Genomic DNA, 85,488 nt, shown 5'->3' with positions numbered 1-85,488 from the left:
GGTCCCTTCGCTAGTCTTACTAGATCAGGTTCGACGGGTGTGATCTCAGCCTCGCGGCACCCCGCCGTCACTCCGTCCCCACGCTATCTCACGCAGTGGATCGGTGGCGAGTGGTGCGCACGTCAGCCGACCGTCACGGTCACGTCCGGGTCGGTGACGATCGCGGACGCGTTGACCGTTGCCGCTCGTACGACCCTCAGTTGGTCCGAGGTCGAGGCCTGCAGGTTGCGAAGGCGGACTCCGGTGCCACCGCCGACGTAGACGTGCGGGGTGCCGGCTGCTGTCGCACCCGTCTGGTTACCGTCGCCGTCGCTGAACATCGCGCCGTCGATCACGATATTCGAGCCGCCGGTGATGGTGACGATTCCCTTGTCGTACGCCGGAGTGCTGTGGCCGGTCGAGCCAGCCGCCGACATGCCGTTGAAAGAACCACGGGTCGCGGATCCGTACGAAGGTGCCGCCGGTGATCAGCAGCTGCGATCCGAGCGTTGGATTTCCTTGCTGCGCCTCGAAACGTGCCGCTTGTACGACAATTCCGCGACCGCCGTCAATGCGCATCGGCGTAGTGTTCGCCTTGCCGGTGATGAACATCGGTCCGAAGGTCGTCTTACCGAGCCAGGGCGCCCACACGTGATAGCGGTTGCCGGTGCCGGTGTTCGGGGAATCGATCAGCAACCCGTTGGTGAAGTAGTTGCTGTCCGATCCCCACAGCTTGAACTCGGTGTCGTAGCAGTTGTTCACGTCCCAGAAACCGTCGAAAGTGACGGCATCGTGAGCACCCCAGATGACATGTCTGAAGAGATTGAATCCCACATCACGAATGGTGGACGCCCACAGCACCGGCCCATTGTTGTCGTGGTCGACGAAAAAAGTCGTGTTCGAGTCACCTTCAAAACAGAGCCCGCCGATATAAATGCCCCTGACCCTTGGGCGCCGGCACATCCAGCCAGCCGGTGCCGGGTGTACTGATCTTCACCTTGTTCGTGAAGCTGAACTCGGTGCCCACCCCGGCCGGCCCACTGATGCTGAAACCGTCGAAAAGCAGCCTGGTTTTGCCGAAAGTAGTCTGCCGGGTGCCGAGCTGAATGGTCGGCTTGTACGTCTGCGTGGCCACATAACTCAACGCCGAGTCCAGTTTCGCGTCGTCGGTGGCACCCGGAAAGCTGTCCAGCGCGACCGAATACAAGCTCGGGTCAGCGGCCGCCGCCGGCGCTGGCACGGGCGGTGGCTCCCAGCACCGCGCCACCGGCCGCCGCGGCGGCCGTGATCAACCGCCTCCTGGTCACCGGGTTTTCCGTTGACGTAAAGGAATCCTGAGACATCGGCGGGCTCCAGGGCTGGTTGTTTCACGCTACAGCGGGCAGCCAACCACGATCTGGCCGCTGAGCCAAGGCGATCTGGGCGCGAAAAAAACAAACGGTCTTGCGCGGACTGTCACCATCCGGCCGTACGAACACAGCAAAACGCCCCTTTCCCGAAGTGCGAGAAAGGGGCGTTCTTCGAACTGTCAGCTGCCGACCGGCACCGGTGGCGGACCGGCGGGTCGAGAGGCGGCCCGACGAGCCCGCCGAGGACGGGTCCCCTGCGGCGCCGCCGCGACCGGCTCAGCGGCCTCCACAACAACAGCTTCGACGGCCGGAACCTCCGGAGCTGGCTGGGCGGACACCGGCTCAGCGTCCCGCACGGCTTCGGCAACCGCACCAGCCTCAGCTGTGGTGGCCAAAACAGTGTCGTCGTCCTCGGTGGACAGCTCGTCCGCCGTCACCACGCCGTTCGACGACTCGTCGTGAGCCGCCGGCGAACCGGACCGGCCGCGGTTGCGCTTGCGCCGCCCACCGCCGGTCGACTCCTCCGGCTGCTGCCGTTGCTGTTGCTGCTGCTGACCGCCACCTTGGTGGTGCTCGATCGGCTCAGTGTGGATGATCAACCCGCGACCGTGGCAGTGCTCGCAGGTCTCGCTGAAGGCCTCCAACAGACCCTGGCCGACCCGCTTGCGGGTCATCTGGACCAGACCCAGCGACGTGACCTCAGCGACCTGGTGTTTCGTACGATCCCGGCCCAGGCACTCGGTCAGCCGGCGAAGGACCAGCTCACGGTTGCTTTCCAGGACCATGTCGATGAAGTCGACGACGATCATGCCGCCGATGTCCCGCAGCCGCAGCTGCCGGACGATCTCCTCGGCCGCCTCCAGGTTGTTCCTGGTGACGGTCTCCTCAAGGTTGCCGCCCTGGCCGGTAAACCGGCCGGTGTTCACGTCGACGACCGTCATCGCCTCAGTGCGGTCGATGACCAGCGAACCGCCGGACGGCAACCAGACCTTGCGGTCCAGCGCCTTGGCCAGCTGCTCGTCCACCCGATATTCGGTGAACACGTCTTTTTCGCCGGTGTGGTGGGAAAGTCGCTCGACCAGATCCGGCGAGACGTGCCCGACGTACTCACGCACGGTCTCCCAAGCGTCATCGTTGCCGCCGTCACCGGAGACCACCAGCGACGCGAAGTCCTCGTTGAAGATGTCGCGAATGACGCGGATCACCAGGTCAGGCTCGCCGTAAAGCAGCGTCGGCGCGTTGGAGCCGGCGGCCTGCTGGGCCTTGACGATCGCCTGCCACTGGGCTTCCAGCCGGGCCACGTCGCCGCGCAGCTCCTCCTCGCTGGCACCCTCGGCGGCCGTACGCACGATGACGCCGGCGTTTTCCGGGACAACCTTCTTCAGGACCGTCTTCAGCCGCTTGCGCTCGTTGTCCGGCAGCTTACGACTGATCCCGGTCATCTCATTTTCCGGCACGTACACCAGGAAACGACCGGGCAGGCTCACCTGCGAGGTCAGCCGGGCGCCCTTGTGACCGACCGGGTCCTTGGTGACCTGGACGAGCACCGCGTCGCCGGACTTGAGGGCCTGCTCGATCTTGCGCGGCTTGCCGTCCATGCCGGCCAGGTCCCAGTTGACCTCGCCGGCGTAGAGCACACCGCGTTGCGTCCCTTACCGATGTCGACGAACGCCGCCTCCATGCTCGGCAGCACGTTCTGCACGCGGCCGAGATAGACATTGCCCGCGTACGACGTGGAGGACGCCTTGGTCACGTAGTGCTCGACCAGCACGCCGTCCTCAAGAACCGCGATCTGGGTGCGCTCGCCACGCTGGCGTACGACCATGGTTCGCGCGACGGCTTCCCGGCGCGCCAGGAACTCGGCCTCGGTGAGCACCGGCGGGCGGCGGCGGCCCTGGTCCCGGCCATCCCGGCGGCGCTGGCGCTTGGCCTCCAGCCGGGTCGAGCCCGCGGACACCGCGGACACCGTCGTCCTCGACGTGCTTCTCCGGTTCCGCCTTGGACTCCGTACGAGGTGCTCTGACGTGCACCTCAGTCGGCACCGACTCATCGTCGGCCTGGTCGTCGGCACCCTCGGCGCCGCCCCGGCGCGGCGGCGGCGACGACGCCGACGGGTGGCATCGCCAGCACCTTCGGCGGCGCCGTCCTCAACTGCACTGTCTTCGGCTTCTTCTGTCTCTTCCGCCTCGTCGCTGACCTGCGTTTTCGCCGTGTCTTCAGCGGCGGGCTCAGCATCGGCGGCGGTGTCGTCGGTGCCGTCGGCACCACCCCCGGCCGCGGCCACGGCCACGACGGCCCCGGCGGCGGCGCCGGCTCTCGGCCGACCCGTCGCCATCGTCTTCGGCGGACTCCGCGGCAGCCTCGTCCTCGACCGCCTCGGCGGTCTCTTCTTCGACCTCTTCGTCGGCTGGCGCCTCGACCACAGCCGGCTCCATCGGGAGCGGCTCGGGCAGCAGGGTCGGCGCCACGAACAGCGCCATCGGCGGCGCGAGCGCGGCCTTGCGCGGCGGCCGGCTCCGGCTGCTGCGTGGCGCTGGCTCGACAACCGGCTCACCGAAGATGGTCGGCAGCTCCGGCACCAGCGTCAGCTCGGGTGGCTGGCTGGCCACCTCCGCAGGCGGCTCGACGACCGGCTCGACCGGTAGCTCAACGGGTGGGCGGCGGCCCGGGTCGCGGCCCGGCGAGTCCGCTTGCGCGGTGCCGGCGGCGCCTCCACCACGGCCTCAGCGACCACTGGATCAGCGACCGCGGCAACCGCCTCGACGGTGTCGACCGGCTCGACCGCCGGGGCGGCGGCCTTCTTGGTCGTACGCCGGCGCGTGGTCTTCTTGACCGGCGCCTCGGCGGCTGGGTCGGCCGGTGTGATGGCTGGCACGTCCGGATCGACGGCAGCCTTCGGAGCCGCCTTGGCCCGGGCGGTCTTGCGTGGTCGGGTGGTCTTGGCTGGCTTGCTTACCGAATCCTCGGTCGGCGAGTCAGCGTTCGCGGCAGCGTCTCTGGCGGCTTCGTCAGCCGACGAGCCGCTGCGCTTCCTTGTTGGCATGCAGGCATATCTCCATCCCGCCCCCGGGCGCGTCCGACGCAGCCGCTCAGGGGCGTGTCACTTGCTACTTCAGTTAGGCGACCCACCTGGTGGACCGCTCAAGTCTCGTGGTGGCACTGAAAAAGAACAGCACCCCGACCACATCACTCAGCCCCGGTCGGTGGCCAATGGCTCAACCAGGTCTCCGGCCGCGGTCAGCGTCCCCTGCGCCAGCCGCGTCATCCGAACGGACGACGGCGGCGACAGGTTGGCCGCTGCGCACATGCCGGTGAGAATGTCATCGGGTCGTACGGCCGGCGTCACATGCCTTACGACGACGTCCAGTATCGCATACTCGGTGCCGTTACCCGCTACAGACGCGCCGGAGCCCCGCTCGAGCGGCGCGCCGGCAGCGCAGCGCTCGCTCGTACGACCGCGGCACGAGCGTCAACGGTCTTGCGACCCGACTTGGTGAGTTTGCTCACCGGCACCTCGGCGGCCGCGAGGAAGGTCTCCAACAGCTGCTGCCCGGCGTCGGCCGACAGATCCATCAGCTCCATCCGCCACCGCGAGGCGTCCAACTGCTCGGCCAACGGCCGGTCCCCGGCCGCCGCGTCGAACACCGCCGCCGCGCGTCACGTCGATCCCCGGCGGCAACGCCGCATCCAGCGCCGCCGCCAACTCCGCCGGCTCCAACGGCCGGGTCACCCCGATCTCCACGTACTCGGCCTCGCTCGCCATCCCGGTCGGCGCGGCACCCATCCACGACACCTTCGGATGCGGCGTGAACCCCGCCGAATAGGCGATCGGCACCGCGGCCCGCCGCAACGCCCGCTCAAAGGCACGCGCGATGTCCCGATGCGAAGTGAACCGAAGCCGACCGCGCTTCGCGTACCGGATGCGCAGCTTCTGCACAGCCGGTGGCGGCGGTGGCCCGTCAGGTGTACGCGGCAGAACGTCCTCCTCACACAGGGTGGCCCAGTCGCCGCCAGCGTAACTGCTTCCCCTGTCGTTGCGCCCGAAGAGGTCCGGTTCCCCTGCCGCTAGCACGTCCAGCGTCGAGTGCGGGGGAAACCCCACACTCGACGTCGACCGCGGCACAAAGTCCCGCACTCGACGAAACTCCACCCCTACTTTTTCGCTATGCCCAAAGCAAAAACTAAGGCTTCACGACCGAGAGGGGCAGCAGCGTACGACCCGTAGGACCGATCTGAATATCGGTTCCCATTGTCGGACACACCCCGCAGTCGTAGCACGGGGTCCATCGGCAGTCCTCGACCTCATATTCCTTCAGGGCGTCCTGCCAGTCCTCCCACAGCCACGTCCGGTCCAGCCCAGAATCGAGGTGATCCCACGGAAGAACCTCGTTCTCGCCGCGCTCACGGGTGGTGAACCAGGCCAGATCCAGCCCAAAAGCGGGCAGCTCGGCGGCACAGGCATCCACCCACCGTTCGTACGAGAAATGCTCGCTCCACCCGTCGAATCGGCCGCCGCCGCGCCACACGCTCTCGATGACCCGGCCGATGCGGCGGTCGCCACGGGACAGCAGACCCTCGATCTGGCTGGGCTTGCCGTCGTGGTACCGATATCCGATCGCTTTGCCGAGCGACCGGTCGGCATTGATCGCCTTGCGCAGAGCCAAAAGACGCTCGTCGATGGTCTCGGGATCGGTTTGCGAAGCCCACTGGAAAGGAGTGTGCGGCTTGGGTACGAACCCACCAATCGAGACTGTGCAACGGATATCGCTTCGTCCGGTCGCTTTGCGGCCAGCTCGGATGACGTCGTGCGCCATTTCGGCGATTTCCAGCACGTCTTCGGTGGTTTCTGTGGGCAGCCCGCACATGAAGTAGAGCTTCACCTGCCGCCAGCCGTTCTCGTACGCGGTGGTGACCGTACGGATGAGGTCCTCTTTGGACACCATCTTGTTGATCACCTGGCGGAGCCGCTCGCTGCCGCCTTCCGGTGCGAAGGTCAGCCCGGAACGCCGGCCATTGCGGGAAAGTTCGTTCGCCAACGTCACGTTGAAGGCGTCGACGCGGGTCGATGGCAGCGACAGCGAGGTGGTGGTGCCCTCGTACCGGTCGGCGAGCCCGGTGACGATCTCGTTGATCTCGGAGTGGTCGGCGGACGACAGCGACAGCAGCCCGACCTCCTCGAAACCACTGGACTTGAGGCTCTGTTGGACCATCTCGCCGATGCCGGTGATGGACCGCTCCCGGACCGGCCGGGTGATCATGCCGGCCTGACAGAACCGGCAACCCCGCGTGCGTGCAGCGCGGAAGATCTCCACGCTGGCCCGCTCGTGCACGGTCTCGGCCAGCGGAACCAGCGGAGTCTTCGGATACGGCCACGCGTCCAGGTCCATCGTGGTGCGCTTGTAAACCCGATGCGGGACGCCCGGACGGTTCGGCGCGACCCGGTAGATCTCGCCGTTCTCGGCATACTCCACGTCGTAGAATCGGGGCACGTAGACCGTTTCGGTACGGGCCAGCCGCATCAGCAGCTCGTCGCGTCCGCCCGGCCTGCCCTGCGCCTTCCAGTCCCGGACGATCGCGGTGATCTCCAGGACGGCCTCCTCGCCGTCGCCAAGCACGGCGGCGTCGATGAAGTCGGCGATCGGCTCCGGGTTGAAAGCCGCGTGCCCGCCGGCGAGCACCACCGGGTGCTCCAGCCCGCGGTAGGCGGCGTGCAGCGGGATGCCGGCCAGGTCCAGCGCGGTGAGCATGTTGGTATAGCCCAGCTCGGTGGAGAAGGACACCCCGAAAACGTCGAAGGCGCTGACCGGGCGGTGCATGTCGACGGTGAACTGCGGGACGCCGTGCTCACGCATCAACGCTTCCAGGTCGGGCCAGACCGAGTACGTCCGCTCGGCCAGCACGTCCGGCTGCTCGTTCAGGATCTCGTAGAGGATCTGGATGCCCTGGTTGGGCAGGCCCACCTCGTACGCGTCCGGATACATCAGCGCCCAGCGGACCGCGGGCCGACTCCCAAGGTTTGCTGGTCGCGCCCTGTTCCCCACCCACATACTGGATGGGTTTCTGAACGCGGGCAAGCAGCGGTTCGAGCGCGCCGAAGACGGACAGCTGCGCATCGGTGGTCGGGCTGGTAGTCACGTTAACCAGGGTACCGGCCGGCATCGGCATTGCCGACCAGCGCACAGCCGGTACGCTCCGCACTGCCATCAGCGACAGAGCGTCACATCACTCGCCGTGACCGTGACGCTGGCGACACATCGACCGGCGGGAAATCGGCTTCTTCGGACCGTGAAGGACATTTACACTGCCCGTACGCCTGCCCTAAACGCTCGTGCATGACGCCCTCTGCCAGGATAGGAGCCGATGTTTCGGCGGCGGCGTCTCGTCTGCGCCCGCCCTCACGGTGAGTAAAGGGGAACCGATGTCCACGCCCAACGGCGGGGGGAACGAGCCGTACGGCGAGCCCAACCGAACCGAATACCGCCTGGAGGGCTACGACGTGCCTGGCGGCACGCCTGGCGCGTACCAGGATCCGGTGACCGGAACAGGTTACGGCGACCCGACGCAGTCGGGATATCCAGGTCAGGGCCAGCCTGGTTACCAGTCTCAGCCGGGCTACCAGCAGCCCGCATCCGCGCCCCCCGGGTACGGCCCGGCGTCGGCTCCGCCCGGATACGGCCAGCCAGCGTTCGGCGAGCCCGGCTACGCGCCGCCACCGCCGCCAAAGAAGTCCAACACCGGCCTGATCATCGGGCTGGTCGCCGGCGTAGCCGCCCTGTTGCTCTGCGTCGGGGCCGGGACCGTGGGCTACTTCGTGGTGTTCCGCGGGACACCGGCGCCGACGCCGTCCAGCACCACGAACAGCACCGGCAACGCCGGCGGCACCTCGACCGGTACGGGCACCGGCGGCAACCAGGCCACCCACAAGGTGCCGACCACCGGCTGCGGCCCGGCGGATCTGCTGACCATCCAGAACACCTTCGGGCTCGGTACTTCCCCCGACAAGCCACAGCCGGAACAGTCGGTCAGCAGCGGCTCGTCCAAGTGCAGCGCGCAGTACGAGAAGGGCAGCGGCAACACCCACGTCATCGCCGATATCGAGCTCAACATGGAGTTCGCCTCCGACAACGCTGGCGCGGTGCAGGACCTGAGCAGCGAGCAAACCGTCGCCAACCAGCTCAAATATCAGGTCGAGACGATCAGCGGAGTGGGCAGCCAGGCCATCCTGGTCACCACCAGCAGCGGCCGGATGGAGATCTACGCGGTGGACGCCAACGTGGTGGTCGACGCTGAGTGGTTCGGCTACGGCTCAGCCGCCTCCAGCGTGTCCAAGGACAGCGTGGTGACCGCGTTGAAGACGCTGGCGAACACCGCCCTGACCCGAACCGCCAGCTGACCGGCCAGCGCGCGCGACGGGTGCGGCGAATGTACTGTCTCGGTCTCGGCGCAGCCCCGAGCCATCTGCCAAGGAAGGGATCCGATGTCCACGCCCCCCGGCGGTGACCCGTACCGGAAGGACCCGTACGGCAACGATCCAGGCCCCACCGAATACCGGTTGGAAGGCTTCGACGTGCCCGGCGAGTCCTACGGCGAGCAGCAGCCGCAGGATCCCACCACGTACGCCCAGCCGGGCGGATATGGCCAGCCTGCTCAGGCCTCCGGCCCGCCTGGATACGGCCAACCCGCCTCAGGGCCGCCTGGCTACGGCCAGCCCGCGTCCGGCCCGCCGGGGGGGTACGGCCAACCCGCGTCCGGCCCGCCCGGGTACGGCCAGCCGCCGTTCGGGCAGCCCGGCTATCCCGCGCCGCCAGTGCAGAAGAGGTCCAGCACCGGGCTGATCATCGGCATTGTCGCGGGAGTCCTCGTGCTGCTGCTCTGCATCGGTGCCGTCGGCGGGTATTTCCTGCTCCGGCCCGGCGGCGGAACCACCGTGGCCACCGGCCACCAGCACACCGCCCCCACCGACGGCTGCGCACCGGCGGATTTCGACGCCTTCGCGGCCACCTTCGGGCTCACCAAGGACACGTCGACGAGCCCGAACCCCAAACCCGACCTGAACAACTACGGCAACACGCAGGGGACCACCTGCAGGGCTCGTACGTCAAGGGTGAGCTGGACGCCGACGTGTCGATGGACATCAACTTCCATGGGGGTTCCGCCGCCGCGGGCGACGCCACCAGCGACTACAACTCCGAGCTCTCCTCCAGCAACTCCGTTTACGGCGCTGGTACGGCGGTGACCGGCCTCGGCGACAAGGCGATGAAATACAAAACCAGCTCCGGCCGGCTCGTTCTTTACGTATTGGATGGCAATGCCGTCTTCGACGCGGAGTATTTCGGGGTGGGCGCCGACTCCGACGACGCTGCCCAGCAGACTCCACACGAAAACGCACTGGTCACGCTGGCCCGCACCGCGATGACCCGGACGGCGAAATAGCGCGATCGGCCGGTTGGCATCAATAGGGGATCTAACCGGTGGCCAGCGGTGGACATAATTCAGGCCGCAGACGGGCTCGAACGAACAGCAAGTGAAGGGTTATATCGTGTCAGGAAATTACGGAGATCCCGGTTACGGGCAGCAGGGCGGCTACGGCCAGCAGGGCGGCGGCCAGCAGGGCGGCGACCCGACCTACGGCGGCCCGCAGGGCGGCTACGGCGACCCCGGCTACGGCCAGCAGCCGGGATATGACCAGGGGTATGGCCAGCCGACGTACGGTGGCGACCCCGCCTCCGGCCCGCCCGGCTACGGCGACCCGAACTCGGCTCCGCCCGGATACGGCCCTCCCGGCTTTGGCACGCCGCCTCCGCCGCCGCCACCGCAGAAGTCCAAGACGGGCCTGATCATCGGCATCGTCGCCGGTGTGGTCGTGCTGGTGCTCTGTCTCGGCGGCGTCGGCGTCTTCGCGTACCTCAAGCTCAAGCCGGGTTCGACCACGACCACCGCCGGCAGCAGCAACGCGCCGGCGCCGGCCGGCAGTGGCGGCGCGAGCGGCGGCGGTTCCAGCGGCGCGGCCGGCGGCAGCGGAGCGAACGCGCCGGCTGGTTCCACCCACAAGGTGCCCAGCGACGGCTGCGCGCCGGCCGACCTGTCCACCTTCTTCGCCAGCAGCCTTTGGGCTGAGCCCGGACAGCAGCAAGAGCCCGAACCCCAAGCCCGAGGTGAACAAGTACTCGACCCTGTCCAGCACCAGCTGCCACGCGTACTACGTCAAGGGGCAGTTGCAGGCCGAGGTCACCGTCGAGATGGACATCCAGACCGGCGACGACCCGACCGGTGCGGCCCTGCGGGACTTCAACTCGGAGAAGTCCTCCGGCAGCAGCGTCTACGGGCCGGCGATCAACGTCAACGGCATCGGGCAACAGGCGGTCGGCTTCAAGTCCAGCAGCAGCGCCCTGCACATCTACGTCCTGGACGGCAACATGGTGACCCACGTGGAGTATTTCGCGGTCGGCGGCGACTCCAGCAACGCGACCAACCAGGACGACGCGCACCAGAAAGGCATCACCGACCTCGCCAGGAGCACCCTCAACCGGACGGTCTGATCCTTTCCTGACAACGAAGAACCGGCCGTCGGATCGCTCCGACGGCCGGTTCTTCTTTTACTGTCAAGCTTTGTCGCTGCCGTCAGCTGGCTTTGGCGACCGCGATCCGGACCGAGCCACCGGCCACCTCGGTGGCCGGCACGTCACCGCTGAGCGTGCCGAATCCGAGCGTGGTGGCCAAAGTCTCAGCCGTCACCAGATCCCGGTACGCCTCCACAGCGGTTCGTACGTCCTCATTGGACGGCTCGACGGTCAGGTCGATCCGGTCCGCGACATCGAGCCCAGCGTCCTTGCGGGCCTGCTGCACCGCCCGGACCACGTCCTTCGCGAGACCTTCCGCGGCCAGCTCCGGCGTCACTTCGGTGGCCAGCACGACAACTCCGGCGTCGCCCGGGAGCGCGGCCGAGGAAGCGGTGTCGCTGGTATTGGTCGGTACGAGCCGAAGCTCGTACTCGCCCTCCACCAGCTCGACTCCCCCGGCGGTCACCTTGCCATCGGCCACCGCCCAGTCGCCGGCCTTCACCGCCTTGATCACCTGCTGCACATTCTTTCCGAGCCGTGGCCCCAAAACGCGTGGCACCAGCGACAACACCCGTTCGCAGTAGCCGGCCACGTCGGTGGTGAGCACACGACCTCCTTGACGTTGACCTCATCGGCGATCAGGTCCTTGAAGGGCGCCAGCGCCTGCGCGTCGGCGACCGCCACGGTCAGTTTGCTCAGCGGCAGCCGGACCCGGAGTTTGCCGGCCTTGCGCAGCGAAAGCGCCGCCGAGCAGACCGCCCGCACCTCGTCCATGCTGGCCACCAGAGCGGCATCCGCCGGCAGGCTCGCGGCGTCCGGCCAGTCGGTCAGGTGCACCGACCGGTTGCCGGTCAGGCCACGCCAGACCTCCTCGGTGACCATCGGCAGCAGCGGTGCGGCCGTACGGCTCAGCACCTCCAACACCGTGTAGAGCGTGTCAAAAGCGTCCGCGTCCTCGTTCCAGAACCGATCGCGTGAGCGCCGGACATACCAGTTTGTCAGCACGTCGAGGAAAGAACGTACCGACGCGCAGGCACCGGAGATGTCGTACGCGTCCATGGTGGCGGTCACCGAGGTCACCGCGTCGGACAGCTTGGCGAGCACGTACCGGTCCAGCACGTTGTCGGAGTCGGTCCGCCATTTCGCCTCGTATTTCGCGGCATTGGCGTAAAGGCCGAAGAAATACCAGGCGTTCCACAGCGGGTTGATGGCCTGCCGGACGGCGTCCCGGATCACCGACTCGCTGACCGACATGTCGCCACCGCGCAGGATCGGCGAGGACATCAACGACCAGCGCATCGCATCCGAACCGTACGCGTTGAACATCTCGTACACGTCCGGATAGTTGCGCAGGCTCTTGGACATCTTGCGTCCGTCGTCGCCCAGCACGATGCCGTGGCTGATCGCGGTCAGGAAGGCCGGCCGATCGAACAGCGCGGTCGCGATGATCTGCATGAAATAGAACCAGGCCCGGGTCTGCCCGATGTATTCGACGATGAAATCGCCGGGAAAGTGGTTCTCGAACCACTCCGCGTTCTCGAACGGATAGTGCACCTGGGCGAACGGCATCGAGCCGGATTCGAACCAGCAGTCCAAAACCTCCGGCACCCGGCGCATGGTGGACTTCCCAGTCGGGTCGTCCGGGTTCGGCCGGGTCAGGTCGTCGATCGTCGGGCGGTGCAGATCATCGGGCCGGACGCCAAAATCACGCTCCAGATCGTCCAGCGAGCCGTACACGTCCATGCGTGGGTAGTTCTCGTCGTCGTCGGATTCCAGACCGGGATCGGCGAACCCCAGAACCGGTTGCGCGAGATCGGCCAGTCGATCGCGTTCTCCAGCCATTTCCCGAAAGAACCGTGCTTGACGTGTTCCGGTGTCCAGGTGATCTGCTCGTTCAGCTCGACCGCGCGGGCCTTGAACTTGGTCACGCTGACGAACCACGACGACAGCGCCTTGTAAACCAGCGGAGTGTCGCAACGCCAGCAGTGCGGGTACGAGTGGACGTACGACTCTTCGCGCAGCAGGTGACCGCGGTCCCGCAACTCGCGCAGGATCGGCCGGTTGGCCTCAAAAACCTGCAGGCCCTCAAAACGCGGCGCGATCGAGGTGAACCTGGTCCGGTCGTCGACAGTCAGGACGGTCGGCACACCGGCAGCGGTGGTGATGGTGAAGTCGTCCTCACCGTGTGCGCCGCTGACCTCGACCAGTCCCGTGCCGTCCTCAGTGGACACGAAATCTCCGGCCAGCACGGTGAAAGCCGCCGGCACGTCCGCGTACGTTTCCACCAGGAATTCGAAAGCCGGCTTGTATTTGCGGCCGACCAGCGCGCTGCCCTTGATGGTGTCGACCCGCACAGCCGCGCCGAGTTCCTTCTCGTACGCGGCAACCCGTGCGTCGGCCAGGACGTACTTGTGTCCGTCCAGCTCCAGCACGGCGTAGTCGACGTCGTTATCCACCACGATATTGCTGTTGGGCACGACGGTCCACGGCATCGTCGTCCAGGTCAGCAGCCGCTCGCCGGTGTCCCTCGAGCTCCATCCACACGGTCGCGGCCGGGTCCTGCCGGTCCCGGTACGTGTCGTCCATCTTGATCTCGTTGTTGGACAACGGGGTTTCGCAGCGCCAGCAATACGGCAGCACCTTGAAACCTTCGTAGATCAGGCCTTTGTCGAAGAGCGACTTGAAAGCCCACATGACGCTTTCCATGAAAGGCAGGTCAAGCGTCTTGTAGTCGTTCTCGAAGTCCACCCAGCGGGCCTGGCGGCGCACATACCGCTCCCACTCGTGGGTGTAGCGCAGCACCGACTCACGAGTGGCCGCGTTGAACTTGTCGATCCCGAGCGTGACGATCTCGGATTTGGTGGTGATGCCGAGCTGTTTCTCGGTCTCCACCTCGGCCGGCAGCCCGTGGGTGTCCCACCCGAACCGCCGCTCGACCTGCTTGCCACGCATCGTCTGATAGCGCGGGACCAGGTCTTTCACATACCCGGTCAGCAAATGGCCGTAGTGCGGCAGGCCGTTCGAACGGCGGCCCGTCGTAGAAGACGAACTCGTTGGCGCCTTTGTCGCCGGCCGGCCGCTGGTCGATGCTGGCCTGGAAGGTGCCGTCGGTGTCCCAGCCGTCCAGGACCTCGTTCTCCAGGTCCGGGAACGACGGGGAGGCCGCCACACCCTGATCTTTTCGATGCTGCGGATAGGCCATCGGGTGCTCGCTCTCCTCGCGTACTTCACACTCGTACGCGAGGACGACGGCGCCGTTGCGCGCGCCACCGCGGTACCACCTCGCTTGGCCCCCACCCGCCGCTGGCCGCGGCATCGAGCGCCCACTCCGGTCGGCTGTGACGGGCCGTCCCGTCCGGTTCTACTAAGGACAACCGTCCCGTTCTTCCGGAGGCTCGCCGGTGATGGCCGGGTCGATGCCTATGCGTACAGAGTAGCGAACCGCGTACAGCGAATATTCCCCGCCGTCGTCACGGGCACTCGAAGGGGAAGCCGTAGACCTTCAGGTAGCGCGGGTCGACAAAACCGCTGACCGCGGTGGTGGTGTCGGTGATCGACAACCAGCCGGCCTTGGTGTGACAGGTCACCCGCACCTGGTCGCCCGGGGTGCCGACCCCGACCTTGGCCGAGTCGTACGGCACCCCGCCGTAAATGTCAGTCTGGCTGAGGAAATCCGCGGCCCATCCGTCCGAAGGCTGCTGCGCGGCCGTACGCACCGAGGCTGTCGCCGGCGCCGCCAGCCCGGTCAGCGCCACCGCGGCGATGCCGGCCACCAGTATCGCTTTCACCCGCATTTTGGGTCCTCTCGTTTTCCTTACGAGACATGCATTTCTTTAGGATCGTACAAATCGGCGAGGTGATTTACAACGTTAGAAATGTCCCCGCCGAAAGGTGACGAATGTCAGCTCCTTGACATCAACTAATGTTGAGGTTCTACCGTCCATCTCATGACTGCTTTGAAACTCGGCGTCTCGCTGCCGATCATCACGAAACCGGAGGACCTCGCCCGCGTCGGCGGTATCGGCGCCGCGGCCCGCCATGTGGAGCGACTCGGCCTCGAATCGGCGTGGGCGGCCGATATGGTGCTCGGAAGCGGCAATCACGCACTCGACGCACCGATCGTGCTCGCCGCGGCCGCCGCGGCGACCGAGCGCATCCGGCTCGGCTTCGGGACGTACACGCTGGCCCTGCGCCCAGCCGCCGCCTCCGCGGCCATGCTGGCGAGCCTGCAACAGGTCTCCGGTGACCGGATCCTGCTCGGCGTCGGCTCCGGTGGCTTCCCCAGCGCCCCGATCTGGCCAGCTGTCGGCATCCCGGCCACCGAACGAGGCAGGCGTACGAACGCGATCCTGGAAGTCCTCCCCGACCTGATCGCCGGCAAACCAACCCGAATCGGCCCCGACTCCCCCGAGATGACGCTCGCGCCCGCGAGCACCGTTCCCACCATCCTGATCGGCGGCACCGACGCCGCTCCCACCCTGCGCCGCACTCTCGCGTACGCGGATGAGTGGTTCCCTTCGTCGATGCCGTCCACCGTCATCCGCGGCGCCGCGAAACTCCGCGAGATGTCCGCCGAGCAGGGCCGCCCGATGCCGCTGATCACCGTCGGCGGCCCCGCCGTCCTGGCCGGCGCCGACATCCCGGTCGAGGCCATGACCGACCGCCTCGTGCAGGCGTACGGCATCGCCCCTGATGAGGCGCCAAAGATCCCCCTCACCGGCGGCCCCGCCCAGATCGCCGATCGGCTGGCCGCCTTCGCCGAGGCCGGAGCGCACCGGGTCGTGATGGGGCTCGCGTCAGGAGACTGGCTCCGGCAGGCCGAACAGCTCGCCGAGGGTTACGCGCTGCTTTCCTAGCCGGTGGCCTGGTCCGGTCAGGGTGTGTCTCAGACGGACACCCGTGCGCGGAACGGGGTGTCTAGTACAAGATGCGGGGATGACGCCATCTCCCCGGCCGACGCGGACAGCGGCACAGGCGCAACGGGCTGGTACGCCGTCGCTGAACGGCGCACCGCCCAGCGAGCTGTTCGCCGGCTACCTGGACCCCAACCGCCCGCACGCCGACGCGTACGACGAGATGTTCGCCGACCAGGACAGCGTCCGCTCCGCGTACAAGACCCTCTACGAAGCCCTCGCGCCCTCCGAGGTCGCCGACCTCGGAGCCCGCGCCGAAGCACTTGGCCGCGCGTTCGTCGACCAAGGCATCACGTTCTCGCTCTCCGGGCAGGAACGCCCCTTCCCGCTCGACCTCATCCCCCGGGTCATCACCGCGGCCGAATGGTCCAAACTCGAGCGCGGCATCATCCAGCGGGTCAAGGCGCTGGAGATGTTTCTCGCCGACATCTACGGCGACGCCGAGATCCTCCGGGACGGCGTGCTGCCGCGCAGACTGATCACTTCCTGCTCGCATTTTCACCGCGAGGCGGCCAACTTCAGCCCGCCGAACGGTGTACGCATCCACGTGGCAGGCATTGACCTGGTACGTGACGAGCAAGGCACTTTCCGGGTACTGGAAGACAATCTGCGGTGCCCGAGCGGTGTCTCGTACGTGATGGAGAACCGCCGGACGATGGCCCGGGTGTTCCCGGACCTGTTCGCCCGGCACCGGGTCCGGGCGGTCGCCGACTATGGCGCGCACTTGTCGAGGGCATTGCGCGCCGCGGCGGCGCCGAATGCGGCCGACCCGAATGTCGTCGTACTCACGCCTGGAGTGCACAACTCGGCATATTTCGAGCATTCATTGTTGGCCAGGCAAATGGGTGTCGAACTGGTCGAGGGCCGCGATCTTTTCGTACGGGACAACGTGGTTTATATCCGTACGACCGAGGGCGAACGCCAGGTGGACGTGATCTACCGCCGAATCGACGACGACTACCTGGATCCGCTGCATTTTCGGCCGGACTCGGTGCTCGGGGTGGCCGGCGTGGTCAACGCGGCCCGGGCCGGCAACGTGGTAATCGCGAACGCGCTCGGCAACGGCGTCGGCGACGACAAGCTCATTTATACTTATCTGCCGGAAATCCTGAAGTTCTACCTCAACGAGAAGCCACTCCTGCCCAATGTGGACACCTTCCGCTGCTGGCTGCCGGAGGAACGCACGTACGTCCTGGACCACATCGACGAGCTGGTGGTCAAACCGGTCGAGGGCTCCGGCGGCTACGGGATCGTCTTTGGCCCCTCCGCCACCGCGGCCGAACTTGCCACCCTCAAAAGGAAAATCCGCAACCACCCGCGCGGCTGGATCGCCCAGCCGGTGGTGCAGCTCTCGACCGTACCGACCAAGGTGGCCGACCGACTGGTGCCGCGGCACGTCGACCTGCGCCCCTTTGCCGTGAATGACGGAAAGTCAGTTTTTGTGTTGCCCGGCGGACTGACCAGGGTGGCGCTGCCCAAGGGCAGTCTGGTAGTCAATTCCTCGCAGGGTGGCGGCTCCAAGGACACCTGGGTGCTGGCACCCCGATCGTCCACTGTGGAGCGTGAGCTCGCCGAGCCGGGACTCGCCGAGGTTTCCAGCCTGACCGACATTGTCGGCCGGGTCGAGACCGAACAGGGACCCGAGCTGACTTCGTCCCAACAGCAACAACAACAGCAGCAGTAGGGGGACGAGATGCTGGCCCGCAACGCCGAATCGCTCTACTGGATCGGCCGGTACGTCGAAAGAGCCGACGACACCGCCCGGATCCTGGACGTCTCCGTGCACCAACTGCTAGAGGACGCCACCGTCAACCCGGACACCACCAGCCGCAGGCTGCTCAGCGTGTTGGGCATCGAAGGCCCGGCCGGCGCGACCTTCGATGTGTGGTCCTTGACCGAACTGGTGGCGTATTCAAAAGACCAGGCCGGCTCGATCGTCTCGTCGGTGACCAGCGCGCGGGAAAACACCAGGGGCGCGCGCGAGGTCGTTTCGGCGCAGATGTGGGAATGCCTCAACGCGATGTGGAACGCGATCCCGGACCGGCAGCGCTATGCCCGCCGGGTCGGTCCACATGCGTTTTTCAGCTTCGTCGAGGAAAGAGCGGCGATGTTCGCCGGGCTGGCGGACTCCACGATGAGCCGCGACGACGGCTGGCGGTTCCTGGTCCTTGGCCGCTCGGTCGAACGCGTCGACATGATCGTACGACTGCTGCTGTCCAGGGTCGGCGACCGCGCCTCTTCCCCCGGTTGGGTCACCGTGCTGCGATCGGCCGGCGCGCAGGACACTTTCCTTCGTACGTACCGAGGCACCCTGGACGCCGGCCGGGTCGTCCAGTTTTTGTTGCTGGACAGGCTCTTCCCGCGGTCTGTCTTCCACGCGTTACGGCAGGCCGAGTCGTGCCTGGAACAGCTGGACAACCAGCCGAGCGTACGCGTCGGAGCCCGCGCGGAGGCGCTTCGGTTGCTCGGAAAAGCGCGCAGCGACCTGGAATTCCTGCGCCCGGACGACCTGCTCGACGACCTGCCGAGCCGGCTCGGGACGTTGCAGGAATGCGTACGCGAAGTCGGTGAAGCGGTGTCGTTGCAGTATTTCCACACCGCGCCCTGGGTGGCTTGGACCAACGCCCAGCTGAACAGTGAGGTGCAGCGGTGAGCTGGCGGATCAGGGTCGTACACACCACCGGCTACCAGTACGAGGCGCCGGTCACCCAGTCGTACAACGAGGCCCGGCTGACCCCGCGCAGCGACCGGCGGCAGAACGTCGTCGTCACCCGCGTCGAGACCTCGCCGGCCACCCGGTCGTACCGGTATGTCGACTACTGGGGCACCGAGGTGACCACCTTCGACCTGCACGCGCCGCACAAGCAGCTGACTGTCGTGTCGTCGTCGGTGGTCGAGACGGGTACCGAAGCGGAGCCGATCGACAAGGCCGGCTGGCCGGACCTGCGGGCCCCGGACGTGCTGGACCGCTACACCGAGCTGCTGGAGCCGACCGCGTACACCCCGAGGGACCGCGAACTGGCGGCGATCGCCCGCGACCTGCGGCGCGGCCGGCGGCCGGACGAAGCGGTGCTGGAGGCCTCTCGCTGGGTGCACGAGCAGCTCGCGTACCGGTCCGGGGCGACGGGGGTGCACAGCACCGCCACCGACGCGTGGCAGGCCCGGGAGGGCGTCTGCCAGGACTTCGCGCACCTCACGCTCGTCCTGCTGCGGACCATGGGCATCCCAGCGCGGTATGTTTCGGGTTATCTGCACACCAAGCCGAACGCGGCGCTGCGGGAGACCGTACGCGGCGAGAGTCACGCCTGGATCGAGGCGTGGACCGGCGGTTGGTGGGGCTACGACCCGACCAACGACATCCCCATCGGGCCCAGGCACATCTGGGTGGCCCTTGGCCGCGACTACGCCGACGTGGCGCCACTGAAGGGCATCTACTCCGGCGGCGACGCGGCCGCCCTCGAGGTTACCGTCGAGGTCACCCGCCTCGGCTAACCGTGTTTATGGCGGCCGTGCCTGCCGTCTTTGTTGCTAGTACTACAGGGCTGTAGTACTAGGGCGTGTCTCCAAACCCCAGGCGGCGAGGGCCGAGCCCACACGCCGCCTGCGAGCACCGGTCGATCACCCCCATACAACCAGGTATGAAGGCGACCGCCCGGCACCCGCAGGACGACGTGTGGATCTCGACCCTCATCCACCTGGGATTTGGAGACACGCCCTAGACGTTGTGGAGGGGGACGTTGCCCTCGGGCGTGTACGTGGTGTCGTAGTGCCCGTCGTGGTTGCTGTCGTAGTTGACGGTGTCGACCTTGCCGTCCTCGTTCGTGTCGTGCTGCGTGTAGTCGAACTTGCCGTCGTAGTTCGTGTCCTGCTGATACGTGTCGTACTTGCCGTCATAGTTGGTGTCGCTCGTGACGTGGTCGATCTTGCCGTCCTCGTTCGCGTCTTCACCCTTGTAGTCGGTGTGACCGTCCTGGTTGCCGTCACCGCTGACCCGGTCGAGGTAACCGTCGCCGTTGGTGTCCTTCCAGTACTGGTCGTACGTGCCGTCGTGGTTCGTGTCGTATTTGGCGTCGTCGACGATGCCGTCGTGGTTGTAGTCGTGGGCGACAATCGACCTTGCCGTCGTGGTTGGCGTCGCCGGTGATCGTGACGCTGCCGTCCGAGTTCTCGGTGTAGTCGACGTGGTCGTAATGACCGTCGCCATCGATATCGACGTTGGTCGAGTAGTCGTCGCTCATGATGTGTTCCTCTCGTGCGCGACACCACTGCGTGCCGCTGACTCTGCTGCCGTCGAAGAAGACTGTACGAAGACGGTGCAACGAAGAACATCCCCAAAACGCGCCACGGCGTTACGCGTCAGCCCAGTTCGGGAAAGAAATGCTTGATCTCCCGAGCCGCGGAGTCCGCGGAATCCGATGCGTGCACCAGGTTTTCCCGGTTCGACAAGGACAAATCGCCACGGATCGTACCGCCGGCGGCCTTGCGCCCGTCGGTGCTGCCAATCAGAGCGCGTACGACCTCGATGGCGGTGTCGCCCGACAACACGGGTCGCGATCAGCGGACCGGAGGTGATGAACTCCCGCAATGGCGGGTAAAACGCCTTCTCCACGTGCTCGGCGTAGTGCTGGTCGGCGGTTTCCCCGTCCAGCGTACGAAGCTCCAGCGCCTCGATGGTCAGGCCCTTGCGCTCGAACCGGCCGAGGATCTCCCCCACCAGCCCGCGGCGCACCGCGTCTGGCTTCAGCAGCACGAGCGTACGCTCCGACACCTTTATCTCCTGTCTTTCATGCCCACTTGAGTCCCCAGCACTCTATCGGCGGCGGCAGCTGCTCGCCGCAGGCACCGGTCGCAGTGGACGCGACGACATCTCCGAGCGAGTGGAAAAGTCGATGTGTTGATCTTGGTTAGTTGGTCTACCCAAAACGGACACTCACCCGATATGTCCGCTTCAGGTAGACCAACTAACCAAGATCAACAACGGAAACCATGGACGGTGACGGATGCACCGACAAAACGGCGCCTGGTCCCACTTAGTGGTCGAAGTGGGCGGGGCGTAGGACAGTGCGGCGGACGTGTAGGACGTAAGCCCAGATGGCAAGGAAGACCAGGCCGAGCACCAGCAGGGCCCAGTTGAAGAAGCCGGTCAGGATGATCGCGACCTGGATCGCGGTGCCGAGGTGCCAGCCCCAGGAGCGTTTAAGGACGGCGCAGGTCAGCACGCAGACAGCGATCAAGCCGAGCAGGACGCCGATCTCGAGGCCGGAGACGTGACCGGAGAGTTTGGTCAGCGGTACGAGCGCGAGCAGCAGGACCAACGCTTCCAGCAGCAGGGTCGCCGACCCGACGCCACGGGCGGCGGCCTGCGGGTTACGCAGGCCCGACGTCGGTTCTTCCTCCTCGGGAGTCTCAGTCATCGCTTGAGCAACCTGCGCGCGTCGGCGACGGTCACTACCGAGCCGGTGATGATGACGCCCTGGCCGCCGAAAGCGGCGTCCGGGTTCTCGTCCACCCTGCGCACGGCCGCCTCGATCGCCTCGTCCAGGCGCAGCTCGACCTCCACCCGATCCCGGTCGAAGACCTGCACGGCGAGCGCGGCCAGGTCGTCGGCCGGCAGCGCGCGCGGCGAGCTGTTCTGGGTGATGACGACGGCGTCCACGTACGGCTCAAGGACTTCCAGCATCGCGGTGGCGTCCTTGTCGCTGAGCATCGCCACCACCGCGACCAGCCGGCTGAAGGCGAACTCCTCGCGCAGAGCGTCCACCAACACCTGCATGCCGGCCGGGTTGTGGGCGGCGTCCAACAGCACGGTCGGACTATTGCGTACGCGCTCCAGCCGGCCCGGCGAGCTGGCGTCGGCGAGGCCTTCCCGGACGGCCTCCAGCTCCAACTGCCGGTCCGCGCCGGCGCCGAGGAACGCCTCGACGGCGGCTACCGCGACCGCCGCGTTCTGCGCCTGGTGCGCCCCCTGCAACGGCAGGAACATCTCCTCATACCGAGCGGCCAGACCCTGCAGCCACAGCACCTGACCCCCCACCGCGATCTGCCGCTCCATGACGCCGAATTCCTCGCCTTCGCGGGCGAGGTTGGCGCCCACCTCGGCGACCCGCGCAGCAGCGGCTCGACCGCCTCGACCGGCTGGATCGCGGCCACCACGGTAGAGCCGGGATGGATGATGCCGGCCTTCTCGGTGGCGATGTCGGCGATCGTCGGGCCGAGCAGCTCCACGTGGTCGAGCCCGATCGGGGTGATCACCGCGACCGCGGCCTCCAGCACGTTGGTCGCGTCCCAGGTGCCGCCCAGTCCGACCTCGACCACCGCCACATCCACCGGCGTGTCCGCGAAGGCGGCGAACGCCATCGCGGTCATCAGCTCGAAATACGTGACCGGCTGGTCGTTGCGGGCGTCCATCAGCTCCACGTACGGGGCGACGTCCTGGTACGCGGCGACGAACCGCTCGTCGTCAATCGGCTCGCCGTCGACGCTGATCCGCTCGGCTGGGCTGTCCAGGTGCGGGCTGGTGTAGCGGCCGACTCGCAGGCCCTGCGCCCGCAGCAGCGAGTCGATCATCCGCGCGGTCGACGTTTTCCCGTTCGTACCAGTCAAATGTACGGACGGATACGCCTTTTGTGGGTTGCCGAGCAGATCCAGCAGCTCGACGATCCGGGACCGGTCCGGCACCATCCGGCCCTGACCGCGACTTTCCAGCGCGGCCAGCACTTCCTCGAGCTGCTCGGACGCTTTCGCAGTGTTGCCGGCGTTGTTGCGGTGTCTCTTGTTGACGTTCACGCCGACGGCAGCCCCTTCAGCGCGGCGGTGATCCGGGCGATGTCGGCCTCGGCCACCGCGACCCGCTCCCGCACCTTGGCCACCACTGCCTCGGGTGCCTTCGCGGTGAACGCCGGATTACCGAGTTTTCCGGAGTTCTGTTGCTTTTCCTTCTCGGCGGCGGCCAGGTCCTTGGTCAGCCGGGCTCGCTCGGCCGCCACGTCAATGGTGCCGGACAGGTCCAACTCCAGTTTCAGCCCGTGTACGGGCAAAGCCGCGGTCGCGCTGAAGCCGTCCTCGGGCTCGGTCAGCCGCAGCAGCGCCCGCAACGAACCAGCGTGCTCGGCCAGGTCGGTGTCGGCGATGCCGGCGAGCCGCGCCGGCACCCGCTGGCCGGGCTTGAGGCCCTGCTCGGCGCGGAACCGGCGGACCTCGGTGACGACCTCCTGCAGCGCCAGCACGGTCGCTTCGGCCTTGGCGTCCCGAAATTTCTCCGGATCCGGCGAAGGCCACGCGGCGGTTATCAGCGTCTCGCCGCCGGTCAACGCTCGCCACAGCTCCTCGGTCACGAACGGCGTGATGGGATGCAGGACCCGCAGCAACACGTCCAGGACGTTCCCCAGCACCGCGCGAGTCGCGTCCGCGGCCGGACCGCCGGCCTGCAGGGTCGGCTTGGCGAGCTCCAAATACCAGTCGCAGACCTCGTCCCACGCGAAATGGTAGAGCGCGTCGGATGCCTTGCCGAACTGGAAATCCTCCAGCAGCTCGTCGACCTCGGCGATCGTCTGGTGCAGCCGGGACAACACCCAACGGTCCACAGTGGACAGATCCGCCGGGATCTCGCCGACAGTCGCGCCGTTGGCGATCGCGAACCGGGTGGCATTCCAGATCTTGTTGCAGAAATTCCGTGCGCCGCCCACCCCCCAGTCCGCGCTGATCGCCTGATCGGTGCCCGGGTTCGCGCCGCGGGCCAGCGAAAACCGCAGGGCGTCCGCGCCGTACGCCTCGATCCACTCCATCGGGTCGACGACGTTTCCGCGCGACTTGGACATCTTCTTGCCGAACTGGTCACGGACCAGGCCGTGCAGGGCGATGTGGTCGAAAGGCGGCACGCCGTCCATCGCGTACAGGCCGAACATCATCATCCGGGCGACCCAGAAGAACAGGATGTCGTAGCCGGTGACCAGCACCGAGTTCGGATAGAACTTCTTCAGCGCGGCCGTCTCGTCCGGCCAACCGAGCGTCGAGAACGGCCACAGCCCAGAGGAAAACCAGGTGTCCAGGACATCGGCGTCCTGCGTCCAGCCGTCGCCAGGTGCATCTTCGTCCGGGCCAACACACCGCATTTCGCCATCCGGGCCGTACCAGACCGGGATCCGGTGGCCCCACCAGAGCTGCCGCGAAATGCACCAGTCGTGCATGTTGTCGACCCAGTCGAAATACCGCTTTTCCAGCGACTGCGGGTGAATCTTCACCCGGCCATCTCGTACGGCGGCGCCGGCCGCCTTCGCCAGCGGGGTGGTGTTCACGAACCACTGCTTGGAAAGCCGCGGCTCGACGGCCGTGCCACAACGCGAGCAATGCCCGACGGCGTGTACGTACGGCCGCTTCTCGGCGACGATCCGGCCCTCTTCGCGCAGCGCGGCGACCACCGCGGGGCGCGCCTCAAATCGGTCCAGGCCCTCAAAAGGTCCCTTCGCGGTGACCACGCCACGCTCGTCCATCACGGACAGCGCCGGCAACTGGTGCCGCTGGCCGATCTCGAAGTCGTTCGGGTCGTGCGCCGGTGTGACTTTCACCGCGCCCGTGCCGAAAGCCGGGTCGACGTGGGTGTCGGCGACGATCGGGATCCGGCGGCCGGTGAGCGGCAACTCGACCTCGGTGCCGACCAGGTGCGCATAGCGCTCGTCGTCGGGATGGACGGCCACCGCGGTGTCACCGAGCATGGTCTCGACCCGGGTGGTGGCGACGACGATCGAGTTCTCGCCTTCGCCATAACGGATGGAGACGAGCTCACCATCGTCGTCGCTGTGCTCGACCTCGATATCCGACAGCGCGGTCATGCAGCGCGGACACCAGTTGATGATCCGCTCGGCGCGGTAGATCAGGCCGTCGTCGTACAGCCTCTTGAAGATGGTCAGGACGGCCCGGGACAGGCCCTCGTCCATGGTGAAGCGCTCGCGTTCCCAGTCGACCGAGTCGCCGAGCCGGCGCATCTGGCCGAGGATCCGGCCGCCGTATTCCTCTTTCCACTCCCAGACCCGGGCGACGAAGTCCTCCCGGCCGAGGTCGTGCCGCGACCTGCCCTCCTTCGCGGCGAGCTGCTTCTCGACCACGTTCTGGGTGGCGATGCCGGCGTGGTCCATGCCGGGCATCCACAGCGTCTCGTACCCCTGCATGCGGCGGCGCCGGATCAAGGCGTCCTGCAGGGTGTGGTCGAGGGCGTGACCAATGTGCAGGTTGCCGGTCACGTTCGGTGGCGGCAGGACGATGCAGTACGGCTCGCGGTCGGATTTCTCGTCGGCGTGGAAGTAGCCGTTTGTTACCCATCGCTCGTAAGCGGGCCCTTCTACCGCCGCGGGGGAATACTGTGGCGGGAGGTCGGTGCGAGCGTTGGTGTCGGCCGGCCGTGGTTGTCACACCCTCAAGTCTACGGAGAACCGCGAGCCAATCATGCAGGGCATCTACCCCACGGAGAACGGCGTCATCGCGCTGCTGCTGATCGCCGCCATCGGCGTGATGGCGTGGCGGTTGTTCCTGCGCGGACCGTCCCGGATGACCAGGGCGCTCTACCTGGTGGCCGGCGGGATCCTCACGTTCACCCTGATCGGGCTGCTGGTCAGCTGGCTCGGTGCCCCCGACCAGAACCAGGCGTCGCATTCCACCGGCAGTGCCAGCTGGTCAGTGCGGATGGATCACTAAATCAGTGGCGTTCGGAAGCACCCGTTAGCGATCCTGGGTTATGCGCTGCGTACGGGATGACGATGTCAGGGCTTTCGCCGCTGCCGTGCTGGGCTGGCTCAAGCAAGACCCGGTCCGGAACACGGTCCTGTCCTCGGTGATCGCCGGCGCCGCCGGTGGCTATGTGGTCGACGGCGATCCATTATGGCTGCGCGTACTGGACGACGACGGTTCGCTTGCCGGCGTCGCCATACGTACGCCACCTCATCCGCTCGGCTTGTCGACGATGTCTCCGGCCGCTGCCGCCGCCGTCGCCGACTACTGCCGCTCCTTCGACATCGACATGCTGAGCAGCCTCACCACCTCCGCCGAGCCGTTCATCGCCGCCTGGGGACCGGCGACCCTGGCCCGGGGCATGCGCCTCTACCAGCTGGACGCAGTCAAGCCGCCAACCGGCGTACCAGGTCGCGCCCGGCTCGCCACCGAAGCGGACACCGAGCTGGCAGTCACCTGGCAGGCCGCTTTCGCCGCTGCGCTGGGCAGTCACAGTCTGGGCGCGGCCAACCTGCGCCGCCGCATCGGCCAGGGCCTGATCTGGCTCTGGGAGGTCGACGGCGAGCCGGTGGCAAGCGCATCCCGTACGGACGCGTCCGGTGGCGTCGTCCGCGTCGGGTTCGTCTACACCCCGCCAGCGCACCGCCGCCACGGGTACGCCGGCGCCCTGGTCGCCGCTGTCTCGGCCGACACCCTGGCCGCCGGCGCGACTGCCTGCTGCCTGTTCACCGACCTCGCCAACCCGACGAGCAACCACATCTACCAGGAGGTCGGCTACTACCCGGTCGCCGACTCCGGCGAGTGGACTCTCCACTAGTGGAGCCCGACCAAGGTCCGGCCAATCACCCAGAGGACCAAGAAGACCGGCACAGCCGCAAAGGCGGCGCCGGCGAGCAGAACACTGAACAGAATGCCGATCAGGACGCCGACGCTTCCGCCGCGGACGGTGCCAGGCAACCGGCGCACGGCTGCGCCCGCGATCGCGAGGCCCAGCAGAATCGTCGTGACAATCGGCGCGACAGTCACGATTCCTCTGCTGAGACCCGTTGGCAAACCAGAAATGGGCAGGATGGACAACACCGGAGAGAGAGCGATCGGCACCACCACTATGGCCATCGCGATCGCGCACACCACGTCAATGCCGCGCACTCGGCGCGCGGGCACTCAGCACTGTTTCTGACATAGCCCAAGTGGACGACGCCGAACCAGCTGGTGACATGCCGAGCGGGACGGCGACTCAGGCAGCGAATTCCTGCCGGTTGGGCAGCCTATCGGCCTCCACAGCCGACGTTAGGACGCAAGGTCGGCGCGCATCGCGTCGCGGATGACGTCCACCGCCGTACGCAGGTCGGCGACCGCTTCGGTGACGGCCGGTGACTGGCGGTCCTCAGTGGTCAGCAACCGTCCCAGGCGTTCGGCGGCCGCGACGGCCTGCCGGGCCTGGCTCGCCATCCCGGCCGGCACCAGCAGATCGAAGTCCGTGGCGGCGAGCAGCAACGCGTCGGTGGCCGCGCGGTCCGGATCACGGCGGTCGGCGACCAGAGGTGCCGCCGCGCTGAGGAACCGGCCGTACATTTCCCGCACGGTCTCATTGCGGCGCTCCTTGCGGGCATCTTCCTCGCGCCGGCGGGCGCCACGATCGGCGACCAGCGCGCCGACCAGGGTGCCGATCACACCGACGAAAGCCGCCAGCAGGGCCACCACACCGGTCACCACGGCCACCCAGATTTCCATGTGACGCACCGTACCGGCGGTCGCGGCCGGCTGGCGGTTAGGGCGTCTGGAACCTGTGGTGGTTGAAAGTCGAGATCCACACGTCGTCCTACCGGTGCCGGGTGATGACCCAAATAGCAAAGCTATGGTGGGTCATCGACCGGTGCCGGTAGGCGGCGTTTGGGCTCGACTATCGGCCGCCACAGGTTCCAGACGCCCTTCGGGTGGAATCGACCTCGTCCAGCAGAAAGGCCCGCGACCGTGCCCGCCGACCACACCTGGGAGAAGGTGCCGGTCGGGCTCCAGGCGCCCCGCTGGCGGACGATTCAGCCAGCACGGACCGTGCTGGTGATCGTCCACACCGTGACCGCGGCGACGCGGCTTGCGGACGTGCTGCCGGTTTTCGACGCCGACCTGCGGATCCAGGTGGTTTTCACCACTCCGGGCACCTCTGCCGTACGGGCCGGAGTGGCCGAGGTGCTGGCCGCTCTCGGCGCCGCGACAATTCCCTGGGCGCAAGCACTGCAGACCGAGTTCGACCTCGCGATCGCGGCCGCGCACAGCGGCAGCCTGCACGAAATCAATGCCCCACTTGTCCTGCTCTCACATGGTATAGGATATACTAAGAATACGGCCGGGTCCCGGTCCCGGGTCCCGGGTCCCGGGTCCCGGGTCCCGGGTCCCGGTCCCCGGGTCCCTAGGGCGACTTATGGGCTGTCGCCGCAGTGGCTTTTGCACGACGGACAGGTCTTCGCAGCCGCCGTTGGCCTTTCCCATCGGGAACAACTCCAGCGACTGGCCGATGCCGTCCCGCAAGCCGTCGACGTGGCCACCGTCATCGGCGATCCGTGCCACGACCGGATCGCGGCGAGCGCCGAATATCGCAGCAGATACCGTAAAGCGTTGGGCGTACGTCCACACCAGCGGCTCGTTCTGCTCTCGTCTACTTGGTGGCAGCACTCGCTTTTCGGGACCTGGCCTGATCTTTTCCGGCAGGTGATGGCGGACCTGCCGCTGGACAACTATCGGGTGGCCGCCGCCCTGCACCCGCATCTCTGGTACGGACACGGCGGCTGGCAGGTGCACAGTTGGCTGGCCGACTGTCAGCGAGCCGGGCTGATTTTGGTCCCGCCACAGGAAGGATGGCGGGCCGCGTTGATCGCGGCGGACTGCGTGATCGGCGATCACGGCGCAGTGACCACATATGCGACCGCACTCGACAAGCCGATCCTGCTGGCCGCGTTCCCGGTCGCGGACGTGGCCGGCGGCTCACCCGTCGACCTGCTCGGGCGGTCCGCTCCCCGACTCGACCGGACGCTGCCGCTGGACGCCCAGATCGACCGCGCGATAGACGAGTTCCGGCCAGGGCAATGGAAAGACGTCAGCGATCTGATCACGTCCGAGCCCGGCGCCGCGCTCGTACGCCTGCGTGCCCTTTTCTACCGGCTGATGGCCTTGCCGGAGCCAAACCACGAGCCGCCCGTACGGATTCTTCCAGCCGACTTTCCCGGTATATTGACAAGGCCGGACATCGCAGCCACCTTTGTCAGCGGCTCAGCGGCGGGCTCTGTCGTAGGGCTGACCCGCCGGCCCGCCGACGTCTACAGTGGACTGCCACTGTCGGCGCCGCCAGCTGGCGCACATTTGTGTTGTCACGCCGAGCATCCGGTCCGTTCACTGCTCGGCAACGCCGAAGTGGTCTTCCGACGCGCCGGCGAGGTCGAGGGAAGCACGCCGGACATCCTGGCCGATCTGCTTGTTCATCACCCCGGCTGCTATCTCGCCGCGCTGATCGACGACGACGTCTGTTTCGTACGTACGCGCGAAAACGACGCCATCCTCAAGGTCCACACTCCGCCGGGATTCCCTCCCGAAGCCGCCGCCTCCGCCGCCTACTTCCTGCTCCTCACGGGTCCGCTGCCCGCCACCGTCGCGGTCACCTTGGGTGGCGTCGAAAACACCCTGGAAATCTCTTCATAACCGGCCCATCACCGTACTGGTAGATCGTGTACCACTCGTAGAGCGTCGACCGGCCGACATCCGGCGTTACCTGAATCGTCTGAGGATCAACGCCCGCTCGCAGCCGGGTTCTGGCACCATTCTCACCAAAGTGCTTAGGGCTTGAACGCGCGCGCTCCGTGTTTTGCTGATGTGATTGAGAAATGAGTACGTTCCGATCGTACGAACTCGATCTTTTTGACGGTGATGGCGGTAGAGTGGTGTCATGGCCGCCGGCGATGAAGTCGCAGATCCAGAGCTCTGGATGTGTAAACCCCGGCAGTTGGTCGATTTGCTGCGTGCAGCCGAGCAGGACATTCGGCGGCGGCAGGCGCGGGCGTTGGATATTGTCGCGGCGATTCATCGGAACCGGGTCGGTAAGGCACTCGGGCATGACAACACCATGAGGCTACTGCAAGATAACCTCCTGCTGTCCCCGACCGAGGCTGGTCGTCGCCTGAAACGGGCGTTGAACCTGTGCAGCAGCCAAGCACTCACCGGTGAAACCCTCGTACCCAAACTTGGTCTTGTCAGTGACGCTATGCGCAGAGGTGAACTCGCGGATTCCCACATCGACACGATTCTGGGGATCGTGAACAGGCTCCCCGCCAGGGTGAACATCGAAGAACGCGAAGGTGCCGAGGCTTCCCTGGTGGAACACGCGAAACATCACCCCGCCCGCCGCCTCGTCGAACTTGGCCAACGCATCCACGACCACCTCGACCCCGACGGCCCAGCACCGCCCGAACGGGAGAACGAGAAACCGCGCCGCGAACTGTCCCTACACACCGGTCGTGATGGGCGGTTGAATTTCCGGGGCTCCTTCGACGGCGAAACGGGCACCCTGCTCACCGAAATCCTCAGCCCACTGGCCAAACCCCACCCCACCCAAGACGGCCACCGAGATGAGCGGTCAGTCTCCCAACGCAACGGCGACGCGCTCGCCGAGGCGCTTAATCTTGTTGCGGACTCCGGGAAACTCCCCGTCCAAGGGCAGGAGCGGCCTCACCTCACTATACCCTGGACTGGACTGGGAACTGCTCCGGGAACGTCTCGGTGTCGCGTACGCGCACACCGGCATCGCTATCTCTCCAGAATCCGGCCGCAGGCTCGCCTGCGACGCGGACATCACCCCGATGCTTCTGGGCAGGAACAGCGTACCGCTCAATGTTGCCCGCACCGAACGACTCATTCCCGCGCACCTACGAAAAGCACTCATAGCGCGGGATAAAGGCTGCGCCAGGTGCGGTCGACCACCTCGCTGGTGCCGTGGCCATCACGTCACTCACTGGGCCGATGGTGGCGATACTTGCCTGGAAAACTGCGTGCTCCTGTGTGATGCCTGCCATCGACTGATCCATCATAGCGACTGGGAAGTACGCATCATCGACGGAATCGTCGAATTCATCCCACCCGCGTACCGGGACCCTGAACGAAGACCCATCCGCGGAATCAACCAACTCGCCGCATAAACAAACCACCCGGCCGCCGGGCACCACCACGCCCGGCGGCCCACAACCCTGCCCGGACGTGCTCATGCGCGGAGATCACGACGTCGTCGACCATGCCGATGTCGCCAACCGCGGGTACCGCCCCCTGAGCGTCGCCCCTCAATTCTTGTCATTCGATGGAGCCCCTTGTGTCTGGTTTAGGGGCGCCGGCGGCGTGTTGATGCACACGCCCGGACGTTGGTTGAATCAACGGACAACAATCGCATCAACTCAGCGCCACCATCCGGTGTCCCCGCTTGCACGGTCGTGAACCTCCGCACCTAGCCTGTCGAGTCGTTAATTCGCGCCGTTAATCGGTCAGTCTGGGTTTATGGCTGGTCGTGGGCGTCCTCGTCGGGAGTTGGTTGTTTCTGCGGCTGATCGGGAGGTGTTGATGTCGTGGGCGCGGCGTCGGAAAACGGCTCAGGCGTTGGCGTTTCGGGCGCGGATTGTGCTGGCGTGTGTGCGGATGGGGCGCAGAACCAGGTGGTGGCCCGGGAGTTGGGGACCCGACCGCAGACGGTCGCCAAGTGGCGGAACCGGTTTGTCGAGGCTGGGTTAGGTGGGCTCAGTGACGAGGCGCGTCCGGGTCGGCCGCGGGCGGTGACTGATGCGCAGGTGGAGAACGTGATCATCCAAACCTTGGAACACCAGCCGCCGGACGAGGGAACGCACTGGTCAACGCGGTTGATGGCGAAGCAGGTCGGGATGAGCCAGACCGCGGTGTCGCGGGTCGGCGCGTGTTCGGTCTCAAACCGCACGTGGTGGAGTTCTGGAAGCTGTCCACCGACCCGTTCTTCGTGGACAAGGTCCGTGATGTGGTCGGTCTCTACCTGAACCCGCCGGAGAACGCGCTGGTGTTGTGTGTGGATGAGAAGTCCCAGATCCAGGCGCTGGACCGCACCGCGCCGGTGCTGCCGGTCATTGCCCGGTGTCCCCGAACGCCAGACCCATGACTACGTGCGCGCCGGGACAACGTCACTTAGGTCGGGCGTTCTCATCCTGAACCGGTCGGTCTATAATAAGACCGTGCGGACAAGAGGCGAGCGGGATGGTCGTACGTTCACCGAGCAGGCTCGGCGGGCCCAGTTGGTGGCCTGCGCGATCGACCTGGTGGCCCAGAGCGGGTACGCGCAGGCATCGGTCAGCAAGATCGCCGAACGCGCGGGCGTGGCAAAGAGCGCTGTTCTCTACTACTTCGACGGTAAAGAAGAACTGCTCCACGCGCTGATCACGGAGATTTTCCTGACGGCCGTGCCGGTGATGGTGCCGGCCGTCGAGGCAGAGTCAACCGCAGTCGGGAAGCTGGGCGCGTACGTCCGGTCCAACGGTGAGTTCATCGCCACGCATCGAAACCATGCTCTGGCGATGCTGGAGATCTGGACGAGCTACCGGTCGCCGGCCGGGCAGCGGCTGGACGAAGTCATGGCTGCCTCCGTCGCCGACCGGCCACCGGTCGGTGACCTCGCGGCCTTGGATCCAGCGCCAATTCTCGAACTCGGGCAACGAAACCACGAGTTCCGCGCGTTCAGCGTGCCAGCTATGGCGATCGCCGTGCGCCAAGCCGTCGACGGCGCCGTGCTCCACCTGTCCCGGAACCCTGATTTCGACGTACGCGGCTATTGCGAGGAACTCGTCACAACTTTCGACCTGGCGACCAGGAGGCAGCAATGACCATCCGGATGGCTCATCATGACGGCATCGACCTCGCGTACGAGACGATCGGGCCGGCCGGCGGCGAGCCGCTCCTGCTGATCGCCGGGATCTCACAAATGCTGACCTGGCCCGACGACTTTTGCGCCGCATTGGCGGCCCGTGGATTTTTGGTCGCCCGCTTCGACAACCGGGATACCGGCCTCTCCACGCATCTGCACGATGCCGGGCGTCCGAACAAGCTGGACCTGTTGCTGCGGCCCGCCTGCGCGGCCGCCTATCAGCTGACGGACCTCGCGGACGACGCGGTCGCCGTGCTGGACGCCATCGGTTGGTCCAGCGCGCACGTTGTCGGCGAGACTTTCGGCGGCATGATCGCCCAGTCGATGGCATTCCGCTCTCAGGATCGGGTACGCAGCCTGACCTCGATCGCGTCGACACCGTCCTCGCGCATCGGCCGACCCAGCCTCGCCACCCTCGTACGGATCCTGCGAACGGGCCGGTCCATCGACAGCGCTGAGGATTATGCCCAACATGTAAGGATCTCGACGCGGTCCTCGGATCCAAGGCCTATCCGCAGGACGAGGCGATGATCCGCGAGTTCGGCCGGCGCAGCTTTGAACGCGGTCACGACCAGGCCGGCGTCGAGCGACTTTCGGCGGCGTTTCAGGCATCCGGCGACCGGCGCGGTGAACTGGCTACCCTGCGGCTGCCGGCGCTGGTCATCCATGGCACCGCCGACCGCGCCTTCCGGCCGATAGGTGGCCGCGCCACCGCGGACGCCATCCCGGGCGCGCGGTTGGTCACCTATCCCGGTATGGCCAGCAATGTCCCACCGGCGCTGTGGTCCGTGGCCATCGACGAAATCGTCGCGATCATGCGGTCGACGGCCGGCGACACACCCCCGGGCTGGTACGACTATCGCCTGATTCGGTCGGCGCGAGCTGCTAAATGGTGTGCATTCGGCGGAGATATTCCTGGGCGGCCGGGTGATCGCCCAGAGCTTGCGCCGTACGAGCGAGGGATTGCAGCACCGACGCGCGCTCACCAGCGACTTTTCCGCCAGGAACAACGAAAGCGCCATTTCCAGCGGCGCGATCGCTTCGCGGGCTCGCTGGCCGTGCCGCAAGGCGTCGCCGTACTCGTGCAGGATTTTGGCGTAGTTGTCGCGATCCGCGCTGTCCTGGAAGAAGGTCGCCGCGATCGACAGATCGGCGAACGACTCGGGCAGGTGATCACGCCAGCGGTGATACGCCCGGCCGCGGTGGAAGTGCCCCAGCGCGACAGCGCGCCCACGCCCTTCAGCATCGGTCAGCCGGGCCTGAGCCAGGTCGATCGACTGGCTATAGAAACCTACCGCTCTTTCGTACGCCTGCCGCTCAAGCAGCACTCGCGCCTTCCACTCCAGGGCGCTCTGCTGCCCGAAAACGTGGTCCTGGTCGACAGCGATCCGATACGCCGTATCGACAAGCGTCTCGGCGCGGTCGAGTTTTCCTTCCCGAAGCTCCAGAGTCGCGAGCTGCAGCGACAGATGCATGCAGCGGCAACGGGAGGTTCGCTCGCTCGGCGGATTTCAGCGCCACTTCATGGACTGTCCGCCAGTTGTCGAAATGGTTGTGCAGATGCAGGACCGACCACAGGGCCTCGCCGAATGCCACTGCTTCCCGGTCAAACCCACGGTCGTGGGCCAGCAACACCAGCTGCACCAGGATTTCCAGGTTCCGCTCCAGCCACGCCAGCGCGACCTCGCGGGTCCGCTCCCGGGCGACCCGATCGGCGAGATCGCACGCCGCCGCCACCCGCTGGAAAATCTCCAGCACCCGCCAGCGATCGGACAGCACCAGCTCGTACGAGACAGCCTTTTCCAGATACCACAGGAGCATCCTGCCGACCGCTTCCTGCTGCACGTCCGGCGAATCGACCTCGTCGCGACGAGTGGCCGCGTCGCGCCAGACGCTGCTGTGGAACCGGTAGCCTTCGGAGGCGGTCGTCAGCAAATTCTTGTTTCGCAGTTCGGTCAACGCGTTGACAGTGGTCACGAAGTCGGTGCCCAGCAACGCCATCGCGGCGTCCACCGAAAACTCCAACTCCGGCAATGGATGCAGGCTGAGCAGCCGGTACGCGCGTTTTCCGGCTGTGGACAACTGATCGTAGGCGGAGTCGTACATTTGCCGGAACACCCGGCCCCAGTCTTTCACCAGTTTCGCGTCCACGAACCGCAGAACGAGTTCCTCCGAGCCGGCCGGCAGCCCGGCCAGCGTCTCGGCGCCCACCGCGATCAGCTGCGGCATTCCACCGGTGCCGCGGACGATCGCGTCAGCGACCCGCGGCGTACAGGCGATCCCCCTTCGGCGGAACCGGAGTTCGGCGAGCTCCGCCGCATCCTGGTCTTTCAGCGGCTGGATCTCAAAAGGCACGTACGAGCCGGGCAGCCGATCCCAGCGGTCCCGGCTGATCAGCACCACCAGACTTCCCGGCGCGTGGAAGCGGAACACCTCGGCGATCGCCGGCCCCACCACGCCGTCCAGCACGATCAACACTCGCCTGGTGGCGACCTTTTCCCTCAACCGGGTGGAAAGCAGCCCCACGTCATCGGTCAGCGTTGCGTTGCTGCGTCCACGCCCATATACGTCAACAACTGGCGCAGGTAGGCGGCTGGCCGGGCGAGCACCGCGCCCTCGACACTGCCCAGCTCGACACACCAGGCGCCGTCCGGAAATTCGGTGTCCAACTGCCGAGCCAACTGGTAGATCAGCTGCGACTTGCCGACCCCGCTCGGCCCATACACATGGACGTACGCACATTGGCCGGCAGCTTTCGCGTCCTCCAGCACCCGGCGTATCGCAGCCAGCGGGCCCCCACGATTGACGAAGGTGTCGTCCGGCTGTGGCATTCCGTGCAGAGCTGTCGTGGAACCTGCTGCCATCCCCGCTCCCGTACCACTGGCGACCGCGTCGGCACCGACCGTAGCGCACTCGCAAAACTCGTGCGCCCCTATCTTCAGACCATTTCAGCGACCAGCCATTTCGGCCGCTGTTACAGGCGCATGGTGAGGACGGAGGGCACGGTGGTGGGGGCGGCGAGGCGGAGCAGGCCGTAGCCGATGCCGGCGAGACCGGTCATCAGGGACGGCAGCCGCACCCCGCGCGGGAGGCCGCACAGCCAGCCGTACGCGTCGAGGCCATCGAGGATGCCTGCCGCCGCCGGAGCACAGTCGTACGACGGAAGTGACAACAGCAGGTCGAGGTTGCCCAGATCGCCGTGGCAGAGCGAGAAGTTACGTCCGAAGCCAGCCTCCACAGCGGTCACCGCGGCCTGCACCTCAGTGTCCAAGACCGGGTCGTCCAGGGTGCCGCGAATGTCCATTCTGGACAGTCCGATCCCGGTGGCGCCGTGGCACCAGGCGACCGCGGGGGGCTCGTCCTCGGCGCGTACGTCCAGCCAGTTTCCCAGCGACGGAACGAAAAGCGTCCGCTCGTACGCCAGCGCCGCCACCGCGGTTCGCGCGTACAACGGCGATCCGAGCAGATCGGCGGCTGCACAGGGCCCACGCGATGCCTGCGGCGCCATGTCCGAAGCCGGCGAGGGGTCGACTGACCTGCGAGCGCAGCGGCTCCGGCACCCAGCCGACGCCCACGGGTTGCGCGGCGGCGGTGGCGACGAGGTGGTCGGCGCAGGCGCGTACGACCTCGCGTACGCGCGCGCTTGGCGCGACGGCGTACCAAGCAGCGAGACCGCCAATGTTTCCGGCAGAGCCGCCCACCACGTCGTACGTCTCATCGGTGGCCGTGAGCGCGGCGATCCGCTCGACCACCGGACCCGCCAGGTCGGTGGCGGCCGGCCAGTCACCGGCCAGCCGGGCGAGGGCGTAGAGCAGCCCGCCGGCCGAGTCCAGGCCGCCGGTCAGCCGATTGGCTCGGCGCGGGATCTGCAGCTCCAGCGTGGCGCGGGCACCGTACGCGGCCGCTCGGTGCCGCCGCTCGCCGGTAACTCCGGCCACGGTGTCGAGAAAAAGCGCGATCCCGGCCGTGCCGCTGTAAAAGTCCGGCCCGAGCGGCACGACCACCCAACCACCGTGCGGGGTCAGCGTCGGACCGCTCCAGGCGAGGTCCGACCGCCCCGCGTACGCACGGCGGATCAACTCGTCGGCGATCGCGGCGGCCTGGTCGATCGCCCGCGTCTTCACCTTGTCCGAGGTACCACGCGCGTACGGGTAGCGTGCCGTGTTCGCCTCACTGGCCGCTCCGGGCGAGCCCGCCGACACCGCGGACCGGAGCAGCCAGCGCTGCCGGTCGAGGTCGGCGGGGCCGAGCGCGTCCAGCTTGGCGAGCACAGTGGAAAGCGGCGCGGCGGTGACCGCCATCGGAATGGGTACGCCGGTGCCTCCGACCGCGTCGACACCATCGGTCCGCACCGCGAACACCGGAATGTCGTTGTTCCACAGGTCATGCTGTTCGTCGGCGACAAAAGGCAACGCGGTCTGGTCCCGCGCGGCCAGCGCCCACAACCGGTCGAAATGCCGGTCCCGATCCAGCGCGTCCCGCAACAGATCCGGATGGAAGCTGGCGCCCAGCAACGAGCCGTATTCCAGTGTGTCCCGGCGCAACAAACGGACCTCGTCGGCGCCGAAGGCGATCAGCAAGGGCCGGAGCTCTTCGCGGTGTGTAGAGAAAATCTCGTACGCGGCGGTGAACCCCGCATCCAGCGCGTCCAGTTGGTCCAACAGATCCACTGGCCGATCCGATGGCTGAGCGCCGGTCGGCTGGAGAGCATTCCGTACGTAGTCGACATGCATTTCGTCGGTCCACTCGCCCGTTAGTTCCGGGCTGGGCCGTGGGATCCGCTCGCCCGGCCGCCAGCCCAGCGCTGACAGGTCCACCCCGCCGTGATCCGATTCGGCCCACGAGCGATAGGGCAGCATGCCGGACCGTACGACCGAATGCGCGATCCCGGCGTAGGCGAGTCGCTCGCCGTCGGACAGCTTCTTTGGCGGATCAGGGAATTCTGGCTGCAGCAGCGTTTCCAGATCGACCAGCACCGGGTGCTCGCCGGCCGCGATCAGGTTCTGCGCATGGCAGTCAGTGGCCTCGAGCAGGTACGTCAGCGCCACCAGGCACCCACAGCGCCAGTAGAACCGGCTCAGCTCCGCTTCATCCGCACAGGGCGCGGCTTCCACGTGTTCGATCCACCCATAGCCGTCCCCAGCCAGCACTTCCAGCCGCCGCAACGGATGTTCCAGGTGCTGGTTGAGCCCATCCACCACCTGCTGGAAATGTACGTCGACACCGACCGGGCGCGGCTTGTACAGCAGCCGCAAGCCGCTTTCGAAACCCAGCCGAGCCACCGTGGCACCACCCCGATGCCGGTCCCCGAGCCCCACCTCCACAGTGGACAGCTGGCCAACGTCAGCGCCGAAAGTCGTGGTCAGCGCCGGCAGGTCGGCGACGAATCGGGCGAGCAATCGGGTCTGGTTGTCGAGCCAGGCCTGCGTGGCAAGCGTCAATTGGCGAGCCAGCACGACATATTCGGTCAACAGTGCCACCGCGAACTCGCGATCGCGAAGCCGTACGACGAATTCCTCGAAGCGCCCACCCGGAGTGTCCGCGGTCAGCTGCCCGGTGACGCGGGCGACGTTCAGCTCCAGCACCATCGTACGAGCCGCCATCGCATGCAGCTCGGCCGTCAATGCCGGCAGGAAAAGCTCCGCGACGGAGTGCGACAAGAGCGGGCTCACAGCGGCTCGGAGCTGGTCCCGGGCCGACGCGACCAACGGACCCACCAGTGTGGCGAAAACGTGCTCTTTCGGAATGTCGACCGGCGGCGCGGGATTCTCGAAACATTCGACCAGCCAGTCGATCCAGGTTTCGGTGGACGCCGGGACAGCACCGGCGAGCTGCGCGCGTACGCTCGCAACGTCGCGGCCGACGGCCGCCAGGCGCCTCCCGTACCAGTCTTTTTCGGTGCTGTCGAACGGTTCCTGTTGCCGCCAGCGGGTGAGCCTGCGGTCCGCGCGAGCCAGCTGGTCCGGATCGTCACTCACCCGCCCATTGTCCGGGCCGCGGAATACCAATGGCACAGCTCGGCCGGCCGCCGACCGTAAACCGTCGAGCTTCATGGGCGCACTCCAGGTTTTCCTTGACAGTTGATAAATGTCGCATTCCTCGCCGGACCGGCGAGGAATGCGACGTTTTTTCGCGGCCTGCTCAGTTGCTGCAAATCCGAAAACAGCTGGTCGCGAACTCGCAGGTATTCAACGAAAGCGCCTGACTTGCATAAAGCTCGGACTGCGGGACACCGGCCGGGTGGGTTGGCACGGCGTCGGGCGACAGGCTGAGTCGGTAGTCCTCGTCCTTCCAGGCCCGCACGAGTTCAATGGTGGACATTCGCACCTCCGGTGAGAAAAAATTGTGGACACCGGAAAACGTACGCGGAAAATCCGAATCTCCCGGAAAAAATCAGACCACTGACCAGATCCGGCCTCACCCTGACAAATGTCAGCGGAACTCATCGGGGCCGGCCGGGAGATCTACTACTTGACAGAACTCCGACGCGCACTGAAGAGGAGATAGCTGATCAGCAAAGCGCTAATGGCGACCGACGCGGCCATCGGCAGCGGGGCCGCGGTCGCGCCGACCGCACCGATCACCGCGCCGATGATAGGCGGCAGGATCAGACCGCCGATGTTGGCGGCGGTCAGGGCGATCGGCAGCGCGTCCCGGCCCAGGCCCTGCCCGCTCACCCACGCGAGCGCGGTCGGAAAGATCGGCCCCATCGCGGCACCGACGAGAAGGTACGTGAAGCCGCCCAGCGGCAGCGCCCACGTCACCACCAGCAGACCCGCCGCGAGGCCGGCGCAGCCGAGCATCAGCCGGCCGGCGCCGATCCGGGCCGCCACCGGTACGACCAGCAGCCGGCCACCGGCCAGCCCCACATAGAACAGGGACGTGGCGCGTACGGCCGTGCCCGCGTCCGCTCCGGCGGCCAGCAGGTGCGTGGTGGCGAAGCTGCTCGCGGCCACCTCGGTGGCCACGTAAGAGCCCAGCATCGCGGCCACCAGCGCCAGCCGCCCGTACGACTGCAACTGCGTGTTCCTAACGGGCCCCCGCGAAGGAGAGTCGGCCAGCACCTCGGGGGCAGCGGCGCCCTCCGGGATGGTGGAAAACCCGGTCGGCAGCCGGCTGACCAACACCGCCGAGAAGATCGCGACCAGCACGTACGGCAGGTAGGCAAAGCGCGGCGGCAGGCCCGGCAGGCCGCCGGCGAGCCCGGACACCACGAACGGGCCGACCACCGCGGCTACTCCGAAGACGCCGTTCAGCAGGTTCAGCAAGCCGGCCGACCTGCTCCCGTACGCGACCGCGATCACGCCGTTGACCAGCGCGGTCGCCGCGCCGTAGCCCATCCCGACGATCACCAGCGACCCGCACACCAGCCACCAGCTGGGGGTGGTGGGCCCGCGCCGACCAGACCGACCGCCATCGTCACGCCGGTCGCGGCGAGCAACACCCGGGCGTGAAAGCGCCGGTTGAGGAAAAAAAGCACGATCAGCGTGCCCGCGATGCACCCGAGCGGGACCGCGGACACCAACAGCCCGGCGTCTTGCGGTCCGACCCCGAATTCGGCGCGGATCCCCGGCAACAGCGGGCCCAGCGTGGAAACCAGCAGGCCCATAGTCACGAAGACGCCGAAACATCCGACCAATGGCGCCAACGGCATTTTGCGGACAGCCGTCATCTCAGACGCCACTGCCTACCTTCCAGAAAGCAGCGCGAACAGAATCAGGGCGACCAGGATCAGGCCGACTTGTCCCGGCGCTCGCGCTTGCTGAGCGTGTCGCGCGGCACGATCGTCGGGTTGACGTGTGACAACACCACATCGTTGGTGATGACCACGCGGGCCACGTCCGAACGTGACGGGATCTCGTACATCACCGACTGCAGGACCTCTTCGAGGATGGCTCGCAGGCCGCGGGCGCCGGTGCCGCGCAGGACCGCCTGGTCCGCCACCGCCTCCAGCGCGTCCTCGGTGAACTCCAGCTCCACGCCGTCCAGCTCGAAGAGCCGCGCATACTGCTTGATGAGCGCGTTCCGCGGCTCGGTGAGGATCTGTACGAGCGCGTCGCGGTCCAGGTTGCGGACACTGGTGATGACCGGCAGCCGGCCGATGAACTCCGGGGATCATCCCGAACTTCAGCAGATCCTCCGGCATGACCTCGGCATACACGTCGTCTAGCTCGGTCCGCGACCGAATCTCGGCGCCGAAGCCGATGCCCTTGCGACCCACCCGCTGCTCGATGATCTTCTCCAGCCCGGCGAACGCACCGCCCACGATGAACAGCACGTTCGTCGTGTCGATCTGGATGAACTCCTGGTGCGGATGCTTGCGGCCGCCCTGCGGCGGCACCGACGCGGTGGTGCCTTCCAGGATCTTCAGCAGCGCCTGCTGGACGCCCTCGCCGGACACGTCGCGGGTGATCGACGGGTTCTCCGACTTGCGGGCGATCTTGTCGACCTCGTCGATGTAGATGATGCCGGTCTCGGCGCGCTTCACGTCGTAGTCAGCGGCCTGGATCAGCTTGAGCAGGATGTTCTCGACATCCTCGCCGACATAGCCGGCCTCGGTCAGCGCGGTGGCGTCGGCGATCGCGAACGGCACATTCAGCATCTTGGCCAGCGTCTGGGCCAGATGCGTCTTGCCGCAGCCGGTAGGGCCGATCAGCAGGATGTTGGACTTGGCCAACTCGACCTGCTCGGCGTTGGACCGGTGTGCCGCGTTCTCCGCCTGCACCCGCTTGTAATGGTTGTAGACCGCCACCGCGAGCGAGCGCTTCGCGTGATCCTGGCCGACCACGTACGAGTCCAGGAACTCACAGATCTCGATCGGCTTGGGCAGCTCGTCCCACTTGAGATCACTGCTCTCGGAAAGCTCTTCCTCGATGATCTCGTTGCACAGGTCGATGCACTCGTCGCAGATGTAGACACCGGGACCAGCGATCAGCTTCTTCACCTGTTTCTGCGACTTCCCGCAGAACGAGCACTTGAGCAGATCGCCGCCATCGCCGATGCGTGCCACTGACGAACCCCATCCTTGTCGTGGCCGGCCAGGCAAGGCCGGGTGTCATGCCGGTCCCGGCTGCACGCCGGCGGTGCATCTGGTAGTCACCAAGTATGCATCGCCAGCGTGGCGTCCGGAGCCACTAACAGACCGTACCTCGTCCGACGCTCTAGGCCGAGCCCTCTTTGTCTCGCGCGTCGCACTTCTTACTTAATCAGCCCGCGTTGGTGAGGCTTGCCTTGCGGGATTCCAGGATCTGGTCGATCAAGCCGTACTCGACGGCCTCCTGGGCAGTCAGGAAGCGGTCCCGCTCGATGTCCTTACGGACCTGCTCGGGCGTACGGCTGGTGTGCTTGGCGATGATGGCCTCCATCTGCGTACGCATCCGGAGGATCTCCTTGGCCTGGATCTCGATGTCCGAGCCCTGCCCGTAACCGCCCTCGGTGGCCGGCTGGTGGATCAGCATCCGGGCGTTGTCCAGCGCCATCCGCTTGCCCGGCGTGCCAGCGGCCAGCAGCACGGCGGCGGCGGACGCGGCCTGCCCGAGGCAGACCGTCGACACGTCCGGGCGCACGTACTGGATGGTGTCGTAAATCGCCGTCATGGCGGTGAAGGAGCCACCCGGGGAGTTGATGTAGATCGAGATGTCCCGGTCCGGCTCGCGCGACTCCAGGCTCAGCAGCTGCGCCATGATGTCGTTCGCCGCACTGTCGTCGATCGGCATGCCGAGGAAGATGATCCGGTCCTCGAACAGCTGGTTGTACGGGTTGGTCTCCTTGATCCCGTACGAGGTCCGTTCGACGAAGCTCGGCAGGATGTACCGGTTGGTGACCGGGGCGAAACCGTTCACGGCTGAAACTCCCTGCTCAATGTTCTGAAGATTCATCGGGTTCGACCGCCCGAGGCGACCTGCTCGGCGACCGAGATCACGTGGTCGACGAAGCCGTAGTCCTTGGCCTCCTGCGCGGTGAACCAGCGGTCCCGGTCCGCGTCGGCCTCGATCTGCTCGAACGTCTGGCCGGTGTGGAACGCGGTGCGCTCCTGGAACATCCGCTTGGTGTAGATCAGCTGCTCGGCCTGGATGGCGATGTCGCTGGCCGTACCGCCCATGCCGCCGGACGGTTGGTGCATCATGACCCGCGCGTGCGGCAGCGCGTGCCGCTTGCCGGTGGTGCCGGCGCACAGCAGCAGCTGTCCCATCGAGGCGGCCATGCCCATCGCGTACGTCGCGACGTCGCACTGAACGAACTGCATCGCGTCATAGATCGCCATGCCCGCGGTCACCGACCCGCCGGGCGAGTTGATGTAGAGGTGGATGTCCTCCTCCGGGCTTTCCGCCGACAGCACCAACAGTTGCGCCACGATCAGGTTCGAGTTCTCGTCCTTGACCTCGGAGCCGAGGAAGATGATGCGCTCTCGCAGCAGCCGGTTGAAGACGGAGTCGTCGAAACCCATGCCGGACGCGCCAGCGGATCGTGCCGCCGGATCCCCCGGGGTGTACAAGTCAGTCACCGGTATTCCTGCCTTCGATACTTGCGGTGCCTACAGGGAGTGGTGCTTGCTGTTACTCCCGCGAGGTTAGCTCGGCTACCGCCGCCTGACGCGGGCTCTACCGGCGGTTTCGCTGTGAGCGCAGGAGCCGGGCATTCGCCCAGCTCATCGCGCCCGACTACGCCTCGTCGGTGTCGTCGTCTTCGTGATCGCCATGGTCGTGGTCAGCATGGTCGTGGTCAGCGTGGTCGTGATCGCCATGATCGTGGTCGGCATGGTCGTGGCCGGCATGCGCATCCGCGTCCGCTTCCCGCATGGCCGCACCGAGGTCGATCTTGGTGCCGGCGGAGTCCTCGATGGTGGCCTTGTCCAGCACCAGCGCGAGGGCCTTGCCGCGGCGGATGTCGGCGATCATGAAGGGCAGCTGCCCGGAATTGACCAGCTCGTCGGCGTACTGCTGCGGCTCCCGGCCGATCTGCGCGGACCGCTGCACGACCTCGGTGGTCAGCTCCTCGTTGGTGACGCCCAACTCCTCGCTGTCGGCCACCGCGTCCAGCACCAACTGGTTGCGTACGGCGTCCTGCGACGCCTCCTTGAGCTCGGCGTCGAGGTCTTCCTCGGTCTTGCTCTCAGCGGCCAGATACTGCGCGATGGTGGCGCCGGCCTGCTCCAGCTGCCGGGAAATGGCCTGCTTGCGGTAATCCAGCTCGGAGAGCACCACGCTCTCCGGCAGCGGCACCTCAACAGCCTCGATCAGCGCCTTCAACACGCCGTCGCGGGCGGCCACGATCTGCTCCAGCCGCTTGTTCCGCTCGACCCGCGTACGAGCGTCCGTGCGCAGCTCGTCGATGGTGTCGAACTCGCTGGCGGTCTGCGCGAAGTCGTCGTCCAGCGCCGGCAGGTCCTTCTCCTTGACGCCCTTGACAGTGACCGTGACCTCGGCCTCCTCGCCGGCGTGGTCACCGCCGACCAGCTTGGTGCTGAAGGTCTTGTCCTGGTCGACGGTCAGCCCGATGATGGCCTCGTCCAGCCCGTCCAGCATCTGGTTCGTACCGACCTCGTACGACAGACCCGAAGTGCTGCCGCCCTCGACCTCCTCGCCGCCGATCTTGGCGACCAGGTCGATGGACACGTAGTCCTTCTCGGCCGCGGCCCGCTCGACGTTCTTGAGCACCGCGAACCGGTCACGAAGCAGGTCGATGTGCTCGTCCACGTCCGCGTCGGTCACATCCAGCGTGTCGACGGTGACCTTGAGCTCGTCAAACACCGGCAGCGTGATCTCCGGGCGGACATCCACCTCGGCGGTGAAGCTCAGCTCGTCCCCGTCCTCGAGCTTGGTGACGTCGATGTCGGGCTGGCCGAGCACCTTGACGTCGTGCTCCTGGATCGCCGCGCTGTACTGCACTGGGATGGCGTCATTGATCGCCTCGGAGAGCACCGACGCGCGGCCGACCCGCTGGTCGATCAGCCGGGCCGGCACCTTGCCTCGCCGAAAGCCCGGGATCGCCACCTGCTGCGCGATCTGCTTGTACGCCTTGTCCAGGCTCGGCTGCAGCTCCTCGAACGGGACCTCCACCGACAGCTTCACACGGGTCGGGCTCAAGGTCTCCACGGTGCTCTTCACGTACGTACACTCCGGACTTATGGAAGCGGGGGATGTCTAACCTCCGGGAGTCTACCGACCCCCTCCGATGTCCGGGCCGACCCCCGCTTTAGAGACACACTCTTACGAGTCGAAGCCCATCCCCAACGCGTCGAGGCCGCGCAGCCACAGGTCGCGCCGGCCGCTGTCCCGATCGGCCTTCGCCATCGACCGTCGGGTCAGCTCGATCCCGGCATAGGCGACCGGCTCCGGCGGGAACGGGATCGGCTTCGTCCGGACCATTCTCAACTCGGTCAGCTCGGTTGGCTGCCCGGCCAGCAGATCCAGCATCACCCGCGCACCGAACCTGGTCGCTCCGACGCCGAGGCCAGTGAATCCCAAGGCGTACGCGACCCGGCCGGAGTGCGCGGTGCCGAAGAACGCGCAGAACCGGCTGCAGGTGTCAATCGCTCCGCCCCATCGATGGGTGAAGCCGATTCCCTCCAGCTGCGGGAAAGTCTCGAAGAAATGGTCCGCCAACCGCTCAAAGGTCGCCGGCCGCTGGTCGTACTTCGGGCGTACTTTCCGGCCAAAATGGTAGATCGCGTCGTACCCGCCCCACAGGATCCGGTTGTCCGCGGTCAGCCGGTAGTAGTGAAACTGGTTGCCACTGTCCGAAACACCCTGCCTGTTCCGCCACCCGATGGAGGTGAGCCGCTCGGCGCTCAGCGGCTCGGTCATCAGCACATAGTCGTAGACGGGCACTGTGTACGGCCGGACCCTGCGCAACGGGGACCGGAACGCATTCGTGCCCAGCGCCACGTTTTTGGCTCGTACGACCGCGTTGTCGTTTATCCGTAACGAGACTCCGGCCCGACCAGCCGACATTCCGCGTACCACCGAGTGTTCGAAGATAGTGACGCCGAGTTTCTGACAGGCTTTCGCGAGGCCCCAGGCCAGCCGGGCCGGGTCCACCAGCGCGGTGCCCTGTTTTTCCCACTGCCCGGCGAGAAAGGTCGGCGAATTCAGCTCGGCTCTTACCGCCTTTTGGTCAAGGAAACCGTCGCCTTCCAGCTCGGTCACCTGATGTGGCTCGGTCGCCACCGACAGCGAACCCACCCGCTCGAATCCGCAGTCGATGCCGTGCCGGAGAAGCGTTTTCTCGATATCGTCGAGATTCTCCCTGCCCAGCCGGTCCAGAGTGTCGTACTCATCCGGAAAGCGCGCTCGCCCGTTCGCCTCACCATGCGTCAGGCTCGCCTCACAGAACCCGCCGTTGCGACCGCTGGCCGCCCAGCCCAACCGACCGCCCTCGACCAGCACGACCGCCAGGTCGGGGTCGGCTTCCTTCGCCAGCAGGGCCGTCCACAGCCCGCTGAACCCGCCGCCCACCACCGCGAGATCACAGTCGATCCGGTTTCCCAGCGCTGGCAACGCTTTCGGACGCTCGGCCCGATCCAGCCAATACGGCACCGGAGCTGCCGCGGCGAGGGCCATGTAGTGCTGCATGTAGCGACACTAGACGATCCGAAAAGGCATGACGGCCGCCTTAACGAGCGGTAAGGTCTCAGGTGGGCCACCACCGTGGCCCGGTGTCCAGCCGAACGGCACGACCGTGACGGCTGAGCTTTCCCGCTCATCCGTTGATCTGTGGAGATTTGTCGTGTCGTACGCCCCGCTGCCCTCGCCCGCCGCCCGCCTCGCCACTGTCGCAAGCTCGCCGGTCCGCGACCTGTTGGCGCTGACCAGCCGCCCCGAGGTCATCTCGTTCTCCGGCGGCCTGCCGGCCCCCGATCTCTTCGATGTCGCCGGCCTCGCCCGCTCGTTCGAGCACGTCCTGCGTACCGACGGCCGGCGCGCCCTGCAGTACTCCCCCAGCGAGGGAAACCCGGCCCTACGCGCCACCATCGCGGCCCGCGCGCCGGTCCCCCACCGCGCCGGAGGACGTGCTGGTCACCACCGGTTCGCAGCAGGCGCTCACGCTCGTGGCCACCGCGCTACTGGAGCCCGGCGACACCGTCCTGGTCGAGGAACCGGCGTACCTGTCCGCCATCCAGTGCTTCCAGCTCGCCGGCGCCCGCCTGGTCGCGGTGCCCAGCGACGCCGACGGCCCGGACGTTGAGCAGCTAATTTCGTTGATTCAGAGCGAAAAACCCAAGCTCTTCTACTTGGTCCCGACCTTCCAGAACCCCACCGGCCGCACCCTGTCCGCGGCCCGCCGGGAAGCCATCGCCCGATCCGCCGGCCAGCACGGCGTCTGGATCGTCGAGGACGACCCGTACACCGAACTCCGCTACGACGGCGCCCCCATCCCACCCATCGCCGCCCACCCAGCCGCCGCCGACCGTACGATCCTTTTGGGCAGTTTCTCGAAAATCGTCGCACCGGGCCTGCGCCTGGGCTGCTCCGCGCCCCCGCCGGGTTGCGCGCCGCCCTGATCGTCGCCAAACAGGCCGCCGACCTCCACACCTCCACCATCGACCAAGCCGCCGCCGCGCACTACCTGGCTAACACTGATTTGTCTCTGCATCTTGATCGCGTTCGCTCGGCCTATCGGACCCGCCGCGATGCGATGCTGACTGTTCTGCCTGCTGTTTTGCCCGCCGGGAGCGAGTGGACGCGGCCCAGCGGCGGGATGTTTGTGTGGGTACGGTTGCCTTCCGGCTTCGTCAGCAGCGATTTGTTGCCGTACGCACTGAAAAACGATGTGGCTTACGTTCCTGGGGCGCCTTTTTACGTACGCGACCCGGATCTCGCGACCCTGCGACTGTCCTTCTCGACTCATTCGCCCGAACGTACAATCGAGGGGCTGGAACGGTTGCGACCGGTGTTCACTGGTGCGATTTGCCCATGATCAACAGCTCCACCGGCAACAGGTCCGTCGTCGAGTGCCGGACAAAACCCCACACTCGACGCCGAGCGCGGCACAAAGTCCCACACTCGACTAAGATCGCGCAGCCGCCAAACTGCGTACCGTTGCGACATGACCCCCACGATCGCCGTGCTGCATCCGGGTGAGATGGGCGCCGCTGTCGCGCAGATCGCCTCCCTTAACGCCACCGAAATCCTCTGGGTCCGCGCCGGCCGGAGCCCCGCCACCCACGCGAGAGCCGCCGCGGCCGGCCTCAGCCCAGTCGAAACACTGCAGGAGGCGCTGCGAGCTGACATAGTCCTGTCGATCTGTCCGCCCGCGGCCGCCGAGGCGGTCGCCATCGAGGTGGCTGGCGCCGGATTCCAGGGGATCTATCTCGACGCGAACGCCATCAGCCCACAGAGAGCCAAAACCATCGCCGAGCGGGTGGCCAAAGCGGGCGCTCGCTCGATCGACGGCGCCATCGTCGGGCCACCGCCAAATGCGACCCGCCGCAACCGCCTTTATTTGTCAGGCGAACCAGCGGATGTGGCCGCCATCGTCGAACTTTTCGCCGACTCACACGTAGGAACGGTCGACCTGGGAACGGAAATCGGGGCGTCGAGCGCGATGAAGATGGCGTACGCCGGCTACAACAAGGCGACCTCGGCGTTGGCGGCCGTCGCGCACGCCCTCGCGGCGCAGTACGGCGTCACCGAGCACCTGATGACGGAAGCGGCCAGGACCACCACGTCAGCGCTGTCCGAGTTGGCCGACCTGCCGAGCATCGTGGACCGGGCGTGGCGGTGGGCGCCGGAGATGCTGGAGGTCGCCGAGACCATGCGAGCGGCCGGACTGCCGGACGACTTTGGCCGAGCGGCCGCGATCGTGCTGGAACATTGGGCCGCGGACAAGGACAATCCCGGGATCAGTAGGGAAGATTTCTTCGAGAGGCTGCACGATGACCGATAGCGGACAGCTCTTCGAGGGATTCGGCCAGCGGCGGATTCCCACCAGCGGCGCCGAAATCAATGTCCGCGTCGGCGGCTCCGGGCCACCTTTGCTGTTGCTGCACGGGTTTCCGCAGACGCACGCGATGTGGCACCAGATCGCACCCGCACTGGCGGCCACCCACACGGTCGTTGTCCCGGATCTGCGCGGCTACGGCGATTCGTCCACGCCGCCAGGTGGCGACGACCACGCTGGCTACAGTTTTCGCGCCATGGCAGCGGACCAGGTCGAAGTGATGCGTACGCTCGGGCACCAAAGATTCGCGGTGGTCGGGCACGATCGCGGTGCACGGGTCACCCACCGGATGGCGCTGGACCACCCCGAGGCGGTCGAGCGGCTGGCGATGCTCGACATCGTGCCGACACGGCATGTGTACGGGCACACCGACAAACGGCTCGCGACCGTTTACTACCACTGGTTTTTCCTTATCCAGCCTGACGAGCTGCCCGAGCGACTGATCGGCAACGACCCGATCTACTACCTGCACAGCGCGTTGGGCAGCTTCGGCAGTGGCCTCGACTCGTACGCACCTGCCGCCCCCTGGCCGAGTACGAAAGGTGTTTCGCCGACCCACAAACACGGCACGCGATGTGCGAAGACTACCGAGCCGCCGCCACTGTGGACCTCGAGCACGACAAGGCCGATACTGGCCGCAGGGTGCAGCAGCCCACGCTGGTCCTGTGGGGCGCCAAAGGCGCGGTCGGCGCCCTGTACGAACCGCTCACGGTTTGGCGTGACTACGCCACCAACGTACGCGGCCATTCCATCGACGCCGGCCATTTCCTGGTGGAACAACAACCCGACGAAGTTCTCACTGAAATCCGCGCTTTTCTCACCGAAACCTGATTTCAGGCGGAGATCGCGGAGCGGCCCAGATCACATTGACGTGGTCGGAGCGACTTTCCTTGACCGTGAAAGCTGGCGAGTTGTCCCAGCAGTCAGCGACATACCGCGCGAACTCGCTTTCTGGCGGAAACATTCGTGATTCGTCCAGAAAACCGCGACTGGGGTGGGTGAGCCAAAACCGTACGTCCGGTATTTCGTCGTACGGAATGACGAGCGCGCAAGAGAGATCGGCGAGGCCTTCCTGCCCGATGAGGCAGCGGAAATCCTCGGCGAATCCCGGATCAAGGAGCATTGTCCCAACATACGAGACAGATCAAGGGCTTTTGGGTGTCCTGCATCATTGAAAGACCCCAAAAGCCCTTGATCATTGACGACCTGAACTCCCCCGAGTTCCAGGATCTGACGGGGGGCCGACAGCGGAGGAAAACCTGCGGCTGGGAGAAACCTAGCCGGCCGCGTGCGCTAAAGCAATAACACTGAACAAAGCTCCTTGCGGATCCGCGACAAGCGCGAAGCGGCCCTGCGGGATATCCATCGGCGGCTGGTGCACGTGCCCACCGAGAGCGACGACTTTCTCGACCGTGGCGTCGGTGTCGGCGACCGCGAAGTAGACCATCCAATGCGGCGGCACCTCGGCCGGGAAGGTCGCGTCCATCTCCATCATGCCGCCCATGCTCGCCCCGCCGAGCTTCCACTCGGTGTAGGCCATCTCACCCAACTGCATGGTGTTCGCGGTCCACCCGAAAATCGTGCCGTAGAAGGCTTTCGAGCCGTCCAGGTCACGGGTTAGCAGCTCGTTCCAGGACAGCGTGCCAGGCTCGTCCACCAACCCGGCGCCAATGTGCGTCAGCGGCTGCCACGCACAGAAAACCGCGCCGGACGGGTCGGCGAGGACAGCCATCCGGCCGGCGTCCATCACGTCCATGACCTCCACCATGACCTGCCCGCCGGCACCGCGGACCTCCTTGACAGTGGAGTCCACGTCCGCGACCGAGACATAGGTGGTCCAGTACGGCGCGATGTCCGGCTGTTCCTGGATGCCAAGCCCGGCCACCGGTATCCCCCGCAGCATGCACAGTCGGTAGCCGCCGGACTCCGGTGGCCCAGCCTCGCCGATCTCCCACCCGAACAGGTCGGAGTAGAAGTCGGCGGCCGCGTCCGGGTCCGGACTGCCGAGGTCCACCCACGAGGGCGTCCCGGGTCATAGGATGTCTTTTGCACCATTTCCCCCTCCATAACTGGCCGTCTTCGGCCGCGCGGATCGCAGTTTCCTCTCCGATCGAGAGCCACCGATAGGGACCTAGGGTCCTGCGTCTGAGGTTCGTTGCTTTCTCCGGCGCAGGACACTGGGTCAGTCCTCGGCCCGGAAGCTGCGTCCCAACTCGTCACCAGTCCCGAAATAGTGGCGGAAGACGTACAACAGCGGGTTCCACCGGGCCGGGTCGATGTGGTCGGTGCCCGCTTTGACGATGTCCGGGTGCGCGTGCACCCGCTCGACATGCGTTTCCACGATCCAGAAGCCGCCCTCCGGGTCAACCGGTACGTGGATCGCGCTCACCTTCGCCTCCAGCTGCAGCTGGCATTGCGCGATCCGCGGCACCGCGACCCTGTCGGACGGTTGCGAGGTGAACCCGGCGGCGGCGAATTTGTCCGGCTCGTAGCGGAACTTCGCCGTTTTGTCGGCCGGCACCGGGTCGCGGCCGGTCAGCGGCGCGAGCGCTTCGACGGCCTGGTGCAGGTCCGCGGACGGCAAGTTGACCACGCATTCCCGCTCGCGCTCCAGGTTCACCGCGGTCTGTGAGTCCGTCGACCAGCCGAGCACCACCGTGTCGCCGAGCGCCCACGCGGACGACATCGGCCCGATATTGGTGCTGCCATCGCGATTGCGGGTCGTCACCAGTACCACCGGCGTGCCGAAATAAAGGATCGACGGGTCTATCCGCAGATGTACGTCCGCACAGGTTGCCGAAAGGGCCACCATGGTCGTTTTCCTCTCTCGATGATCTTCGGATCGACCTTAGGGCGGCGATGTTTCGGTCTCCACCGAACAAATAGACTGCGGCGATGGAGACGAACCGGGTCGTACGGGAGCTGGCGGACTGGGCTTGGGCCCGGGTGCTGGAGCGCGACCCGGCCACCGCCGCACGCACCGGCCAGCAGGTCGAGACGCTGCCTCGCGGTGGCGCCGGCCGGCCAACTGGAGGCGGACGTAGGGGACGCCCAATGGGCGCTGGAAAAACTTGGCACCCTCGACACCGCGGACCTGTCAGCAGACGACCAGCTCACCGCCGGTTTCCTGGCCGACCATTTTCGTCAGGAGGTGGCCGAGGCCAGCAGGTTCTGGTTCCGTTTCCCCGTCACGCCCTACAACGCGAGCATGCTGAGCACCTACCGGTCGGACATTTTCGGCACTGCCGCGCTGGACACCGCCAGCGACGCCGATCGTTATCTGAGCCTGCTTGACGATTATGCGGCCGTCGTCGACCAATTGCTGGTCACCCTCCAGGGCCAGAGCCACCGGGGCATCGCCTTGCCTGCGTGGTCGATTGATGCCGTCACCAACACTATCCGCGCTCACGCGGACGCATCCGGTGATCTTGCCCCGGGACAGGAACGACTCGGGAGGCTCGCGTACGGCCCAGCCGGCCGCCGCTCACCGATAGGGTCCGCCAACTCATCGAAGGACCGATTTCCGGTGCCGTACGAGCGATTGCTGGCCTATCTGGCGGCCGAAACCGGTTCCGAAGGTGTCGGCATTGGCCAGTTTCCGGGTGGCGCGGAGTGTTACGCCGACCTTTTGTACGGGCACACTGGCCTGGCTGTCACCCCGGACCACGTGCACGAGCTCGGACTGTCCGAAGTGGACAGACTGACCGACCGGATCCATTCCGCGCTGGGAATCACTGACGAAGTGGCGTACAGGCAGCGGCTCCAGAGCGATCCGCGGCTCTACGCAACGGATCCGGCGGATCTGGAGAGGCGTTTTCAGGCGCACATCGACCGGCTCGGCGATCGCTTGTCCGGCTGGTTCAGGGAGATCCCGGCTGCGCCCTTTCGGCTCCGCCGGCTCGATGTCGCACTGGAGGCCGGCTCGACCTTCGGCTATTACGAGCCGCCAGGCGTCGACGAATGTGGCTATTACCACTACAACGGCTCAGATCTGGCGCACCGGCCGCTGCTGCAGTCCGCCAGCATGATTTACCACGAGGGCATGCCCGGCCACCATTTACAGATCGGCCGGCAACTGGAGAGCACCGCGCTGCACCCGATCCGGCGGGAGGCCAGCGAGCTGCGCACCTTCGCGTTGAGCGGATATTTCGAGGGCTGGGCGGAATACGCGGCCGGACTCGGGGTGGAAATGGGTTTGTACGAGGACCCCTTCGATCTCTATGGCCGGCTCTGCTCCGAACGGTTCCACGCCGCCCGGATGGTCGTGGACACCGGCCTCGCGGTCCGCGGCTGGACCCTGGCGCGAGCCGGTGACTTCCTTCGTACGAACGGATTTCTGTCCGCCACCGAGATCCGCACCGAGCTTGTCCGCTATGCCGTCGACGATCCCGGTCAGGCGGTCGCCTATCACCTCGGTCACCGTTTCCTGGCCGACCTGCGCGGCACCCGGGATCCCCGCGATTTCCACGAAACCGTGCTGTCCGGCGGCCCGCTCCCGCTGTCTTTGCTGGCCAGCCTCACAAACGCCGATGACCTTCGGCCGGAATCGGAGCAGCTGGCCCGGTCGGAGCTGGGCCGCCATCGGCAGGTCGGCCGCCACGACGACGGCGACGACCGGGTAGCCGCCGGTGACCGGATGGTCGGCCAGGAAAAGCACCGGCTGGCCGGCCGGCGGCACCTGCAGCGAACCGGTGACCATGCCTTCGGACGGCAGCTCGCCGACCCGCGCACGGTCGAGTTTCGGTCCCCGCAGACGTATCCCTACCCGATTGCTGTCCGGGGTGACCTCGTACGCGCCGCTGAAGAGCGGTTTCAGCGCGGAAAACCAGTCGTCCCGTGGCCCAGGCATCACGGCAAGCACGGGCTCGGCGGGAAAAGCCGCGACCGGGGCGAGGTCCACATGCGGCGGCCCGGTGATCGCGGAGCCCACCGGGAGCCGGTCCCCGGCGGCAAGCGGCGCCGGGCCGAGGCCGGACAGCACGTCCGTCGACCGCGATCCAAGGACGGGCGGCACATCGATGCCGCCGCCGCGTACGGCGACGTACGTCCGCATGCCGGTAGCCGGCGAACCGAGTTCCAGCAGCCCGCCGGCGGGCACCGACACGGGACTGTTCACCGAAACCTGCCGGCCATCCACGGTCGCCGGAGCCGCGGCCCCGGTCAGTGCGATCGTGGCCGGCGCGGCGAAAAAACAGCCGTAGGCCACCAAAAGTCGCCTCCACCGCGGCGGCCGACTCGGCGTTGCCGACCAACCGGTTCGCGAGGGAGAGGCTGCGTACGTCGGCGGCCCCGGAGGGCCCGACGCCGAGCGCGAGATAGCCAGGGCGTCCCAGGTCCTGCACGGTGGCCAGCGGCCCAGCTCGTACGACTTCGATCACGACGACACGAACCGTACCCGGTCGCCGGGTGCGAGCGCGGCCGGCGGATCCCGGTCCAGGTCCCACATCGCGAGCTCGCTGTGTCCGAGCAGATGCCAGCCGCCCGGCGACACGGTCGGGTAGACGCCGGTGAACTCGCCGGCGATCGCCACCGATCCGGCCGGTACGCGGGTCCGCGGAGTCGACCGGCGAGGCAGCCGCAGCGCCGGGTCAATGCCCGTCAGATAGCCAAAACCTGGCGCGAAGCCACAGAAGGCGACCTGGTACTCCGGGCCCTGATGCCGAGCGATCACCTCGGCCCGGCTGAGCCCGGTGGCTTTCGCCACGTCGTCGAGATCCTCCCCGTCATAGCGAACCGGGATTTCCACCAACGCGCCAGCGATCGCGTCAGTCATACGCAGCGGCACGTCTCGTACGGCTGCGCTGAGCCGGTCGAAAGTCGTGACGTCCGGGTCAAAAGTGACCAGGACCGTACGCGCCGCCGGGACCACCTCGACGGCTCCGGCCGGTAGGTCGGCCACCAGGCCAGCGCGCAGCCCGGCGACCTGGTCGAGGTCGTCGACCTCGACCAGGATGGCGCGCTCACCGGCCGGCCGGATCCACATCGTTTTACCCGAACGGCCGCAACTCGACGCCCGCGTCAACCAGGCCCAGCCTTCACCCGGCGGGCGATTTCCACCGCGCCAGGCGTGTCGCCGTGCACGCACAATGACCGCGGCCGGACCGCCACGACGCTGCCGTCGACGGCGACCACCGTCCCTTCGACAGCCATTCGTACGGTCCGCTCGACGACGGTGTCGAGATCGTGCACCACCGCGCCGGGGAGCCGGCGAGACACCAGCGTCCCTTCCGGTGTGTACGCGCGATCCGCGAAGGCTTCGGCGACCGCGGTCAGCCCGGCGGCCGCCGCCTGGCGCAGCCATTGGGAGCCGGGCAGACCCAGCACCGGCAGCTCCGGGTCGTAGCGCAGGACCGCGTCAACGACAGCCGCGGCCTGCTCAGCATGCGTCACAATGGCGTTGTAAAGCGCGCCATGCGGTTTCACATAGCGCACTTTTGTCCCGGCGATCCTGGCAAAACCGTCCAGTGCGGCAATCTGGTAAATGACGTCGTTCACCAACTCCGCCGGGTCGACGTCGATGAACCGGCGGCCGAAACCGGGCAGGTCGCGATAGCCGACCTGGGCTCCGATCACCACGCCCCGCTCGGCGGCCCGCTCGGTCACCCTGCGCAGCACCGACGGGTCGCCGGCGTGGAAACCGCACGCGACGTTCGCGCTGGACACCACGTCCAGCAGCGCATCGTCGTCGCCCATCGGCCAGATTCCGAAGCCCTCGCCCAAATCGCTGTTCAGGTCGATCACTCAGTCACCCCAGCGTGGCGCGACCAGGCCGTGTTGGTGCTGGTATTTGGCCCGTTGCGGCGGCGCCCAGCTGGCCACCAGCTCCGGATCCGGGCGGTAGACCTCCACTCCGATCGGATGGCACACCTCCAGCGGATCGCCGGCGTCCGGTCCCCACAGCGGGACCGACAAATCGCCTCCCGGGCACGTCGACAGCGCGCACAGAAGGTCGAGCTCGGCGAAAAACTCGAAGTAGTCGCCCGGTTGTGCCGGGCAGGCCTTCATAAAGTAGCGGTCCTCGTCGTTAAGACCGGTGCACTGGAACACATTCAGCACGTCGTGCACGTCGAACTCGGTCAGCCCGTACGGCAGCACCGCCCGGACCAGGTTGGAATGACAGTGAAAGTCGAAGTCCTCGCCGGTCAGCATCCTGTTCACGTACGGGTCGCAGCGGGTGCCGAGCAGGTCATGCACCCCGTCCACCCTGGCCGTCCACGCCATAGTCGGCCAGAGTGTCCGCGGTGACCGTGACCAGTGGCCGCAAAAAAAAACGGCAACGTGGACCACAGCCGGTCGTACGTGCTGACGTGCGCGCGCTGCAGCTGCCGGGTTCGGGACGCCCAGAGCCGCTCGCGCGGATCGTTGGCATTCCAGACATTCAGGTCGCCGACCTGCGGACCCTCAACGGTGACCAGCCGGCACAGGTGCCCGCGCGGGACAGTCCAGGCCCGGCCGGACCGGATCGGGATCTGGAAGCTGTCCACCATCTCGCGTTTGCCGTCCGCGAGCCGCCGATAGAAATCGCGGTCGACGTCGAGCGCACCTCCCTCGGACGCCTGATAAGCGGCGGCGGGAGAAACCATTCATACCTCCTGTCGGACCCCGGTCGGCACCTGCCGAACCGAGTTCGGCTGGTTGGATTTTGGCACTTCGGTTCCGTTGCGGCGTACCACATCCAGCACCCCGCGCTCGGAATCGTCAAGGTATTGCCACAACAACGCCTTCGCGCTGTCCCGGCCGCCGCCGCAGACCAGGTCGCAGATCTCCCGGTCTCGCGAGATCCACGGGGACTGCCAGGTCTGTTCGTCAGGCATGAGCGCGAAAGCCAGCCGCAGCTGGGCCAGCACCCCGCGGAACAGCTGGTCGAAGGTGCTGCTGCCGAGCAATGCCACCAAGGCCTGGTGAAAACGCAGGCTGGCGGTGCCCACCCGGTTCCACTCCTGGCCGGCCAGGGCCAGCTCGGCGGCCCGTACGGTGGCGTCCAACCGGGACAGGTCGGCCTCGGTGACCAGCGCGCTGTGTTCGATGGCACTGAGTTCCAGCGTACGGCGGACCCGATAAATCTCCCGCACGTCCAATGTGGACAGTGTCTTGACGATGACACCCTTGTGCATCTGGTATGTCAGGAGGCCTTCGTATTCGAGCAACCGAAGCGCGCTGCGCAGGGTATGCCGGGCGACGCCAAGCTCGGCCGCCAACGCCACATCGCGCAGCTGGGTCCCGGGGGCCAGATGGCCCTCGGTGATCCGCCGGCGCAGCGTCTCGGCCACCCGTTCGCCCACTGGCACTTGGTCGTTCATCCCCACCCACTCAGGTTAGCGAGCTTTGTTGCACAATTCAATCGACTCTGATGATCATCGACCTGGAAAGATACATTTTTCGATCAAACCCTTGACGCAGATTGTTCCACAATCCTAGGTTGCCCTAGTGTCCTGCGCCCGACCTTGACCAAGGAGCAATCATGCCCGGAACCCGCCACCATCGGCGCGCCCCGGCCGTACTTCTGCTTATTCTGCTCGCCACGCTGGCCGCGTGCACAGCGGGCGGCTCCAGCGGCGCGCCGACGCGGCTCACCACGATCAAGCCCGGCGTGCTCACGATCGGCGACGACCTGACCTACCCACCGTACGGGTATCTGGCCGGCTCCACGCCCACTGGATTCGATCCCCAACTTGGCCGTGCCCTGGCCGCCCGGATGAACCTGCGCCCGGACATCACCGACACTCGCTTCGAACAGCTGATCGCCAGCGTCAAAGCGCGCAAGTTCGACGTCATTATGTCCGCGCTCTACATCACCGCCGCCCGCGCCCAACAAGTCGACTACCTGCCGTACTTCACCACCGGAAACTCGCTGGTTTCCCTTGCCAGCAGCAGTTTTTTCGGCCAGCCACTGTCGACCAGCTGTGCGGCCGGCGAGTGGCCGCGATCAAGGGCGGCAAGGTCGTCCAGGACCTGCGCGGAACAGCCAGCGCGGCCTGTCGTACGGCCGGAAAACAGCCCATCGACGTACGGGAGTTCACCTCCGACCCGGAAGGCAGCCAGGCGTTGGTCGCCGGCCAGCTGGACGCGCAGATCACCGACGCGGCGGTGGCCAAAGACGCCGTCGACCACTCCAGCGGCCGGTTGATGATCACCAGCTCCACGTTGATCTCGCCGGCGGTGGTCGGGATCGCGGTCGCCAAAGGAAACACGCCTCTGCTGCAGGCTCTGACGAAAGCGCTCGACGAACTGAAATCGTCCGGAGCGTACGGAAAACTGCTGGCGCAATACAACCTGCAGCCGGTCGACGAGAAGCTTGTCCAGCAAGTTCTGGGCACCGGCAAGACAACCGCGGCCGACACTGGTTTCGACTGGAAATACACGATCGGGTTGTTCGGCAACCACGACCTGTGGCGCGCGGCCCTGCTGGTGGTGGTCCTCGCGGTGGTGTCCTGGGTGCTCGCGACCGCGCTGGGCATGGCCGTCGCCCTGATGCAGCGCTCGTCGATCCCGCCGCTGCGGTGGATCGCCGGCGCGTACGTCTGGTTTCTTCCGCAGCCTTCCGCTGCTGGTTCTGCTGATTTTCGTCTACAACGCGCCACAAGTCGTGCCCGCACTCCAACCACTACTGGGCAGCCCATTCACCGTCGGCGTGGTCGCGCTGGTGCTGAGTGAGACCGCGTACATGTCCGAGATCCACCGCGGCGGGCTGAAATCCGTCGAGGCCGGGCAAGGTGAGGCGGCGCAGGCGCTCGGCATCCCGTACGCCGGCGTCCAACGACATGTGGTCATCCCGCAGGCCTTCCGGGTGGCACTTCCGGCGCTGGGCAACGAATTCATCACCATCCTGAAACTCACCTCGTTGGTCAGCGCGATCTCGCTGGCCGAGATCCTGCTGGTCGGGCAACGCCTCTACACCGAAAACTTCAAGGTGCTGGAAACCCTGCTCGGCGTAGCGATCTATTACGTCGTACTCGTCACGATTTTCGACCGGATCCGCGCCCTGCTGGAGAACGGTTTGGACGTACGCCGGCGCGGCGCTCCCAGGTGTCCGCTCCGGCGAGCGCCGACGCGGCGGCCGTTCCAGGTTGGGACGTCAACAAAACTCGTACCCCGCATTCCGGCGAGGTGGTCGTTTCGGCTGAGGGCATCCACAAGTCGTACGGGCCGGTGACCGTCCTTGACGGCGTCGACCTCCAAGTGCATCGCGGCGAGGTGGTCGCGATCATCGGCCCGTCCGGCTCCGGCAAGACAACCCTCGCCCGTACGCTTAACTGGCTGGAAAAACCCGACCGCGGCACAGTCTCGGTGGATGGCGAGCGGGTGGGACTGCGCGCCGACGGCGGCTTCGCCGGTGACCGGGACATCGCCCGCCAGCGCCGACACATCGGGATGGTTTTCCAGCGCTTCAACCTCTTCCCGCACAAGACAGCCCTGCAGAACGTGACGCTGGCCCCCACGTACCTGCGCCTCACCGACCGCGCCACGGCGCAAACACAGGCCCGTGAGCTGTTGACCCAGGTCGGCCTTGGCCCCTACGCCGACCGCTCCACACCAGCTTTCCGGCGGCCAGCAACAGCGGGTCGCGATCGCCCGCGCGCTGGCTTTGCGGCCCAGCGTGATGCTTTTCGACGAACCCACGTCGGCTCTGGACCCTGAGTTGGTCGGCGAGGTGTTGGCCGTCATCAAAAACCTCGCCGCCGGCGGAATGACCATGGTGGTGGTGACGCACGAAATGCGTTTCGTACGCGAAGTCGCCGACTGGGTGGTTTTCATGGACGCCGGCAAAGTCCTCCGACAGGGTTTACCGGAGGACATCTTCTCCGCGGCGGCGCGGAACCGCGAATTGAGCGATTCTTCGCCAACGTCGGCTCCTAACCTGAGTATCCGGCCTTCATTGACGACCTGGCAGCTCCCGCCTCCCGAAGCGTCGTGACTCATCCGTTTCGTTACGTTCGCGGAGGCTGGCTACTCGACATTCCTTGCGAGGATTCCCAAAGTCGCCCGCAGCGCGGTCTCCGGAATGACCGGGAAAATGCCCGCCTCCCGATACCGCTCCTCGATCTGACTCCAGTCGTAATAGGACGTCACCAGGGATCCGCCTTCGCTCGGCGACAGCTGATAACCGTACAAATGCTTGATCGGCGGCTGAATAGCGCCGGAAATCGTCCACTCGATCGCGGTGTCCTGCTCGAAGCGAGTGATAATCACCGTCACGTCGTACTTCCCGAGCGGATAGTCGTTGAGCGCCTCCCGATCCATGTGGACGACGAACTCGTCGCCCACCTTCTGGACCGGATCGCCGTCCGCGGACTGCAACATTCCGGAACTGTCGATCGCCACGTGCCCGCGCGGATCGCACAGCAGTGCGAACACCTTCGCCGGCGACGCCGCGATCTGCCGCCGGACCTCGAACCGTTCTGTCTCCATGCCCATCACCTTCGCACGGCGGCCGCGTCAGAGGGCGTACTGGAACGCGATCGCCAGGGAAATTCCGAACAGCACCCAGGCGGCCACCGCGCCGATCCAGCCGAGGCCGCCGCGCCGCCACTGCCAGATGATCGCGGCAACCCCGAGCACGATGCCGATGATCCAGACCATCGCCGGGCCGAAGAGCACGTACGACTGAGCCGCGCCGCCCTGACAGTACGGCCGACTGTCCGCGGCGCCGCCGGTGCCGCAACTGTCGCTCGCGAAGATCGACACGAAGAACCAGAGCGCCAACACGCAGATCCCGCCGACCACATAGAGCCCCAGCGAGACCGAGGTGAGCACCACACCAACCCGTCGTCTTTCCACCATGTTCCCCATGCTGCCCTGCTGCACCGACTCCCACCCAGTCGACAAGCGCGCACTTTCGGGCAGAGGCGAGAGGCAGCCGACGCATTAGGTGCCTGGGGAAAGGTGACAGCGGCGCGGCTTTGTCGGGGGTGACGAGGACCCTCGATTCGGGGGCAGCACGCAACGAAATGTCACAGGAGTCACTTGCGTACCAGATTGAGGCGCCCCCGAACTCGAGGATCCAGTGCCAGGGCGACAGTTTCGCGGCGGCTCGCGGCGGCTCAGGCGGTGGCCGCGTAACGCCAGAAGTCGCGCATGATCGGTGTCGGGGTTGGACCGGGCATGGCGACCTGGGTGAGCAGGATGTTGACCGCGCCGGTGGCCGGTGTCAGGTACGCGGCCGTACCGGTGCCACCGACCCAGCCGTATCGGCCGGGGACGTTCCACGGATCGAGGACGTCCACGTCCACCGAGCCACCGAAACCCCATCCTTGACCTTCCAGGAACAGGGTGGCGGCGGCGCGTTGAGGCGCGGTCAGGTAGTTCGTGGTCATCTTGCGTACGGACTCCGCCGACAACAGGCGCCGGCCGTCGAACTCGCCCTCGGCGAGCAGCAGCTGGGCGAAGGCGAACCAGTCGTCGATCGTCCCGACCATCCCGCCGGCGCCGGACGCGAACGCCGGCAGCTCGCTCCATTGGCCGCCCACCATCGGGTCCGCGACACCAAGACCGCCGTCCGACTCGATCCGGTAGAACGGCAGGAAGCGACTGTTTTCTCAGCCGGGACCACGAAACCGCTGTCCGCCATGCCCAGTGGCTCGAAGATCCGCTCGGCCAGGAAGTCCGGCAGCGTACGACCGGAGGCCCGGGCGATGAGGACGCCCTGCAGATCCGAGCCGGTGTTGTAAAGCCACGCTTGTCCGGGCTGGTAGACGAGCGGAATGCGGGCGAGGCTCGCCATCCACTCGCCCGGCGCGCGGCGCCGCTGCGGTTCCCGGCCGTCCGCTTGCACGTCGCTGGCCAACAGGGCGACCACCGACAGCGAGAAGTCCGCCGGAAAGCCATAGCCGGCACGGAAAGTCAGCAGATCGAACACGGTGATCGGTCGAGCGGCCGGCACCACGTCCTCGACCGGGCCATCGGGCGTACGCACCACCACCGGCGACTGGAGTTCCGGCAGCCACTTCGACACCGGGTCGTCCAGTGCGATCCGGCCGTCGTCGACGAGCATCATCGTCGCCGCCGCGGTGATCGGTTTGCTGATCGACGCGGACCGGAAAATGGTGTCCCGAGCCATCGGCACGCTGCCTTGCACGTCGATCGAGCCGACCGCCGCCACCTCGATGTCATCGCCGCGTGCCACCAGCGCGACCGCGCCCGGCACCGATCCGTCGCTGACATACGACGACAGCATGTCTCGCAAATTGCTCATCAGACCACCTCGGGAAGAATCATTGGACCGTATTTTCGCACGCACCCACGGAACCGCAGGTCAGCGGAGTGCCCGATGTAGCGATAAACCAGCCGTCCGCAGGATTGTCGCTCAGCGCGAACACTCCCCAGCCGATGTGATCAGGACTTCCGGCGGGCGCGCATCGCCCGGACCCGGCCGCGGCTCGCGCAGGCCGGCGCCGGGCACCACCGGCGCCGGCCGCCGGGGTTGGCGAAAACGCCCCGGCAGTCGTGTTCCGGGCAGATCGCTAGGTCGTGCCGGGCCGGTCCGGTGAGGTGGTCGACCGCCTGTCGGGCGATCCGGGCCAGCGCGACCGCCGCGGTAGCGGGCTGCGCGCGTACGAGCCGCTCCGCCGCCTCCAGCCGGACGGGATCGTCCACGCCGTCCAGAAAATCCGCCAGCTCCGCGACGGCCCCGACAGGCGGCGCGGATCCGGCTACCGTCGCCATCGCCAGCGGACGCAGCCGCTCCCGCAGCCACTGGGCCTGCTGGACATCGGCCTCGTCGACGGCTCGTACGGGCGCCAGCTCGCTCAACGAGAACCACTCGGCCAGCCGTGCGGGAGTGGCGATCCGCTCCTGCGGGTGCTCGCCGAAGGTCCGCCCGCTGGTCGCCAGCAGGTTCAGCCAGGTCGCGCCAGAGTCGAGCCGGAAGTCCATAAGCCAAGCGTAACGCTTCACCCGTTACACCTGCTAACGTAACGGCAGAGGCGTTACGAAGGAGAGGAACTCAAGTGGCAAGCGCACAGGTACGCACCGTCCTTGGCGACATCGACCCAGCGGACCTGGGGGGGGTCTGCGACGCGCACGACCACCTGTTCTTCCGGAGCCCGCTGTTCCCCGGCCAGGAGTTGGACGACCTGCCGGCCGCGATCGCGGAGACCACCGCGTTTGCGCAGCTGGGCGGCCAGGCGGTGGTGCAGTGGTCGCCGTTGGGCACCGGCCGGCGAGTGGACGCGCTGGCCGAGGTCTCGCGGCGGACCGGCGTCCACATCGTCGCCGCCACCGGCCTGCACCAGCTCGCACACACCGACCCGGCGCTGGTCGAGCGGGTGCGGGACAGGCTGGCCGAACTGTTCGTCGACGAGCTGACCGTGGGCGTACGCGCGAACGACGACCCGGACGGCGAGACGTTGCCGATCAAGGCGGGGATGATCAAGGTCGCCGGCGGTTTTCACGGGCTCGACCCGCATGCCCGCTACGTGATGGCCGCGGCGGCGGAGGCGCACCACGCCACCGGTGCGCCGATCGGCATTCACCACGAGCTGGGCACCGCCGTGTTGGACGTGCTCGACCTGCTGTGCGGCGGCCTTGGCGTACCGACGAAATCGGTCATCCTCGGCCACCTGAACCGGTCGGCGGACCTGCGGCTGCAGTCCGAGGCAGCCGCGTCCGGTGCCTTCCTGGCCTTCGACGGCCCGTCGCGGGCGAACCACGCCACCGACTGGCGGCTGCTGGACTCGCTCGTCGGGCTCGCCGCCACCGGCCACGCCAGCCAACTGCTGCTCGGCGGCGACACCACCACCGCGGCGGCCCGCTCAGCGACTGGCGGCGGCCCGGGAATGCCCTATTTGCTGCGTCGGATCCGCCCCCAGCTGGAATCCGAACTCGGCACCGAGCCGGCGGCGGCCATCTTTCGGGACAACCCGGCTCGGGCTTTCTCCTACCAGGTGAGATAGTCGCCAACAGTGGTCGCGGTGTAGGTCTGGCAGGAACACCAGTCGACCAGCACGACCTCGGCCAGATCCATGAACTCCCGCAGGCATCGCAGAACATCCTCGCCGGGATGCGCCACCGAGCGCCTTTCCACACAGAGCGCGGTAATCAGCTCGTCGCTGACCGTGCCGTAAAGAGTGAGCGATCCGCCGGCTATCGCGAAAGAATCCGCCACATCCGCACTGCCGCCGCGCAAAAGCGACCACCTGATCCGCCGGCGGGAAACGAGAGGCCAACCATTGATACGGCACTTTATGCGGGAGAGGAATAAGTGGCTGGGTCCGCACGTAGATTGTTTCGAAGCCGTACGCATGGCCGTCTTGGTCCCGATGCGCATGTTGCAGGTAGACCTGCCGAATTTCGCTTAGTTCGGCCTCAACCACGTCCATGAGTCCCTTGTGGACCATCTCGACCTGGCGCCAGTCGTCCTCGTGAATCTCCAACCGGCCGGGACCGGTGGCGTTTTCGCCCACGGTCGGCAGCGGATCGCAAATCGTCGGCCGGGAGTAAAGGACGTCTCGTGCCGGCACCATTTCGATGCGCCGCAAGGTCAGCACGAGCTCACCAGCGGTGGTGGCCTGCGCCGCGGTCGGCGGCTCGGCCTGACGCACCAGCCAGGTGGACTCCCCCAGCTGAACTGTCGTGTCCGCCTCGAAACTGGCCGGCAACTGAGCCACCGACAGCTCACTGCGGGCGATCTCCTGGCCGTCGTCGGCGTCGACGAATACCACCCTCACCGTCTCGGCCGCCGTCATGCCCCGATCTTATCCGCGCCAATGCACTTTTCGCGGCGAAAAACCAGGTTCCCCGGCGGCTTCCAGGGAACCGGACAAAACGCCGCCGTACCGCATTCCACTCAGCGGTCCGGGCATAGCGTTGCCGGGGCTGGTGTTGGCTCTGAACATGAAGGTACGCATCGGTGTGGGCCTCGGCGCGGCGATCGGCCCGGCTGAGTTCGGCGGCGCGATCGACTTGCTGGAGAAGGCAGGCATCGACTCGGTGTGGTTGTCCGAGGTGGTGACCTCGGCGCAGGTCGATCCCTTCGTGGGGATGGCGCATGCCCTTTCCCGCACCGAACATCTGAAGGTCGGCACCGGCGTTGTGGTGCTGCCCGGCCGACATCCAGCGCTGGTCGCCAAGCAACTCGTGTCGCTGGCTGGCCTCGCGCCGCGCCGGGTGCTCCCAGCATTTGGACTGCAGGCGGCCCGACCGTACGAACGCGACCTGTTTCCGGTCCCGCGCGGGCGCCGGGCGGCCGTCTTCGACGAGGCACTTCAGTTGCTGCGACTACTGTTGCGGGCCGACAACGTGAGCTTCGAAGGCGAATTCTTCACCGTGGAAACCCTCACGATCGGCCCGAAGCCGGCCAAGCCGCTGGACATCTGGCTGGGCGGCTTCGCGCCGGCGGGGCTGCGTCGGGCCGGCCGGTACGCGGACGGATGGCTCGCCAGTTTCATCACGCCGCAGGAGGCGCTGCACGGCCGGTTGGCGATTGAGACGGCCGCCGCCGAGGCCGGCCGGGAAATCGAGGAAGACCATTACGGCATCTCGATCGCGCTCGCCACTGACGACATCCCGGCGGAACTGATAGCGCTGTCACACGTGGACGTCGCCCCGAAGTTGACCCGGCCGACCTGATCCCGCGCGGCTGGTCACAGATGCGAACGCTGATCTCACGCTATGTCGACGCAGGGCTGACGAAATTCGTCGTACGCCCGGTGGACGCCGGCTTGACCTTTGAATCCTTCGTCGAGGACTTCGTCACCCACCTTCAACCGCTGCAGGGCTGAAGGCCTGGAACATGATGTGCAGGCCGACATAGCCTTCGGTGGGGTGGTGGAAAGCGCCCGGCACCACGGTCAGCGTCTGAAATCCCAGTGAGTGCCAGAGTTCCACCGCCCGGGTGTTGGCTTCCACCACGGCATTGAACTGCATACCGCGGAATCCGTCGGCCCTGGCCTGCTCCACCACCCGCTGGCCGAGCGCACGTCCGGCGCCGTGGCCGAACCGGCGCGGATCGACCATGAAGCTCGCGGTCGCGATATGGGCGGCCGGACCTTCCTTGTTGGGCCCGGAAACCGCGGTCCCGATCACTGTCCCGGCGTCGACGGCCACGATCGTACGACCCGGTGGCGCCGGGAACCAGCGGTGCCGGGCGGCTTCCTCGGTGATGTCGCGATCCCACGAGAAGGTCAGCCCGGCGGCCGCGATATCCCGCATAAACGGCCAAATGGCTGGCCAGTCGTTGGCGGTGGCCTCCCTGATCATCATGCCGACAATCTGCCTGAGACGAGCCTTTCGAGCAAGCACGTTATAGCTGGAACCGAAGCACCGGCTTCCGCGTCGAAGCGGCAACCGTTCCGGCGTACAGGAGAAATCGTCATGCCGCTCACCATCACCTTTCACCGGCGCACCGTCGCCGTGGTCCTCGCTTTCGTCGTCGCGGTCGTGCTCGCTTTCGTGCTGGGCCTGCTGATCAGCGGCCGCTCCGAACCGGCGCTGGCGGACACTCCGGCGCCCGCGCAATCGGCTTTTCCCGGCATCACCGTCACCGGGTTGGGACAGGCCAGCGGCGCGCCCGACACCTTGGTGGTGAATCTGAGCGTACGCACGACGGGTGCTGACGTCTCGACCGCTCTTTCGCAGGCGAACAATGCGATGAACCGGGTCCGTGGCGCGCTCGGCAACAACGGCGTTTCCAGCGACAACATCAAAACGTCGGGAGTCTCACTCAACCCGAACTACCAGTACAACGGCTCAAACCAGCAGATCGACGGCTATAACGCCACCGAGTCGGTGGCCGCCACCTTGCACGATCTCAAGAATGCCGGCGCGGCCATTTCGGCGGCTTCCAAAAGCGGCGGCAACGCGATGACCATCGACGGCGTTTCTTTCGACGTACAGAACGACTCCGCGCTGCTGTCCACCGCCCGGGCCGCTGCTTTCGCCAACGCCAAGGCCAAAGCCCAGCAGTACGCGAGCGCCGCCGGCCGGTCGCTCGGCCCGGTCGTACGCATCGGCGAGACCATCGAGCCGCCCACCGTCACACCGAGCGCTGCAGGCTCGAAAGACTCCGCCCCCAGCCCGGTCCCGATCAGCCCCGGCACCACCAGGCTCTCGGTCACCGTCGACGTCGTTTTCGGCCTGGCGTAGACAATCGCGGCACCTTCCCGGCTGGCTGGGAAGGTGCCGCGACCGATCAACCTACGACTGGCACGGGTTGCCGGCGGGATGCGCCGACGTGCCGTGGAAGTCCGCCTTCGACTCGGCCACCACCACGTCGGTGAGCAACGTGTGCAGGTAGACGGCCCGCTGGGTGACCGACGTACCGGTCGTCACGGTGTTGTTGATGTGCAACGTACCGATCACCAGCGGAATATCCACCGGACCGGAACCGACAGTCACCGGTACGCCGTCGATCGACACTCCGGTGACCTTGGACGAGCTGGTCAGTTTTGGCGCCAACCCAGAAGGTCCGGCCACACATTCGACCTGGGCCTGGGACTGGACGACGGTGAGCTTCACGGTCTGCGCGGCCGCGACAATGGTCACCGAGGCGAGCGTCGCCTTCGCCGAGCCGTTGTCGCCAGCGGCCGGGCCGGCCCCCGTCAGGTCGTTCGGCTGCTGGTCGGTCAGCGCGTCCAACCCGTTTGCCTGCACCGAAATCAAGCCGGCCGACACATTCACCCGAGCCACCGTCTGGTGGTCGTCCCGGCACGGCGCGTCCGGACCGTTCGCCACCACCGGCTCCGTGCTGGCGATCCGTATCACACTGCTCCGGCAGGAGAACGTACCGTTGCGGTCATCGTCGATGATGGTCCCGACACCGTGACCGTCCACAATGGCCGATCCGCTGGCCGCGGACAGGTCCACGTTGAAGGTCTCGTTCGGTTCGTCGACCAGATCGCCGATCACCGGGACGGTGACCGTCTTGGTTGTCTGTCCTGGCGTGAAAGTCAGGTCACCGTTGGTCGCCTGGTAGTCGCTGCCGGCCGTCGCCGTTCCATCCGAGGTGGCGTAATGCACCGTGACCGGTTTGTCACTGGCTGGCGCCAGCGAAACAGTGAAGTTCGCCGGTGTCGTACCGGAATTCCCCTCCGTGACCGTCACGTCGTTAATCGAAAGCCCCGGCACGTGCACGGTGATCTGTTCCAGGAATCCCTGGGACATCCCGTTGACCTGCCAGTCCACCGTGCAGTGGTACGTGCCGGCCGGTGCGTTCGCGGCCACCTTCACGGTTTCCGCGAAAGTGGCGTCACCGCCGCTTTCCACCACCTGGTTGGGATGGTCGAACGACAACGCCAGGTTCGCATCGCAGGGCGCGACCTTCGGCGCCACCGTCACCTTGATCTTCTGGATGCCCTCGAGAATCTTTTGGGCCACCTGGTCGGATCCCACGTTGTCCAGGAAAACGCCACCGGTCTCGTTGGCCACCCGGCTCGCCTGCCCGGCGGAGTCGAGCCCATCACCGCTGTCGGTGTGGACGCCGACCAGCACCACCCGGATCCCCGGATTCGCTTTGAGCACGGCGATCGCTTCGTCCAAGGTGTGTCCACCGCTGGGATCATGCGACGACGAATCACCGAACAGTGCGATGATCGGGTGCCACCGTCCCGGTAGTGCACAGCGCCGGTCGCCAGCTGGTAAAGGGCATTCACCCACGCCTCAGGGGTGTCCACCCCGTCGCCGACATTCCAGTGGCCGATACCGGTCTGCACCGCGGTCTGATCGCTGGTGATGTCCTGGTCCACCTGGAACGGAACATCGCTGGGATCACTGTCGAAATCCTGGTACTGAGCGGCCCCGAACTCGGCGTCCAGATTGGACTGACCGGCCACGGTCTGCATGACCATGGTCGCGTTGCTCCGTACGTTCGCGATCGCTGGGCCCATACTTCCGGTGGTGTCGGCCAGGAAAACGATGTCGGGCTTTGGTGGTACGGGTGCGGTGTGGACGGTTTTGTTGACGACCGCGCTCTGACCCGGGCCGAGGGTGAGATCGACGTTCGCCGGATCCACCCCGCCGCCGCGGCCGCGGACTGAATGCCCAGCGCGCCGATCAGTGCGGTGGCCGCGAGCGTTGCGACCACCGCTCGCAAGCCTAATTTTCCAGTGAAGAATCTTGACACTTCACGCCTCCCCAGTGCGTGGAAATGGAATCCGGGTGTGATTTCCGCGGTCCGCCCCGGTACGGACCGCTGAAGAATCCCGGCTCCGCTTGATCACTTCAACCGGGCCGCCGGCGAAGTGTCCTAAGAGGCAGGGGGCGTCACCTTAATGCCGGGATTACTGACGTAGTTCTGGCGTACTTGCGTCAATACTGTCTTAAAGTCCGGCCTTGTTCGGCACCCCGAACAAAGCCATACGCACAGGTGGCCGGATTGGGCCGAGACCGGTGCCAACGTTGACATACCCGCGATCCCTTGCACTAATGAAAGCAAAAGTGACGCCAGCCACCGTCGACGAAGATTTGCCGCATCGCGGAGGAAATCCGCTCCCCATCCGGTTCAGCCGTACGCCGGCGCCGGGCAGTGCCGCCGGACCGTGACACCGGTTGACAGCGCCGGCCAGCCGAAGGAGTGTGCTCATGTCCACGCCCACCAACCCGGCCTGTCCCGCCGATCCCTGCTCGCCGGTGCCACCACCATCGGCGGCGGCCTCTTGTTGCCTGCTGCGCTCGCCGGCTGTGACGCTGGCGCCGGTGACGGGACCGCCACCCTGACCTTCTCCTGGTGGGGCGGCGCGGCCCGGGCCACCCTCACCCTCACCAAAGTGCTGGATCTCTACACGAAGAAAACCCCAAGGTCACCTTCAAACGACAGTGGCAGGCGTACAGCGGCTATTACGACAAACTTTCCACCATGGCGGCCGGAAACACCGCGCCGGACATCTTCCAGATCGACGAGGACGGGCTGGCCCAGTACGCCAGCCGGCACGTCACGCTGGCGCTGGATTCCTTTGTCGGCAGCCGGATCAAGATGGACAAGTTCTCCCCCGGCCTGCGTCAAGCCGGCCGGGTGGACGGAAAACTGCCAGCGTTGCCGGCCGCGGAAAACACCCCGGCGCTGGCCTGGGATCGGACGATCGCGCACCAGTTCGGTATGCCTGACCTGAAAGCGGGCATCAGCTGGAATGACCTGGTCACCTGGGGTGCCGAGCTGACCGCCAAGAGCGGTGGGAAAATCTTCGGGACACAGGACCCGAGCGCGGTTTTCCAGGCCCTGCAGGTGTGGCTGCGACAGCGCGGCCAGCAGGCGTACGACGGTGCCAAGGTCGGCTACACTGCCGCCGATCTCACCGAATGGTTTCAGTTCTGGGCCACTGCACGGAAGAAAAACGCCACTCCGCCGGCCGACCTCACGCACGTCGCGAACGCCGGCGACCTCAGCAAGTCCCTGCTGGCCACCAAACAGGGCGCGACCTCGTTCCAGTATTCCAACCAACTGGAAGAAGCCAGCAAGTCCACCGACCACGACCTCGCCCTGGTGCCGTATCCCGGCCCGCCGAACGCCGCTTGGGCGCGCTCCTCGATGTACTGGTCGGTCTACACTGGATCGAAATTCCAGCCGCAGGCCCTGGACGTACTCAACTTTCTGGTCAACGACACCGACGCCGGCAAGATCCTCGGCGCCGAGCGCGGGCTGGCGCCCAATCTGACCGTACGGCAGGTGGTGACCCCGCTGCTGACACCGGCGATGAAGGCGTCGGTGACGTACGAGACCGAGCTGTCCGCCACCTTCGGCGCGACTCCGCCAACGCCGCCCAAAGGACACGTACAAGTGCGCAAAGTCCTGTTGCAGGAAGCGGAAAACGTCCAGTTCGGCAAGGCGACCCCGGCCCAGGCGGCGAATCAGTTCATCGCGCAGGCCTCGGCCGCACTGAGCGGCGGCTGACCATGACGGTCGCCACCCCGGCAGCCCGATCAGGGTCGGGCCGGCCCGCGATTCGCCGGAAACCAACCGGCCGGGAAACCGTGGCTGGATATGTCTTCCTGTCCCCATGGCTGCTGGGTTTGCTCGGCATAACGGCCATTCCGATGCTCTACTCGCTTTATCTGAGCTTCACCGACTTCGACCTGCTGAGCAGCCCGCAATGGATAGGCCTGGCCAACTACCAGCGAATGTTCACCAGCGACCCACAGTTCTGGCATGCCGTCCGGGTGACGATCGTCTTCGCGGTCACGTCGGTGCCGCTGAAACTGGCCGCCGCTCTCGCGGTGGCGTTGCTGTTGAACCGAAAACGCCGCGGCACTGGGCTGTTCAGAGCACTGTTCTACCTTCCGTCACTGCTGGGCGGCAGCGTGGCGCTGGCGATCGTCTGGCAGGCGATGTTCGGCGGGAACGGTGCTTTCAACGGCCTGCTGCGGATTTTCGGCATTCCCGGCGAGCCGTGGGTGAACGACCCGAACACCGCGCTGGGCACCCTGGTGCTGCTCGCGGTCTGGCAGTTCGGCGCGCCGATGGTGATATTCCTCGCCGGGCTCAAACAAATCCCGGCCGAGCTTTACGAGGCGGCGCGGGTGGATGGCGCCGGCCGGTTCCGCCAGCTGCTCAGCATCACGCTGCCGATCCTGTCCCCGGTGATCTTCTTCAACCTCGTCCTGGAAACCATCCACGGCTTCCAGGGCTTCACCGCCGCCTTCGTGATCAGCAACGGCACCGGCGGCCCGACCGACTCCACCATGCTCTACACCCTTTACCTTTACCTGCGCGGATTCGGCGACTTCAAGATGGGCTACGCGGCGGCGATGGCCTGGGTCTTCGTACTCGCCGTCGGGCTGCTCACCGCGGTCCTGTTCGGCACCGGCCGGATGTGGGTGCACTACAGCGACGCCGGTGAGCGCTGATGGCCGGCGCCCGGCGGTGGGCCGGTTTGCTGGCATTGCTGGTATTGCTCGCGGTGGTGCTCTATCCCCTGCTGTGGATGCTCGGCACCGCGCTGAAATCCCCACAGGAGGTGGTCAGCAACCTTTCTCTGTGGCCACAACACCTCACGTGGGCGAACTTCGCCGACGGCTGGAACGCCCTGCCCGGCATCACCTTCGGCCGGTTTTTCGTGAACAGTACGCTGATCGCGGCCGCCGTGGTGGTCGCGAACATGGTCTCCTGCCTGGTGACCGCGTACGCACTGGGCCGGCTGCGGTTCCCGCTGCGCAAGGTGTGGTTCGCGGTGATGATCGGCACTCTGCTGCTGCCACAGCACGTGCTGATCGTGCCGCAATACGTGCTGTTCCGGAACTTCGGCTGGATTAACACACCGTTGCCTTTGATCATCCCGAAACTGCTGGCCACCGAGGCGTTTTTCGTCTTCCTGATGGTGCAGTTCATCCGTGGCATCCCGGCCGAGCTGGACGACGCGGCGAAAATCGACGGCTGCGGCCCGTACGGCGTCTTCCGGCACGTCATCCTGCCGCTCAGCCGGCCGGCACTGGTGACCACGGCGATCTTTTCCTTTATCTGGACCTGGAACGATTTCTTCACCCAACTGGTGTATCTGAACGACCCCACGACCTACACGATCCCGGTGGCGCTGCGGACCTTTCTGGACTCATCCGGGCAGAACCAGATCGGCCCGATGTTCGCGATGGCCGCCCTGTCACTGCTGCCGGTCTTCCTGTTTTTCCTTGCCTTCCAACGATTCCTGGTCGAAGGAATCAATACGAGCGGGTTGACCGGATGACCGGCTGGAAGGAGGTCGTACGCGCCGGCACCGACCTCGCGATCATCGGCTTCGCGGTGCTGGCGCTCTCGCTGCCGGTGCTGACCGCCGGGGCGGCCCTCGCGGCCGGCTCGGCGGCGGTGCATCACTGGTGCGAGCACGGCGACCTGCCACCGGCTCGGCTGGCCGGCCGCTGGTTCGTCGGCGCCCTGCTGCCAGGCCTGGGCGCCCAGACCTGGGCAGCCGTCGTCACCGCGATCCTGGTCGCGGACGTACGCGCCCTGCTGGCCGGCCACGTTCCCGGCGGCACCGCGCTGGTCCTCATCACGGTGCTCGTCGCCACCTACGCGATCGGAGTCGCGGCGCTCACGGTCGTCCAAGTGGGCCGTACGCAGGCCCGGGGCTGGTGGGCCGCGTTGCGCGCGTCCGTACGCCCGCGCCGGCTCAGCCGCCGCCACGGCCGCTCTGAGCGCGGTGGTCGGCATCGCCGTCGTCCTCGCCGCGGCGCTGCCCGCGACCACCCCGCTGGTAGTGGCATTCGCCCTGTTCGCTGGACATGTAACGGTCCGAAGACTGCGGAGGGACCGTTAGTTGGCGCCGGAACCGCCGTCCCTCGGGCGCAGGACACTAGGACCTGCGCGTTTTGACAAGTTGCACCGCGACCTGGATGTGGCCGGCCGGTACGGCGGCGTCTTCGGTGATCCGGTAGCCGGCGCGTTCGTACATGGTGATGTTGCGGGTGCTGCGTTTTCCGGTGAACAACTCGAAAGTCGTCGCCCAGACCGGTGCCTGCTCCTCCGCGTAGGTCAGCAGCCAGCGGCCGAGCCCCCGGCCGGCCAGATCCGGAGCGACCATCAGGCGCCCGATCTCCCAGGTGTCACCGACCGTACGTGCCCGGACCGCGGCGATCAGCCGACTTTCCAGCCGCACCGTCCACACCACGACCAGGTGCGCACCCAGTCACGTACGTCTTCGAGCGTCTCGTGCAACGCCGGAATGTCCAAGGTGTCGTTGAGCAGAGCCTCTTGCATCCAGCAGCAGCGCTGCAGGACCAGGATCTCGGCGGTGTCGGACGTGGCAGCGGGGCTCAACTCCGCGCGCTCCAGGTCAGGAAGGTCGATGAGGTGCACCCGTCTGGTGTAGGCGATCAGCACCGGCACGGCAAGGGAATTCACACCATGCCGCGGCTGGAGCGGGCGACGGGAATCGAACCCGCATGGCTAGCTTGGAAGGCTAGGGCTCTACCATTGAGCTACGCCCGCGCGTAACCACCTCTGAGATGGTACCTGGCCGGCCATTCCGGCATCCGCACCGGCCGCCGTGCGTACGAGCGAACTCCGCCCTCTAGACTGGTGCGGACCGGGGTGTGGCGCAGTTTGGTAGCGCACTCGCTTTGGGAGCGAGGGGCCGTGGGTTCAAATCCCGCCACCCCGACTCCGGATCTGGGTGGTCCTTGCTCGCGGAAAACGCGAGCGAGGATCCTCCGTTATCGCCCCGGGGGCACGGCCCCCAGACCCCCACGCCGGGGGCAAGCCCCCGGACCCCCTGTGTGGTGGCTGACTAGTTGCGTGTGGCCTGGGCGACGATCGCCTCCGCAGTGGACCCCCACCCACGGCCTCACCCATCCCACCACCAAACCGGACAAAACGATGAAGGCTCCTGCTGGTGGCAGGAGCCTTCTCTATCGGCTGGAGCGGCCGGGTCCGGCCGCGTCAGAGGTCTTCGTCGGCGAAGGTGAACGAGCCGGGTGCGCCGAAACCGCCGCCGGTGGACAGTGCCAGCATCGGCTCCGCGTCCGGCGCGTCGCCGTCGATCACGGCGGATCCGGTGCCGGGCAGGTGCCAGGCGGTTTCGGCTAGTACGTGGCCGTCGCCGCGGCTGAGGTCGGCGCTCAGGTTCCAGCCGCGCGGGCCGCGCTGCAGCTCGATGTAGAACACGATGTCCTTTTCGCCGGCCACCTCACGGCGCCCGATGCTGAGGTGGCCGCGCGGCGAGAACGCGGTCTCCACGTGCGCGAATCCGCGCCAGCGACGCGGATCGATGCGGGACAGGTCGCCGACGGCGCCGTTCAACCGGCCCCACAGGGTCTCCAGCGGCATGGTCATGGCAAAGTCCTTGCGACAGGGGGATTTGACAGATCGGTGGTCAGTGCCTCCAAAACACGAACCTATCGCCACCCACTGTCAGATCCCTGTCTTTTCGCTGTCGCGCACCAGCGACCCGACGCTATAGACAAATGGCATGGTTTCCGACCAACAGCTACTCTGGCATTTCTCCGACAAACCAGATATTCCCGAATTCCGGCCCCACGTGGCGAAAACGGCCGACCTCGCTGAGCCGTACGTATGGGCAGTGGATTCCGCCCATCAGTGCGATTTCTGGTTCCCTCGCGAGTGCCCGCGAATGCTGTTCTGGCCCGAGTCCGCTGCGCCCAGCCCAGCCGCCAGACATTACTGGCCGGTTCGTCCCGCGTACACGCGATCGAATGGTCCTGGTTGGACCGGGTAAGGCACGGTGTGCTCTACCGGTACGGCTTCGAGCCGGCGCCGTTTCGTCCACACGACAACCCCACCTGGTATTGGCTGGCCGCTCGTACGATCCGGCCAGTCGTCCTGGAACCCGTCACTGACCTGCTCAAACACCACGAGGAAGCGGGCATTGAGCTGCGCGTCGTGCACAGTCTTTGGCCGTTACGGGACTTGGTGGTGGAATCTGGCTGTGGATTTTCCGGCATCCGGCTGCGAAACGCCACGCGGCGCCCATAATCGATAGCGCTGGTGCAGCGTCCCTCATACCGGTACGGTCCGTCCGAATACCAGCGCCCCGGGCGGGTCGACACAAAGCTGTCAAGGGCGACGGGGTACGACGAAGTGCCAGGAGGTGCGGCATCCGAGCGGAAGTGGACTTGGCCGCGTCCCCGCAAAGCGCCCGCGCGGCGCGTATTCGTCGCCGAAGTGCTGTCCGAGTGGGACGACCATCGCCGAGTCGAGGCCGCCGCCCTTCTGGTCAGCGAGCTTGTCACAAACGCCATTGTGCATGGCGACGGCCCCATCCAGCTATCGGTCGACCGGACAGCCCACCACGCCGTCCTGCGCGTCGAGGTCGCCGACCACGGGTCCGGCTTGCCCACCGCGCAGGCCGTCGCCGCCGACGCGCTGTCCGGCCGCGGCCTCGCCATCGTGGCCGCGGTGGCCGACCGCTGGGGCATCCAACCGACCTCCCACCGGCAAACGGGTCTGGTTCGAGCTGTCAGACGTGTAATCCAGTGGCCAGAAGTTGAGGGTTCCGTTACACACGAGATGTGACGAACACTGAGCAGACCGACGGCATCGTGTTGCGGCCGTTCCAGGAAGACGAGTTCCGGACCGCGGTTGAGTTCATCAACAGCATGTTTTTCGAGGCCTTGCATGAAGAAGACGTCGAAGAAGAACGCACACTGCTGGACCTGGAACGCACCACGCTGTTGGCCGACGGCGACGAAATCGTTGGTACGGCCGGGATCTACACCCGGCGGATGACGGTGCCGGGCGCCGTGGTCCCGACGGCCGCGGTGACCTGGGTCGGGGTCGCACCGACGCATCGCCGACGCGGCCTGCTGACCCGGATGATGAAGCATCAGCTGCACGGGCTGCACAACGCGGCTGACGGAGAACCAGTGGCCGCGCTGTGGGCATCGGAGACGGCGATCTACGGCCGGTTTGGCTACGGCATGGCGATCCGCCGAGGCTTCGTCGAGGCGCAGCTGCGGGACATCCCGATCCGCCCGGACCTGCGCCCGACCGGTGGCCAGGTTCGCCAGCTCAGCCCGAAAGCCGCGCTGCCCGACCTGGTCTCGGTGTACGAGCAGGCCCGGCCGTCCCGGACCGGCTTCCTGGACCGAACCGACCCCTGGTGGCAGCGCAAGATCCACGACCCGGAATACGACCGCAACGGCTTCACCCCCGTACGCGCCGCTGTCTACTCCGTGGACGGGCGCCCGGAAGCGTACGCGCTCTATCGGGTCAAGGAGAGCGACACCCAGGTAGGCCCTGACTCGTTGCTGCAGGTCAAGGAGCTGATCGGCACGTCCGGTGCGGCCGAGCTGGCGATCTGGGAGTTCATCACCTCGCTGGACCTGCTGCGCCGCGTCGAGTGGTACAACGCGCCGCTGGACCTGCCGATCCGGCACGCGGTGGTGGAGTCCCGGCGGATCGCCGACCGGACCAGCGACTCGATCTGGGTCCGGCTGGTCGACGTCGATCGAGCGCTGGCCGCCCGTACGTACTCTGCCGCTGTCGACGTGGTGCTGGACGTGACGGACACCCTGTGCGGCTGGAACGCCGACCGGTGGCGGCTGCGCGCGGAGCCGGGCAAGCCGGCGACCTGCGAGCGTACGCAGGCGCCCGCGGACCTGGCCCTGTCCGTCACCGAGCTGGGCGCCGCCTATCTGGGCGGGACCTCGCTGGCGACCCTGGCGGCCGCCGGCCGGGTCACCGAACTCCGCGCCGGCGCCCTCCGGGAGGCCGCCATCGCCTTCCTGGAGCCGCGCCCGCCGTTCTGCAACGACGGCTTCTAACGCCCTGTCAGACCGCGGGTTGGCAGGTGGGGCACCAGTAGAGGTTGCGGGTGGCCAGCTCCGCGGTGCGTACGGGCGTGCCGCATACCCGGCAGGGCTCGCCCGTACGGCGGTAGACATAGCGGCCGTCGCCGGGCCGCGGCGGAGTGGAGATCCGCGTCTTGTTTTCGGGCCGCAACGTGGTGATCCGGCCGGTCCTTACGCCCGCCTTCATCAAGGCGACCAGGTCCGTCCATAGCTCCAGCCACTCGTCCTCGGACAGGTCGCGGCCCGGCCGGTACGGGTCCATGCCAGCGCGATAGAGCACCTCGGCGCGGTAGACGTTGCCGACACCGGCCAGCACGCTCTGGTCCATAAGAAGCTGGGCGATCGGCGCCCGGCTGCGGCCCAGCTTCCGGAAACCGCGAGACAGGTCGGCGTCTCTGCGCAGTGGATCGGGCCCGAGCCGGTCGGTGATCGCGGCTTTCTCCTGGGCGGTCAGCAAGGTGCAGGCAGCTGGGCCACGCAGGTCGGAATACGCGCCGTCGCCGACCATCCGCAGGCGTACCTGCCCCACCGGCTCCGGCGGCCCGTCCCCGTTGGTCAGCTCGGTCAGCGCGAAAGTCCCGTAAAGACCCAGGTGGATGTGGATCCAGTCGGCGCCGTAGCGATGGAAGAGATGCTTGCCGTACGCCTCCGTCCGGTCCAGCACCCGGCCATCGCAACGGGCCGCACCGGCCGCGAACCGGCCCTGCGGACTCGACAGCTGGACCGGCGAGCCGCCATAGCGGCGGCGGTGTTCGGCGGCGAGCCGGTGGATCGTGTGACCTTCGGGCACTATTGGCTCCAGGGACCAGCGAGCGGTTGAGGTGACAGTGGGGCAGAAACGGCATTCCCATGATGCGGCCAGGCGGCGCCGGCGGGTACGCCCGGGTCGTGGCCCGGCAGTGGCGTCCGCTGGTGACGCGCCGGAGGACCTCCAGGCGGACGACCTCGCTGTGGACCTCCAGGTGGACGACCCGCAGCCAGGCACGGCCGAGGCCAGCACGGGTGAGGCCAGTACGGTTGCGGCGGTCACGGCCGTCACGGCGGACGCGCTGGATGAGCCGGTGACCGAGCCCGCGGCCGTACCAGTGCCCACCCAGCCGCATCCCAAGCCGGCCGGGCCGCCGGCTCCCGGTCCGACCGCCAACCGCCCGCCGCCGGTCCGCCGAGCCCGCCCGCCCACCTGGGCCGGTCGGGCACGGCACCCCGGCACCGATCCGGGAGGCGATGGGTGGCCTGCGTGGCCTGGTCGGTGCCGGCCCCACCCAGCTGCCGGTGCAGATCGCGATGCGGGCTCGGGATGCTTCACGGCCAACCGAGGCGGACGTGGCCGCCGCCGAGCGTGACGTCGCTGTCGTACGCCGTCATTGGACCCCGCCTGACAGCTCCTGAAACCGATAAGCCGTGGTCAAGATCACCAACGCTGCCCGGACGGCCAGAATAAGGCCGGCACGGATTGGGTACGCTGTCCGTTGACCAAGATGTCCCGCGGCACTGCTGAGCCGGGACGATCGGTGAAAGTCCACCGGCGCGATCGATGCGTGGTGGCGATCCACACGGGGCGGAGCACAGGGGCGGAGGACCACCGTGGCGGCCGGGGAACCCTCAATGGCGAGGGAAAGCACGGGCTGGGTGACGGACATCGCGCGTTATTGGCGCCTCTTCGTCGCGCTGGGTGCTGTCATCGCACTGGTCGTCATGACCGCGGACATCCTCATCGAGGGGTCACTGCGGACCTTCGACGGAACCGTCTCGGAGATCTTCGACACCCGCGCCGGACTGTCCCTGCACACCGGCCTGGTGGCGCTGGCTTTCATCAGCGAGGACGTCTACGCGGTCGGCCTGGTCGTCGCCGTTCTCGCGGTCGCCACCATCGCGGCCCGCAGCCTGCGACCGGCGCTGACCGTGGTCGGCACGATGGCGGCGAACTGGGTGGTCATTGAGGTCATGAAGACCGCTTTCGGGCGCACTGCCCCGGACACCGGCGAGGACCTCTTCGGCGTCAACGCGCTCTCGTACCCATCGGGCCACTCCGCGAACACGATCATCATCTGGACCCTGCTGCTGCGGATCATCTTCGGCCTGTGGGGCGACAAGATCAGCTTCCTGAGCACCCCGCTGCGCCGGTTCCTGGTGGTCGCTTCGCTGGCCGTGGTGTTCGGTGGATCGCTGGTCGGGCTGAACTACCACTGGCTGACCGACATCGTGGCCGGCTGGCTGATCGGCATCGCGCTGTCGATGCTGGCGCCCTCACCGCTGCCCGAGCACCTGCGGCCGGAGAACCGGCACCTGCGGGAGGCGGCTCAGCGTACGTCCGCCAGCACCAACCCAGCGCGCGCTTTTCGGGACGAACCACGTGCTCTCTTGCGGGGCATCTTCTCCCGGGACAGGTTGACCGCCACGAAGTCGTCCACCGAGACCGGCGCCACCAGGACAGCCGCGACGGCGTCGCCGGCGTCCACCTCGGCCGCCAGCCACGACGGGCCGTAGTCCCCGCCGACATAGCTGATCCGCTTGTCGTCCGCTGCCATCCCCAACACCTGCCCGAAGAGCACCCGCTCAATCACCGCGTGATCCAGCTGCTGCGCCACCTTCTGGGCCACCTTCTGGGCTACTTCGCCCGCTGGCTGCGCCGGCAACGCGATCTCGTACGTCCTGCCGCCCGCGTAGAGCACCACTGTGCCGGTCGCCGGGATCTCCGGACCACCTGGCTTCTCCCGTACTCCCGCGCCCGCCTCCGTCAGCTTCGTGAGCACCGTCGGCAGGTCGGCGTCCCAGCGCCTGATGAGCCGGTCGTACGGCGCGATGCGGACCGAGTCGGAAGTGGTGATGACTGCCAGGAAGCGGTCGAGGCCGGCCTGCCTGCTGCGCCGACAGGCTGCGGTGGTTTCCGTCCGCCACCACCAGCTCGCCGCCGCCAGCCAGTGCGAGCAGCCGGTCAGCCACCTCCCCAGGCCCGAGCGCCCACACCTCGTGCCGACGACCGGCCGCGTCGGTGTCCGTGACCTTCGGCGGGCCGGCGATCGCGTCGATCAGGGCCTGTTTCAGGGCGTCCGCGTGCGCGGTCTGGATCAGGAGAACCGGCGACAACAGCGTCTTGAGACGCTTGGTGAGCGCGGTCCGCTCGACCACCTTGGCCACGAACACGTCCTCGTTGCGTACGACCAGGCCCGGCTCGTCCGCCGAAGTCGAGATCTGGTCGGTCGCCACCGCCGCGAAAAGTCCATAAGTGACCTGGTCGCCCTCGGTGATCCGATATGGCGCGACCAGCTGGTCGACCTGCTCGTACGTGCCATCCTGTTTCTGTTTCCGCAAAGTGGCCGCCGCGCCGTTCAGCGCCGCGGTGAAATCCTGGCCAGCCTTGACCGCCGCCGGCGTACAGTGCGGCATCTCGATCGCCAGCGCCGACCGCGGATTCGCGTCGATGACCGCGATGATCTCGGTGTCCGCGGCGAACTCGTCATAGTTCGACGCACCCGTACCGCCGGTGGAGACCCAGCCCGCCTCAATCGCGGTGACCACCTTGTCGCTCTGCATCCGGCGAGGCTACCCACCCGCCCGGCGCTCTGTCCGCCGGCCACAGCGGTTTTTAGCCAGGCGAGTCACGACCTCCTGGGCGAGGGCCGGTGCCTCAAGGTCAAAGGCGAAAGTCAGGGCCTCAGGGCCTCAGGGCCTCAGGGGCTCAGGGGCTCAGGGCCTCAGGGCCTCAGGGCCTCAGAGGCTCAGAGGCTCAGAGGCTCAGAGGCGAGCGCCTTAGGGGCGAGGGTCAAGGTCTGCCCTGCGGGCGGCGCCTCTAGGAAGAACTGGTTTGGGTTTGGTCGTTGCGTAGGTGGGTGGTTGGGTTGCTTGTTCTCCCCGTCGGCGCCCAAGGGCAAGGGCAGCACATTTCCTGGCCCGGCGGCGGAGCTTGGGTGCCGTGCCCGGCTTTTTGTTTGCCGCCGCCGGGTCAGGAAATGTGCAGGGCTACGCCCGCCGACGGGGAGAACAAGCAGCCCACACTCGCGAAAAAGCACATCCCCTCACCCCACTCCATCGACGCCTCGCGCGCCCCACCCACTTTCGCCGACCCTCACGCGACCCCACCCCCCTCACCTCCAGGCGCACTCCACCTACCCCGCTACTCTGCGCCACCACACTTCCCGGATTCGGCTACCTTCCGCGACATCCGTTGTTGATCTTGGTTAGTTTGCCTACCCAACCCAGACATTTCAGACCGATGTCCGGTTTGAGTAGACCAACTAACCAAGATCAACAACTATCGTCCCAAAGAGTGGGACGAGCGGGTCGCAGGAGTCACAGGGACCCCATCAGTCCCAGCTGTCACAGGCGAGGGGTCGAGTGCGGTACAAAAGCCCGCACTCGACGTCGAGCGGTGCACAAAGTCCCGCACTCGACGAGCGACACCCGGGAACTACTCGGGAAACGCGACAAAACAGGGCACAGAACTAACCAACTCGATCACCAGCAGCGCGAGGTGTCCGGTCTCCCCGTCGGCGGGCGTAGCCCTGCACATTTCCTGGCCCGGCGGCGGCGAACCAAACGCAACCACCCACCCAAGCTCCGCCGCCGGGCCAGGAAATGTGCTGCCCTTGGGCGCCGACGGGGAGAACGGACCACCGCAACCCCGTACCCAAGCCCCACGCCACACCAAAACCCGCAAGAACCGGGATCCACCCTCCCCCGAGGCAACCGCCGCTCTTGACCTTGACCTTCGACCTTGACCTTCGACCTTGACCTTCGACCTTGACCTTCGACCTCGAACGTCAGGTTTGACCCACTCAACGAAAAAATCACGCGCGCGCGTCCCTCAAACCCACCCCCCCCCCCGTCACTGGGTGGGGGCCAGAAAACAGCACACGTACGACAGTTTTGCGCCGCGTCGGTCCTGTCACAGACAACTGGTGCTCGGGTGGTTGCCGGCGGCGGGTTAGTCGAAGATCGGGCCGACCGTGCGGGTGCGCTTGATTTCGTAGAAGCCGGGGGTGCTGGCGACCAGCAGGGTGCCATCCCAGAGGCGGGCGGCGGCGTCGCCCTTGGGGGCCGGGGTGACGACGGGGCCGAAGAAGGCGACCGTGCTGCCGTCCGGGCCGGGGACGTGGATAACGGGGGGTGCCGACGTCCATGCCGACGGCATCCATGCCTTCGTGGTGGGACTTGCGGACGGCCTCGTCGAGGTCCTTGTTGTCAGCCGCCTCGAGCAGATCGGCCGGGAGTCCGGCATCGGCCAAGGCGGCGGCGATCACGTCGTGGACGCTCTCGGTCGCGTCCTCGCTGAAGGCGCTCTGGCCGCCGGGGTGGAAACGGGTGCCGATGGCCGTGTAGTACGAGCGCAACGCGTCGGAGCCGAGTCGCTGCTCCACGGCGATGCCGACCCGGACCGGGCCCCAGCCCTTCGCGATCCCTTCTTTGTACTGTTCGGGCAGGTCATCGCGCCCTTCGTTCAGCACGGAGAGGCTCATCACGTGAAACCGCGTCTTGACCGGACGCACCTTTTCCACTTCCAACATCCAGCGCGAAGTCATCCACGCCCAAGGGCAAAGCGGGTCAAACCAGAATTCGGCGGTCACCGTTTCCGCTTCGGTCTGAGCAGACACTGAAGGATCCTCCCCTAGCCAAACAGTCAGCCACGACCACCGGAACGGTCGCGGACTCATGCGTTTTCAACCATGAGCACCGCCCTGGACCGGCATATTCCCGTTCGGCTGGCATCATTGCGGTGACCGCTGCGTAGCCCAGCAGCAACAAACCCAGGTTGAAGGAGAGCAACGCCGTGCCAGGAAGCAACCTCACCCGCGCCGAGGCCCGTGAGCGCGCCGAACTGCTTGCGGTGGACTCGTACGAGGTGTGGCTGGATCTGACCGACGGCAGCGGCCAGCCCGGGGAGCGGACTTACCGCACCCGCCCGCACCGAAGCACGGTTCACCGCCAGCACGCCGGGCGCCGAGACCTTCTGCGACCTGATCGCTGACCGGATCCATTCGGCGACCCTCAACGGTCAGCCGGTCGACACCTCCGGGTACGACCCGCAGACCGGCATCGCGCTGACCGGCCTCGCCGCCCAGAACGTGCTGGTGGTCGAGGCGGACGGGCTCTACACCAACACCGGCGAGGGCCTGCACCGGTTCCTGGACCCGGTCGACGACGAGGTCTACCTCTACAGCCAGTTCGAGACCGCGGACGCGAAGCGCGTTTACACCTGCTTCGACCAGCCCGACCTGAAGGCCGAGTTCACGTTCCACGTGACCGCGCCGGCGCACTGGAAGGTCTTCTCCAACGCCGCACCGGAAAGTTCCGAGCCGGCCGAGAACGGCGCCCAGACCGTGCATTTCAGCACCACCAAACGGATCTCGCCCTATATCACCGCGATCGTGGCTGGTCCGTACGCCGGTGCCACCGACCACCACGACGGCATCGACCTGGGCATCTACTGCCGCGCGTCGCTGGTGAAATACCTGGACGCGGACAACTTGTTCGACCTGACCCGCAAGGGCTTCGACTGGTATCACGAGCAGTTCGGTTTCCGTTACCCGTTCGGAAAGTACGACCAGATCTTCTGCCCGGAATACAACGCGGGCGCGATGGAGAACGCCGGCTGCGTGACCATTCTGGAGGATTACGTCTTCCGGTCCAAGCCGGTCGAATACACCCTCGAGCGGCGTTGTACGACGGTGTTGCACGAAATGGCGCACATGTGGTTCGGCGACCTGGTCACCATGACCTGGTGGGACGACCTGTGGCTGAACGAGTCGTTCGCCGAACTGGCGTCCGCCTTGTGTCAGGCCGAAATCGACTCGCCGTTCGCCGAGGTCGCCTGGACTTCGTTTGAGAACATCGAGAAGTCCTGGGGCTACCGGCAGGACCAGCTGCTGCCTCCACGCACCCGATCGCCAGCGACATCCCCGATGTACAGGCCCGTCGAAGTCAACTTCGACGGCATCACGTACGCGAAGGGCGAAGGTCAAGGTCAAGAGCGGCGGTTGCCTCGGGGGAGGGTGGATCCCGGTTCTTCCGGGTTTTGGTGTGGCGTGGCGTTTGGGTACGGGGAGAACGGACACCTCGCGCTGCTGGTGATGACGTTGCTTAGTTCTGTGCCCTGTTTGTCGCGTTTCCCGAGCCGTTTCCCGGGTATCGCTCGCCGAGTGCGGGCTTTTGTACCGCACTCGACCCCCGACCTGTGACAGCTGGGACTGGTGGGGCTCCTGCGGTGTGCCCGTCCCATTCTTCGGGACGAGAGTTGTTGATCTTGGTTAGTTGGCCTACCCAAAACGGACATCGGCCTGAAATGTCTGGTTTGGGTAGGCAAACTAACCAAGATCAACAAAGGATGTCGCGGAGAGTAGCCGAACTCGCAGCGGGTGGTGGCGCAGAGTAGCGAAGTCGACGGGGGAGGATGGGGTCGCGTGAGGGTCGATGGAGTGGGGTGAGGGGGATGTGCTTTTTTGCGAGTGTGGGCTGCTTGTTCTCCCCGTCGGCGGGCGTAGCCCTGCACATTTCCTGACCCGGCGGTGGCAAACAAAAGCCGGGCACGGCACCCAAGCTCCGCCGCCGGGCCGGGAAATGTGCTGCCCTTGGGCGCCGACGGGGAGAACAAGCAACCCAACCACCCACCTGCACCCAAACTCCGTTCTTCCTAGAGGCGCCGCCCGCAGGGCAGACCTTGACCTTCGCCCTTGACCTTCTGACCTCGACCTCCGTCTTTGAAGCCCTTGACCCGCACCTCAGCGTAAAAGAAAGCCCGGCGTCGGAAGAATCCGACGCCGGGCGGAAAGGGTGGGATCAGCCGCCGACGGACTGGTTGTATTGGCTGATGGTGGTCTTCAGGCTCGCTTCGGTGGCGTCGAAGGTGGCCTTCGGGTCCTTGCCTTGCAAAACGATTGCCTGCATCGCGTTTTCGACGGCTTTACGTGTCTGCGGCAGGGTGCCGAGCGCGCAGCCCTGAGTGGCGGTGGTGAGTTTGGTGTTCTGCAGCTGGGTGATCGCGGTCTTGAACTGCGGCCGCTGGCCGACCCAGGCCTGGTCGACACTGGTGGTCAGGGCCGACTTGCTGATCGGGAAATAGCCGGTGGAGGTGTGCCAGGTGGCCTGGGTGTCAGCGCTCGCCAGGTATTTGATGAATTCCCACGAAGCGCGTTCCTGCTCGGGCTTCTTTCCCTTGCCGACCACCCACAGGGAGGCGCCGCCGATGATCGGGCCGCCAGTGTCGGACGCGTTGACCTTCGGGTAGAAGCCGGTGCCGATGTCGAACTTTCCCTTGGTGGCCTTGAGGAAACCGCCGAGCGAGCCGGTGGATTCCAGGGTCATCGCGACCTTGCCGGCGGTGAAGGCGTTGTCGCCGTTCTCGGTGTTGCTGTCCAGCTTCAGCGCGAGGCCCTGGTTGACCATCTGCGTCCACCACTGCATCAGCTTGACGTGCGTGGGGGTGTCGAGTTTGACGCTGGTGGCCCGATCGCGACCTGCCACAAAGCCCGCCTCGGCGAGCGATACCCGGGCACGGCTCGGGAAACGCGACATAAACGGGCACAGTTCTAAGCACGTCGTCACCAGCGCGCGAGCTGAACCGATCTCCCCGTACCCAGAACCCACGCGTTGTTAAACCCTAAGAACCCGAGAGGCACCCTCCCCGCGAGGCAACCGCCGCTCTTGCCCTTGACTTCAGCCTTGGCACCTTTTGCTCGTGAACGTTGACTTCTTGACCTCGATAGCGGCTTGCTCTAATGCTGTCTTCCCCCCGAATCGACCTTTCAACATGTCGTGCAGTAAGGGCAGTTATCAGGGCGGGGTGGAGTCGCTCGGGTACCGCTACCACGTCCCGATCACGACGACGGCGGGTGTTTCGGTCCGGCGGATGTGCAATTTCGGTCTTTGTTGATGAATTATCATGACAACGGGCCTGTTGCCGACCATCGGCAGGGCGTAGACGTCCTCGCTGATGAAGCCAGCGCCAC

Annotated in this window: 83 protein-coding genes, 2 tRNA genes and 15 pseudogenes; 40 read left to right on the top strand and 60 right to left on the bottom strand. The window is 66.6% G+C overall.

Annotated elements, in window-relative coordinates:
• Positions 1 to 122: 122 nt before the first annotated feature.
• The 10 genes and pseudogenes from GNX96_RS31680 to GNX96_RS31655 form a co-directional block, all read right to left on the bottom strand.
• Positions 123 to 320 carry a hypothetical protein gene (locus GNX96_RS31680; protein WP_163571666.1) on the bottom strand — a complete coding sequence of 66 codons (198 nt, stop codon included), beginning with the start codon at positions 318 to 320 and terminating at the stop codon, positions 123 to 125.
• Positions 298 to 840, bottom strand: coding sequence for a hypothetical protein (locus tag GNX96_RS31675; RefSeq protein ID WP_163571665.1), 543 nt, complete (start codon positions 838 to 840; stop codon positions 298 to 300). Before GNX96_RS31675 ends, GNX96_RS31680 begins: the two co-directional genes overlap by 23 nt.
• Positions 841 to 889: 49 nt before the next feature.
• Positions 890 to 1,219: a hypothetical protein gene (locus GNX96_RS31670; protein ID WP_163571664.1), complete on the bottom strand. Its 330-nt coding sequence runs from the start codon at positions 1,217 to 1,219 to the stop codon at positions 890 to 892.
• Positions 1,194 to 1,322, bottom strand: coding sequence for a hypothetical protein (locus GNX96_RS56820; protein ID WP_279582027.1), 129 nt, complete (start codon positions 1,320 to 1,322; stop codon positions 1,194 to 1,196). Before GNX96_RS56820 ends, GNX96_RS31670 begins: the two co-directional genes overlap by 26 nt.
• 455 nt (positions 1,323 to 1,777) lie before the next feature.
• A pseudogene (locus GNX96_RS31665) lies at positions 1,778 to 3,808 on the bottom strand (Rne/Rng family ribonuclease); the annotation flags it as partial.
• Between the two features lie 104 nt (positions 3,809 to 3,912).
• Positions 3,913 to 4,371, bottom strand: a complete 459-nt coding sequence (locus tag GNX96_RS56815; RefSeq protein WP_279582026.1) for a hypothetical protein — start codon at positions 4,369 to 4,371, stop codon at positions 3,913 to 3,915.
• 147 nt (positions 4,372 to 4,518) lie between these two features.
• Entirely contained in the window at positions 4,519 to 4,674 is a 156-nt protein-coding gene (locus GNX96_RS56810) for a hypothetical protein (protein WP_279582025.1), read from the bottom strand.
• Between the two features lie 47 nt (positions 4,675 to 4,721).
• The gene (locus GNX96_RS56805) at positions 4,722 to 4,973 is read right to left on the bottom strand and encodes a DUF2344 domain-containing protein (RefSeq protein WP_279582024.1); all 252 of its coding nucleotides are present in this window, start codon (positions 4,971 to 4,973) and stop codon (positions 4,722 to 4,724) included.
• A gap of 19 nt (positions 4,974 to 4,992) precedes the next feature.
• A pseudogene (locus GNX96_RS65325) lies at positions 4,993 to 5,265 on the bottom strand (TIGR03936 family radical SAM-associated protein); the annotation flags it as partial.
• A 244-nt stretch (positions 5,266 to 5,509) separates the two neighbouring features.
• A complete protein-coding gene (locus GNX96_RS31655; RefSeq protein ID WP_279582023.1) occupies positions 5,510 to 7,375 on the bottom strand; it encodes a TIGR03960 family B12-binding radical SAM protein in 1,866 nt (621 codons plus the stop codon).
• Between the two features lie 371 nt (positions 7,376 to 7,746).
• Between GNX96_RS31655 and GNX96_RS56800 the strand changes: the two genes are divergently transcribed.
• From GNX96_RS56800 to GNX96_RS31640, 3 genes are all read left to right on the top strand, one after another.
• Positions 7,747 to 8,721, top strand: coding sequence for a hypothetical protein (locus GNX96_RS56800; RefSeq protein ID WP_279582022.1), 975 nt, complete (start codon positions 7,747 to 7,749; stop codon positions 8,719 to 8,721).
• Positions 8,722 to 8,805: 84 nt separating this feature from the next.
• A complete protein-coding gene (locus tag GNX96_RS31645) occupies positions 8,806 to 9,564 on the top strand; it encodes a hypothetical protein (RefSeq protein ID WP_163571663.1) in 759 nt (252 codons plus the stop codon).
• On the top strand, positions 9,561 to 9,761 hold the full coding sequence (locus GNX96_RS31640) for a hypothetical protein (protein WP_163571662.1): 201 nt from the start codon (positions 9,561 to 9,563) through the stop codon (positions 9,759 to 9,761). Before GNX96_RS31645 ends, GNX96_RS31640 begins: the two co-directional genes overlap by 4 nt.
• Before the next feature lie 306 nt (positions 9,762 to 10,067).
• Here GNX96_RS31640 and GNX96_RS31635 read toward each other — a convergent pair whose 3' ends face one another.
• Positions 10,068 to 10,418: a hypothetical protein gene (locus tag GNX96_RS31635; protein ID WP_163571661.1), complete on the bottom strand. Its 351-nt coding sequence runs from the start codon at positions 10,416 to 10,418 to the stop codon at positions 10,068 to 10,070.
• Between the two features lie 65 nt (positions 10,419 to 10,483).
• Between GNX96_RS31635 and GNX96_RS31630 the strand changes: the two genes are divergently transcribed.
• Complete coding sequence (locus tag GNX96_RS31630) at positions 10,484 to 10,867, top strand: hypothetical protein (protein WP_163571660.1); 384 nt, start codon at positions 10,484 to 10,486, stop codon at positions 10,865 to 10,867.
• Positions 10,868 to 10,949: 82 nt separating this feature from the next.
• Here the strand turns inward: GNX96_RS31630 and ileS are convergent.
• Positions 10,950 to 14,090 (bottom strand): annotated as a pseudogene (gene ileS, locus GNX96_RS31625) (isoleucine--tRNA ligase).
• A 268-nt stretch (positions 14,091 to 14,358) separates the two neighbouring features.
• Positions 14,359 to 14,682, bottom strand: coding sequence for a hypothetical protein (locus GNX96_RS31620; protein ID WP_163571659.1), 324 nt, complete (start codon positions 14,680 to 14,682; stop codon positions 14,359 to 14,361).
• A gap of 153 nt (positions 14,683 to 14,835) precedes the next feature.
• On the opposite strand from GNX96_RS31620, the gene GNX96_RS31615 reads away from it, so the two are divergent.
• The 4 genes from GNX96_RS31615 to GNX96_RS31600 all read left to right on the top strand — a co-directional run bounded on the left by GNX96_RS31615 (position 14,836) and on the right by GNX96_RS31600 (position 19,293).
• Positions 14,836 to 15,744, top strand: a complete 909-nt coding sequence (locus GNX96_RS31615) for an LLM class flavin-dependent oxidoreductase (protein ID WP_163571658.1) — start codon at positions 14,836 to 14,838, stop codon at positions 15,742 to 15,744.
• A gap of 79 nt (positions 15,745 to 15,823) precedes the next feature.
• On the top strand, positions 15,824 to 17,485 hold the full coding sequence (locus GNX96_RS31610) for a circularly permuted type 2 ATP-grasp protein (protein WP_163571657.1): 1,662 nt from the start codon (positions 15,824 to 15,826) through the stop codon (positions 17,483 to 17,485).
• Between the two features lie 9 nt (positions 17,486 to 17,494).
• Positions 17,495 to 18,454, top strand: a complete 960-nt coding sequence (locus GNX96_RS31605) for an alpha-E domain-containing protein (protein ID WP_163571656.1) — start codon at positions 17,495 to 17,497, stop codon at positions 18,452 to 18,454.
• Complete coding sequence (locus GNX96_RS31600) at positions 18,451 to 19,293, top strand: transglutaminase family protein (protein ID WP_163571655.1); 843 nt, start codon at positions 18,451 to 18,453, stop codon at positions 19,291 to 19,293. Before GNX96_RS31605 ends, GNX96_RS31600 begins: the two co-directional genes overlap by 4 nt.
• Positions 19,294 to 19,516: 223 nt before the next feature.
• Here GNX96_RS31600 and GNX96_RS31595 read toward each other — a convergent pair whose 3' ends face one another.
• From GNX96_RS31595 to GNX96_RS31575, 6 genes and pseudogenes are all read right to left on the bottom strand, one after another.
• Positions 19,517 to 20,005: a hypothetical protein gene (locus GNX96_RS31595; protein ID WP_163571654.1), complete on the bottom strand. Its 489-nt coding sequence runs from the start codon at positions 20,003 to 20,005 to the stop codon at positions 19,517 to 19,519.
• A gap of 152 nt (positions 20,006 to 20,157) precedes the next feature.
• Positions 20,158 to 20,569 (bottom strand): annotated as a pseudogene (ndk, locus tag GNX96_RS31590) (nucleoside-diphosphate kinase).
• A gap of 262 nt (positions 20,570 to 20,831) precedes the next feature.
• Positions 20,832 to 21,215, bottom strand: a complete 384-nt coding sequence (locus GNX96_RS31585) for a DUF4233 domain-containing protein (RefSeq protein WP_163571653.1) — start codon at positions 21,213 to 21,215, stop codon at positions 20,832 to 20,834.
• Positions 21,212 to 21,784 (bottom strand): glutamate ligase domain-containing protein, encoded by a 573-nt coding sequence (locus GNX96_RS56795; RefSeq protein ID WP_279582021.1) that lies wholly within the window; start codon positions 21,782 to 21,784, stop codon positions 21,212 to 21,214. The genes GNX96_RS31585 and GNX96_RS56795 overlap by 4 nt, the downstream gene beginning before the upstream one ends.
• Complete coding sequence (locus tag GNX96_RS56790) at positions 21,730 to 22,587, bottom strand: bifunctional folylpolyglutamate synthase/dihydrofolate synthase (RefSeq protein WP_279582020.1); 858 nt, start codon at positions 22,585 to 22,587, stop codon at positions 21,730 to 21,732. The genes GNX96_RS56795 and GNX96_RS56790 overlap by 55 nt, the downstream gene beginning before the upstream one ends.
• Positions 22,584 to 25,184, bottom strand: a pseudogene (locus GNX96_RS31575) (valine--tRNA ligase); the annotation flags it as partial. The pseudogene GNX96_RS31575 and the gene GNX96_RS56790, both read right to left, overlap by 4 nt.
• 55 nt (positions 25,185 to 25,239) lie before the next feature.
• Between GNX96_RS31575 and GNX96_RS31570 the strand changes: the two are divergent.
• Positions 25,240 to 25,488 carry a hypothetical protein gene (locus GNX96_RS31570; protein ID WP_163571652.1) on the top strand — a complete coding sequence of 83 codons (249 nt, stop codon included), beginning with the start codon at positions 25,240 to 25,242 and terminating at the stop codon, positions 25,486 to 25,488.
• A 40-nt stretch (positions 25,489 to 25,528) separates the two neighbouring features.
• Complete coding sequence (locus GNX96_RS31565) at positions 25,529 to 26,338, top strand: GNAT family N-acetyltransferase (protein ID WP_163571651.1); 810 nt, start codon at positions 25,529 to 25,531, stop codon at positions 26,336 to 26,338.
• Here the strand turns inward: GNX96_RS31565 and GNX96_RS31560 are convergent.
• Positions 26,335 to 26,652, bottom strand: coding sequence for a hypothetical protein (locus tag GNX96_RS31560; protein WP_163571650.1), 318 nt, complete (start codon positions 26,650 to 26,652; stop codon positions 26,335 to 26,337). The genes GNX96_RS31565 and GNX96_RS31560 overlap by 4 nt on opposite strands.
• Positions 26,653 to 26,811: 159 nt before the next feature.
• Entirely contained in the window at positions 26,812 to 27,255 is a 444-nt protein-coding gene (locus GNX96_RS31555; RefSeq protein WP_163571649.1) for a hypothetical protein, read from the bottom strand.
• Between the two features lie 240 nt (positions 27,256 to 27,495).
• Here GNX96_RS31555 and GNX96_RS31550 point away from each other — a divergent pair, with 240 nt between their 5' ends.
• The 6 genes and pseudogenes from GNX96_RS31550 (at position 27,496) to GNX96_RS31525 (ending at position 32,968) form a co-directional block, all read left to right on the top strand.
• Positions 27,496 to 29,214, top strand: a complete 1,719-nt coding sequence (locus tag GNX96_RS31550; RefSeq protein ID WP_163571648.1) for a hypothetical protein — start codon at positions 27,496 to 27,498, stop codon at positions 29,212 to 29,214.
• Between the two features lie 244 nt (positions 29,215 to 29,458).
• Entirely contained in the window at positions 29,459 to 30,463 is a 1,005-nt protein-coding gene (locus GNX96_RS31545; RefSeq protein WP_163571647.1) for a DUF222 domain-containing protein, read from the top strand.
• Positions 30,369 to 30,704, top strand: a complete 336-nt coding sequence (locus GNX96_RS65320; RefSeq protein ID WP_390624193.1) for an HNH endonuclease — start codon at positions 30,369 to 30,371, stop codon at positions 30,702 to 30,704. Before GNX96_RS31545 ends, GNX96_RS65320 begins: the two co-directional genes overlap by 95 nt.
• Before the next feature lie 349 nt (positions 30,705 to 31,053).
• Positions 31,054 to 31,706: pseudogene (locus tag GNX96_RS31535) on the top strand (IS630 family transposase); the annotation flags it as partial.
• A gap of 45 nt (positions 31,707 to 31,751) precedes the next feature.
• On the top strand, positions 31,752 to 32,396 hold the full coding sequence (locus GNX96_RS31530) for a TetR/AcrR family transcriptional regulator (RefSeq protein ID WP_163571611.1): 645 nt from the start codon (positions 31,752 to 31,754) through the stop codon (positions 32,394 to 32,396).
• Positions 32,393 to 32,968: an alpha/beta fold hydrolase gene (locus tag GNX96_RS31525; protein ID WP_163571645.1), complete on the top strand. Its 576-nt coding sequence runs from the start codon at positions 32,393 to 32,395 to the stop codon at positions 32,966 to 32,968. The genes GNX96_RS31530 and GNX96_RS31525 overlap by 4 nt, the downstream gene beginning before the upstream one ends.
• On the opposite strand, the gene GNX96_RS31520 is transcribed toward GNX96_RS31525, so the two are convergent.
• From GNX96_RS31520 to GNX96_RS56785, 14 genes and pseudogenes are all read right to left on the bottom strand, one after another.
• A complete protein-coding gene (locus GNX96_RS31520; protein ID WP_163571644.1) occupies positions 32,899 to 33,765 on the bottom strand; it encodes a hypothetical protein in 867 nt (288 codons plus the stop codon). The two genes, GNX96_RS31525 and GNX96_RS31520, sit on opposite strands and share 70 nt — an antisense overlap.
• On the bottom strand, positions 33,755 to 34,963 hold the full coding sequence (locus GNX96_RS31515) for an NB-ARC domain-containing protein (RefSeq protein ID WP_163571643.1): 1,209 nt from the start codon (positions 34,961 to 34,963) through the stop codon (positions 33,755 to 33,757). Before GNX96_RS31515 ends, GNX96_RS31520 begins: the two co-directional genes overlap by 11 nt.
• An 8-nt stretch (positions 34,964 to 34,971) precedes the next feature.
• Positions 34,972 to 35,301 (bottom strand): ATP-binding protein, encoded by a 330-nt coding sequence (locus GNX96_RS31510; protein ID WP_163571642.1) that lies wholly within the window; start codon positions 35,299 to 35,301, stop codon positions 34,972 to 34,974.
• A 110-nt stretch (positions 35,302 to 35,411) separates the two neighbouring features.
• The gene (locus GNX96_RS31505) at positions 35,412 to 35,945 is read right to left on the bottom strand and encodes a lanthionine synthetase LanC family protein (protein WP_279582019.1); all 534 of its coding nucleotides are present in this window, start codon (positions 35,943 to 35,945) and stop codon (positions 35,412 to 35,414) included.
• A pseudogene (lanM, locus tag GNX96_RS31500) lies at positions 35,923 to 38,490 on the bottom strand (type 2 lanthipeptide synthetase LanM); the annotation flags it as partial. The gene GNX96_RS31505 and the pseudogene lanM, both read right to left, overlap by 23 nt.
• An 88-nt stretch (positions 38,491 to 38,578) precedes the next feature.
• Positions 38,579 to 38,758 (bottom strand): mersacidin/lichenicidin family type 2 lantibiotic, encoded by a 180-nt coding sequence (locus GNX96_RS31495; RefSeq protein ID WP_163571639.1) that lies wholly within the window; start codon positions 38,756 to 38,758, stop codon positions 38,579 to 38,581.
• A 146-nt stretch (positions 38,759 to 38,904) separates the two neighbouring features.
• Positions 38,905 to 39,804 carry an MFS transporter gene (locus tag GNX96_RS31490; protein WP_163571638.1) on the bottom strand — a complete coding sequence of 300 codons (900 nt, stop codon included), beginning with the start codon at positions 39,802 to 39,804 and terminating at the stop codon, positions 38,905 to 38,907.
• Complete coding sequence (locus GNX96_RS31485; RefSeq protein ID WP_279582018.1) at positions 39,786 to 40,121, bottom strand: hypothetical protein; 336 nt, start codon at positions 40,119 to 40,121, stop codon at positions 39,786 to 39,788. The genes GNX96_RS31490 and GNX96_RS31485 overlap by 19 nt, the downstream gene beginning before the upstream one ends.
• A gap of 47 nt (positions 40,122 to 40,168) precedes the next feature.
• Positions 40,169 to 41,447: pseudogene (gene clpX / locus GNX96_RS31480) on the bottom strand (ATP-dependent Clp protease ATP-binding subunit ClpX).
• A gap of 196 nt (positions 41,448 to 41,643) precedes the next feature.
• A complete protein-coding gene (locus tag GNX96_RS31475) occupies positions 41,644 to 42,315 on the bottom strand; it encodes an ATP-dependent Clp protease proteolytic subunit (protein ID WP_163571636.1) in 672 nt (223 codons plus the stop codon).
• The gene (locus tag GNX96_RS31470) at positions 42,312 to 42,884 is read right to left on the bottom strand and encodes an ATP-dependent Clp protease proteolytic subunit (RefSeq protein WP_163571669.1); all 573 of its coding nucleotides are present in this window, start codon (positions 42,882 to 42,884) and stop codon (positions 42,312 to 42,314) included. Before GNX96_RS31470 ends, GNX96_RS31475 begins: the two co-directional genes overlap by 4 nt.
• 214 nt (positions 42,885 to 43,098) lie before the next feature.
• Complete coding sequence (gene tig / locus GNX96_RS31465) at positions 43,099 to 44,544, bottom strand: trigger factor (RefSeq protein WP_163571635.1); 1,446 nt, start codon at positions 44,542 to 44,544, stop codon at positions 43,099 to 43,101.
• Positions 44,545 to 44,646: 102 nt separating this feature from the next.
• Positions 44,647 to 46,011, bottom strand: a complete 1,365-nt coding sequence (locus GNX96_RS31460; protein ID WP_163571634.1) for an NAD(P)/FAD-dependent oxidoreductase — start codon at positions 46,009 to 46,011, stop codon at positions 44,647 to 44,649.
• Between the two features lie 127 nt (positions 46,012 to 46,138).
• Positions 46,139 to 46,336 carry a hypothetical protein gene (locus tag GNX96_RS56785; RefSeq protein WP_279582016.1) on the bottom strand — a complete coding sequence of 66 codons (198 nt, stop codon included), beginning with the start codon at positions 46,334 to 46,336 and terminating at the stop codon, positions 46,139 to 46,141.
• Positions 46,337 to 46,448: 112 nt separating this feature from the next.
• Here GNX96_RS56785 and GNX96_RS56780 point away from each other — a divergent pair, with 112 nt between their 5' ends.
• From GNX96_RS56780 to GNX96_RS31445, 4 genes are all read left to right on the top strand, one after another.
• Positions 46,449 to 46,940, top strand: coding sequence for a PLP-dependent aminotransferase family protein (locus GNX96_RS56780; protein WP_279582015.1), 492 nt, complete (start codon positions 46,449 to 46,451; stop codon positions 46,938 to 46,940).
• Complete coding sequence (locus GNX96_RS56775; RefSeq protein ID WP_279582014.1) at positions 46,925 to 47,356, top strand: aminotransferase class I/II-fold pyridoxal phosphate-dependent enzyme; 432 nt, start codon at positions 46,925 to 46,927, stop codon at positions 47,354 to 47,356. The genes GNX96_RS56780 and GNX96_RS56775 overlap by 16 nt, the downstream gene beginning before the upstream one ends.
• Before the next feature lie 129 nt (positions 47,357 to 47,485).
• Positions 47,486 to 48,325, top strand: coding sequence for an NAD(P)-dependent oxidoreductase (locus tag GNX96_RS31450; RefSeq protein ID WP_163571633.1), 840 nt, complete (start codon positions 47,486 to 47,488; stop codon positions 48,323 to 48,325).
• Positions 48,315 to 49,349, top strand: coding sequence for an alpha/beta fold hydrolase (locus GNX96_RS31445; RefSeq protein WP_279582013.1), 1,035 nt, complete (start codon positions 48,315 to 48,317; stop codon positions 49,347 to 49,349). The genes GNX96_RS31450 and GNX96_RS31445 overlap by 11 nt, the downstream gene beginning before the upstream one ends.
• Before the next feature lie 306 nt (positions 49,350 to 49,655).
• Here the strand turns inward: GNX96_RS31445 and GNX96_RS31435 are convergent, their stop codons facing one another.
• Together GNX96_RS31435 and GNX96_RS31430 are read right to left on the bottom strand one after the other, a co-directional pair.
• A complete protein-coding gene (locus GNX96_RS31435) occupies positions 49,656 to 50,393 on the bottom strand; it encodes a VOC family protein (protein WP_163571631.1) in 738 nt (245 codons plus the stop codon).
• Between the two features lie 168 nt (positions 50,394 to 50,561).
• On the bottom strand, positions 50,562 to 51,191 hold the full coding sequence (locus GNX96_RS31430; RefSeq protein ID WP_163571630.1) for a flavin reductase family protein: 630 nt from the start codon (positions 51,189 to 51,191) through the stop codon (positions 50,562 to 50,564).
• Between GNX96_RS31430 and GNX96_RS65315 the strand changes: the two are divergent.
• Positions 51,156 to 52,832, top strand: a pseudogene (locus tag GNX96_RS65315) (DUF885 domain-containing protein); the annotation flags it as partial. The gene GNX96_RS31430 and the pseudogene GNX96_RS65315 sit on opposite strands and share 36 nt — an antisense overlap.
• 87 nt (positions 52,833 to 52,919) lie before the next feature.
• Here GNX96_RS65315 and GNX96_RS31420 read toward each other — a convergent pair.
• From GNX96_RS31420 to GNX96_RS31400, 6 genes and pseudogenes are all read right to left on the bottom strand, one after another.
• Positions 52,920 to 53,757 (bottom strand): annotated as a pseudogene (locus tag GNX96_RS31420) (5-oxoprolinase subunit C family protein); the annotation flags it as partial.
• Positions 53,754 to 54,362, bottom strand: a complete 609-nt coding sequence (gene pxpB / locus GNX96_RS31415; protein ID WP_163571629.1) for a 5-oxoprolinase subunit PxpB — start codon at positions 54,360 to 54,362, stop codon at positions 53,754 to 53,756. The pseudogene GNX96_RS31420 and the gene pxpB, both read right to left, overlap by 4 nt.
• Positions 54,363 to 54,397: 35 nt before the next feature.
• Positions 54,398 to 55,120 carry a LamB/YcsF family protein gene (locus tag GNX96_RS31410; RefSeq protein ID WP_313885828.1) on the bottom strand — a complete coding sequence of 241 codons (723 nt, stop codon included), beginning with the start codon at positions 55,118 to 55,120 and terminating at the stop codon, positions 54,398 to 54,400.
• Complete coding sequence (locus tag GNX96_RS56765) at positions 55,121 to 55,573, bottom strand: DUF1989 domain-containing protein (RefSeq protein WP_279582011.1); 453 nt, start codon at positions 55,571 to 55,573, stop codon at positions 55,121 to 55,123.
• Positions 55,534 to 55,962 carry an urea carboxylase-associated family protein gene (locus tag GNX96_RS56760; protein ID WP_279582010.1) on the bottom strand — a complete coding sequence of 143 codons (429 nt, stop codon included), beginning with the start codon at positions 55,960 to 55,962 and terminating at the stop codon, positions 55,534 to 55,536. The genes GNX96_RS56765 and GNX96_RS56760 overlap by 40 nt, the downstream gene beginning before the upstream one ends.
• Complete coding sequence (locus tag GNX96_RS31400) at positions 55,963 to 56,679, bottom strand: GntR family transcriptional regulator (RefSeq protein ID WP_163571628.1); 717 nt, start codon at positions 56,677 to 56,679, stop codon at positions 55,963 to 55,965. It abuts the gene before it with no gap.
• 161 nt (positions 56,680 to 56,840) lie between these two features.
• On the opposite strand from GNX96_RS31400, the gene GNX96_RS65310 reads away from it, so the two are divergent.
• From GNX96_RS65310 to GNX96_RS31385, 3 genes and pseudogenes are all read left to right on the top strand, one after another.
• A complete protein-coding gene (locus GNX96_RS65310) occupies positions 56,841 to 57,506 on the top strand; it encodes a transporter substrate-binding domain-containing protein (protein ID WP_390624192.1) in 666 nt (221 codons plus the stop codon).
• 459 nt (positions 57,507 to 57,965) lie between these two features.
• Positions 57,966 to 58,532 carry an amino acid ABC transporter permease gene (locus GNX96_RS31390; protein WP_163571627.1) on the top strand — a complete coding sequence of 189 codons (567 nt, stop codon included), beginning with the start codon at positions 57,966 to 57,968 and terminating at the stop codon, positions 58,530 to 58,532.
• Positions 58,487 to 59,294 (top strand): annotated as a pseudogene (locus GNX96_RS31385) (amino acid ABC transporter ATP-binding protein). The gene GNX96_RS31390 and the pseudogene GNX96_RS31385 overlap by 46 nt, the downstream one beginning before the upstream one ends.
• A 32-nt stretch (positions 59,295 to 59,326) precedes the next feature.
• On the opposite strand, the gene GNX96_RS31380 reads toward GNX96_RS31385, so the two are convergent.
• From GNX96_RS31380 to GNX96_RS31365, 5 genes are all read right to left on the bottom strand, one after another.
• On the bottom strand, positions 59,327 to 59,788 hold the full coding sequence (locus tag GNX96_RS31380) for an SRPBCC family protein (protein WP_163571626.1): 462 nt from the start codon (positions 59,786 to 59,788) through the stop codon (positions 59,327 to 59,329).
• A 27-nt stretch (positions 59,789 to 59,815) separates the two neighbouring features.
• Positions 59,816 to 60,184 carry a hypothetical protein gene (locus GNX96_RS31375; RefSeq protein WP_163571625.1) on the bottom strand — a complete coding sequence of 123 codons (369 nt, stop codon included), beginning with the start codon at positions 60,182 to 60,184 and terminating at the stop codon, positions 59,816 to 59,818.
• 236 nt (positions 60,185 to 60,420) lie between these two features.
• The gene (locus GNX96_RS56745) at positions 60,421 to 60,795 is read right to left on the bottom strand and encodes a serine hydrolase domain-containing protein (RefSeq protein ID WP_279582008.1); all 375 of its coding nucleotides are present in this window, start codon (positions 60,793 to 60,795) and stop codon (positions 60,421 to 60,423) included.
• Positions 60,690 to 61,571 carry a serine hydrolase domain-containing protein gene (locus GNX96_RS31370; RefSeq protein WP_279582007.1) on the bottom strand — a complete coding sequence of 294 codons (882 nt, stop codon included), beginning with the start codon at positions 61,569 to 61,571 and terminating at the stop codon, positions 60,690 to 60,692. Before GNX96_RS31370 ends, GNX96_RS56745 begins: the two co-directional genes overlap by 106 nt.
• A gap of 140 nt (positions 61,572 to 61,711) precedes the next feature.
• Complete coding sequence (locus tag GNX96_RS31365) at positions 61,712 to 62,272, bottom strand: CGNR zinc finger domain-containing protein (RefSeq protein ID WP_279582006.1); 561 nt, start codon at positions 62,270 to 62,272, stop codon at positions 61,712 to 61,714.
• 53 nt (positions 62,273 to 62,325) lie between these two features.
• On the opposite strand from GNX96_RS31365, the gene GNX96_RS31360 reads away from it, so the two are divergent.
• Positions 62,326 to 63,270 (top strand): phosphotriesterase family protein, encoded by a 945-nt coding sequence (locus tag GNX96_RS31360; RefSeq protein WP_163571624.1) that lies wholly within the window; start codon positions 62,326 to 62,328, stop codon positions 63,268 to 63,270.
• On the opposite strand, the gene GNX96_RS31355 is transcribed toward GNX96_RS31360, so the two are convergent.
• A complete protein-coding gene (locus GNX96_RS31355; RefSeq protein WP_279582005.1) occupies positions 63,255 to 63,482 on the bottom strand; it encodes a hypothetical protein in 228 nt (75 codons plus the stop codon). The two genes, GNX96_RS31360 and GNX96_RS31355, sit on opposite strands and share 16 nt — an antisense overlap.
• A 728-nt stretch (positions 63,483 to 64,210) precedes the next feature.
• On the opposite strand from GNX96_RS31355, the pseudogene GNX96_RS31350 reads away from it, so the two are divergent.
• A pseudogene (locus tag GNX96_RS31350) lies at positions 64,211 to 65,097 on the top strand (TIGR03854 family LLM class F420-dependent oxidoreductase).
• Here GNX96_RS31350 and GNX96_RS31345 read toward each other — a convergent pair.
• Positions 65,069 to 65,578 carry a GNAT family N-acetyltransferase gene (locus tag GNX96_RS31345; protein WP_163571622.1) on the bottom strand — a complete coding sequence of 170 codons (510 nt, stop codon included), beginning with the start codon at positions 65,576 to 65,578 and terminating at the stop codon, positions 65,069 to 65,071. The pseudogene GNX96_RS31350 and the gene GNX96_RS31345 sit on opposite strands and share 29 nt — an antisense overlap.
• Positions 65,579 to 65,689: 111 nt before the next feature.
• Between GNX96_RS31345 and GNX96_RS31340 the strand changes: the two genes are divergently transcribed.
• The gene (locus tag GNX96_RS31340) at positions 65,690 to 66,460 is read left to right on the top strand and encodes an SIMPL domain-containing protein (RefSeq protein ID WP_163571621.1); all 771 of its coding nucleotides are present in this window, start codon (positions 65,690 to 65,692) and stop codon (positions 66,458 to 66,460) included.
• A 51-nt stretch (positions 66,461 to 66,511) separates the two neighbouring features.
• Here GNX96_RS31340 and GNX96_RS31335 read toward each other — a convergent pair whose 3' ends face one another.
• Positions 66,512 to 67,852 carry a Calx-beta domain-containing protein gene (locus GNX96_RS31335; RefSeq protein WP_279582004.1) on the bottom strand — a complete coding sequence of 447 codons (1,341 nt, stop codon included), beginning with the start codon at positions 67,850 to 67,852 and terminating at the stop codon, positions 66,512 to 66,514.
• Positions 67,853 to 68,010: 158 nt separating this feature from the next.
• Positions 68,011 to 68,199 (bottom strand): annotated as a pseudogene (locus tag GNX96_RS67400) (hypothetical protein); the annotation flags it as partial.
• Positions 68,200 to 68,893: 694 nt separating this feature from the next.
• Here GNX96_RS67400 and GNX96_RS56735 point away from each other — a divergent pair.
• The 5 genes from GNX96_RS56735 to GNX96_RS31315 are packed head-to-tail and all read left to right on the top strand — an operon-like array spanning position 68,894 to position 72,611.
• Positions 68,894 to 69,028, top strand: coding sequence for a hypothetical protein (locus GNX96_RS56735; RefSeq protein ID WP_279582002.1), 135 nt, complete (start codon positions 68,894 to 68,896; stop codon positions 69,026 to 69,028).
• Between the two features lie 10 nt (positions 69,029 to 69,038).
• Positions 69,039 to 70,199, top strand: a complete 1,161-nt coding sequence (locus tag GNX96_RS31330) for an ABC transporter substrate-binding protein (protein WP_163571620.1) — start codon at positions 69,039 to 69,041, stop codon at positions 70,197 to 70,199.
• A gap of 2 nt (positions 70,200 to 70,201) precedes the next feature.
• Positions 70,202 to 71,152: a carbohydrate ABC transporter permease gene (locus GNX96_RS31325; protein ID WP_163571619.1), complete on the top strand. Its 951-nt coding sequence runs from the start codon at positions 70,202 to 70,204 to the stop codon at positions 71,150 to 71,152.
• Positions 71,152 to 71,985 carry a carbohydrate ABC transporter permease gene (locus GNX96_RS31320; protein WP_163571618.1) on the top strand — a complete coding sequence of 278 codons (834 nt, stop codon included), beginning with the start codon at positions 71,152 to 71,154 and terminating at the stop codon, positions 71,983 to 71,985. The genes GNX96_RS31325 and GNX96_RS31320 overlap by 1 nt, the downstream gene beginning before the upstream one ends.
• Complete coding sequence (locus tag GNX96_RS31315; protein ID WP_163571617.1) at positions 71,982 to 72,611, top strand: hypothetical protein; 630 nt, start codon at positions 71,982 to 71,984, stop codon at positions 72,609 to 72,611. The genes GNX96_RS31320 and GNX96_RS31315 overlap by 4 nt, the downstream gene beginning before the upstream one ends.
• On the opposite strand, the gene GNX96_RS31310 is transcribed toward GNX96_RS31315, so the two are convergent.
• The 3 genes from GNX96_RS31310 to GNX96_RS31305 form a co-directional block, all read right to left on the bottom strand.
• Positions 72,592 to 72,903 (bottom strand): GNAT family N-acetyltransferase, encoded by a 312-nt coding sequence (locus GNX96_RS31310; protein ID WP_279582001.1) that lies wholly within the window; start codon positions 72,901 to 72,903, stop codon positions 72,592 to 72,594. The two genes, GNX96_RS31315 and GNX96_RS31310, sit on opposite strands and share 20 nt — an antisense overlap.
• Complete coding sequence (locus GNX96_RS56730; RefSeq protein WP_279582000.1) at positions 72,873 to 73,139, bottom strand: hypothetical protein; 267 nt, start codon at positions 73,137 to 73,139, stop codon at positions 72,873 to 72,875. The genes GNX96_RS31310 and GNX96_RS56730 overlap by 31 nt, the downstream gene beginning before the upstream one ends.
• 13 nt (positions 73,140 to 73,152) lie before the next feature.
• A tRNA-Gly gene (locus GNX96_RS31305) sits at positions 73,153 to 73,226 on the bottom strand.
• 98 nt (positions 73,227 to 73,324) lie between these two features.
• On the opposite strand from GNX96_RS31305, the gene GNX96_RS31300 reads away from it, so the two are divergent.
• Positions 73,325 to 73,398, top strand: a tRNA-Pro gene (locus GNX96_RS31300).
• Between the two features lie 278 nt (positions 73,399 to 73,676).
• On the opposite strand, the gene GNX96_RS31295 is transcribed toward GNX96_RS31300, so the two are convergent.
• On the bottom strand, positions 73,677 to 74,069 hold the full coding sequence (locus GNX96_RS31295) for a hypothetical protein (RefSeq protein ID WP_163571616.1): 393 nt from the start codon (positions 74,067 to 74,069) through the stop codon (positions 73,677 to 73,679).
• A 136-nt stretch (positions 74,070 to 74,205) separates the two neighbouring features.
• On the opposite strand from GNX96_RS31295, the pseudogene GNX96_RS31290 reads away from it, so the two are divergent.
• The 3 genes and pseudogenes from GNX96_RS31290 (at position 74,206) to GNX96_RS31280 (ending at position 76,519) form a co-directional block, all read left to right on the top strand.
• Positions 74,206 to 74,729, top strand: a pseudogene (locus GNX96_RS31290) (DUF6886 family protein).
• A 12-nt stretch (positions 74,730 to 74,741) separates the two neighbouring features.
• Positions 74,742 to 75,269: an ATP-binding protein gene (locus tag GNX96_RS31285; RefSeq protein ID WP_313885827.1), complete on the top strand. Its 528-nt coding sequence runs from the start codon at positions 74,742 to 74,744 to the stop codon at positions 75,267 to 75,269.
• Positions 75,266 to 76,519, top strand: a complete 1,254-nt coding sequence (locus tag GNX96_RS31280) for a GNAT family N-acetyltransferase (protein ID WP_163571615.1) — start codon at positions 75,266 to 75,268, stop codon at positions 76,517 to 76,519. The genes GNX96_RS31285 and GNX96_RS31280 overlap by 4 nt, the downstream gene beginning before the upstream one ends.
• A gap of 7 nt (positions 76,520 to 76,526) precedes the next feature.
• Here the strand turns inward: GNX96_RS31280 and GNX96_RS31275 are convergent, their stop codons facing one another.
• A complete protein-coding gene (locus GNX96_RS31275; RefSeq protein ID WP_163571667.1) occupies positions 76,527 to 77,336 on the bottom strand; it encodes an Fpg/Nei family DNA glycosylase in 810 nt (269 codons plus the stop codon).
• A gap of 37 nt (positions 77,337 to 77,373) precedes the next feature.
• On the opposite strand from GNX96_RS31275, the gene GNX96_RS56725 reads away from it, so the two are divergent.
• Together GNX96_RS56725 and GNX96_RS31265 are read left to right on the top strand one after the other, a co-directional pair.
• A complete protein-coding gene (locus GNX96_RS56725; protein ID WP_279581997.1) occupies positions 77,374 to 77,889 on the top strand; it encodes a hypothetical protein in 516 nt (171 codons plus the stop codon).
• Positions 77,890 to 78,175: 286 nt separating this feature from the next.
• On the top strand, positions 78,176 to 79,033 hold the full coding sequence (locus GNX96_RS31265; protein WP_279581996.1) for a phosphatase PAP2 family protein: 858 nt from the start codon (positions 78,176 to 78,178) through the stop codon (positions 79,031 to 79,033).
• 69 nt (positions 79,034 to 79,102) lie between these two features.
• Here the strand turns inward: GNX96_RS31265 and GNX96_RS31260 are convergent, their stop codons facing one another.
• Together GNX96_RS31260 and GNX96_RS31255 are read right to left on the bottom strand one after the other, a co-directional pair.
• On the bottom strand, positions 79,103 to 80,080 hold the full coding sequence (locus GNX96_RS31260) for a DUF1015 family protein (RefSeq protein WP_279581995.1): 978 nt from the start codon (positions 80,078 to 80,080) through the stop codon (positions 79,103 to 79,105).
• A gap of 1,390 nt (positions 80,081 to 81,470) precedes the next feature.
• A pseudogene (locus tag GNX96_RS31255) lies at positions 81,471 to 82,065 on the bottom strand (mycothiol-dependent nitroreductase Rv2466c family protein).
• A gap of 248 nt (positions 82,066 to 82,313) precedes the next feature.
• Between GNX96_RS31255 and GNX96_RS56720 the strand changes: the two are divergent.
• Both GNX96_RS56720 and GNX96_RS31250 read left to right on the top strand, forming a co-directional pair.
• Entirely contained in the window at positions 82,314 to 82,511 is a 198-nt protein-coding gene (locus GNX96_RS56720) for a hypothetical protein (protein ID WP_279581994.1), read from the top strand.
• A gap of 97 nt (positions 82,512 to 82,608) precedes the next feature.
• Entirely contained in the window at positions 82,609 to 83,721 is a 1,113-nt protein-coding gene (locus GNX96_RS31250; protein ID WP_279581993.1) for a M1 family metallopeptidase, read from the top strand.
• A gap of 598 nt (positions 83,722 to 84,319) precedes the next feature.
• On the opposite strand, the gene GNX96_RS31245 is transcribed toward GNX96_RS31250, so the two are convergent.
• On the bottom strand, positions 84,320 to 85,054 hold the full coding sequence (locus tag GNX96_RS31245; protein WP_390624191.1) for an extracellular solute-binding protein: 735 nt from the start codon (positions 85,052 to 85,054) through the stop codon (positions 84,320 to 84,322).
• Between the last annotated feature and the right edge of the window lie 434 nt (positions 85,055 to 85,488).

This window comes from Fodinicola feengrottensis (assembly GCF_010993775.1).
In the GTDB taxonomy this organism is placed as follows: domain Bacteria; phylum Actinomycetota; class Actinomycetes; order Mycobacteriales; family HKI-0501; genus Fodinicola; species Fodinicola feengrottensis.
The sequence above is the reverse complement of the archived record's forward strand: the minus strand, read 5'-3'. Positions and strand labels throughout refer to the sequence as shown.

Excerpts from the sequence above, each read along its gene's own strand:
- GNX96_RS65320 (WP_390624193.1), top strand. The coding sequence starts at position 30,369 with ATGCTTCTGGGCAGGAACAGCGTACCGCTCAATGTTGCCCGCACCGAA.
- GNX96_RS56735 (WP_279582002.1), top strand. The coding sequence starts at position 68,894 with ATGTCCACGCCCACCAACCCGGCCTGTCCCGCCGATCCCTGCTCGCCG.
- GNX96_RS31445 (WP_279582013.1), top strand. The coding sequence starts at position 48,315 with ATGACCGATAGCGGACAGCTCTTCGAGGGATTCGGCCAGCGGCGGATT.
- GNX96_RS31370 (WP_279582007.1), bottom strand. The coding sequence starts at position 61,571 with ATGAGCAATTTGCGAGACATGCTGTCGTCGTATGTCAGCGACGGATCG.
- GNX96_RS56760 (WP_279582010.1), bottom strand. The coding sequence starts at position 55,962 with ATGGTTTCTCCCGCCGCCGCTTATCAGGCGTCCGAGGGAGGTGCGCTC.
- GNX96_RS31475 (WP_163571636.1), bottom strand. The coding sequence starts at position 42,315 with ATGAATCTTCAGAACATTGAGCAGGGAGTTTCAGCCGTGAACGGTTTC.
- GNX96_RS31450 (WP_163571633.1), top strand. The coding sequence starts at position 47,486 with ATGACCCCCACGATCGCCGTGCTGCATCCGGGTGAGATGGGCGCCGCT.
- GNX96_RS31505 (WP_279582019.1), bottom strand. The coding sequence starts at position 35,945 with ATGGCGCCGCAGGCATCGCGTGGGCCCTGTGCAGCCGCCGATCTGCTC.
- pxpB (WP_163571629.1), bottom strand. The coding sequence starts at position 54,362 with ATGTGGATCCGGCCGGCCGGTGAGCGCGCCATCCTGGTCGAGGTCGAC.
- GNX96_RS31680 (WP_163571666.1), bottom strand. The coding sequence starts at position 320 with ATGTTCAGCGACGGCGACGGTAACCAGACGGGTGCGACAGCAGCCGGC.
- GNX96_RS31610 (WP_163571657.1), top strand. The coding sequence starts at position 15,824 with ATGACGCCATCTCCCCGGCCGACGCGGACAGCGGCACAGGCGCAACGG.
- GNX96_RS31400 (WP_163571628.1), bottom strand. The coding sequence starts at position 56,679 with ATGAACGACCAAGTGCCAGTGGGCGAACGGGTGGCCGAGACGCTGCGC.
- GNX96_RS31585 (WP_163571653.1), bottom strand. The coding sequence starts at position 21,215 with ATGACTGAGACTCCCGAGGAGGAAGAACCGACGTCGGGCCTGCGTAAC.
- GNX96_RS31380 (WP_163571626.1), bottom strand. The coding sequence starts at position 59,788 with ATGGAGACAGAACGGTTCGAGGTCCGGCGGCAGATCGCGGCGTCGCCG.
- GNX96_RS56820 (WP_279582027.1), bottom strand. The coding sequence starts at position 1,322 with ATGTCTCAGGATTCCTTTACGTCAACGGAAAACCCGGTGACCAGGAGG.
- GNX96_RS31615 (WP_163571658.1), top strand. The coding sequence starts at position 14,836 with ATGACTGCTTTGAAACTCGGCGTCTCGCTGCCGATCATCACGAAACCG.
- GNX96_RS31315 (WP_163571617.1), top strand. The coding sequence starts at position 71,982 with ATGACCGGCTGGAAGGAGGTCGTACGCGCCGGCACCGACCTCGCGATC.
- GNX96_RS31555 (WP_163571649.1), bottom strand. The coding sequence starts at position 27,255 with ATGGAAATCTGGGTGGCCGTGGTGACCGGTGTGGTGGCCCTGCTGGCG.
- GNX96_RS31620 (WP_163571659.1), bottom strand. The coding sequence starts at position 14,682 with ATGCGGGTGAAAGCGATACTGGTGGCCGGCATCGCCGCGGTGGCGCTG.
- GNX96_RS31595 (WP_163571654.1), bottom strand. The coding sequence starts at position 20,005 with ATGGCGACGGTCATTACGACCACGTCGACTACACCGAGAACTCGGACG.
- GNX96_RS31295 (WP_163571616.1), bottom strand. The coding sequence starts at position 74,069 with ATGACCATGCCGCTGGAGACCCTGTGGGGCCGGTTGAACGGCGCCGTC.
- GNX96_RS31565 (WP_163571651.1), top strand. The coding sequence starts at position 25,529 with ATGCGCTGCGTACGGGATGACGATGTCAGGGCTTTCGCCGCTGCCGTG.
- GNX96_RS31245 (WP_390624191.1), bottom strand. The coding sequence starts at position 85,054 with ATGTCGCGTTTCCCGAGCCGTGCCCGGGTATCGCTCGCCGAGGCGGGC.
- GNX96_RS31655 (WP_279582023.1), bottom strand. The coding sequence starts at position 7,375 with ATGTGGGTGGGGAACAGGGCGCGACCAGCAAACCTTGGGAGTCGGCCC.
- GNX96_RS56745 (WP_279582008.1), bottom strand. The coding sequence starts at position 60,795 with ATGGTCGGGACGATCGACGACTGGTTCGCCTTCGCCCAGCTGCTGCTC.
- GNX96_RS31570 (WP_163571652.1), top strand. The coding sequence starts at position 25,240 with ATGCAGGGCATCTACCCCACGGAGAACGGCGTCATCGCGCTGCTGCTG.
- GNX96_RS31345 (WP_163571622.1), bottom strand. The coding sequence starts at position 65,578 with ATGATGATCAGGGAGGCCACCGCCAACGACTGGCCAGCCATTTGGCCG.
- GNX96_RS31545 (WP_163571647.1), top strand. The coding sequence starts at position 29,459 with ATGGCCGCCGGCGATGAAGTCGCAGATCCAGAGCTCTGGATGTGTAAA.
- GNX96_RS31495 (WP_163571639.1), bottom strand. The coding sequence starts at position 38,758 with ATGTCCACCATTGAACTCGTGCGGGCCTGGAAGGACGAGGACTACCGA.
- GNX96_RS31460 (WP_163571634.1), bottom strand. The coding sequence starts at position 46,011 with ATGCAGCACTACATGGCCCTCGCCGCGGCAGCTCCGGTGCCGTATTGG.
- GNX96_RS31470 (WP_163571669.1), bottom strand. The coding sequence starts at position 42,884 with ATGGGTTTCGACGACTCCGTCTTCAACCGGCTGCTGCGAGAGCGCATC.
- GNX96_RS31340 (WP_163571621.1), top strand. The coding sequence starts at position 65,690 with ATGCCGCTCACCATCACCTTTCACCGGCGCACCGTCGCCGTGGTCCTC.
- GNX96_RS31510 (WP_163571642.1), bottom strand. The coding sequence starts at position 35,301 with ATGGCAGCAGGTTCCACGACAGCTCTGCACGGAATGCCACAGCCGGAC.
- GNX96_RS31325 (WP_163571619.1), top strand. The coding sequence starts at position 70,202 with ATGACGGTCGCCACCCCGGCAGCCCGATCAGGGTCGGGCCGGCCCGCG.
- GNX96_RS31605 (WP_163571656.1), top strand. The coding sequence starts at position 17,495 with ATGCTGGCCCGCAACGCCGAATCGCTCTACTGGATCGGCCGGTACGTC.
- GNX96_RS31645 (WP_163571663.1), top strand. The coding sequence starts at position 8,806 with ATGTCCACGCCCCCCGGCGGTGACCCGTACCGGAAGGACCCGTACGGC.
- GNX96_RS56800 (WP_279582022.1), top strand. The coding sequence starts at position 7,747 with ATGTCCACGCCCAACGGCGGGGGGAACGAGCCGTACGGCGAGCCCAAC.
- GNX96_RS56815 (WP_279582026.1), bottom strand. The coding sequence starts at position 4,371 with ATGCCAACAAGGAAGCGCAGCGGCTCGTCGGCTGACGAAGCCGCCAGA.
- GNX96_RS31430 (WP_163571630.1), bottom strand. The coding sequence starts at position 51,191 with ATGGTGGCCCTTTCGGCAACCTGTGCGGACGTACATCTGCGGATAGAC.
- GNX96_RS31525 (WP_163571645.1), top strand. The coding sequence starts at position 32,393 with ATGACCATCCGGATGGCTCATCATGACGGCATCGACCTCGCGTACGAG.
- GNX96_RS56795 (WP_279582021.1), bottom strand. The coding sequence starts at position 21,784 with ATGTTCCTGCCGTTGCAGGGGGCGCACCAGGCGCAGAACGCGGCGGTC.
- GNX96_RS31260 (WP_279581995.1), bottom strand. The coding sequence starts at position 80,080 with ATGCAGAGCGACAAGGTGGTCACCGCGATTGAGGCGGGCTGGGTCTCC.
- GNX96_RS65310 (WP_390624192.1), top strand. The coding sequence starts at position 56,841 with ATGCCCGGAACCCGCCACCATCGGCGCGCCCCGGCCGTACTTCTGCTT.
- GNX96_RS31320 (WP_163571618.1), top strand. The coding sequence starts at position 71,152 with ATGGCCGGCGCCCGGCGGTGGGCCGGTTTGCTGGCATTGCTGGTATTG.